General features: G+C 42.4%; 104 protein-coding genes, 1 tRNA gene and 1 other RNA gene (2 of these 106 cut by a window edge). 13 read left to right on the top strand and 93 right to left on the bottom strand.

The window, feature by feature from the left end; translation table 11 throughout:
• From O3646_RS03565 to O3646_RS03585, 5 genes are all read right to left on the bottom strand, one after another.
• A protein-coding gene (locus tag O3646_RS03565) for a polysaccharide deacetylase family protein (RefSeq protein WP_371610552.1) crosses the window boundary here: on the bottom strand, positions 1 to 1,170 show its 5' portion. It extends 213 nt beyond the left edge of the window; the window shows 1,170 of its 1,383 coding nt (coding positions 1-1,170); the start codon lies at positions 1,168 to 1,170; its stop codon lies beyond the left edge, outside the window.
• Between the two features lie 257 nt (positions 1,171 to 1,427).
• Complete coding sequence (locus O3646_RS03570) at positions 1,428 to 1,808, bottom strand: VOC family protein (RefSeq protein WP_003006623.1); 381 nt, start codon at positions 1,806 to 1,808, stop codon at positions 1,428 to 1,430.
• A 29-nt stretch (positions 1,809 to 1,837) separates the two neighbouring features.
• A complete protein-coding gene (locus O3646_RS03575) occupies positions 1,838 to 3,199 on the bottom strand; it encodes a cell wall metabolism sensor histidine kinase WalK (protein ID WP_070595204.1) in 1,362 nt (453 codons plus the stop codon).
• Entirely contained in the window at positions 3,183 to 3,863 is a 681-nt protein-coding gene (locus O3646_RS03580; RefSeq protein ID WP_021152983.1) for a response regulator transcription factor, read from the bottom strand. Before O3646_RS03580 ends, O3646_RS03575 begins: the two co-directional genes overlap by 17 nt.
• A gap of 135 nt (positions 3,864 to 3,998) precedes the next feature.
• Positions 3,999 to 4,538: a hypothetical protein gene (locus tag O3646_RS03585; protein ID WP_070595202.1), complete on the bottom strand. Its 540-nt coding sequence runs from the start codon at positions 4,536 to 4,538 to the stop codon at positions 3,999 to 4,001.
• 205 nt (positions 4,539 to 4,743) lie between these two features.
• Between O3646_RS03585 and O3646_RS03590 the strand changes: the two genes are divergently transcribed.
• Positions 4,744 to 5,277 (top strand): biotin transporter BioY, encoded by a 534-nt coding sequence (locus tag O3646_RS03590; RefSeq protein ID WP_014713140.1) that lies wholly within the window; start codon positions 4,744 to 4,746, stop codon positions 5,275 to 5,277.
• A gap of 56 nt (positions 5,278 to 5,333) precedes the next feature.
• Here O3646_RS03590 and O3646_RS03595 read toward each other — a convergent pair whose 3' ends face one another.
• The 13 genes from O3646_RS03595 to truB form a co-directional block, all read right to left on the bottom strand.
• Positions 5,334 to 7,877 (bottom strand): M1 family metallopeptidase, encoded by a 2,544-nt coding sequence (locus tag O3646_RS03595; RefSeq protein ID WP_118228285.1) that lies wholly within the window; start codon positions 7,875 to 7,877, stop codon positions 5,334 to 5,336.
• A gap of 130 nt (positions 7,878 to 8,007) precedes the next feature.
• Positions 8,008 to 8,661 carry a phosphate signaling complex protein PhoU gene (gene phoU, locus O3646_RS03600; protein WP_003006603.1) on the bottom strand — a complete coding sequence of 218 codons (654 nt, stop codon included), beginning with the start codon at positions 8,659 to 8,661 and terminating at the stop codon, positions 8,008 to 8,010.
• A gap of 12 nt (positions 8,662 to 8,673) precedes the next feature.
• Positions 8,674 to 9,432: a phosphate ABC transporter ATP-binding protein PstB gene (gene pstB / locus O3646_RS03605; protein WP_003003393.1), complete on the bottom strand. Its 759-nt coding sequence runs from the start codon at positions 9,430 to 9,432 to the stop codon at positions 8,674 to 8,676.
• Positions 9,433 to 9,461: 29 nt separating this feature from the next.
• Positions 9,462 to 10,265, bottom strand: coding sequence for a phosphate ABC transporter ATP-binding protein PstB (gene pstB, locus O3646_RS03610; protein WP_003011874.1), 804 nt, complete (start codon positions 10,263 to 10,265; stop codon positions 9,462 to 9,464).
• A gap of 10 nt (positions 10,266 to 10,275) precedes the next feature.
• Entirely contained in the window at positions 10,276 to 11,160 is an 885-nt protein-coding gene (pstA, locus tag O3646_RS03615) for a phosphate ABC transporter permease PstA (RefSeq protein ID WP_003006597.1), read from the bottom strand.
• The gene (pstC, locus tag O3646_RS03620) at positions 11,150 to 12,061 is read right to left on the bottom strand and encodes a phosphate ABC transporter permease subunit PstC (protein WP_014713132.1); all 912 of its coding nucleotides are present in this window, start codon (positions 12,059 to 12,061) and stop codon (positions 11,150 to 11,152) included. Before pstC ends, pstA begins: the two co-directional genes overlap by 11 nt.
• Before the next feature lie 16 nt (positions 12,062 to 12,077).
• The gene (locus O3646_RS03625; RefSeq protein ID WP_118228286.1) at positions 12,078 to 12,944 is read right to left on the bottom strand and encodes a phosphate ABC transporter substrate-binding protein PstS family protein; all 867 of its coding nucleotides are present in this window, start codon (positions 12,942 to 12,944) and stop codon (positions 12,078 to 12,080) included.
• Positions 12,945 to 13,051: 107 nt separating this feature from the next.
• A complete protein-coding gene (locus O3646_RS03630; protein WP_371610553.1) occupies positions 13,052 to 14,356 on the bottom strand; it encodes an RsmF rRNA methyltransferase first C-terminal domain-containing protein in 1,305 nt (434 codons plus the stop codon).
• Positions 14,357 to 15,127: an inositol monophosphatase family protein gene (locus tag O3646_RS03635; protein ID WP_368397742.1), complete on the bottom strand. Its 771-nt coding sequence runs from the start codon at positions 15,125 to 15,127 to the stop codon at positions 14,357 to 14,359.
• Positions 15,117 to 15,395: a UPF0223 family protein gene (locus O3646_RS03640; protein WP_003003480.1), complete on the bottom strand. Its 279-nt coding sequence runs from the start codon at positions 15,393 to 15,395 to the stop codon at positions 15,117 to 15,119. The genes O3646_RS03635 and O3646_RS03640 overlap by 11 nt, the downstream gene beginning before the upstream one ends.
• Before the next feature lie 12 nt (positions 15,396 to 15,407).
• The gene (locus tag O3646_RS03645; protein ID WP_009732658.1) at positions 15,408 to 15,809 is read right to left on the bottom strand and encodes a Spx/MgsR family RNA polymerase-binding regulatory protein; all 402 of its coding nucleotides are present in this window, start codon (positions 15,807 to 15,809) and stop codon (positions 15,408 to 15,410) included.
• 309 nt (positions 15,810 to 16,118) lie between these two features.
• Positions 16,119 to 17,054, bottom strand: coding sequence for a bifunctional riboflavin kinase/FAD synthetase (locus tag O3646_RS03650; protein ID WP_368397937.1), 936 nt, complete (start codon positions 17,052 to 17,054; stop codon positions 16,119 to 16,121).
• Positions 17,055 to 17,058: 4 nt separating this feature from the next.
• The gene (gene truB, locus O3646_RS03655; protein WP_031576628.1) at positions 17,059 to 17,955 is read right to left on the bottom strand and encodes a tRNA pseudouridine(55) synthase TruB; all 897 of its coding nucleotides are present in this window, start codon (positions 17,953 to 17,955) and stop codon (positions 17,059 to 17,061) included.
• Between the two features lie 180 nt (positions 17,956 to 18,135).
• On the opposite strand from truB, the gene O3646_RS03660 reads away from it, so the two are divergent.
• Positions 18,136 to 19,452, top strand: a complete 1,317-nt coding sequence (locus O3646_RS03660; protein WP_031576627.1) for an FAD-containing oxidoreductase — start codon at positions 18,136 to 18,138, stop codon at positions 19,450 to 19,452.
• Between the two features lie 35 nt (positions 19,453 to 19,487).
• Here the strand turns inward: O3646_RS03660 and O3646_RS03665 are convergent, their stop codons facing one another.
• The 4 genes from O3646_RS03665 to pcrA all read right to left on the bottom strand — a co-directional run bounded on the left by O3646_RS03665 (position 19,488) and on the right by pcrA (position 24,701).
• Entirely contained in the window at positions 19,488 to 20,288 is an 801-nt protein-coding gene (locus tag O3646_RS03665) for an alpha/beta fold hydrolase (protein WP_031576625.1), read from the bottom strand.
• 31 nt (positions 20,289 to 20,319) lie between these two features.
• Positions 20,320 to 20,763 (bottom strand): GNAT family N-acetyltransferase, encoded by a 444-nt coding sequence (locus tag O3646_RS03670; protein WP_118228292.1) that lies wholly within the window; start codon positions 20,761 to 20,763, stop codon positions 20,320 to 20,322.
• A 9-nt stretch (positions 20,764 to 20,772) separates the two neighbouring features.
• Positions 20,773 to 22,047: a DUF2130 domain-containing protein gene (locus tag O3646_RS03675; protein ID WP_118228293.1), complete on the bottom strand. Its 1,275-nt coding sequence runs from the start codon at positions 22,045 to 22,047 to the stop codon at positions 20,773 to 20,775.
• Between the two features lie 368 nt (positions 22,048 to 22,415).
• The gene (gene pcrA / locus O3646_RS03680; protein ID WP_118228294.1) at positions 22,416 to 24,701 is read right to left on the bottom strand and encodes a DNA helicase PcrA; all 2,286 of its coding nucleotides are present in this window, start codon (positions 24,699 to 24,701) and stop codon (positions 22,416 to 22,418) included.
• A gap of 151 nt (positions 24,702 to 24,852) precedes the next feature.
• On the opposite strand from pcrA, the gene O3646_RS03685 reads away from it, so the two are divergent.
• The gene (locus O3646_RS03685) at positions 24,853 to 26,043 is read left to right on the top strand and encodes a cation diffusion facilitator family transporter (protein WP_134974174.1); all 1,191 of its coding nucleotides are present in this window, start codon (positions 24,853 to 24,855) and stop codon (positions 26,041 to 26,043) included.
• A 181-nt stretch (positions 26,044 to 26,224) separates the two neighbouring features.
• Here the strand turns inward: O3646_RS03685 and O3646_RS03690 are convergent, their stop codons facing one another.
• From O3646_RS03690 to dnaG, 14 genes are all read right to left on the bottom strand, one after another.
• A complete protein-coding gene (locus O3646_RS03690; RefSeq protein WP_014713119.1) occupies positions 26,225 to 27,052 on the bottom strand; it encodes an amino acid ABC transporter substrate-binding protein in 828 nt (275 codons plus the stop codon).
• Between the two features lie 9 nt (positions 27,053 to 27,061).
• Positions 27,062 to 27,691 carry an amino acid ABC transporter ATP-binding protein gene (locus tag O3646_RS03695; RefSeq protein ID WP_003014104.1) on the bottom strand — a complete coding sequence of 210 codons (630 nt, stop codon included), beginning with the start codon at positions 27,689 to 27,691 and terminating at the stop codon, positions 27,062 to 27,064.
• Between the two features lie 12 nt (positions 27,692 to 27,703).
• Complete coding sequence (locus tag O3646_RS03700; protein WP_134974175.1) at positions 27,704 to 28,345, bottom strand: amino acid ABC transporter permease; 642 nt, start codon at positions 28,343 to 28,345, stop codon at positions 27,704 to 27,706.
• 101 nt (positions 28,346 to 28,446) lie between these two features.
• Positions 28,447 to 29,007, bottom strand: a complete 561-nt coding sequence (gene lepB / locus O3646_RS03705; protein WP_003006560.1) for a signal peptidase I — start codon at positions 29,005 to 29,007, stop codon at positions 28,447 to 28,449.
• Positions 29,008 to 29,172: 165 nt separating this feature from the next.
• A complete protein-coding gene (gene pyk / locus O3646_RS03710) occupies positions 29,173 to 30,678 on the bottom strand; it encodes a pyruvate kinase (protein WP_070589328.1) in 1,506 nt (501 codons plus the stop codon).
• Between the two features lie 69 nt (positions 30,679 to 30,747).
• Positions 30,748 to 31,761, bottom strand: coding sequence for a 6-phosphofructokinase (gene pfkA / locus O3646_RS03715; protein ID WP_118397106.1), 1,014 nt, complete (start codon positions 31,759 to 31,761; stop codon positions 30,748 to 30,750).
• An 84-nt stretch (positions 31,762 to 31,845) separates the two neighbouring features.
• Positions 31,846 to 34,947 (bottom strand): DNA polymerase III subunit alpha, encoded by a 3,102-nt coding sequence (locus O3646_RS03720; RefSeq protein WP_368397611.1) that lies wholly within the window; start codon positions 34,945 to 34,947, stop codon positions 31,846 to 31,848.
• Between the two features lie 84 nt (positions 34,948 to 35,031).
• Positions 35,032 to 35,119, bottom strand: a tRNA-Ser gene (locus tag O3646_RS03725).
• Positions 35,120 to 35,129: 10 nt separating this feature from the next.
• Positions 35,130 to 35,478: a transfer-messenger RNA gene (gene ssrA / locus O3646_RS03730) on the bottom strand.
• A gap of 103 nt (positions 35,479 to 35,581) precedes the next feature.
• Positions 35,582 to 36,376 (bottom strand): hypothetical protein, encoded by a 795-nt coding sequence (locus tag O3646_RS03735; RefSeq protein WP_134974176.1) that lies wholly within the window; start codon positions 36,374 to 36,376, stop codon positions 35,582 to 35,584.
• A 9-nt stretch (positions 36,377 to 36,385) separates the two neighbouring features.
• Positions 36,386 to 37,093: an ABC transporter ATP-binding protein gene (locus tag O3646_RS03740; RefSeq protein ID WP_045759273.1), complete on the bottom strand. Its 708-nt coding sequence runs from the start codon at positions 37,091 to 37,093 to the stop codon at positions 36,386 to 36,388.
• A gap of 171 nt (positions 37,094 to 37,264) precedes the next feature.
• Complete coding sequence (locus O3646_RS03745; RefSeq protein WP_004220168.1) at positions 37,265 to 37,594, bottom strand: metal-sulfur cluster assembly factor; 330 nt, start codon at positions 37,592 to 37,594, stop codon at positions 37,265 to 37,267.
• Positions 37,595 to 37,765: 171 nt separating this feature from the next.
• A complete protein-coding gene (gene rpoD, locus O3646_RS03750) occupies positions 37,766 to 38,875 on the bottom strand; it encodes an RNA polymerase sigma factor RpoD (RefSeq protein ID WP_003003251.1) in 1,110 nt (369 codons plus the stop codon).
• A 2-nt stretch (positions 38,876 to 38,877) separates the two neighbouring features.
• Positions 38,878 to 40,656: a DNA primase gene (dnaG, locus tag O3646_RS03755; RefSeq protein WP_070589397.1), complete on the bottom strand. Its 1,779-nt coding sequence runs from the start codon at positions 40,654 to 40,656 to the stop codon at positions 38,878 to 38,880.
• Positions 40,657 to 40,872: 216 nt separating this feature from the next.
• Between dnaG and mscL the strand changes: the two genes are divergently transcribed.
• Positions 40,873 to 41,253, top strand: coding sequence for a large conductance mechanosensitive channel protein MscL (mscL, locus tag O3646_RS03760; RefSeq protein WP_070589400.1), 381 nt, complete (start codon positions 40,873 to 40,875; stop codon positions 41,251 to 41,253).
• 99 nt (positions 41,254 to 41,352) lie between these two features.
• Here mscL and rpsU read toward each other — a convergent pair whose 3' ends face one another.
• The gene (gene rpsU, locus O3646_RS03765; RefSeq protein ID WP_000048054.1) at positions 41,353 to 41,529 is read right to left on the bottom strand and encodes a 30S ribosomal protein S21; all 177 of its coding nucleotides are present in this window, start codon (positions 41,527 to 41,529) and stop codon (positions 41,353 to 41,355) included.
• 179 nt (positions 41,530 to 41,708) lie between these two features.
• Here rpsU and O3646_RS03770 point away from each other — a divergent pair, with 179 nt between their 5' ends.
• Positions 41,709 to 42,677: an NAD(P)/FAD-dependent oxidoreductase gene (locus O3646_RS03770; RefSeq protein WP_118228336.1), complete on the top strand. Its 969-nt coding sequence runs from the start codon at positions 41,709 to 41,711 to the stop codon at positions 42,675 to 42,677.
• Positions 42,678 to 42,967: 290 nt separating this feature from the next.
• Here the strand turns inward: O3646_RS03770 and whiA are convergent, their stop codons facing one another.
• The 11 genes from whiA to cdaA all read right to left on the bottom strand — a co-directional run bounded on the left by whiA (position 42,968) and on the right by cdaA (position 52,413).
• The gene (gene whiA / locus O3646_RS03775) at positions 42,968 to 43,885 is read right to left on the bottom strand and encodes a DNA-binding protein WhiA (RefSeq protein ID WP_070589403.1); all 918 of its coding nucleotides are present in this window, start codon (positions 43,883 to 43,885) and stop codon (positions 42,968 to 42,970) included.
• The gene (locus tag O3646_RS03780) at positions 43,882 to 44,859 is read right to left on the bottom strand and encodes a YvcK family protein (RefSeq protein WP_003017791.1); all 978 of its coding nucleotides are present in this window, start codon (positions 44,857 to 44,859) and stop codon (positions 43,882 to 43,884) included. The genes whiA and O3646_RS03780 overlap by 4 nt, the downstream gene beginning before the upstream one ends.
• Positions 44,856 to 45,746, bottom strand: coding sequence for an RNase adapter RapZ (gene rapZ, locus O3646_RS03785; protein WP_009732574.1), 891 nt, complete (start codon positions 45,744 to 45,746; stop codon positions 44,856 to 44,858). The genes O3646_RS03780 and rapZ overlap by 4 nt, the downstream gene beginning before the upstream one ends.
• Before the next feature lie 74 nt (positions 45,747 to 45,820).
• The gene (locus O3646_RS03790) at positions 45,821 to 46,207 is read right to left on the bottom strand and encodes a RidA family protein (protein ID WP_049472168.1); all 387 of its coding nucleotides are present in this window, start codon (positions 46,205 to 46,207) and stop codon (positions 45,821 to 45,823) included.
• 18 nt (positions 46,208 to 46,225) lie between these two features.
• Positions 46,226 to 46,390, bottom strand: coding sequence for a hypothetical protein (locus tag O3646_RS03795; RefSeq protein WP_003006512.1), 165 nt, complete (start codon positions 46,388 to 46,390; stop codon positions 46,226 to 46,228).
• A 51-nt stretch (positions 46,391 to 46,441) separates the two neighbouring features.
• Positions 46,442 to 47,755 carry a GTPase ObgE gene (gene obgE, locus O3646_RS03800; RefSeq protein WP_023917726.1) on the bottom strand — a complete coding sequence of 438 codons (1,314 nt, stop codon included), beginning with the start codon at positions 47,753 to 47,755 and terminating at the stop codon, positions 46,442 to 46,444.
• 33 nt (positions 47,756 to 47,788) lie between these two features.
• Positions 47,789 to 47,920: a DUF4044 domain-containing protein gene (locus O3646_RS03805; protein WP_003011566.1), complete on the bottom strand. Its 132-nt coding sequence runs from the start codon at positions 47,918 to 47,920 to the stop codon at positions 47,789 to 47,791.
• 117 nt (positions 47,921 to 48,037) lie between these two features.
• Positions 48,038 to 49,399 carry an LPXTG cell wall anchor domain-containing protein gene (locus O3646_RS03810; protein ID WP_195189717.1) on the bottom strand — a complete coding sequence of 454 codons (1,362 nt, stop codon included), beginning with the start codon at positions 49,397 to 49,399 and terminating at the stop codon, positions 48,038 to 48,040.
• A gap of 47 nt (positions 49,400 to 49,446) precedes the next feature.
• On the bottom strand, positions 49,447 to 50,796 hold the full coding sequence (gene glmM, locus O3646_RS03815; protein WP_023917722.1) for a phosphoglucosamine mutase: 1,350 nt from the start codon (positions 50,794 to 50,796) through the stop codon (positions 49,447 to 49,449).
• 22 nt (positions 50,797 to 50,818) lie between these two features.
• Positions 50,819 to 51,568, bottom strand: a complete 750-nt coding sequence (locus O3646_RS03820; protein ID WP_371610554.1) for a YbbR-like domain-containing protein — start codon at positions 51,566 to 51,568, stop codon at positions 50,819 to 50,821.
• A complete protein-coding gene (gene cdaA, locus O3646_RS03825; protein WP_045759265.1) occupies positions 51,565 to 52,413 on the bottom strand; it encodes a diadenylate cyclase CdaA in 849 nt (282 codons plus the stop codon). Before cdaA ends, O3646_RS03820 begins: the two co-directional genes overlap by 4 nt.
• A 103-nt stretch (positions 52,414 to 52,516) precedes the next feature.
• On the opposite strand from cdaA, the gene murT reads away from it, so the two are divergent.
• From murT to O3646_RS03840, 3 genes are read left to right on the top strand one after another with little or no spacing between them, the layout of a single operon-like run.
• Positions 52,517 to 53,860 carry a lipid II isoglutaminyl synthase subunit MurT gene (murT, locus tag O3646_RS03830; RefSeq protein WP_371610555.1) on the top strand — a complete coding sequence of 448 codons (1,344 nt, stop codon included), beginning with the start codon at positions 52,517 to 52,519 and terminating at the stop codon, positions 53,858 to 53,860.
• Positions 53,860 to 54,648, top strand: coding sequence for a lipid II isoglutaminyl synthase subunit GatD (gene gatD, locus O3646_RS03835; RefSeq protein WP_371610556.1), 789 nt, complete (start codon positions 53,860 to 53,862; stop codon positions 54,646 to 54,648). The genes murT and gatD overlap by 1 nt, the downstream gene beginning before the upstream one ends.
• A gap of 10 nt (positions 54,649 to 54,658) precedes the next feature.
• The gene (locus O3646_RS03840; RefSeq protein ID WP_003017726.1) at positions 54,659 to 54,943 is read left to right on the top strand and encodes a LapA family protein; all 285 of its coding nucleotides are present in this window, start codon (positions 54,659 to 54,661) and stop codon (positions 54,941 to 54,943) included.
• A gap of 23 nt (positions 54,944 to 54,966) precedes the next feature.
• On the opposite strand, the gene O3646_RS03845 is transcribed toward O3646_RS03840, so the two are convergent.
• The 24 genes from O3646_RS03845 to O3646_RS03960 form a co-directional block, all read right to left on the bottom strand.
• On the bottom strand, positions 54,967 to 56,154 hold the full coding sequence (locus O3646_RS03845; protein WP_371610557.1) for an MFS transporter: 1,188 nt from the start codon (positions 56,152 to 56,154) through the stop codon (positions 54,967 to 54,969).
• A 108-nt stretch (positions 56,155 to 56,262) separates the two neighbouring features.
• Positions 56,263 to 57,441, bottom strand: a complete 1,179-nt coding sequence (locus O3646_RS03850; protein WP_371610558.1) for an MFS transporter — start codon at positions 57,439 to 57,441, stop codon at positions 56,263 to 56,265.
• A gap of 25 nt (positions 57,442 to 57,466) precedes the next feature.
• Entirely contained in the window at positions 57,467 to 58,339 is an 873-nt protein-coding gene (locus tag O3646_RS03855; RefSeq protein ID WP_371610559.1) for an XRE/MutR family transcriptional regulator, read from the bottom strand.
• Positions 58,340 to 60,247, bottom strand: coding sequence for an ABC-F family ATP-binding cassette domain-containing protein (locus O3646_RS03860; protein ID WP_371610560.1), 1,908 nt, complete (start codon positions 60,245 to 60,247; stop codon positions 58,340 to 58,342). It abuts the gene before it with no gap.
• 103 nt (positions 60,248 to 60,350) lie between these two features.
• Positions 60,351 to 61,073 carry a M57 family metalloprotease gene (locus tag O3646_RS03865; RefSeq protein ID WP_371610561.1) on the bottom strand — a complete coding sequence of 241 codons (723 nt, stop codon included), beginning with the start codon at positions 61,071 to 61,073 and terminating at the stop codon, positions 60,351 to 60,353.
• An 81-nt stretch (positions 61,074 to 61,154) separates the two neighbouring features.
• On the bottom strand, positions 61,155 to 61,994 hold the full coding sequence (locus O3646_RS03870; protein WP_371610562.1) for a DNA/RNA non-specific endonuclease: 840 nt from the start codon (positions 61,992 to 61,994) through the stop codon (positions 61,155 to 61,157).
• Positions 61,995 to 62,077: 83 nt separating this feature from the next.
• On the bottom strand, positions 62,078 to 62,266 hold the full coding sequence (locus tag O3646_RS03875) for a DNA-directed RNA polymerase subunit beta (RefSeq protein ID WP_003006464.1): 189 nt from the start codon (positions 62,264 to 62,266) through the stop codon (positions 62,078 to 62,080).
• Positions 62,256 to 63,539: a UDP-N-acetylglucosamine 1-carboxyvinyltransferase gene (gene murA / locus O3646_RS03880; RefSeq protein ID WP_045759256.1), complete on the bottom strand. Its 1,284-nt coding sequence runs from the start codon at positions 63,537 to 63,539 to the stop codon at positions 62,256 to 62,258. Before murA ends, O3646_RS03875 begins: the two co-directional genes overlap by 11 nt.
• 66 nt (positions 63,540 to 63,605) lie before the next feature.
• Positions 63,606 to 63,836: a DUF1146 family protein gene (locus O3646_RS03885; protein ID WP_340280403.1), complete on the bottom strand. Its 231-nt coding sequence runs from the start codon at positions 63,834 to 63,836 to the stop codon at positions 63,606 to 63,608.
• 97 nt (positions 63,837 to 63,933) lie between these two features.
• Entirely contained in the window at positions 63,934 to 64,353 is a 420-nt protein-coding gene (locus tag O3646_RS03890; RefSeq protein ID WP_003002471.1) for a F0F1 ATP synthase subunit epsilon, read from the bottom strand.
• Positions 64,354 to 64,366: 13 nt separating this feature from the next.
• Positions 64,367 to 65,773 carry a F0F1 ATP synthase subunit beta gene (atpD, locus tag O3646_RS03895; protein ID WP_003011794.1) on the bottom strand — a complete coding sequence of 469 codons (1,407 nt, stop codon included), beginning with the start codon at positions 65,771 to 65,773 and terminating at the stop codon, positions 64,367 to 64,369.
• Between the two features lie 85 nt (positions 65,774 to 65,858).
• Positions 65,859 to 66,740 (bottom strand): F0F1 ATP synthase subunit gamma, encoded by an 882-nt coding sequence (locus O3646_RS03900; RefSeq protein WP_009732556.1) that lies wholly within the window; start codon positions 66,738 to 66,740, stop codon positions 65,859 to 65,861.
• A gap of 15 nt (positions 66,741 to 66,755) precedes the next feature.
• A complete protein-coding gene (gene atpA, locus O3646_RS03905; protein ID WP_371610563.1) occupies positions 66,756 to 68,261 on the bottom strand; it encodes a F0F1 ATP synthase subunit alpha in 1,506 nt (501 codons plus the stop codon).
• A gap of 15 nt (positions 68,262 to 68,276) precedes the next feature.
• Positions 68,277 to 68,813, bottom strand: coding sequence for a F0F1 ATP synthase subunit delta (locus O3646_RS03910; protein ID WP_049490538.1), 537 nt, complete (start codon positions 68,811 to 68,813; stop codon positions 68,277 to 68,279).
• The gene (atpF, locus tag O3646_RS03915) at positions 68,813 to 69,307 is read right to left on the bottom strand and encodes a F0F1 ATP synthase subunit B (RefSeq protein ID WP_049490536.1); all 495 of its coding nucleotides are present in this window, start codon (positions 69,305 to 69,307) and stop codon (positions 68,813 to 68,815) included. The genes O3646_RS03910 and atpF overlap by 1 nt, the downstream gene beginning before the upstream one ends.
• 19 nt (positions 69,308 to 69,326) lie before the next feature.
• Positions 69,327 to 70,040, bottom strand: coding sequence for a F0F1 ATP synthase subunit A (atpB, locus tag O3646_RS03920; RefSeq protein WP_368397606.1), 714 nt, complete (start codon positions 70,038 to 70,040; stop codon positions 69,327 to 69,329).
• Positions 70,041 to 70,073: 33 nt separating this feature from the next.
• The gene (locus O3646_RS03925; protein WP_003006433.1) at positions 70,074 to 70,274 is read right to left on the bottom strand and encodes a F0F1 ATP synthase subunit C; all 201 of its coding nucleotides are present in this window, start codon (positions 70,272 to 70,274) and stop codon (positions 70,074 to 70,076) included.
• Positions 70,275 to 70,503: 229 nt separating this feature from the next.
• A complete protein-coding gene (locus O3646_RS03930; protein ID WP_371610564.1) occupies positions 70,504 to 76,458 on the bottom strand; it encodes a ZmpA/ZmpB/ZmpC family metallo-endopeptidase in 5,955 nt (1,984 codons plus the stop codon).
• 233 nt (positions 76,459 to 76,691) lie between these two features.
• Positions 76,692 to 78,119, bottom strand: a complete 1,428-nt coding sequence (gene glgA / locus O3646_RS03935) for a glycogen synthase GlgA (RefSeq protein WP_195422919.1) — start codon at positions 78,117 to 78,119, stop codon at positions 76,692 to 76,694.
• On the bottom strand, positions 78,119 to 79,255 hold the full coding sequence (glgD, locus tag O3646_RS03940) for a glucose-1-phosphate adenylyltransferase subunit GlgD (protein WP_003006422.1): 1,137 nt from the start codon (positions 79,253 to 79,255) through the stop codon (positions 78,119 to 78,121). The genes glgA and glgD overlap by 1 nt, the downstream gene beginning before the upstream one ends.
• Positions 79,245 to 80,387 (bottom strand): glucose-1-phosphate adenylyltransferase, encoded by a 1,143-nt coding sequence (locus tag O3646_RS03945; protein ID WP_021152896.1) that lies wholly within the window; start codon positions 80,385 to 80,387, stop codon positions 79,245 to 79,247. Before O3646_RS03945 ends, glgD begins: the two co-directional genes overlap by 11 nt.
• A 50-nt stretch (positions 80,388 to 80,437) precedes the next feature.
• Complete coding sequence (gene glgB / locus O3646_RS03950) at positions 80,438 to 82,345, bottom strand: 1,4-alpha-glucan branching protein GlgB (protein WP_371610565.1); 1,908 nt, start codon at positions 82,343 to 82,345, stop codon at positions 80,438 to 80,440.
• 328 nt (positions 82,346 to 82,673) lie between these two features.
• Positions 82,674 to 84,407, bottom strand: coding sequence for a phosphoenolpyruvate--protein phosphotransferase (gene ptsP / locus O3646_RS03955; RefSeq protein WP_003006414.1), 1,734 nt, complete (start codon positions 84,405 to 84,407; stop codon positions 82,674 to 82,676).
• A 3-nt stretch (positions 84,408 to 84,410) separates the two neighbouring features.
• The gene (locus O3646_RS03960; protein WP_003006411.1) at positions 84,411 to 84,674 is read right to left on the bottom strand and encodes a phosphocarrier protein HPr; all 264 of its coding nucleotides are present in this window, start codon (positions 84,672 to 84,674) and stop codon (positions 84,411 to 84,413) included.
• A 475-nt stretch (positions 84,675 to 85,149) separates the two neighbouring features.
• On the opposite strand from O3646_RS03960, the gene nrdH reads away from it, so the two are divergent.
• The 3 genes from nrdH (at position 85,150) to nrdF (ending at position 88,715) form a co-directional block, all read left to right on the top strand.
• Complete coding sequence (gene nrdH, locus O3646_RS03965) at positions 85,150 to 85,368, top strand: glutaredoxin-like protein NrdH (RefSeq protein ID WP_003006408.1); 219 nt, start codon at positions 85,150 to 85,152, stop codon at positions 85,366 to 85,368.
• Positions 85,369 to 85,482: 114 nt separating this feature from the next.
• Positions 85,483 to 87,642 carry a class 1b ribonucleoside-diphosphate reductase subunit alpha gene (nrdE, locus tag O3646_RS03970; RefSeq protein ID WP_049472150.1) on the top strand — a complete coding sequence of 720 codons (2,160 nt, stop codon included), beginning with the start codon at positions 85,483 to 85,485 and terminating at the stop codon, positions 87,640 to 87,642.
• A gap of 113 nt (positions 87,643 to 87,755) precedes the next feature.
• Positions 87,756 to 88,715, top strand: a complete 960-nt coding sequence (nrdF, locus tag O3646_RS03975) for a class 1b ribonucleoside-diphosphate reductase subunit beta (RefSeq protein WP_070673984.1) — start codon at positions 87,756 to 87,758, stop codon at positions 88,713 to 88,715.
• Between the two features lie 108 nt (positions 88,716 to 88,823).
• Here nrdF and alaS read toward each other — a convergent pair whose 3' ends face one another.
• The 10 genes from alaS to O3646_RS04025 all read right to left on the bottom strand — a co-directional run bounded on the left by alaS (position 88,824) and on the right by O3646_RS04025 (position 101,077).
• Complete coding sequence (gene alaS / locus O3646_RS03980; protein ID WP_371605322.1) at positions 88,824 to 91,442, bottom strand: alanine--tRNA ligase; 2,619 nt, start codon at positions 91,440 to 91,442, stop codon at positions 88,824 to 88,826.
• Between the two features lie 24 nt (positions 91,443 to 91,466).
• Positions 91,467 to 91,952, bottom strand: a complete 486-nt coding sequence (locus O3646_RS03985) for an LURP-one-related/scramblase family protein (RefSeq protein WP_371605321.1) — start codon at positions 91,950 to 91,952, stop codon at positions 91,467 to 91,469.
• 253 nt (positions 91,953 to 92,205) lie between these two features.
• Positions 92,206 to 93,150, bottom strand: a complete 945-nt coding sequence (gene prsA, locus O3646_RS03990) for a peptidylprolyl isomerase PrsA (RefSeq protein ID WP_371610566.1) — start codon at positions 93,148 to 93,150, stop codon at positions 92,206 to 92,208.
• A gap of 72 nt (positions 93,151 to 93,222) precedes the next feature.
• The gene (locus O3646_RS03995) at positions 93,223 to 93,942 is read right to left on the bottom strand and encodes an O-methyltransferase (protein ID WP_049496750.1); all 720 of its coding nucleotides are present in this window, start codon (positions 93,940 to 93,942) and stop codon (positions 93,223 to 93,225) included.
• 1 nt (position 93,943) lies between these two features.
• A complete protein-coding gene (pepF, locus tag O3646_RS04000; protein ID WP_371610567.1) occupies positions 93,944 to 95,746 on the bottom strand; it encodes an oligoendopeptidase F in 1,803 nt (600 codons plus the stop codon).
• 72 nt (positions 95,747 to 95,818) lie between these two features.
• A complete protein-coding gene (locus O3646_RS04005; RefSeq protein ID WP_371610568.1) occupies positions 95,819 to 96,769 on the bottom strand; it encodes a competence protein CoiA family protein in 951 nt (316 codons plus the stop codon).
• A gap of 73 nt (positions 96,770 to 96,842) precedes the next feature.
• Positions 96,843 to 97,424, bottom strand: a complete 582-nt coding sequence (locus O3646_RS04010; protein WP_371610569.1) for a hypothetical protein — start codon at positions 97,422 to 97,424, stop codon at positions 96,843 to 96,845.
• Between the two features lie 167 nt (positions 97,425 to 97,591).
• Positions 97,592 to 98,764 carry an MFS transporter gene (locus O3646_RS04015; protein ID WP_371610570.1) on the bottom strand — a complete coding sequence of 391 codons (1,173 nt, stop codon included), beginning with the start codon at positions 98,762 to 98,764 and terminating at the stop codon, positions 97,592 to 97,594.
• Positions 98,765 to 98,834: 70 nt separating this feature from the next.
• Positions 98,835 to 100,181, bottom strand: coding sequence for a DUF1958 domain-containing protein (locus O3646_RS04020; protein ID WP_371610571.1), 1,347 nt, complete (start codon positions 100,179 to 100,181; stop codon positions 98,835 to 98,837).
• 188 nt (positions 100,182 to 100,369) lie between these two features.
• Positions 100,370 to 101,077 carry a glucosamine-6-phosphate deaminase gene (locus O3646_RS04025; protein ID WP_371610572.1) on the bottom strand — a complete coding sequence of 236 codons (708 nt, stop codon included), beginning with the start codon at positions 101,075 to 101,077 and terminating at the stop codon, positions 100,370 to 100,372.
• Positions 101,078 to 101,384: 307 nt separating this feature from the next.
• Between O3646_RS04025 and queA the strand changes: the two genes are divergently transcribed.
• A complete protein-coding gene (queA, locus tag O3646_RS04030; RefSeq protein ID WP_003006367.1) occupies positions 101,385 to 102,413 on the top strand; it encodes a tRNA preQ1(34) S-adenosylmethionine ribosyltransferase-isomerase QueA in 1,029 nt (342 codons plus the stop codon).
• A gap of 11 nt (positions 102,414 to 102,424) precedes the next feature.
• Positions 102,425 to 102,895, top strand: coding sequence for an arginine repressor (locus O3646_RS04035; protein WP_003006364.1), 471 nt, complete (start codon positions 102,425 to 102,427; stop codon positions 102,893 to 102,895).
• Positions 102,896 to 102,924: 29 nt separating this feature from the next.
• On the opposite strand, the gene O3646_RS04040 is transcribed toward O3646_RS04035, so the two are convergent.
• The 11 genes from O3646_RS04040 to O3646_RS04090 all read right to left on the bottom strand — a co-directional run.
• Positions 102,925 to 104,259, bottom strand: coding sequence for a dipeptidase (locus O3646_RS04040; RefSeq protein WP_342977186.1), 1,335 nt, complete (start codon positions 104,257 to 104,259; stop codon positions 102,925 to 102,927).
• Between the two features lie 17 nt (positions 104,260 to 104,276).
• Positions 104,277 to 105,788, bottom strand: a complete 1,512-nt coding sequence (locus O3646_RS04045) for a YfcC family protein (protein WP_049490506.1) — start codon at positions 105,786 to 105,788, stop codon at positions 104,277 to 104,279.
• A gap of 124 nt (positions 105,789 to 105,912) precedes the next feature.
• A complete protein-coding gene (gene arcC, locus O3646_RS04050) occupies positions 105,913 to 106,857 on the bottom strand; it encodes a carbamate kinase (RefSeq protein WP_347111772.1) in 945 nt (314 codons plus the stop codon).
• A gap of 85 nt (positions 106,858 to 106,942) precedes the next feature.
• The gene (gene argF / locus O3646_RS04055; RefSeq protein WP_003006350.1) at positions 106,943 to 107,959 is read right to left on the bottom strand and encodes an ornithine carbamoyltransferase; all 1,017 of its coding nucleotides are present in this window, start codon (positions 107,957 to 107,959) and stop codon (positions 106,943 to 106,945) included.
• Between the two features lie 84 nt (positions 107,960 to 108,043).
• The gene (gene arcA / locus O3646_RS04060; RefSeq protein ID WP_003002445.1) at positions 108,044 to 109,273 is read right to left on the bottom strand and encodes an arginine deiminase; all 1,230 of its coding nucleotides are present in this window, start codon (positions 109,271 to 109,273) and stop codon (positions 108,044 to 108,046) included.
• 235 nt (positions 109,274 to 109,508) lie between these two features.
• A complete protein-coding gene (locus O3646_RS04065; protein ID WP_347111771.1) occupies positions 109,509 to 110,198 on the bottom strand; it encodes a Crp/Fnr family transcriptional regulator in 690 nt (229 codons plus the stop codon).
• A gap of 159 nt (positions 110,199 to 110,357) precedes the next feature.
• Positions 110,358 to 111,434: a serine hydrolase gene (locus O3646_RS04070; protein WP_347111770.1), complete on the bottom strand. Its 1,077-nt coding sequence runs from the start codon at positions 111,432 to 111,434 to the stop codon at positions 110,358 to 110,360.
• A 98-nt stretch (positions 111,435 to 111,532) separates the two neighbouring features.
• On the bottom strand, positions 111,533 to 113,005 hold the full coding sequence (locus O3646_RS04075; RefSeq protein WP_347111768.1) for a helicase HerA-like domain-containing protein: 1,473 nt from the start codon (positions 113,003 to 113,005) through the stop codon (positions 111,533 to 111,535).
• 210 nt (positions 113,006 to 113,215) lie between these two features.
• Positions 113,216 to 113,821: a superoxide dismutase SodA gene (gene sodA, locus O3646_RS04080; RefSeq protein WP_061455362.1), complete on the bottom strand. Its 606-nt coding sequence runs from the start codon at positions 113,819 to 113,821 to the stop codon at positions 113,216 to 113,218.
• An 88-nt stretch (positions 113,822 to 113,909) separates the two neighbouring features.
• The gene (gene holA / locus O3646_RS04085; RefSeq protein WP_195623119.1) at positions 113,910 to 114,944 is read right to left on the bottom strand and encodes a DNA polymerase III subunit delta; all 1,035 of its coding nucleotides are present in this window, start codon (positions 114,942 to 114,944) and stop codon (positions 113,910 to 113,912) included.
• A 23-nt stretch (positions 114,945 to 114,967) separates the two neighbouring features.
• On the bottom strand, positions 114,968 to 115,343 hold the 3' portion of the coding sequence (locus O3646_RS04090) for a DUF805 domain-containing protein (RefSeq protein WP_070673824.1). Its footprint extends 227 nt past the window's final position; 376 of the gene's 603 nt are visible here — the last part of the coding sequence; the start codon falls outside the window, past its right edge; it ends in the stop codon at positions 114,968 to 114,970.

Consider the following 115,343-nt stretch of genomic DNA (forward strand, 5'->3'; position numbering starts at 1 on the left):
CCAATCTAGGCTATCCACATCCCACATGATGAAGGATTGGTCGACACCGTATTGGATGGCACTATTGATGGCTCCATACGGAGGACGGGTAATCTTGGTCTGCACACCTGTCGCTTTTTGAATAGCTTCTTGGGTATCCAAGATTTCTTTTTTAGCATTATCCAAGCTCAATTTTGGCAACTGAGGATGATCCCAGGTATGGTTCCCGATTTGATGACCTTCTTTGCGGACTTGCTTAGCAATATCCGGATTCGCGCTGACATTTTTTCCAACCATAAAGAAGGTAGCTTTAGCATTGTATTTCTTTAAGATGGCCAGCGCCTGAGGAGTCGTGGTTGGATCTGGTCCATCATCAAAGGTCAGGGCAATCATCTTACGGTGGCGTTCTTCTATATAGGATTCATAAGAAGCTAGATCATCAGGAAGCAAGCGCTCTGAATCGATCACATCATAGAATTTAGACAAGGGAACAGTGAAGGTATCATCTCCTTTAACCTTGGTTGGAAATGGAATGGTGAAATTTCCTTTTTCATATTGGAATTCCCATTGGCTCAAATCCAACTCTGAGAAGTGGGCAACCATTTGATCAATGCTTTCCTCGTCCAACTGACGAAAGGCTAGATTCCCTCGTAATTCCTCCAAAAAGATCTGCTTGGCTCCATCTGGATCCGCAAAAACTTGGCTGAGGGTCAGAGGATTGTTCTCATCATCCAAGTAAAAGAGGGGCAACTTCGCCGTCTCATCTTTGATGAATTTCCCTTTTTTGTACTGGTATTCAGACCGCTTAATCTGGATCGGGTGATAGCCAACAAAAGGCCCTTCTGCTTCTTCACTATGGTAGAAGGTCAAATGCTTTGGTTCTTTGGTTTTTTCATCGGATCCTAGACGCTGAAGGTCTTCTTGAATCTTCTCTTTCACAATCTCAACAGGCTGTCCATCTTTAGTAGGATAATAAGCCGTCACATAAGAAGTTCCTAAAATCCCTTCCTGAACTTGAACATCTTTCCCTTTTTCAGAGCTTTTCTCTAGTTGGGTGACCTTATCAAACTGATCCTGATAGGCTTTTTGTTCACGAACCCTTTGAATCTTTTGATAGCTAATATACAAAAGACTCAATAAAAGGAGATTTGTAATGATTAATAAAATAGTTTTCGTGTGTTTGAATCTCATAACTTTATTATAGCAAATTTCTCTCGAAAAAACATTCCTTTTTTGTAAATGGTTTCATAAAAAAGAGAGAGTGGGACAGAAATCGGTAATTTGTAAGAATTCGATTTCGTCGTCCCACCTCCGCACAGTTGAGTAGGGCTGTAAAATCTGATGAAGTCAGCGTAGTAGAGCCCACTCAACCACTGCGTCTTGCTCGACAATCCAAAAATAATTGAGAGGCTAGGACTTTTATCCCAGCCTCCTATTTTTAGTCCCTCTTATTTTTCGCGAATGACTTCTACTTTATATCCATCCGGATCTACAACGAAATAGTAATTCGGTTGCGTTCCTGGAAGACCTTTTGGTTCCGTCACTTCATAGCCTTTAGCCTTGTGTTCAGCATTCAAACCTTCTAGATCAGGAGTACTCAAGGCAACGTGAGCATAGCCGTCTCCAATAACATATGGACCATGATCATAATTGTAAGTCAATTCCAACTCATAGTCATCTCCAGGCAAGGCCAAATAAACAATCGTGAACTTGTAGTCTGGGAAATCTTTCCGACGTTTTTCTTCAAAACCAAAAGCATCTTGGTAAAAAGCGATTGATTTTTCTAAGTTTTCCACACGAAGGCAAGTGTGCAACATTTTTGAACTCATAGGTTTTCCTCTTTTCTATTTTTAAAAGATTATGAACGATTTTTTTTACGACTTTCCGTCTTAATGGATAATTTCACTTCAAAGATGGTCCCTTTTGGTTTATTATCTTTGACTTGAATGGTCCCTTTAAAGGCTTCTACGATCTGCTTAGCGAGGGATAACCCCAAACCAAATCCACCTTTTTGACGGGTTCTGGCCTTGTCGACTCGGTAAAAACGATCAAAGATCCGTTTCTTATCCTCATCTCGAATCCCTGGACCATTATCCAGCACTCTCAAAAGAAGATTTTTATCCTTCAATTGAACTTCAAACTGGATCTCACCATCTTCATCGGTATACTTCAAGGCATTGTCATAGAGAATGGTCATCAATTGCTTGAGGAGCGTTCTATCAGAACAAATGACTTTGTCCACCTGATTGTCTCCTCGGAAGATTTTGCCATTTTCTTCTGCAATGATCTCAAAATTCGAGAAGGTCTGATCGAAAAAGCTTGGTTCGATATCTTCCATCTCCGGCTTCAAGCCGTCATCTCTTCGAGCGATATTAAGAAGGTTGGTGGTCAAGAGCTTCATATTTCGAACTTCATCCAAACTGGATGCAATATTCTCACTCGATTCCATAATGGTCGCTTCAGGCTTTCTAAAAAGCGTTTCGAGGCGATTTTGCAGAACTGCTAAAGGCGTCCTCAACTCATGGGAAGCATTTTCCACGAAAGCCTTTTGCTTTTGCATACTCTCAAGAAGGGGCTTGACGCTGAGACGTGCTAAGAAGAGACTAGCGAATAAAGAGATTCCCCAGAAGCAGATCATGACAAGGGCAATTTGACTTTCGTGCTCTTCACTGGTCTGCTCTAGCTGACTGATATTGGTCATGACAACCGCATACTTGATATCACTATCACTTTCATCATCAGATAAACTCAACTCTGCCATATAGGCCCGGTAACTTTCTTTTTTCCCATAGCTATTTGTAATTTGAAGTTGGGAAACCTTGTTGAGGAGCTTTCGACCAAACGTCACGGTTTTGAAGTTTAAAAACCCATTACCGGTTGTCAAGTTTTCATATTTTTTATTGAGCAAAACAACAGTGGTATTGGATGTGACATCCCCTTTAGGTTCTGATTTATCATGATCTGGGATCATCATCTCATGATCATTATCATCTCCTTTGGTATTTGACTGTCGCTGGTCTCGATAAGCAATCGCTACAAGCGAGTAGGGATCCTGACTGAGAGTCTTGAGGTTTTCATCGACCGTTGTATAGAGACTCGAGCGCATGACCTGGATGATAATCAGGGTCATGGCTGAGAATATCAAAGTAAAGAGCCCAAAATATCGGATGAAGTAGGAAAAATCATCTTCCCCGACGGTTTTCTTAATTCTGGTTAGCATCTTTTAAGATATACCCCACACTGCGCAATGTTTGCAAGTTCTCAACGAAATCAGTACCTTTTAATTTCTTACGGATTTTTGAAACATAGACTTCAACCACTGAGATGGTTGTGTCACTATCAAAGCCCCAGAGACGATCGAAGATCTGGGTCTTTGGAAGGATGACATTTTGGTTTTGAAGGAAATAGACCAAAAGATCAAATTCCTTCCCAAGAAGTTCCACTTCTTTCCCATCCACATAAGTCGAATTGGTAGATAAATTGACCTTCAAATTGCCATAATTGAGGGTATTTTCATTGACCTTTCCTGAGCGCTTCAAGAGAGCTTGAATCCGCATCTTAAGCTCTTCTAGGTAGAAAGGCTTGGTGAGGTAATCGTCTGCCCCTAGCTCAAATCCGTGCCCTTTGTCATCCAGACTTTCTTTGGCTGTCATGATCAAAACAGGGGTTGTCACGCCTTTTTCACGCAATTCTTTCAATACATGGAAACCGTCTTTTTCAGGAAGCATGAGGTCCAGCAAAATCAAATCATAGATCCCACTTTCTGCTTCGTAGAGACCTTCTTCTCCGTCAAAGACCTGCATGACATCCGCAAAATCATCTAAAAAATCAAATACTGAATTTGACAAACCAAGGTCATCTTCGACCAATAGAATTTTAATCATCGTCGTATCCTCTTCTCTTTCGTGAGTGAGTCTTTCTAATCTATTCTTAACCATTATAACACGACTTGCCTTCATTTCCTATAGTTTAGAACCCGGTTTTATGATCAAATTCAGCCTGCCTGAGGGAGGCTAATTCTATGAGTTTGTCGTGTTTTCTTTGTTACTTTGACTATCACTCGTCTTGTTTTTATTTTTTGAATTCTTCTTATTGGACTTTTTAGAGGAACCCTGGTTCCCTTCTTGTCCGCCAGATTGGTTCATGTCATTATCTGGACCATTCCCTTGTGGGCCACCATTGCCTTCTTGTGGCATCTGACCAGGTCCGCTGCCTTGTGGGCCGCCTTGTCCTTGGCCACCACCTTGTGGACCACCGCCTTGAGGGCCGCCATCCTGTGGGCCACCATTTTGCTGGTTTCCTTGTGAAGCATGGCCATTTTGACTATTTTGTTGCTGATTAGATCCTTGGTTCTGACCCGTTTGGACCGGTTGAGAAAATTGTTGATTATTGGAAGATTGTGAGGCGATGACACCGACACCAAAGCCACTTCCAGCACCAACCAACAATCCACCAACGGCTGCCATGCCAATCCACCACTTAGGACTTCGTTTGAGGACAACCATTTTTTCTTTGGATTCTTGCGTTTCGACTACTTGTTTTGTTTCTTTTTGATTCATCTTTTTACCTTTTATCTTTTTGTACAAGTACTTTTCTTTTAAAATTTAAAGGGAGCTCGATCCTTTAGTAAGGCGATTATACTTTAGGAGTCTTAAGCCTGCCTAAATTTTTACTTAAAAAATCCTAAAACAAGCGTGGGCTATTGACAGGTTGAGCTCCTTATTGTAGAATAGTTACCATAGAATAAATACGAGGTTAACTGTTATGAAGAAAATCTTTCCCTTAGTTCTCATCTCCATTGGAGTGGCCATGATCTCCGTCCTATCTCAATTCACCATTCCATTTGGTCCGATTCCTTTGACCCTACAGACACTCATGATCGGGATCATCGGGACCATCTATAAACCCAGCCATGCCTTTGTCACAGTCTGCCTCTACCTGCTTTTAGGCTTCTTAGGTTTTCCAGTATTTGCCGGAGGTGCTGGTGGTGCTTCGCATTTCCTTGGTCCTACTGCTGGTTTCCTCCTCTTCTTCCCATTCCGAGCATGGATCACGTCTCTATTTACCAATGCTAAATCCAGCATTTTCACTATCTTTTTTGCCAATCTCCTCAGTAGTGCTCTCCTCTTTGTATCCGGAGCTATCGGCTTTATGCTGGTCACGCATACTGATCTCCAAAAAGCATTTGCTTTGGTCGTTGCTCCCTTTATCCTTGCTGACCTCATCAAACTGGTCATCATCACGATCACCAGCAAGGCAATTTTTGCCAGCCTCAAACACCACTGGTATTTCAAATAAGATACAAAGTCCACTAAAAAATCGATACAGAAATTTCTGTACCGATTTTTTTAAATCTATTTTGTCGCAAGGATAGCGGCTTCTACTGCTGCTTTTTCCCGTTGGATTAAATCCACACGTGCTGCGATTTCCTTGATTCCCATGCTGATGTTTCGGCTGATAGCCATATCAGACAATTGTGGTTCAAAGAAAGCTTTGAATTCTGCTAAGCGCTCTGCTGTTTTGAAGGTATTGGCTGGGTAAATGACAAACTTGTCAAAGCTCATGTCTCCGCCAAGAGCTGCTTTGACCCATTCCCAATTTTCACGCGCCCAAGTCCAGGCAGATTCTTGGGTGAACTCATGGTGTAAGAAGGTGAAATACCAACTCATTGCCAAGTCTTGTGGTTTCACAACATCCTTGTTCTTCCACTCTGTCAAAATCTTTTCAACAGTGTCTGCATCGGTTGTATAAGCCAGAGCTGTAGACAATTGACGCTTGAAGTTGCCATCTGTCGCTTGGGCATAAGTGTTCAAGTACAAATCAGTCAATTCTTTGTTTTCATGGTGTTTGATTTGGTTAATCAAGATTTGCAAACGAATAGCGGCTGGAAGCTTGCTGATATCCTCTGCATGGGCTGCATAGATTTCACTTGCTTTGGCGCTTGCTTTGGCATCGTCTCCCTTGATCATATTTGAAATAACCAATTGACGAACCATTTCATCTTCATCCGCTTCTCCGGCTTTTGGTTCAAAACCAAGGCGTTCAAAGTTGAATTGGTTGAAGGTCACGAGCAACTTCTTATAAGCTGCTTCTACTTCCGTCCCTTCATCCACAAAGAGGCTGAGCCCTTGAAGAATTGATGAAACTGCAGATACAACCAAATAAGACGTTTCTTGGGTCAATTTCTCGATGACTGGCAAGAGACTTGCATAAGAGATGACACCACTTTCTGCCAAGAGACGGCGTTCTTGAAGGATTTGTTGCTTGCTCAAGTTATCCAAGGAAGCCATGTTGTCTACAATCGCATCCAAGAGCTCTCCTTGGTAATCGGTAATGTAGTGGGCTGTATTTTCCGTATTGAAACGAAGCGGTTCACTATTTGCAGCAGCAAGGGCAGCATAACCTGGGATTTCAAGGGTTTCTGTTTCAAGTGTATCTGGAATACCAGACCAGTTGCTGTTCAATGGCACCACCCATTGACGGCCTTGGTCTTCATGTTCTCCGATGAAGAATTGTTTTTGGCTGATCTTCAAGGTATCATTTTCTACCACTGCTGTAAGAACTGGATAACCAGGTTGTTCCAACCAAGAATCCATGAAGGCTGCTACATCACGGCCAGATGCATCACCTAGGGCATTCCAAAGGTCACGTCCAATAGTATTGCCGTATTGGTGTTTTTCAAAGTAAGCCTTGAGACCTTTACGGAATGCGTCATCTCCTAACCAGCGACGGAGCATATGCATGAGACGGCTTCCCTTCGCATAGACGATGGCAGGGTCAAAAAGAGTATTGATTTCATCAGGGTGTTTGACTTCCACATGGACAGATTGAACCCCATCGGTTGCATCGCGTTTCAAAGCCAATGGAACACCTGTTGTTTGGAAGTCTTCAAAGATATTCCAGCTTGGTTCGATGGCATTGACAGATACATATTCCATCATGTTGGCAAAACTTTCGTTCAACCAGAGGTCATCCCACCACTTCATGGTTACCAGGTTACCAAACCATTGGTGAGCCAATTCGTGAGCGACTACAAGAGCAACTTGTTGACGGCTAACTGCAGTTGAGTTTTCATCTACGAGGAGATAGACTTCACGGTACGTCACCAAGCCCCAGTTTTCCATGGCTCCAGCTGAGAAGTCAGGAAGCGCTACATGAAGGGATTGAGGAATTGGATACTTCACGCCATAATAGTCTTCATAAAATTCGATGACTCGTACAGCGACATCAAGAGAAAATTCTAAGTTTTTCAACGGATGGGCCTTGGTTGAATAGATACCTACGAGAGTGCCATTTTTTGTTTTGGCCGTGATCCCTTGAAGATCTCCAGCAGCAAAGGCAAGGAGGTAAGAAGACATCCGTGGAGTCGTAGCAAATTTCCAAATGCCTGTTTCTTTGCGGTTCTCCACATCGATTTCAGGCATATTTGAAAGGGCAATTTCACCTTCTTCTTGGTCAAATTTCAAAGAAAGATCAAACGTTGCTTTGGCTTCAGGCTCGTCCACACTTGGAAAGGCTTCACGCGCAAAATGGCTCTCAAACTGAGTTGAAAGGACTTCCTTCTTCACACCATCAATACTGTAGTAAGATGGGTAAATCCCAGTCATATTGTCTGTGATCTTACCAGAATAGGTCAGGGTAACTGTCACTTGACCTGTGCCTTCCAATTCAACATAAACTGCTTCATTGGCATCATCAACCGTAAATGGACGAGCTTGACCGGCTACCTCTACTGTTTCGATGGTCAAATCCTTTTGGTGAAGCGAGATCTTGTCCGCCTTGGCTTGACCTGTGATTACCACACGACCGCTAAAGGTCTTAGTTTTACGACTTAAATCCAAAAACACTTCGTAATGTTCTGGAACGAATGTTTCTACAAAATGTGCAACTGCTTGCATAATTTCCTCCTTTAAATGTTTCACGCTTTTCCAATCAAAAGCCCTAATAAAACTATTTTATCACAAAGTTGGGATAAAAGAAAAGACAAGCATGACAATGCCTGTCTGAGATCGAAAAGACTCCAAGATCTTACATTTCGATAATTTTACCTGTTTCAAAGTAAACTACCCATTCACAGATATTTTTTGCATAATCTCCGATGCGTTCCAAGAAGTTGATCACCTGGAAATAATCACGACCCGTCACGATGGACTCTGGATTTTTCCGAATTTCTTCTGTTGCTAATTCTTGGATGCTATCGAAGTAATGGTTGATGACTTCATCTCGTGAAGCAACTTCATAGGCCAAATCCACATCGCCTTTGAGGTAAACATCTAGTGTCGCTTCGACAAAATCTTTGACTTCACGGCCCATCTTGCTGATTTCTTCCTCAACAGATTGGATACGGACTTCCCCTTTCATGCGAATCGTTGCCTTGGCAATCGATACTGCGTGGTCACCCATCCGCTCCAAGTCAGAAACTGCTTTTAAGACGGTCATCACGACGCGAAGGTCTTGTGAAACAGGCTGTTGAAGGGCGATAATCTCAAAAGACTTACGCTCTAGCTTCACTTCGTATTCGTTGATCTCCGCATCATCTTCGATAACCTGACGGGCCAATTCACGGTCATGGGTCACGAAAGCACGAACTGTACGGTTGATCTGACTCAACACTTCATTTCCCATTGCATAAAACTGGTTATGCAACTTCTCTAAATCTTCTTCAAATTGAACTCGTAACATTTTATTTTCTTCCTATCCAAATTTACCAGAGACATAGTCTTCTGTTTCTTTCTTAGCTGGGTTCAAGAACATTTCATTGGTATCATTGTACTCAATCAAATCCCCATCCAAGAAAAAGGCTGTTTTATCGGAAATCCGACTCGCTTGTTGCATGGAGCGTGTCACCAAGAGCATGGTGTAACGGTCTTTTAGTCCATACAAGGTTTCTTCAATCTTCCCAGCTGAAATCGGGTCTAGCGCTGAAGTAGGCTCATCCAAAAGAATAATCTTTGGACTGGTCGCAAGGACCCGCGCCACACAGACCCGCTGCTGCTGACCACCGGAAAGCCCGATAGCTGAATCATGCAGGCGATCCTTGACTTCATCCCAGATGGACGCGCGTTTCAAAGAGGTTTCAACTGCTTCGTCCAAGACAGCCTTGTCCTTGACACCATTAATCATCAAGCCATAGGTCACGTTATCATAAATGGACATTGGGAAAGGATTGGGCTGTTGGAAGACCATTCCGATTTCCTTACGCAATTCGACCGTATCGGTCCGTGGTCCGTAGATATTATGTCCATTGTAGAGGATGGTTCCTGTGGTGGTGACCTCATGGTTAAGGTCGCCCATGCGGTTAATGGCTTTTAAAAGGGTAGATTTCCCTGATCCTGAAGGACCAATCAAGGCTGTAATCTCCTTTGGAGCAAAGTCCAAGGAGACACTATTCAAAGCCTTCTTTTTATTGTAATAAACCGACAAGTCCTTGACTTGCAAAATTGGTTCTGTCATTCTATTTTCCTTTTTGTTGTCATTTTACTTTATCCAAAGTGACCAGATACATAATCGTTGGTCGATTGCAATTTCGCATTTTGGAAAATATTCGAAGTCTTATCGTACTCGATGAGGTTTCCTAGGTAGAAGAAACCGGTATAATCACTGGCACGGGCTGCTTGTTGCATGCTGTGGGTCACGATGACAATGGTATAATTCTTCTTCAACTCAAGCATGGTTTCTTCTAATTGCGCTGTCGCGATCGGATCAAGCGCTGAAGCAGGCTCATCCATGAGTAAGATATCTGGCTTCACAGAGATGGCCCGTGCGATACAAAGTCGTTGCTGTTGACCACCTGAAAGTGTCAGAGCTGATTTATGAAGGTCATCCTTGACCTGATCCCATAGAGCTGCCTGTTTCAAAGAAGTTTCGACCAATTCGTCCAAGATCTTCTTATCTTTCACCCCAGCGCGTTCATGCGGGAAGGTAATGTTTTTATAAATCGATTTGGCAAAAGGATTGGGCCGTTGGAAAACCATCCCAATGTGCTTGCGCATTTCATAAACATTGATATCTGGACGATTAACATCGATTCCTTCATACCAAATTTCACCCGTTACACGCGCAATATCGATGGTATCATTCATCCGGTTTAAACTACGGAGGTAGGTGGATTTCCCAGATCCTGAAGGACCGATCAAGGCTGTAATCTTATTCTTTTCAAACTGCATATCAACGCCTTTAATGGACTCGTTCGTTCCATAATAGACATGCAAATCTTTGGTCGATAGGACCACCTTTTCTTCAGGAAAAGTAATGATGTGTCTCTCATCCCAATTGTATTTTGACATTTCTTCTCCTTTAAGCAGATGTTAGTTTTTTATGGAGGTAACTTCCGAGTTTGCGCGCTCCAAAGTTAAAGATCAAGATAAAGATCAAAAGAACGGCGGCAGAACCGGCTGAGACTTCGATCGAGTCTGGAATGGTTCCTTCACTGTTGACCTTCCAGATATGGACAGCCAAGGTTTCAGCCTGACGGAAGATCGAAATCGGACTGGTCACACTAAAGATATTCCAGTTTGACCAATCAAGGGCTGGAGCCGATTGACCTGCAGTATAGATCAAGGCAGCAGCTTCCCCAAAGATCCGTCCTGAGGCTAAGACGACCCCAGTGATAATACTTGGAAGAGCTTCTGGTACCACGACATGAATCACAGTTTCCCAGCGAGACAAGCCCAGTGCTAGACCTGCTTCACGCTGCGTATGGTGGACGTGCTGCAAGCTATCTTCGATATTACGGGTCATCTGTGGCAGGTTAAAGACGGTCAAGGCCAATGCCCCTGAAATGATCGAAAATCCGTATTTGAACTGGACAACAAAGACCAAGTAACCAAAGAGACCTACAACGACAGATGGCAAGGAAGACAAGATCTCAATACAGGTACGAACCAAATTGGTCAAACGACCTTTTTTAGCATACTCAGAGAGGTAAATCCCAGCTCCAAGAGAAAGTGGGAAGGAAATCACCAAGGTAATGACCAAGAGAAAGAAGGAATTATACAATTGAATTCCGATCCCTCCTCCTGCTTGGTAAGAAGAAGATTTTCCAGTCAAGAAGTGCCAAGATACATGGGGCAAGCCACGGACTAAGATATAAAGGATCAATGAGGCAAGAATCGCAACGATGATCCCTGAAATAGCATACAGCACTCCTGTCGCAATTTTATCCATTCGTTTAGCGTGCATAGTTCTTCTTACCTCTTTCTTTCGTAATCAGTTTAATCACACTGTTAAAGGCAAGACTCATGAGGAGCAATACCAAGGCGAGTGACCAAAGAACATTGTTATTGACCGTACCCATGACGGTATTTCCGATTCCCATGGTCAAAATAGAGGTGAGGGTGGAAGCTGGTGTTGTGAGCGAGGTTGGTACCACTGCCGAGTTTCCTACAACCATCTGGATAGCCAAGGCTTCCCCGAAAGCACGCGCCATACCAAAGACAACCGCTGTAAAGATTCCAGAGCGGGCTGCCTTGAGCGTGACATGCCAAATAGTTTGCCAACGGGTCGCTCCCATGGCCATACTAGCTTCCCGGTAATGACGAGGCACAGCTCGGAGGCTATCGGTCGTCATAAAGGTAACAGTTGGCAGGATCATAACAAAGAGGACAAAGACCCCTGAGAGAATCCCAAAACCAGTCCCTCCAAAGAGACTACGCGTAAATGGGACGACCACTTGAAGACCAATGAATCCGTAAACAACTGAAGGAATCCCCACTAAGAGCTCAATCGCTGGTTGCAAGAAACGAGCTCCTTTAGGAGAGACTTCTGTCATGAAAACAGCTGCACCAATGGCAAACGGCGTTGCCAAGAGGGCAGAAAGCAAGGTTACAATAAAGGAACCTAGAATCATTGGTAGGGCTCCGAATTCCTTTGCAGCAGGATTCCAAGAGCTCCCAAATAGAAAACTAAAGATATTGACTTTATTGACAAAGAAAGTCGATAAACCTTTTTGGGCCACGAAAATCAAAATCATGGCAACGACGACAACAATCAAACTCATGCATAGAAAAGTAATGGTTTTCCCAAATTTTTCTAGGCGGGAGTTTTTTGATTTCGTCAGCATTTTTTTTGCTACTTCGTTCATTTTTTACCTAATTCTTTTATTTTTTTGTCACATTCCCTTTTAAATCACGGGTGACTTTCATATCATTGATTGGGATATAGCCCATCTTACCAACAACTTTTTGCTGGATCTCATCGGTCATCATGTAGTCAATGAATTTTTTAGACAACTCATTGGGTTTTCCTTTGGTATACATGTGTTCATAAGACCAGATTGGCCAGTTATTGTTGACAACATTGGCTTTGGTTGGTTCATAACCGTTAAGCTTCATGGTTTTGACACTGCTATCCAAGTAGGTAAAGGCTAGATAAGAGATGGCTCCTGGCGTTTGAGAAACGATGTTTTTCACCATTCCATTAGAGTCTTGCTCTTGGGCCTGCTTGGGTTGTTTGCCATCCATGATAATGGCATCAAAGACAGCACGGCTACCAGAACCAACCGCCCGGTTCACAATCGTGATTTCAAGATCTGGACCTCCCAATTGCTTCCAGTTGGTATATTCACCCGTAAAGATCTTTCGCAATTGCTCTGTTGTCAAATTATCTACTGAGATATTTTTATTGGCAATGATAGCTGTCCCTGCTACGGCTACCTGATGGTCGACTAGACTAGAGGCATCAATCCCAGATTTTTCTTCAGCAAACAAGTCACTATTTCCGATGTCCACAGCGCCAGATTGAACTTGTGAAAGTCCTGTACCAGAACCTCCTCCTTGTACATTTACAATCTTACCAGGATGTTCTTCAATGTAGCGATCTACTACTCCTTCAACCAAGGGTTGTAAGGCAGTCGATCCGACAGCAGTGATGGATTCTCCGCGATCGATCCAAGAAGCACAAGCAGATAAACTTCCTGCTAATGCGATCGTCGCTAGTCCTAGGATCAGCTTTTTAGACTTTTTCAAATCATGTCTCCTTGATATTTCACTATTTCACTTATGATTTTGACAAGTTTTTTTCAAAAAAACCTGTACTTCCACTATATCATAGAACGGGTTCTTTGCCCAGCATTTTACCTAAAACGAAGCCCCTTTGGATAGAAATTTTTCAGGGTCTGTCCGGTCACTTTGGCAAAGCCCAAACCATTGCCTTCGACAAGGACCTGGTACCATCCATTTGGATGCGTTTCCTTCAATTGAACCGTCTCTCCCGCCACATAATGAACAAAGTCTTCAGGCGTGATCGAAACGGTCTCTTTAACCTCACTCGGTTTCAGAGCAAGGCCCAAGGCAAAACTAGGTTCAAATCGATTTTTCTTGAAGGTCCCTAGGTGCAAACCATTTCGGGCAATTTTTACTTTGCGCAAATCTGGTAAACCAAGTGGAACCAAGTAGAGTTCATCTCCAAAAGTTTCGAGGACACCTTCTAGAGTGATCTTCAAGTGTTTCTTAGCAAACTCCTGCCACCATTTCTTTTGCTCCGCAGATAATTGGTCCTTTTTGGAAGGGATTTTGGCAGGACGATTCTCTCCTAGATAACGGAACTTAGCAACAAATTGTCCCTCCCCTTTAAAGAGATGAGGATACATGCGCGCCGTTTCTGGATGGTCAATGCCTTCTGCCATACCATTGATCTTCTCGATAATTTCCAATTCCAGATCATAGTTTTCCAAAAGCCAGGATACGATCTCTTCATTTTCCTCAGGAGCCCAGGTACAGGTTGAATACACCAAGGAACCACCTGGGACCAACATCTTGAGAGCATCCTCTAGAATCTCTCTTTGAAGGAGACTGCACTCTCGAGGATAATCGATGGACCAATAGTCCATGGCATCTGGTTGCTTACGAAACATCCCCTCACCGGAACATGGGGCGTCTAGTACAATCAGATCAAAAAAGCCTGAAAAAACCTTTGCCAGACGATCGGCAGACTCATTGGTTACCAATACATTTCGGGCACCAAAGCGTTCGACATTCTCTACAAGAATTTTCGAGCGGCCCTTGTGGATTTCATTGGAGACCAAGAGTCCCTGATTGTCCAAATAAGACAAGAGTTGGGTGGTCTTTCCCCCAGGAGCCGCGGCCAAGTCTAAGACCTTCATTCCAGGCTTTGGCTGAGCGACTTGGGCCACTATCTGTGCAGCTGGCTCTTGCGAATAGACCAAACCCGTTGCGTGCTCGATGGATTTTCCTGAGACCTTTCCATAATGTCCCCAAGGGGTATTGGGAATCGGATCATCAAATGATTTTTGCGCTTCTTTCAGGGGATTAGTCCGAAAGGCCGATACTGCTTCTTGCTCAAAGGTTGCAAAAAAAGCAGCAGCATCCTCACCTAGAAGATGCTGGTATTTTTCTTTAAAACCATTGGGAAAATTCATTTAACTTCTCCCTTTCTTAAGATAGGTTTGAATTTCTGTTAACTTCACTTTTGGAACCATCATAATGGGTTCCACTGACTGGTAATTAGGTTTATCTCCATTTAGATTTAAAACGGTATAGCCCAACTGTTCCCCCATGATCGCAGCTGCGGCATAATCCCAGGGCCAGATGTAGCTAAAATAAGCTAGAATCCCACCTGAGAGAATTTTTGAAAAACTAATACCGGCACTTCCGTAGACCCGAATGCCAAGAGAATCCATACCAAGATCGGCCATGCCCCAGTCATTTTTCTCAAGCATGCCGACATTTGAAGCAATCAGAAAGTTTTCCAGAGGTTGGTCCACAAAGGGGGTCAGTTCAACCTCATTGCGATACACAGGGAATTCTCCACCCCCGTAAAAAAGGTGATCCCGCATCACATCATAGATCAGGCCAAACTGACCAATTCCGTCTTCAAAATAAGCCACCATCACCGCAAAATCTTCCTTTTGGGTCACAAAATTATTGGTCCCATCAATAGGATCAATCACCCAAACGGATCCTTCTGAAATCGGTGAACGAAGGCCATCTTCCTCCGCAAAAATCCGATCATCTGGGTAGCGATGTGTGATTTTTTCAACCAAATCCTTTTGAACCTGTTGGTCCATCTGGGTGACTAAATCTGTCGGCCCAGTCTTTTTTGAGATCATCAAGTCATCATGGAGATGAAGACGCAAGTAGTCTCCAGCCTCTAAAACGATTTGTTTGGCAAACTCTAATTTATTCTTCAAGAGAAAACCATCCTTCCTCTTTTTGCTTTGCAGCCTGGGTAGCACGATAAAGAGAATAACCGCTCACTTCTTCGAACTCCCGTCCAAGACGCTTTTCTTCTCCGATACTAGGCACGACCTTCTTAAAAGCGCGGTAGGCTTCCATGTATTCTTTGGCTTCTACCTTACTTTCATAGGCTTCTTCAACTTTATTGAAAAAAGAAAGCACTGAAGCAAGCTCTTCAGTGCTCCACGATAAGTCCAGTGGGTAACTATAATTTTTTTGCATTCGACATACTTCTTAGTTTATTTCTGCTCTTAGAGTGGCAGAGCGTAACTCTTGTTTGCGATAACTCCGTGGCAAGAAGGCCCGAATTTCATCTTCGTTAAAGCCAATCTGCATGCGTTTGTTATCTAAAATAATCGGTCTCCGCAAGAGACTAGGATTTTCCTCAATCAGATGGATCAAGGCTGAGATGGATAAATCTTCAACATCAACATCCAATTTTTGAAAAATTTTTGAACGAGTTGAAATAATGTCGTCTGTTCCGTTTTCGGTCAAGGCCAATATACTTGTCAACTCCTGTTTGCTCAAAGGACTTGTCATAATATTGTGTTCTTTAAATGGAACATCGTGCTTTTTTAACCAAGCCCGAGCTTTTCGACATGATGTACAACTCGGCGATAAAAATAATGTAATCATGTGGTTCACTTCTTTTTTTATATATAACTATCTGACTCTATTATACAAAAAAAATAGGTGCTTGAAAAGCGCTTTTTTGATTTCTCGACGATTTTTCTAAATTTCAGTGGAAAAAAGAAATCCCTTTCATTTTTCCCAAGAAGAGGACCGAAAAAAGAGAGTGGGACAGAAATCGGTCATTCGTTAGAATTCGATTTCGTCGTCCCACCTCCGCACAGTTGAGTAGGGCTGTAAAAGCTGATGAAATCAGCGTAGTAGAGCCCACTCAACCACTGCGTCTTGCTCGACAATCCAAAAACAATTGAGAGGCTAGGACTTTTGTCCCAGCCCCTCGTTCCAGTTTCGTGAAACTGCTTCATCTTCTTCTAGTTGCGCCACTAGTTGATCGATCCCATCGAATTTGACCATTTCTCGAATCTTATCTAACCAGTGAATGGTCAGGGTATGACCGTAGATATCTCCAGAAAAATCAAAGAGATTGACTTCGAAACGAAGCTCTTTCCCATCAAAGGTGACATTTTTCCCGACAGAAGCCATCCCACGGTAAGTCTGCCCTTTAAAATCGACATCCACTACATAAACCCCATCTGATGGTAAATAGGTCCGATCAATCGGTGCTAGATTGGCGGTAGGATAGCCAATGGTGCGGCCACGTGCATCCCCATGCACGACGATTCCCCGACTGGATAAAGGGTGACCAAGTAGACGGGTAGCTTCGTGGACGCGTCCTTCTAGGATAGCTTGACGAATGCGGGTCGAACTAATCTTTTCACCCTGATCCAATACAGGGGAAATGACCTCCACTTGACCATCAAAATAATCAGCTAAGTCAGAGGCCGTTTTTTTATCAGAGCCAAAACTATAATCAAATCCAGCAATTAAAACTCGGGCCCTCAAGGCTTTGACAAATTGAACAACAAATTCTTTGGCGGTTTTAGAAGCAAAATCGGTCGTAAAATCAATGAGGAAGAGCTCATCCACTCCTAGTTCGTTTAATTTTTGGAACCGATCCTCAGGACTCTGCAAATGAAGCAGTAATTCTGGTTGGTAGCGAACAAAGGCTAACTTAGGAGATTCAGGGAAGGTTAACAAAGCGACCTTCAAGCCTTTTTCATCCGCTATCTGACGCGCCTTTTTAAAGAGTTCTTGATGCCCCAGATGCAGGCCATCAAAGTAGCCCAGAACCAAAACTGTCTCATTCTCCAAATGGATCTGGTTAGCAGTAGTAATCGTACGAATATTCATGAATTTATTGTAACACACTTTCTGTTAGAAAGACTTTTCGAGGTTTGTAAAGTTCTTCTCTTTTTTCTAAAATGGCTACCAATTTTCCTTGGTAAAAAGCAGCTAACTCTTTGGAGTTACTCACAACTGGAATAAAGCGTCCCACTTGGACTTCGCCAACCTCTTCAACTGTCAGCTCTACTTTTTCAAGATCTCCGGTTCCAATTTCAAGTGGATGAAGGAAGCTCAAATCTCCTTGGGCTACTTTTTCAGCCACTTCTTCTAAGGTCAGGGAATCTTCCAGTGACAAACCAGCAGCACTGGTCCGTGTCAAATGAGACATATGGGCTGCGTAACCCAGTTTTTGACCCAAATCCACCGACAAGGTCCGGATATAGGTCCCCTTGCTGCATTTGACCCGGAAACGAAAACGGGCTAGCCTTTCTTCATAGCTAATCTCACTGGTGCGCGTGAATTCATAAATGGCTACCTGCCGTACAGGGCGTTCCACTTCTTCTCCTGCCCGCGCATATTCATAGAGCTTACGTCCATTGACCTTGACAGCGGAATACATAGGTGGTACTTGCTCGATTTCTCCCACCATTTGGGCAATCATGCGGTCCACCTCTCCTGCATCTAAAGGGGCTTCCACTGGGGTCTGCTCTACGACTTCACCACTTGCATCCTCCGTCGTGGTAGAAAATCCCAAAGTGATTTCTCCCTCATAGACCTTTCCTTCATCTTGCATGAATTCGACCATCCGGGTCGCCTTTCCAACTGCAATCGGAAGCACTCCCACCACATCTGGATCCAGCGTTCCCCCATGACCGATCTTCTTAGTTCCTAAGATTTTTCGCAGTTTAAAGACCACATCATGTGAGGTCATGCCTGCTTCCTTTTTTACATTGATAATTCCGTCCATCTGATTTGCTCTTTCTAACTCTTGTGTGACCATCCTGGCCACCGACCCTTTATTATACCATGAAACAAGACTTCTTGTCCCTCTTTCCCCCTTCTCATGAGCTCCTAAAAAATCCCGTAGCAGATTTCAGACTTTTTAAAATGGGTTTGATACAATAGAAAGCGAAAGAAGGTGTAACATATGTTAATGTATGATGTTATTGTGATTGGATTTGGTAAAGCTGGTAAAACACTCGCAGCGAAATTATCAAGCCAAGGAAAAAAAGTCGCTCTGATTGAAAAGAGCAAATCTATGTACGGTGGTACTTGTATCAATATCGCTTGTATTCCAACCAAGACCTTGATTGTTGCAGCAGAAAAAGGCTTGGATTTTGAGCAAGCCATGAATGAGAAAAATGCAGTGACGACTCGTCTCAACGGCAAGAACTACGCAACCATTGCTGGAACTGGCGTAGACATTATCGATGCGACGGCTCGTTTCGTTTCTAACAAGGTCATCGAAATTCAAGCTGGAGATGAAAAGGAAGAATTGACAGCTGAAACCATTATTATTAATACTGGTGCTGTTCCAAATGTCCTTCCGATCCCAGGATTAGCTGAAAGTAAATTTGCCGTGGATTCAACCGGTATTCAACGTTTGGAAAACCTACCTAAACGCCTCGGTGTCCTTGGTGGTGGACCAATCGGATTGGAATTTGCTCATCTCTATAATACCTTGGGTAGCCAAGTAACGGTATTGGATGCTTCTGAAACATTCTTGCCACGGATCGAGCCAAGTATTGCAGCTCTTGCAAAAAGCTACCTTGAAGAAGATGGCATTCAATTCTTGCAAGGCGTTCATACCCAAGAAATCAAAGATGGCCAAAACAGCTTAACGGTTGTCACAGATAAGGGAGACTTCGAGTTTGATATCCTTCTCTACGCAACAGGACGTAAACCAAACATCGCTGGACTTGGTCTTGAAAACACAGATATCCAAGTCACTGATCGTGGAGCAATCCAAGTCAACCGTCATTTAGAAACCAGCGTCCCTGGTGTCTTTGCAGTTGGGGATGTCAATGGTGGTCCTCAGTTCACTTACATGTCACTCGATGACTTCCGCATTGTCTTCAACTACCTTACAGGCGATGGTAGCTACAATCTCGAAACTCGTAGAAATTATGCGACAACACTCTTTATTGCTCCTCCACTTGCCCAAGTCGGCTTGACCGAGCAAGAAGCACGTGACAAAGGACTTCCAGTTGCTGTTAAAGAATTGCCAGTTGCTGCCATGCCTCGTGGACATGTCAATGCAGACCTTCGAGGTGCCTTCAAAGCCGTGGTCAACCCAGAAACAAAAGAAATTCTTGGAGTGACGCTCTTTGGAGAAGCTGCAGGCGAAATCATCAACCAGATTACCATGGCCATGGACAACAAGATCCCTTATACTTACATCGCAAAACAAATCTTTACTCACCCAACCATGGCAGAAAACCTAAATGATCTCTTTGCGATTTAACTAACATAAAAAAGCTGGAAAATATTCCAGCTTTTTTAGTTTAAGAATTCACAGACAGCCTCTTGAAATACTTTATTTTCTTCATAAAGAGCATGCCCAGAATGTTTTAGAATAAGGAGCTGGCAACCCGAAATCGCTTTTGCTAGTTCCTTAGATCCGTCCACACCGACCACATCATCTTCAAGGGCACCAAGGATCAGGGTCGGACAATGAATTTCTTTTAAGACCTCAAGGCTATTATGTTCCAGGCAAGACTGAGACTGAATGGCTATTCTATTTTCATCTTTGATTCGCCCCAAGCGACCCATGATATTATAAAGCAACCGCCACTTTTGATAGCTCTTTTGCGTGTAGGAATGCTTTGCAATATCCAGCATGAGATGCTTAAAATTTCCAGATTGACTAAGTTTTTGCCAATGCTCAATTCGTTCTCTAGCAAGTTGACTAGGTTTTGCAGTGGTCACGGCTAAAATGAGCTTTTGAACCTTTTCTGGAAAATCTGCAGCTAGCCATTGGGCAATCATTCCACCTTGTGAAATCCCCATAACATAAGCGGTATCTAGGTTTAGTGTCTCCATTGCTTCTGCTACATCTGCTGCCATATCCCACGTCGTATAGCCCTGTCTCAGCTCATTGATTCGAGAAAAAACATAGATTTTATAACGTTTAGCAAGTAGACGATACGAGAGAGAAAAGAGCTGTGCCTTTCCTTTAACGGTCTGAAGCCCATCCCCCAAGCCTGGTATGATCACTAATGGCTGCTTACCTTTTCCAAATGTTACATAGTCCATGCTCTTTTTGTTCAAATATAAGGTTTTCCCTTTTGTTGAAGACATTACTTCGTTCCCTCTACTATTTTTTCATGATTTATTTAGGTTGAGTTTTTAAATGCAAGGCAAAGCCGGCAGTCACTTTTTCAAATCCAACTGCCTGATAAAACTGATGTGCAGCATTTCGTTCAGCGGTTAATCCACTATTTAGAGCCAGTGCCTCAACTCCTTCTTTTACCGCTTGTTTTTTCAATTCATCGATTAGCCTACTAGCAATTCCTTGTCGTCTTGTTTCTTTTGCAACTGACAAAGCTAAAATTCGATAGTAAGACCCATCTGCTTCAAAAAAGAAGAGCTTTGCATAACCTAAGAAACCTAAAATTACTCCGTTTCTTTCAGCTAGAAGACAGCCATAATGTGGCTGAGAAAGAATCATTTCTAAACGTCGAGACAGCTTAGAAGCGGTTGTTGGATAGCCCAAGTCTTCGTATAAAGACAGTAGGGCTTCAGCATCTTCCATGGTTGCTTTTCGTATCTGCATAGGATCCTCCTAGTCTTCCTTCAAAGCATCAAACTTAGCCTTCATGGTTGGATTCTTCCGAGTCAATTTTTTAACGGAAACATCATCCAATTTGTTGTTGGCGAGCCGAAGTTGATTTTCTGATGTGGTCAAGAATTTCTTGACTTCTTCCATCCGCTTGATGGCTTTGTCGATTTCATCGATAGCCTTGCCAAAGTTGACAGAAGCCGAATTGTAGTTCTTAGCAAAGGCTACTTTAAAGGCATCTAGGTCTTCTTCAAAGTGGGTAATATCAATATTTTGTTCACGAACAAGCGCCAATTCTTGCTTGTATTTAAGGGAATTGAGGGCCGCATTGCGCAGGAGCCCAATGATCTGGATAAAGAACTGAGGACGGACCACATACATCTTCTCATACTCATGACTGACATCGACAATCCCTGTGTTGAAGTAGTCGTTATCTGCCTCAAGCATGGTCACCAAAACGGCATATTCACAGTTCTTTTCTCGACGATCCTTGTCCAATTCCTTGTAGAAATCCGCATTCTTATGCTTCTTCTCTGTCCCGTCAGCTTCATTTTTCATCTCGAACATAATGGAGATAATCTCCACCCCATTTTCATCGCACTCGCGGAAAATAAAGTCGCCTTTAGACCCACGTGCAGAGACCTTGTTGTCCTTTTCAAAGTAAGCATTTGGGAAGGCAAAACTGCGAACCTTGTTGAATTCACTTTCCGCATACTGTTCCAGACTTTCACCGATGGCCTTGGTTGACTGTTGGGCCTTAAAATTCTTGTAGAACTCGACCTGTTCATTGGCTGCCTTAAGCTGGGCTTCGTAGTTTTGCTTGACAGAAGCTAGGGACAGTTCATTTTCCTTCTCTTGAAGGAGCAATTGGTTTTGTACCTGATCCCTTTCTTTCTCTAGATCAGACAGTGTTTTTTGCAACTGATTTTCATGTTCCAAGCGCAAGGTGGCCAATTGATTTTCCAGCGCTTGCACTTCTTTTTCTTTCTCTAGCAAGCTTTGGCTAGCGGTTTGCTCCACCTCTTTTTTAGCCAATTCTTTTTCAGTATCAAACTGTTGAATCTGGTTTTGTAACTGGGCAATTTCTTGATCCTTCTTGGCTAACTTCTCTTGTTGCTCATTAAGGGCCTTTTGCTCAGCCAAAGCCAACTCTTGCCGAATTCGCTCATGAATTTCCTTGTCAAACTCTGCTGTCCGTACCTGTGACAAGAGTTCGCTGTATTGACTTTCATTGACTGTAAAGACTTCCCCACAGTTGGGACACTTGATTTCGTTCATAGTATGCCTCTTTCTCTATTCTTAGTATATTATATCATGCCACCAGTAAAATCAAAACCAACAAACGAAGCTTGCTGGTTTTAAGTAAATATTCATTCTTTTATAGAGACTTTCCTTAGGTGAGGACGGACGGTAGCGACTCCCTTTGGGATTCCATACCTTAGATTTGAGCCTTACGTCTCAAATCTACCGAGCACCAGAAACTAATGCGTTTCTGATGCTTTCCTCACGGCGAAAAGTCTCAATCTATTTTGCACTAGTTCCAAAATATTTTTTTCAATAGTCTCATTCAGTAATAACTTTAGATTTCTGAAAAGATGTTGCTTATTTATAATCTGAAACAGTGGACTTAGCTTACTGGCTTTAGTTTATTTCTTCTCAATCGGCGCGACACTGGCCAAGAGTTTTTTGAGACCCACTTCTGGGAAGTTGATCTTGAGTTCTTGGGTACTACCACTACCAGATACTTCAAGCACGGTTCCTTCGCCCCACTTCTTGTGAACGGCAATGTCGCCAATGGCCCATGCGACGCTTTCTTTGGCGCTAGAACGGTTGCTATTGCCAAAGGGGAGGCTTGATGACGTGAGAGCACTTGGGGCTGCTTGTCTCTTGCGCTCTTGAAGGGCTTGTGACAGGCTCATGCCTTTTCCAAAGGTCGTTCCGCCTCCATTGCTATAAGAAGCCTTAAAGCTGGTATTAACTGGACGGGCTAATCCTTGGTAGGTCAATAAATCCGAGCTAATTTCATTGATGAAACGCGTCGGGCGGTTGTAGCTGGTCCGTCCAAAGAGCAAACGTGAGTTAGCATTGGTCAAGAAGAGAACTTTCTCTGCCCGCGTGATCCCCACATATGCCAGGCGACGTTCTTCCTCCAACTCATCTGGATCCTCTGCTGCACGACTAAGAGGAAAGACATTTTCTTCCATTCCAATCAAGAAGACAACTGGAAACTCCAATCCCTTAGCCGCGTGAAGGGTCATCAAGGTGACTTCTGAAGTTTCTTGGGCCCCATCATCTGTATCGGCAATCAAAGCCAAATCGTTCAAGAAGCGACTCAAGGTTTCCACACCTGATTCGTCTTCGACGGTCTCTCCATTTTCATCAAAATTCTTGGTAACAGACAGGAACTCTTGGATATTCTCGATGCGGGCCTGACTTTCTAGATTCCCTTGATTGGTTAGGGCCGTCATATAGCCCGTCTTGTCAAGGACTTCTTCGACCAGCTCTGTAATGGTCAGCTGGTCCAATCTTTCTCTCAAATCAAGAATGAGATTGGCAAAGTCCCAGATGGCTTGAGCGGCCTTTCCTTTGATGCCAGAGAGCATGATATTGGCTGAAGCATCCAGGAGTGAAGACTCTTGCAGTTGGGCAAAATCACGAATCTTATCCACTGTACCTGGCCCGATTCCCCGCTTGGGTTCATTGATAATACGCTCAAAACTGATATTGTCACTGAGGTTGGCAATCAAGTTCAGATAAGCAATGACATCCCGAATTTCCTTCCGGCTGTAGAACTTGGTGCCCCCTACCATGGTGTAGGGAATGTTAGACTTGAGTAGCGCTTCTTCAATGGTCCGTGACTGGGCATTGGTCCGATAGAGAACCGCAAAATCACGGTGTTTGTAGCCAGCTTCGCGACTCAGCTCTTCAATCGTTTTAGCAACAAAGACTGCTTCATCCTGCTCGTCATTAGCCCGGTAATAGACAATCTCTTCCCCGTCTTCATTTTGTGTCCAGAGATTCTTCGGACGGCGGTGGCGATTGTTTTTGATGACATCATTGGCTGCTTGCAAGATCGTCTTGGTCGAGCGATAATTCTCTTCTAGGAGGACGACCTTAGCTTCCTTATAATCCTTCTCAAAGTCCAGGATATTCTGCATATCTGCTCCCCGCCAGCCATAAATAGACTGGTCCGCATCCCCAACGACACATATATTTTTAAAGCGTGAAGCCAAGAGTTTGACCAACTGGTATTGGGCATGGTTGGTATCTTGATACTCGTCTACGTGGATGTATTGGAACTTCTGCTGGTAATAGGTCAGCACATCTGGATGCTGATCAAAAAGACGCAAGGTCAGCATGATCAAATCATCAAAGTCCACTGCTTCTGACTGACGGAGTTCCTTTTGGTAAGCCTCATAGCACTTGGCGACGATCTGGGTGTACATATCGCCAGCCTGGGCGGCGTAGGCCACTTCATCGATCAGGTCATTTTTGGCATTGGAAATAGTCCCCAAGATGGTCCGTTCATTCCATTTTTTAGGATCCAAGTTCAAGGACTTTAAAATCCGCTTCATCAAGGTCCGCTGCTCACCTGGATCGACAATGGTGAAGTTGCGGTTGTAGCCAATATGATCCGCATCTCGACGGAGAATACGCACACACATGGAGTGGAAGGTGGCAATCAAGCAATCTTGGGTCGCTGGATTCAACTGATAAGCCCGCTCCTTCATCTCCCGAGCGGCTTTATTGGTAAAGGTAATGGCCAAAATATTCCAAGGATTGACCATTTTTTCATCGATCAAGTAAGCAATGCGGTGGGTCAAGACACGTGTCTTACCAGAACCAGCCCCCGCCATGATCAAGAGGGGACCTTCTGTCGTTTGGACCGCCTCTGCTTGGCGATCATTCATACCATTCAATAAAGGATTCATCTCATACTCCTCATTCATTCAATCGTTCTATTATACCACAAAAACCGGCCTAGCTTCTTTTAAAAAAGGACTCATTTGAATTTCCCTTCCAAAAACGATATAATAGTAGCTTAAAGAAAACAGGATTTCATCCGAGGTCTAGGAGGATATTTTGGATAAACCATACAGTAACTTAAAACTGGCCGAACGTGGCGCTATCATTAGTATTCTAGCCTATTTATTGCTCTCTTCAGTAAAATTGGCTACCGGCCATCTACTTCATTCATCCAGTTTGGTAGCCGATGGATTTAACAACTTATCTGATATCATCAGCAATGCTGCCCTGCTCATCGGGATTCGTCTTGCTCGCCAACCTGCTGACCGCGATCACAAATTTGGTCACTGGAAAATTGAGGATCTAGCAAGCCTAGTCACCTCCATCATTATGTTTTATGTTGGTTTTGATGTCTTACGCGATACCCTCCAAAAGATCTTCAGCAATGAAACAGTTAGCATTGATCCACTCGGTGCTGGTGTCGGAGTGGTTTCAGCCCTTGTCATGCTAGGCGTTTATTTCTACAATCTTCGCTTAGCCAAACGGGCCAAATCAAAAGCCTTAAAAGCAGCCGCAAAAGACAATCTTTCAGACGTCGTCACATCTCTTGGAACGTCGATCGCGATCGCTGCTAGTGCTTTTAACTATCCAATTGTCGATAAAATCGTAGCCATCATCATCACCTTCTTTATCCTCAAAACAGCCTACGATATTTTTATGGAATCTTCCTTTAGTCTTTCAGACGGCTTTGATGATAGCCTCCTCGAAGATTACGAAAAAGCTATTTTAAAACTACCTAAGATTGCGCGTGTGAAATCTCAACGCGGACGGACCTACGGAAGCAATATCTATCTGGACGTTGTCTTGGAAATGAATCCCGATCTTTCAGTCTATGAAAGCCATGCGATCACAGAAGAAGTTGAGGATCTCCTGAAAGATGAGTTTGGAGTCTTTGACATTGACGTCCATGTGGAACCTAGCTCAATTCCTGAGGATGAGCTGATCGAAAACGTTGAAAAGAAACTCTTGACCTACGAAAAAATCCTCTATGCTAAGCAAGAATTTGATACACTGCTAGCGGATAATTATACCTTGATTGACGATACCGGTCACGAACACCACAAGGCGGAATTAATGGAGGCACTCGCAAGCGACCAAGTTCAATTCCAAAACTTTGAACTGGAGTCCATCAGCCAAAAGACCAAACTTATCCGTTATGAACTAGACGGTCAAATCCATACCAGTCTCTGGCGTCGCCATGAAACGTGGCAAAAGATTTTCCATCAAATTACTAATAAAACCGACTAAAAGAGGCTGGGACAAAAGTCCTAGCCTCTCAATTGTTTTTGGATTGTCGAGCAAGACGCAGTGGTTGAGTGGGCTCTACTACGCTGATTTCATCAGCTTTTACAGCCCTACTCAACTGTGCGGAGGTGGGACGACGAAATCGAATTCTAACGAATTACCGATTTCTGTCCCACTCTCTTTTTTACTTGATGTCGTCTGTTGCTACATCCGTTCCGAACCACTTCTTAGAAATCTTTTGGAATTGGCCCTTTTGATAGAGTTTTACGAAGGCTTCATCAATTTTTTTCTTCAAAGTTTTATCCGCCTTGCGCACTCCTACCGCAAAGGATTCTGTCTCAAACCCGACAGGAAAGACATTGTAGTCTTTTAAAATTCCTTCCGTCTGCAGATAATAGTTGGCATAGACACGGTCGATTAAGAGGCCATCGATCCGATCATTCTGAAGATCGATCAGCGCCTCGTTGAAACTCTGGTATTGGGTAGCCTTTTGATTTTTAACCTTATTTTTTAAGATTTTAGGATTGGCTTCAAAATCCATATAGCCAGACGATCCGGTCTGGGCACCTAATCGTTTCTCTTTCATCCCATCGACTGATTGGATCCCAGAGGCTTTCTTAGTGACCAAGACTTGTTCATTTTTCATATAGGGCTTGGTAAAAGCAACACTTTCCCGACGTTCATCTGTTGCAGAATAGCCATTCCAGATGGCATCAATGGTCCCATTTTTCAGTTCCGTCTCTTTCATATCCCAATCAATGGGTTGCCAGTTGACATGAATCCCATAAGATTCAAAGACTTGATTGGCCAAATCAATATCAAAACCAGCGTAGCTCCCATCTTTTTGTTCAAAGCCCATGGGAACGAAAGTATTATCAAAACCAATCGTGATGGACTGCTCTTTTTGGTATTTTTGCCAGTTGTCCACTTTAGGATCACTCACTGTCTGTCCACAGGCAGTCAGAAGAACGAGACTAAGGACACCTAGCAACCATGGTATTACTCGTTTCATCCTCTCCTCCTATTTAGGCTCAACCTTGAGAAGAACATCCGCAATTGCTTCTGCAAATGGAATATCATGGGTAACAACGATCTGAGTCATCCCCAGTTCACGGTTTTGCAAGATTAGCTTCTCAACTTCTAATCGCAATTCTGGATCCAAGGCCGAAGTCGGCTCATCATAGCCAATAATTTCTGGATCGATCATCATAGCACGAGCCAATGCCACCCGTTGCTTCTGACCACCAGATAGAGAGAAGGGATAAGCATCCGCATGTTGTTCGAGTCCCAAACGCTCCAGTAAGCTCATGGCTTTTTTACTCGCTTCTTCCTTAGTCACATTCATGGTCTTAACAGGAGACAAGATAAGGTTTTCCATGACCGATAAATGTGGAAATAATTGAAAATCTTGAAAGACAAAACCGAGAAGATTTCGTTTTTCTAAGGCATCCAGAGGCAAGTTTTCACCATTGTAGATGATCTGACCAGAATCAATGGTTTCAAGACCAGCTAACATGCGAAGCAAGGTGGTCTTTCCTCCTCCAGAAGGTCCAACAATGGCGACGATTTGTTTTTCAGGAACGAGAAGATTGAAATCTGATAAGATCTGCTTATCCCCAAACCGTTTCGAAATTTGTTTTAATTCTAACATATGCTTCTCCTCCTATTTATAATATGAAAAGTTCTTTTCAACTCGCTTGGCAATGATGGTCACGATCCCAATGAGGATTAAATAAATAGCTCCCGCTAAAAACATGGGTGCTAGACTGGCATCACGATTGGCTGCCGTCCGACTAGCCAGGATCAAATCACTAATTCCCAGAGCATAGACCAAGGAGGTATCTTTAATCAAGGACATGACTTCATTGAAGACACTTGGAAGAACGATCTTCACCACCTGAGGCAAAATGATATAGCGAATTGTTTGCCATGAACTCAATTTTAAGACCTTGGCCGCCTCATACTGACCTGTCGGAATGGCGACAATTCCTCCACGGAAGATTTCTGCAAAATAGGCTGCATAATTGAGAGTGAAGGCTATGATAGCTGCAGGCAACCGATCAATTCGAATCCCAATACTTGGAAGGACGTAATAAATAAAGATCAACTGAAGCAAAAGAGGGGTTCCTCGCATGATCCAGATATAAATTGTTAGGAGTCCATGCAGGATCTTTGAGCGCAATTGAAGCAAAAAGGAAACAACGATTCCTAGTGGAATCGATAAAATCAATACGAAAGCAAACACTTGCAAGGTGAGGCTTGCTCCCTTTAACAAACTTGGTAAAATTTCCAAAGCATACTGCATAGCATTCTCCTCCTAAAAAATTATTTAATGAACATCTTACCACAAAAATGGAAAAAAAAACTAGTTCATATTGATATTTATAAAAAAAAATAGCCTTTCGGCTATTCTTCTACTTTTATAAATCCAAATTTATTGAGGGGATAGAGACGCAGATTCACGACTCCTTCGATCTGATTTTTATGGATATAACCAAACTCACGGCTATCTTCTGTATCTCCACGGTTATCATTTAAGACTAGATAAGTATCGGATGGTACACGACCAGCCTTGGTCCCTTTTAACTCTGATAAGAAGAAATCATCCGTATAATACCCATTACTCGTTGGAGCCGCCAAGTGTTTATTCAGCATTTTATTTAGGTAAGGTTCTGGTGTTGCCTGTCCATTCAAATAGAGGACATCATCTACGTAGCTGACTTCGTCGTTTTCTTTGGCAATAACACGTCCAAGGTATTCTTTTCCACCGACCTTGTATAAGACCAAATCACTGCGATCTACCTGAGCATTTCTAGTCGCTACCACAAGATCTCCAGTTTTCACAGAAGCATTGGCCATCTTATCATTGATACTAAATGGATGAAATACAAAGATTCGAAGCAAAATCAGTGCCAAAACCAGTACACCAACAATGATGACATTTCTAATTAAATCTCTCCTTGGCATGTATGTCTCCCTTCCTTTTTATTTATTATACCATGTTTTTGATCTTTAAAAAAGAGAAAGTAAGCATTAGTGAGAATTCTTGTCAACACACTAAACAATAAAAAGAAAAACCTCGCGGTCAATCCTTTCAGATCAACCAGCAAGGCTTTCAGATATAATTGTCTATTAACGTACTGTACGGATACGCATTGTGTTTGTACGAACTGCTTCACCAAGTGGTACACCTGCAACGATAACGATATCATCACCAGATTGTACAAGACCAGCTTCAACTGCTTTGCGTTCAGCAATTTCAAACATGTCATCAGTTGATGATGGAGCTTCTGTCAACATTGGGATAACACCCCAGTTCAACATCAATCCACGTTCTGTCAATTCGTCAAATGTCAATGCCAAGATATCAGCATTTGGACGGTATTTAGAAATCAAACGTGCAGTGTGACCAGTCTTAGTAAGAGTTACAACCAATTTGATATCCATTGAGTTTGTAGCATCTTTAACAGCTGAAGCCATAACTTCTGTCTTAGAGTTACGTTCAAATGAATCTGAGTTCAAACGTCCGTATTCTTTAAGAAGAGTTTGAGCGTTCTTGTCGATTGTAGCCATTGTTGTAACTGACTCAAGTGGGTATTTACCATTTGCAGATTCACCTGAAAGCATTGTAGCATCAGTACCATCGATAACAGCGTTGAAAACGTCAGATACTTCAGAACGAGTTGCACGTGGTTTTTCAGTCATTGTTTCAAGCATGTTTGTTGCAGTGATAACAACTTTACCAGCAGCATTCACTTTAGTGATAATCATTTTTTGGTAAACTGGAACCATTTCAAATGGTACTTCGATACCCATGTCACCACGAGCAATCATAATACCGTCTGCAGCTTCAATGATTTCATCTAAATTATCGATACCTTGTTGGTTTTCGATCTTCGCAAACAATTGAACGTGACCGTTACCAGTTTCTTCACAAATTGCACGAACTTCATTTACGTCTTTTGCAGTACGTACGAATGAGATCGCGATGAAGTTGATACCTTGTTCCAAACCGAAGCGGATATCGTCGTTATCGCGTTCAGCAAGTGCTGGGAAAGGAATCTTAGTGTTAGGGATGTTGACACCTTTTTGTTTAGCGATGATACCATCATTTTCAACTTCAACGACAAATTCACGTTTTGCAGCGTCTTTTTCTACAACACGAAGACCCAATTTACCATCGTCAACCAATACTTGGTGTCCAACTTCAACGTCATCGAAGATGTCAAGTCCACCAGCAACGTTCAATGCGATAACATCACGAGTTGATTTGATGCCTTGTTTTGTAGCAACGCGGATACGTTCACCAGTTTTGTATGAATACTCTTTAGCTTCACCTTCAAACAATTCAGTACGGATTTCAGGACCTTTTGTATCAAGAAGGAAACCAACTTTTTTACCAGCGATTTCTTCTGCACGTTTAACAGTTGCCATACGTTCACCTTGTTCTTGGTGGTCACCGTGTGAGAAGTTGAAACGGAAAGTGTTAGCGCCAGCTTCGATCAATTTAGCAATGTTTTGTGCTGAAGCTTCAACGTCAAGGTTTTCAGCCCAGTATCCATCTTCACCAAATTTTTTACCACCACGGATTTCTACCGCAGGACCCAAAGTTGCAACGATTTTTACACGTTTGTTCATGATATATATGACTCCTTTTTAAATATATCTGTCTTTTTAAGACAAGGTTAACGAATTTATGAAATAAAATTAAATTGAAGACAAGCTACGGTTCAACTCGGCAAGACCAAGATCAGCTTTATGTGGATTGTTTACCACAATCTTACCATCTTCTGTCAAGCTAAAGAGGGCTCCTTCTTCTGCGTTACCAAGGATTGGATTTTCCACCATTTTTTCATTGCGGATACCAACGGCTACACCACCGATTCCTTGTTTCAACAATTTAACTGCGTGTGCTCCCATACGTGATGCAAGAACACGGTCACGCGCTGTAGGTGAACCACCACGTTGGATGTGGCCAAGCTCAGTCACACGAAGGTCACTTTCATCACCAGCTTCTTTCAACGCTTTACCAAATTCATCTGCAGACATCACGCCTTCAGCCAAGATGATGATGTTGTGGGTACGACCTTTTGCGTAACCTTCTTTGATGCTCTCAACAACTTCTTCGATCTTGAATCCTTCTTCAGGAATGATGATTTCATCTGCTCCAGATGCAATCCCTGCCCAAAGAGCGATATCTCCAGCATTACGTCCCATCACTTCAATTACGAAAGTACGGTGGTGACTAGATGAAGTATCACGGATCTTATCGATCGCGTCCATTGCAGTTGTGACTGCCGTATCAAAACCAATTGTAAAGTCAGTTCCGACGATATCGTTGTCGATCGTACCAGGAAGACCAACAGCTGGGAATCCAAGCTCAGTCAAGCGCATCGCACCATGGTAAGAACCATCTCCACCAATAACGACAACACCTTCGATCCCGTGTTTCTTCAATTGCTCGATCCCTTTTAATTGACCTTCGCGTTGTGCGAATTCAGGGTAACGAGCTGAATGAAGGAAGGTACCACCACGGGAAATAATATCTCCAACAGATGAGGCGTCAAGCGGCTGAATTTTACCAGCAACCATTCCCGCATATCCATCATAGATACCGAAAACTTCCATTCCTTCTGAAATTGCTTGACGAACAACTGCACGGATAGCAGCGTTCATGCCAGGGGCATCTCCACCACTAGTTAAAACAGCAATACGTTTCATTTCGTTGTTTGCTCCTTTTTTTCTTTTACATTCTACGTAATTATAACACAAAGAAGACTAAAATTCTCGTATTTTTCGCAGTTTTTACCGATAAATCGTTTTCATAACGAGATTCTTTAATTCATCTTCCAATTCTTTGTTTTTCTGGACTGTATAGCCCTTCAATTGAAGAGTTTTTTTCTCGTCTTCATAGCGTAATATCACAGGATATGGGCCCGGATATTTTTTCAAGATAGAAAGAATTGTTTTATCCTGACGATGATCGAGCAACTGGATCCAGAACTTTTCATTGGTTGCAAGTTGCACCTCTGCTAGAATCATCTGCAAGCGCCCATCACGCTCTTGTATCTTCCCTGTCAAGTAATAAAAGCCACCTTCTTTTATCAAAGAGGAAAATCGATTGTAGGTTTCAGGGAAAAGGGTCACATCCAATTTTTTCTTGGTATCACTGACTTGTAAGAAAGCCATGAGATCACCCGACTTGGTTCGAATCGTTCGAATGTTTTGTATCTCAATGAGAATGCGTGCCTGCTCTCCTTGAACTAATTGAGAAATTGGTTGGATCTCGTAGGGACTCATTTGCCCAATCGCAACCAATGGGTGAGTACTGAGCCCGACGCCAATAATGGCCTCTTCCTTCTCATATTTTTCAGCCTGGCTAAAGTCCTCCGTTTCTGTCCAGGAATAGTTAGAATCCGCAAACAAACTGCCTAGCTCATCAGCAAAGACAAACAAATTCGGCAAATTGTGAAGCACCTTGCGCCTATTTTTTTCAAAAATGTCAAACAATCCAAGCTCCACTAAAGGTGTTAACAAAGGCAATTTATGATACTGATTGGGTAGTCGTAAAATAAAATCTTCGACACTTTCAAAGGGACGATTGTCAATGATCCAATATGCTAAATCTCTTGGGAGTCCCTTGATATTTTTCATTCCCAAGTAGATTTTCCGATCCTGGAACTTATCTCTGTAAGGGATGGTGTTGATGGATAATGGCGCGACTTTAAAATCAAACTGGAGAGCATCTGTCAGATAATCGCTACTCGAATAATTGAGCATGACATCAAAGAAAACATCTGGATAATGGACCTTGAAATAGGCCATCTGAAAGGCCAAGGCAGAATAGGCATAGGCATGAGAACGGTTAAACCCATAGCCTGCGAATTTTTCCATGATCGCAAAGACCTCTTTGGCTTTTTCTTCCGTATGCCCAAGTTTAAGAGCACCTGCGACAAAATCGGCTTCCATCTTGTGCATTTCAGCCACATTTTTTTTGCCCATAGCCCGACGTAAGATATCGGCTTTCCCTAGGCTAAAACCTGCAAAACGCTGGGCAACCTGCATGACCTGCTCTTGGTAGAGCATGATCCCATATGTGGGCCGTAAGATTGCTTCAATAGCTGGATCTAAAATCTCAACTTTTTCCTGGCCGTGCTTTCTTTTGACGAAATTGTCAATGTAATCACTAGCGCCTGGACGATTGAGAGAGGTGGTCGCTACCACTTCTTCGAAATGATTGGGTCTCACTCGTCTCAAGAGGCGAATGGCTCCAGCCTGTTCAAATTGGAAAATCCCCTTGGTATCCCCAGCAGCAAACAAGGCCAAGGTTTCTGGATCTTCTAAATCAATGGCTTCAATCACGATCTCTTCTTGGTACTTTTCATAGACGGCTTCCTTCATTTTCTGAACAAAGGTTAAATTTCGCAGACCCAAAAAGTCCATCTTTAACAGACCATTGGCTTCAACCGCATGGGCATCATACTGGGTGACAAACATGTCTTCTCCATACTTGAGAGGAATGTGATCCGTCAAATCCTGGTCACTCATCACAACCCCAGCCGCGTGGATCGAGGTTTGTCTAGGTTGGCCTTCTATTCTTTTGGCAATTTCAAAGCCACGTTCAAATTCTGCTCGGCTATGAATCACTTGTCGAAAAGCTAGATTCTGTTCATAAGCTGTCGTCAGTGTATCCCTAAACCCAATCCGCTTGGTAATGGAGGTCAATTCATACTCTGGTACCCCAAAACGTTTGAAGACATCTCGAATGGCTTGTTTGGCCCCAAAGGTTGAAAAGGTCACGATTTGAGCTGCATGGTAACTCCCGTAACGGTCTCGCACATAGCGGATAAATTCTGGACGATAGATATCAGGAATATCAATATCAATATCCGGCATGGTGTAGCGCTCCACATTTAAAAAGCGCTCAAATAGGAGGTTCTTCTCCACAGGATCAATCCCTGTAATCCCTAGGGAATAGGCTACCAGTGAGCCTACAGCAGACCCACGTCCCATTCCCATATAATAGCCTTGACTCCGTCCGAAACGAAGAAGGTCCCAGACAATCAAGAAATAATCATCAAAGCCCATCTGGTGAATAATGTCTAATTCATGCTCCAGACGTTCTTGATAGACCGGACTGGTCAAGTTCTTTCGAAGGAGACCCGCTTGAGCTAATTCTCTCAGTTCCTCAACAGCTGGTTTCTGAGGATTGAAGCGAGGCAATTTCAACTGGGTGTCAATATCATATTGAATCCCTTGGACTAGTTTTTCCAGATTTGTGATGGCTTGAGGAAATCGCTCTGCAAAATCATTCTTTAAATCCTGAGGAGTTTTTAGGACTGTTGTCGGATCAATTGGTCCTGTTTCCGTCAAGCTTTGATTGTCCTTGATGGCTGCCAGCATCTGCATGGCTTCCACATCCCCAGCCTCAAAAAATCGAACGGTATGAAGAGGGAGCACAGGGTGGCTAAACTCTTGGACCGGCGTATCCGCAAAAACTCCGATGAAGTAATCTAGATCAAGAGGCAGGTCTCTGCTAGCAAAAGGAGCTGGGACAATGACTGCTAGTCCTTCTGTTAGGTGCTTCACATCCTCCCAATTGCTCTTCCCCATCATTTTAACAGTTGATATCTTCATCAGATTTTGGTAGCCCTTAGTAGACAAAGCCAGCATCCGAAACGGAATCATTTCATTATCTAGTTTTAGTTCAACCTCCAAACCAACTAAAGGGGTGATATTATGCGACTGACAGACTTCGATTAATTCATAAGCACCATACAAATTATCTACATCCATGATTCCCAATGCGTTATAACCCATGCTTTTAGCCACTTGTACATAGTCTTTTATGGTCACAAGACTTTCCATAAAGGTATAGACTGATTTGGTATCTAGCTGTGCAATCACTTTTCTCTCCTCCCTCACTAGTCTATTTCGAGGACTCATTTTTGAACAAAAAAACACCACTGCTACACAATGATGTCTCAACAACGGAAGACATGGGATTCGAACCCACGCACGCTTTTACACGCCTACCGCGTTTCCAACACGGCCTCTTAAGCCTCTTGAGTAATCTTCCATGAATAAAAATATGGAGCCGGTGGGAGTCGAACCCACGTCCAAACACCTGCCAGCATATTTGTCTACAACCATAGGTTATGTCTTCTTTTAACAGCTACACGACACATAACTCAAGCCCTGTACCTGCGAGTCTATCAATCTCTTATCTAACTCCTAGACAAAGCTAGATCGTATCTCGCTAAAATTAAGACCTGTCATCAAACACGAGCGATTCGAATCGGGTCACGCCTGCTGGTGTTTAGGCAGCTAAAGCGTAAGAATTATTATTTTTTGCAGTTATATTTAACTGGCGTTTTACATCCGCTAGATGAGTTGCAAAATATGCCTCATAATGCCTGTCGAATCCGTAACGACCCCAAAACGAATACAATTAGTATATCAAAATGTATCTAAAAATGCAAAAGAAAAAAATTGAACAAGAAGGCTTCCACTGGGGAGCTCCTTGTTCAATTAACTGTTCTTATTGAAGATTCAACTTATATTTGCTGATATAGTGAATGGTGAAGTACATAGAAACAATCTTAATGACTTCATAGATGAGACCTGGAATGAAGTTTGCTCCCAAATCATCAATATTTCCATAAACCAATGCATACCCGACAGCATATGAATCTCTAAATGGATTGACTGCTGTACCGATGATACTCAAAACAATGCACAAGAGAAAGAAAAACAGAATAGCCTTAAATCCACGACGATTTTGGAAGAGTTGGCCAAGTGCGATCGATACATAAAATAGGAAGATCCCTGAAGCTGTGGTAAAAATCCACCAAACAATAATCCAATAAGCAATAGAATGACTAAAAGCCTCAGCGATAATACTAAATACAGGAGAGAGGTCTTGTCCAATGACAGCACCCATCACAATAATTGTGATAAAACCACTAAAAAATAGAAGGAATAGGCAGTAAAGACTCGCTACTAAAGCTCCCACAAATTTAGACAAAATGATCGCATGCGGGCTAGCTGGAAGGGTCCAGGTCAAGTAACCTTCACGTCCGTATAAGTTGGAATAGAAACGACGGATAATAATATAGTAGTTACTAAGATAAAGACCAATGACTCCTCCAAAAATGAGAATCCCAAGAGTTCCCGTTATAATTTGCATACTATTGGTTTCCATATCCACAAAACCGTTTGTAGCACTTCCACCAATAACACCTGTAATCACTGACAAACCTAGTGCAATCAGGGTGATCAATAAATACCACTTAGCTGTCGATTTAAATTCATATTTTAATAATTTACCAAACATGGGGTCCTCCTAATAAACACGGAATTGATCACGGAAGATCTCATCGATTGATTTTCCGTGTTGATTGCGCATAACAGTCGTATTTTCATGCAAGAGGATTCTTCCTTGGTTGATGAAAATGGCCTCATCCAAAACTTGCTCAATATCCGCAATCAAGTGAGTAGAAATCAAGACAGAAGAGTTTGGACGTCTGTTTTGAATAATGGTCCTCAAAATATAATCACGCGCTGCTGGGTCAACCCCTCCGATTGGTTCATCAAGAACATACAAGTCCGCTTCACGACTCATCACCAAAATCAATTGCACTTTTTCCTTGTTCCCTTTTGAAAGGCTGTTCAATTTTTGATTTGGATGCAAATGCAAATCGTTGAGCAACTGGTAAGCTCGTTGGACATTAAAATCTGCATAAAAATCTTGGAAATAGCGAATAGCATCAACAATTTTCATATTTTCATTCAGATAAGTTGTATCCGGCAAATAGGAAACCACTTTTTTAGAAGCTGGGGATGGTAATTGCCCATGAATATAGATATTTCCAAGGCTTGGTTGCAACAAACCATTAATCAATTTAATGATGGTTGTTTTCCCGCTACCATTGGGACCCAAAAGGCCAATAATACGGCCAGGTTGGATGTTCAAACTAACATCCATGAGAGCAACTTCATGCCCATAATTCTTTGTCACATGGTCCAAGTAGACCAAAGGATACTGATTCATGTAAATCTCCTTTATTTTCTATTTATGCTATTATACCTTGTCCCCTTGATGATTGCAACTTTATCTGAAAATTTGCTAAGAATTTGTAAATGTTTGTTCAAAAAAACAAGGATAAACAAATCAGAGGTTAGGGAACCCCCAACCTCTGATTTGTTTTGATGCATAGAATGGTTAACTAATTCCAAGTGCGATCCGTGCATAACGGCTCATCTTTTCAACCGTCCAAGCAGGATACCAGACCAACTTCACATCCACCGATGTCACTTCTTCTACTTCTGCTAAAACATCATGAATCTGATCTGTCAGAAGGTCCGCTAATGGACACCCCATGGTCGTTAAGGTCATATCAATGATGGTTGCTCCAGTTTCACCGTCAAAATGGATCTCGTAGACAAGACCTAAATTGACAATGTCAATCCCAAGCTCAGGATCGATTACCTCTTCCAAAGCATTTAAGATTTTATTTTTAATTTCTTCAATTTGCTCAGTTGTATATGCCATATGACTTCCTTTTTCTGCTATTTACTCTCGATAGAATTTCTGGGCTCGGGTTAAAAAGATCCGCAGGATCTGGGTCGCTTCTTCATTTCTAGGCGACCGTTAAAAAGATCCCCCGGACCTGGGTCGCTTTTTGATTTCTTGGCGACCGTTAAAAAGGTCCCCCGGACCTTTTTAATCCTCTATAAAGTCACGCAGTGGTTTGCTTCTACTTGGGTGGCGGAGTTTGCGGAGGGCTTTGGCTTCGATCTGACGGATCCGTTCACGGGTCACATTGAAGACTTTCCCCACATCTTCCAAGGTCCGCATTTTTCCATCATCCAGACCAAAACGAAGACGCAAAACATTTTCTTCCCGGTCTGTCAGGGTATCGAGGACTTCATCCAATTGTTCACGTAGAACCACACGAGTGGTGTAGTCTACTGGATTTTCAATCACTTCGTCTTCGATGAAATCTCCCAAATGGCTATCGTCTTCTTCTCCGATTGGAGTTTCAAGAGAAACAGGCTCTTGAGCAATCTTCAAGATTTCACGCACCTTGTCTGGTGTCATATCCATACGTTCAGCGATTTGTTCAGGTGTTGGATCTTGTCCCAATTCTTGCAAGAGATTGCGTTGCTCACGAACCAACTTGTTAATGGTTTCCACCATGTGAACAGGAATCCGAATGGTACGCGCTTGGTCTGCAATGGCACGAGTGATGGCCTGACGGATCCACCAAGTAGCATAAGTAGAGAACTTGAACCCTTTGGTATAGTCAAACTTATCAACCGCCTTCATCAAGCCCATGTTTCCTTCTTGGATCAAATCCAAAAATTGCATCCCACGACCAACGTAACGTTTCGCAATGGATACAACCAAACGAAGGTTGGCTTCTGCTAGACGTTGCTTAGCTTCCAAGTCACCTTGTTCCACCAAGATAGCCAATTCTTGTTCTTCTTCATTGGTCAAAAGAGGAACAACCCCAATTTCTTTCAAGTACATACGTACCGGGTCATTGACCTTAGCAGAGTTGCTTCCAAGCAATTCCTCATCTGACAACTCTGGCTCTTCCTCATTGTTCAACACACGCGCACTTGGGTTGCCGTCTTTATCAGTGATCGAAATCCCTGCATCTTGAATGCGTTGCAAAAGATCTTCAATCCCATCTGCATCTAGCGTGAATGGAATAACCAATTGGTCATTAATTTCATCATCTGTTGCAGTTCCGCTTTTCTTGTGGCTGCGAATAAATTCTGCAATTTGAACGTCCAATGTTGTAATATCTTTTTGTTCTTTAGCCATTCTTACTCCATTCTTCTTTTTTGAGCGATTAAACGCTCGAGTTCCAATAAAGCCTTTTCCGCATCCCCTATTGAGGAAGCTTCCTTCACTTTATTTCCAATTTGTTGACTTTCTTTGCGAAGAAGCTCACGATTCCGTGTCGCTTCTACTTCTTCTAACTCACCATCTGCTATCTCATCTGGTAAATCTTCTTCTAACATGCGGTACCAGGCGTGCTGGACCCCTTCAGGCTGCTCGGATAGATCCTGAGAGGTGACTTCTCCATTTTGACAGAGCAATTGATACAAGATCTGTAACTCCGGCGTGTCGAAGGTAAAATCAGGTCGCAAACGGTAATCATTGAGGACCATTGGAAAATCCTTCATCCTACTTAATAAATGATTTTCCGCCTTGATCAAGCGCGTCATCCCACGATTCGGCAGGAGCTCCACTGAAAAATTCGACGTTTTTGATCGTCCACCTTCTTGCGCTTCTTGCCGTTGATGCAAGCGACTATTATTGACAATCTGCTCAATCTGCAAGTAATCAAAGTCCGGCAATAAATCGGCCAACTTATAAATATAGGTGTTTTGCGCTGTAATAGAACGCGTCTGGGCGATCATCGGTGCCAACTTTTCGACAAACTCAATTTGCGCCTGCAAGTTCTCAATATACTGGGGTTTCCAGTAGTGCATCAAGAATTCAACCTTACTGATCCGAGAATTCTTCAAGAGGGTAGCTAGATCTTCTGGGGACGTCTTTTTGAGGTACTCATCAGGGTCCATCTGATCTGGGATACGGACGATCTCCAACTCCAGATCCTGCAAGACATCCAAGGCCTTAGCTGTTGCTTCAAGCCCTGCCTTATCTCCATCATAGGTCAAGATGACCTTTTTAGTAAAATGAGACAGGTGCTGGACATGCTCTGGTGTCAAGGCTGTCCCCATAGAGGCGACCGCATTTTCTATCCCAGCTCTATAAGCTGCAATGACATCCATAAAGCCTTCCATGATATACATTTCATGTTTCTTTTTGGCGCTCGTCTTGGCTTGATCCAAATGATAGAGTTCATAACTTTTATTAAATAGACGGGTACTACGACTATTCTTGTACTTGGCTTGATGACTACCATCCTCCGTCATTTTCCACAGCCTACCAGAAAAGGCAATGACCCGTCCACTATCATCCGTCAAGGGAAACATGATCCGATCCTGAAAGGCATCAAAAACCGTTCCTGCATCTGAGACTGTAAACAAACCCGAATCGGTAATCACTTTCTCCGAGAATTTCTCAGAGAGATTTCGATAGAGATAATTTCCTTCTGTAGGTGCTAAGCCCAATTGAAAATGTCGGATCACCTCATCCGTCAGACCACGTTCATACAGATAGTGTCGCGCTTCTTCCCCCATCTTAGTCGTCATCAAAATCGCCTGATAAAACTTACTAGCTTCCTGATGAATCTCATAAAGTTCTTGGTTTGGATTGACAGACGCTGATTGGGCAGGTCTCGCCTGGTACTGAAGCGCAATGCCAGCCTTTTCCGCTACGATCTGGACCGCATCCATAAAGGCGACTCCACGGTAGTCCTCAATAAACTTAAAGACATCTCCAGAGCGACCACATCCGAAACAATGGTAAAACTGCTTGTCTTCAACGACATTAAAGGAGGGAGTCTTTTCACCATGAAAAGGACAGAGGCCTAAAAAGTTACGGCCAGCCTTGGTCAAAGAAACAACTTCTCCAATGACTTCAACAATGTTTACACTGTTTTTAATTTCTGCAATCAGCTCTTTATCAACCATAAACAGTGCCTCCATTTTACCATAGATTATCACTTTATATTTTATACTAAAAGTTAGTAAAAGTAAATTTTTTCCTACCGATTTCACACTCAAAAGAAAAGATTTTCACCCTTTATCACTAATTTTTAAAAAAATTGTGCATATTTCTTGTCAGTCTAACTATTTTCCGTTATACTATCATAGTAAAAAATTATTATGAAAGGACATATTTAGGATATGTTAAAAGATTTGAAAGATTTTCTCCTTCGTGGGAATATTGTTGACCTTGCTGTTGCAGTCGTTATCGGAGCTGCATTTGGAGCTATCGTAACATCATTTGTTAACGATATCATTACTCCACTTATTTTGAACCCAGCTTTGAAAGCTGCTCGTGTTCAAAATATTGCACAATTGTCATGGAACGGTGTTGCTTACGGTAGCTTCTTGAGCGCTGTGATCAACTTCCTTGTTGTTGGTACTGTTCTTTTCTTCGTAGTGAAAGCTGCAGAGAAAGCTCAAAACCTTGGTAAAAAAGAGGAAGCTGCTGAAGAAGAAGCTGCTGCTCCTACTCAAGAAGAGTTGCTTACTGAAATCCGCGACTTGCTTGCAAACAAATAAAGAGATAAAAAATCCGATCTTCTAGAAGAAGGTCGGATTTTTTTGTCTTCAATTTTCTAGAAAAACAAAAAACAGACCGAAGTCTGTTTCTGTATTCAATTAGAATTTTTTACGTTTACGAGCTGCTTCTGATTTACGTTTACGTTTTACAGAAGGTTTTTCATAGAATTCACGTTTGCGTGTTTCTTGAAGAGTACCAGCTTTAGTAACCGCACGTTTGAAACGACGAAGAGCATCGTCAAGAGATTCATTCTTACGTACTACTGTTTTTGACATATTTTTCACTCCCTTCAAGCCTAAAATCTTAATCATTTTATCACACTTTAAGGACGCTGTCAAGATCTTTTGAAACTTTTCTAGCCTTCCTAGCCTTCATGCTATTTCTTTTTTCCGACTTTTTCATTCTTTCTATTTTATGATACAATGGAAACATAGAAAACCCTGAAGGAGATACCATGTCAGAAATTTATGATATTACGATTGTTGGGGGCGGACCAGTTGGTCTGTTTGCTGCTTTTTATGGCAATATGCGCCAAGTTAAAGTCAAACTGATTGATTCCTTACCTCAACTTGGAGGGCAACCAGCCATTCTCTATCCAGAAAAAAATATCCTCGATGTACCCGGTTTTACCAATTTAACAGGTGAAGAATTAAGCGACCGCTTGATCGAGCAAGTCAAACGATTCGATACACCGATCTTCCTCAATGAAACTGTAGAGGATATTCAAAAAGAGGGTGACCTCTTCATTATCACTACTTCTCGCCAAGTGCATCAGTCTAAAGCAGTCATCATTGCCATGGGTGGCGGTGCCTTTAAACCACGTGCTCTTGATATCGAGGGGGCTGATACCTTTGATAACGTCCACTATCACGTATCAAACATCCAACAATATGAAGGACAACAGGTGACCGTCCTTGGTGGTGGGGACTCTGCTGTGGACTGGGCTCTTGCTTTTGACAAGATTGCTCCAACTACAATCGTTCACCGTCGGGACAACTTCCGTGCCCTAGAACACAGTGTAGAAGAACTCAAGCAATCTTCTGTCAGCATCAAAACACCATTTGTTCCTAGCCGCTTGATTGGAGAAAATGGTCATGCCACACACCTTGAAATCACAAAAGTCAAATCCGATGAAACAGAACTCATCCCGATTGATCACTTATTTGTCAACTATGGCTTTAAATCTTCAATCGGAAACTTAAAAGAATGGGGTGTAGAATTGCAACGCCATAAAATCAAGGTGAACCAAAAACAAGAAACCAGCCTTCCTGGAATTTATGCCTGTGGAGACTGCTGCTTCTACGAAGGAAAGATTGATCTCATCGCTACAGGTCTGGGGGAAGCTCCAACAGCCGTAAACAATGCCATCAACTACATCTATCCAGATAAAAAAGTCCAACCAACCCACTCAACAAGTTTATAATAAAAAAGGCCTTTGGCCTTTTTTAAATTGAAGTCAAACTATTTTAAGTTAATCGATTCTGCAAAGAAGTAAAAATGAGTTCCTATTTTTAGTTTGAATCAAGAAAATACAAAAACTTTCCGCTGTGAGAAAAGTGCCTGAAACAATACGTTTCAGGCACTCGGGAGTTTTGAGACATTAGGCTCAAAACTAAGTCATGGAACTTCTATGAAGTTCGCTGACGTCCGTACTCACCTAAGGAAAGTTTTTAAAAAGACTTTATCCTCATTATGAAAGACCTTTGGCCTTTTTTATTTGTCTAAATCGTCTGCGATCTTATTGATCTTACGTAAGCGGTGGTTAACACCGCTTTTTGAAATAGGTTGTTGCAAACTATCGGCGATCTGCTGGATAGAATAATCTGGATGGTTCATCCGGATATAGGCAACTTCTTGCAGGTCACTTGGTAAACTCCCTAGGCCGACCGTATCCACAATTTTACTAATATTATTAATGGTTTTCATGCTAGCAGTAACTGTGCGCTGGATATTGGCCATTTCGGCATTATTGGCCCGATTGAGGTCATTACGCGTCTCTCTCATAACCTTGATGGACTCAAATTCCTGCATGGCTTTCATGGCCTCTACCACAATTAGAAAATCAATAATATCTTCCGCTCGTTGCAGATAGGTTACCACTCCTTTTTTCCGCTCGATGGTTTTCGCATCTAGTAAAAATCCTTGCATGAGAAGGGCAATTCCTTCCGCGTGGTCTGTATAAACAGAATGAATTTCCAACTGGTACTTCCCTTTTTCAGGATCCTTGATGGAACCACTCGACAGAAAAGCCCCCCGAAGATAAGCACGACTGGCTACTTCATCTTCTAAAACACTGGCATCAATGCCTGTCTCAATCCCAAAAAAGGCATCTGCCAAATGCAAGTCAGCAAGAATCTCTTCCACCTTTTCATCCAAGAATACTGTGTAAACACGATTTTTTTTCAAATTGGTTTTTTGGTGGTGGCGAATATCCGATTTGGCCTCATAAAAATGATGCAACAATTCATAGATATGGCGAGCGATCTTGGCATTTTCTGTCGTCACCGAGAGCGTCAAGCCCCCCATTGAAATCCCAAGACTTCCAGACATCTTGATAATGGCAGCCAATTCACTCTTTTCAAATCGCTTGAGAGACAATAATTCTTCTTTTACACGAACCGTAAAACTCATTTTCTCACCTGCACGATCTGCATCAACTCTTCGACTACTTTTTCGCCATCATGAAAGGCTCCTCCATTGACCAGCTTTAAGAAATCGGAAGAAATCACTTGGGGAACTTGCGAGTGCAGCCCCTTGAAATCGTGCTCTACCTGCACCAAGTATTCATCAAATTTGTTACTGTTCATGTAAGCTGCGGGAACCTGATTGATATTGACAAGGACCGTATCGATGAACTTCTCTCCCAAATGTTTATGGAGAACGGCAACGTGGTCACTGTCTGTGAAATGCTCGGTTTCTCCTCTTTGGGTCATGATGTTACAAACATAGGCTACCTGAGCCTTGGTTTCAAGGATGGCTTTCCCAATCTCATCGATCATCAAATTAGGGAGGATCGAGGTAAAGAGCGAACCAGGACCTAAGACGACCATATCACTTTCAAGAATAGCTTCCACCACTTTCTTACTAGCTTTTGGACGCTCTTGATCAAAGGTATTGGTCACATAGACATGATCAATCATGCCGGTGTAGTTAGCAATGTGGCTTTCTCCTACCACTTCTTTTCCATCTTGAAAGACGGCATGAAGGGTCAAGGGACTATCACTGGAAGGATAGATCTTGCCGGTCGTATGAAAGAACTTGGTTAACAACTGCATGGCATTATAGGTCGAGCCTTGCATCTCTGAAATCCCTGCAATGATCAAGTTTCCCAAAGGGTGTCCGGCCAAAGGTCCATCATCGTCTGCAAAGCGGTATTGAAAGACCTTCTCATAAAAACGAGGCATATCTGACATGGCAACCAGCACATTTCGAAGATCTCCAGGTGGTGTCAATTTTTGGATGTTCTTCCGCAATTCACCTGAACTCCCGCCATCATCTGCAACGGTTACGATGGCAGTAATATCGACCGGTTTCTTTCTCAGACTATCGAGGATAACAGAAATCCCTGTTCCTCCTCCAATAACGGTTACTTTAGGTTTTCTCATGAGCGATTCACCGTTTCTTTCCGTCTGTCCTTGTCTCTATGACTGCAATTGACCTGCCAATTTTTTTCTAAATCATGCGCTAAGCGCTCTGCAAAGGCTACTGAACGGTGTTGCCCACCGGTACATCCCATAGCAATGGTGAGAACGGATTTACCCTCCCGTTTATAAGACGGTAAAATAGGAACGATCAAGTCATGGAGGTGACGATAAAAGTCCTCTGATTCAGGGTGATCCATGACGTAATCATAGACAGCTGGATCTTGACCGGTTAAATTCCGAAGTTCCAATTTGTAGTAGGGATTTGGAAGGAAACGCACGTCAAAGACAAGGTCAGCATCGATCGGAAGGCCATATTTAAACCCAAATGACATGACCTCAACCCGAAAATCTGGCTGATTATCTTGACTGGCAAATTGTTCTGCGATCGTTTTTCTCAAATTACGAGGTGTCAACTCAGTCGTATCCACTACATTTTGACTGATATTTTTTAAAGGGGACAAGAGTTCGCGCTCTAGGGTAATCCCATCTAAGACACGGCCATCTGCCGCTAATGGATGGCTACGACGGGTTTCCTTGTATCGTGCTACCAACTCACTGTCAGTGGCATCCAAGAACAAGACTTTGAAATCCAGGTCTTCTTGATTGTCCAATTCATCCAAAATGGTGCGAATTTCATTGAAAAAAGAACGGCTCCGCATGTCCACAACAACGGCTAATTTATTGTTATCTGGGCTGTGGCGCATGAGCTCAATAAATTTCAGCAAGAGCGCCGGTGGCATATTATCGATGGTAAAGTAACCCAAATCCTCAAACGATTGGATGGCAACGGTCTTACCCGCACCGCTCATCCCTGTTACCATGACCAGTTGAATCTTACTTTCTGTCATTTTCTCCTCCCATAAATAAAACAGAGTGGCCTACAGTTTCCTGCTCTCCACTCTGTCTTTTTGTCTTTGAATGGTTATTTGGCTTTGATTTCCGCAATAACTTCAATTTCAACCTTCACATCACGTGGCAGGCGTGCTACTTCAACAGCAGATCGAGCTGGAAACTCTGTGGTAAAAACTGTTTTATAGACCTCATTAAAAGGTACAAAGTCATTCATATCACTTAAGAAACAAGTGGTTTTCACCACGTGGTCAAAGTCTGTCCCTGCCTCTTCCAAAATAGCCCCAATGTTCTTTAAGACTTGCTCTGTTTGTTCTTGGATGGTTTCTCCAATGATTTCACCTGTTTCAGGTGACAAGGGAACTTGTCCACTTGCAAAGAGAAGATTCCCTACGATTTTCCCTTGAACATAAGGTCCAATTGCTGCAGGTGCTTTATCTGTATGAATTGTTTTTGCCATAGTATTCTCCAAGTCTATTTACTTCTGCTGATTTTCTTTTGCTAATTTTTCCCTTTGTAAGCGCAATTTGCGCTTAGGATTTAGCGTATTAAAGAGTTCTTCTAGTTTTTCAGCATTCCAAACATCGGCTGCTGAAACAAAATTTCCATTTTCATCTCGAAAAGATATTGGTTTATCTCCCACTGAAAAAGCCTCACTTCTTATTTGGAATCCTTGATCCGCTGGGGATCTATCCTAATCTACAAACTCAAATTCAAATTTACCGATCCGGACGATATCGCCATCTTTTGCCCCACGCGCACGGAGAGCTTCATCAACACCCATGCCACGCAATTGACGAGCAAATTTCATGACCGCTTCATCACGATCGAAATTCGTCATATTAAAGAGTTTTTCAAGTTTTTCACCAGACAAGACCCAAGCGGCATCGTCATCCCGACTGATGTCAAAGGCTGGCTGGTCTTCATCAAAGCCATAGTAGACTTCTTCTTGAGCCATTTCGTCTTCTGAATACAAGAGGAATTCTGGTGTTTTGTCTAACAATTCTGCCGTTGCTTCTAACAAATTGTCCAAACCTTGATGCGCCAAACTAGAGATCGGGAAAATCTGTGGCAGTTCATCAAACTCATCGTAATTGGCTGCCAATTTCTTCTTGAACTCTTTCAAGTTTTCTTGACTCTCCGGCATATCCATCTTATTTGCCACGATAATCTGAGGACGTTCCATCAAACGAAGATTATAGGTTTCAAGCTCTTTATTAATTTGAACATAGTCTTCATAAGGGTCGCGTCCTTCACTCGCCGACATATCAATAACATGCAAGATAACACGGGTGCGCTCGATGTGGCGAAGGAACTGGGTTCCGAGTCCGACACCTTGGCTAGCTCCTTCAATCAATCCAGGAAGGTCTGCGACAGCAAAGGATTCACCTGACGGTGTCCGAACCATGCCCAAGTTTGGCACGATGGTTGTAAAATGATAAGCCCCAATCTTTGGTTTGGCAGAAGTAATGACACTGAGAAGAGTTGATTTCCCTACTGATGGGAAGCCAACCAAACCAACGTCTGCCAAGACCTTGAGTTCTAATTCGAGTTCGCGTTCCTGGCCAGGTTCCCCATTCTCAGAAATCTCTGGGGCTGGATTTTTAGGAGTGGCAAAACGAATGTTTCCACGTCCGCCACGGCCACCGTGGGCGACAATGTACTCTTGTCCATTTTCAACTAGGTCCGTAATGACCTTGCCAGTCTCGGCATCTCGGACGGTCGTTCCTTGAGGAACCCGAACATAGAGATCTTCTGCTCCCCGTCCGTGCATCCCTTTGGTCATTCCTTTTTCCCCATTTTGGGCTTTGAAATGCCGGTTATAACGGAAGTCCATCAAGGTGCGCAAGCCTTCGTCTACTACGAAGATGACATTGCCACCACGACCTCCATCACCACCCCAAGGTCCGCCATTAGGGACATATTTTTCACGGCGAAAAGCCACCATGCCATCGCCGCCATTTCCAGCCTTGACCTTAATCTTGGCTGTATCTAAAAACATACTCATAAATAGATGATTTCCTTTATTTCTGTGTGCGTCTTAGTAAGAAAGAGCACCAATTGCGGTTGCAAAGATTGCACCAACCGTTACAATCAACATAATCACAATGACCACCATCGTGATCATTTCAAATGGTGTTTTTTTACGTTTTCCGTTATCTCCAAAAGCCACTTCTAATACCTCGATTACTATAAATTCATTAGCCCTATTTTACCACGAAATAGGGGATTTTTCAAATCGAGCCTACACAAAAAGACCAGACAGAAGTCTGATCTTTTATGAATAGATTTAGGAATCTTTTCTTACACGTAAAATACCAACCGATAGAATTGCTAGGAAGACACCCATGACAAGAACTACCGGTGTCATCTTTTCACCTGTACTTGGAAGAACTTTTTTCTTACCAGGTTTTGGGGCTTCTTCTTTAACAGAAGATGAAGATGATTTCGATGAAGAACTTGATGTGGATGTTGAGTTCGATGTAGAACTGGAACTCGTTGAAGATGATGAACTTGATGAAGAACCAGAACTCGTTGAAGATGATGAACTTGATGAAGAACTAGAACTCGTTGAAGATGATGAGCTTGATGAAGAACTAGAACTTGATGAGGAGGTTGAGCTAGGTGTCGGTGGCGTTTGTTCTTTCTCACCCAATCCTTCGCCAGATCCTGTTTCCAATCGCACTTCACGGGTTAAACTACGCGGTGCTGGGAAATTGGTTGCCTTCCATGTTAATGTATTATGGACAATATCGCCTACTTTCGTTCCAGGTGCCACTTTCGTAGAATATTCAATATACATTGGCCAATTGTAGTTATCACCAAATTCAATTGTAAAACCAGTGGTCTTTCCATCTGCATTCTTATTGAAAACAGCTTTTTTAGTAAAGTTATCCAGAACTGGGAGACTTAATATCTGAGCTTCGTTCTTAATCCCACCTTGTACAGGAGCATAACGAACAGCGCGTAAGCTACCTTCAACCAATGTTAAACCATCTCCGAATTGGTCTTTAATGACCATTCCACGAAGCATATCTTGGCGAGCATTTAAGAGAATCCGCCATTTGATAATGGTTGGATCAGACTTATCTTGGTAACCGTATTTCATCTCATAGTCTCCAGCTTCTCCAGCTGTTTTTTCATAATTCAATGAAAAATCTGTATTTCCTAGTTTAAACTGGATTGGAGATGTTTTTGTAACTACTTCTGAATCGACTTTTACATCAAAATGAAGAGCAACTCGTTTGTTGAGTGGATGAGATGCGAAATAATCATTAAAGGTAACGGTCACTGTTTTCTTAGCTGTATCAACGACAGCTTTCCCCACCGTCTGACCATTTGATTGACCTTCCTCAAGAACATTGAATTCCAGTGCTGTGTAGAGGGCTAATTCTTTTGGCAAACTAAGAGTTAAGGTATCACCAGTTTGAATAGTTTGCGAATCTGGAAAGGCTAAATAAATACTTGCTGACAATTTTTCATTTGTCAACACCTTGCTCCCATTTGTTAGCGTGTTACCGTCTTTCGTTAGACGTGCTGTCTGTGTATATGATGAGACTTCTGCAGCATGTATTGTTTTAGTCAAACCAGCTGTGAATAGAATCGTTAGCACTAAGGCAAGTGCCCATACAATTTGACGAACCTGTTTCATATATACCTCCTCTGCTCGCCTATTTGCGAGCCATGTTTTTTACAAGGTTAAAGTCCGATTTCTGCTTGAACAACTGCAGCAATGGTATCTACATAGTAGTCCACTTCTTCATGGGTTGGAGCTTCTGCCATCACACGAAGGAGGGGTTCAGTTCCACTTGGACGCACGAGGATGCGGCCATTTCCTGCCATTTCCGCTTCCATTTTTTCAATGATTTCACGAATAGCAGGGACTTCCATCGCCTTGTCTTTCATGCTATTTTCAACCCGGATATTGACGAGTTTTTGTGGATAAATGGTTACTTCAGCAGCCAATTCAGATAATTTCTTGCCGGTTTCTTGCATGATTTTAGTCAATTGAACTCCTGTTAATTGACCATCACCAGTTGTATTGTAATCCATGATGACGACATGACCAGATTGTTCACCACCAAGATTGTATCCTGATTTGCGCATTTCTTCGACCACATAACGGTCTCCAACAGCTGTGATTTCTTTTTGAATTCCCTTCGCATCTAATGCCTTGTGGAAGCCGAGATTGGACATGACGGTTGTGACGATCGTATTTTTTTCGAGCAAGCCCTTGCTTGAAAGATAAGAACCGATGATGTACATGATCTTATCTCCGTCTACAATCTCTCCATTTTCATCCACAGCAATCAAGCGATCGCTGTCTCCGTCAAAGGCAAGACCAATCGCTGCGCCTACTTCTTTGACTTTCTCTTGCAAATGCTCTGGGTGAGTAGAACCAACCCCATCATTGATGTTCAAACCATCTGGGTTTTCACCGATGACGGTCAATTGAGCTCCCAGATCTGCAAAGATTTGACGGGCACTAGTAGAGGCTGCACCATTTGCTGTATCTAAGACTACGTGCATGCCCTCGAGTTGGACACCTGTCGATACAAGGAATTCTTGATACTTACGCAAGCCTTCTGGATATTCCATGACCGTTCCTAAACCTTGGGCACTTGGACGTGGAAGGGTATCTTCAGCCGCATCAAGCAAGGCTTCAATTTCAAGTTCGCGATCATCATCCAATTTGAAGCCATCACCACCAAAGAATTTGATGCCATTGTCTAAGGCTGGATTGTGGCTAGCAGAAATCATAACTCCGGCGCTGGCTTTTTCCGTACGAACTAGATAAGCAACACCTGGCGTTGCAATCACACCCAACTTGTAGACGCGAATTCCAACAGATAAGAGGCCAGCAATTAAGGCATGCTCTAACATTTCACCAGAAATACGCGTATCACGTCCAACAAATACCAAAGGTGTTTCTTCTTCATGTTGGCTCAACACATAGCCACCGAAACGGCCTAGTTTAAAAGCCAATTCTGGTGTTAATTCTACATTTGCTTCTCCACGGACACCGTCCGTTCCAAAATATTTACCCATTCTTCATTACCTTTTTTACTTTCTAATTACTTGAACTGGAAGAGGTCGACGACGAACTGCTAGAGCTTGACGTAGACGAGCTAGTCTTTGTGGTTACTTTAATCCGTGTTTCACTCGGATTTACCAGACCTGGTAGACCATCTCCTTGAGCATCTACCGGATTTAATGAAAGAGTTCCACTATAATTTCCACTGATGATCTCACTGGATGGGAAGACAGCTTCGACATGATCAATGCGACTCAAGGTTTCTTGATCGCTGGTCACTTCTACCTTGGTGGTTTCAAGAGTAATATCCGATACCGTTATTCCATTCACAATTTGATTGTTCGGGATCGTGGCCCTGACAGCAAACGATTTTTTGGCTTTCTTCCCGATTTTTACAGAAACTTTTTGAGGCTCTACGGTTGCGGTCAAACCAGCCGGAAGATCTTCCACAATCAACGGCACTTCGACGGTACCTTCCTTGGCCTTACGAAGATCCGCTACCACGCGAAACTTCCGAGTTCCCGGTTGCATTTCGCTTGCTAGAGCGACCCGGTTTGAACCCTTTAGAAAGACCGTTACCTCAGATGTCAAACCACTGACAAAATATTTCTTGTCATTGTACTTGGCATCAATTGGAATATTGGTCAAGGTATTGGTGTAGGTCTCTGAACTCACTTGCCTAGCGCTACTATTATTTTGAAAATTAAAGGAAGATGCATTGATAAACAAGATAAAGGACAATAAGACGGAGGCGAAAACATAAAGAAATTCTTTTTTCGATCTCATTTTGTTACCCTCCCAAATAGACGCTCTTTCCAACTAATCGTTTTATTCTCTTCAGGAACCAAGAAGGATCTCAATTCTGCCTCAAACTCTTCTAAAGTTAAATCGTGTCGGAAGGTTCCATTGTATGTCACAGAGATCCCGCCCGTTTCTTCTGATACCACGAAGGTAAAGGCATCCGAAACTTCAGATAAACCAATGGCTGCGCGGTGACGCGTTCCAAACTCTTTTGAAATTCCGGTGTTTTCCGTCAAGGGCAGGTAGGCACAAGAAACGGCGATTTTATCATTGCGGACAATGACCGCTCCATCGTGCAGAGGAGTATTAGGAATGAAGATATTAATCAGCAATTCTCCTGAAATCTCTGCATCTAGAGGAATCCCTGTGGAAATATATTCCTGAAGGGTTCTGGCTCCTTGAATAGCTACCAAGGCACCAATCTTACGTGGGCTCATATAAGCTACTGCCTTGACATAGGCCTGTACCATCTTCTCTTCCTGACTGACTTCACTCGTCGTAAAGAATTCTGTCGCCCGACCCAGACGCTCTAAACCAATCCGAATCTCAGGGGAGAAAATCACAACCAGGGCGATAACCCCATAGGTAATCACTTGATTGATCAGCCATGAAATAGTCGTGAGACCTAAGAAATTGGCTAAAAACTGCATCAAGAAAAAGATAATAACTCCACGAACCAAAATCATGATCTTGGTCCCAACGATGGCCTTGATCAAAAAATACAACAACCAAGCCACCAGGGCAATATCGATGATATTGATAATAATACTCCACCAATTCGGGAACAAACTGGTCCAAAATTGTGGATTTGTAAACTGTTGAATATTCATATTCTCATACCTATCACTTCTCTAAAAGACATCATCCTATTATAACACGTTTCAACAGATTTTTCTGTAACCTTCTGACGCTTTTTATGATAAAATATGATTTATGAAGATAAATACAACCTTGGGCCTTCTGGCAGGAAAGCTTTCCGGCTCTATTCTAGAAAAAATGGGGCGGGGATCAACCCTACCAGGTAAAGTAGCCCTCAAATTTGATAAAGATATTCTCAGTCAACTGGCAAAAAACTATGAGATTGTTGTGATTACAGGGACAAATGGGAAAACCCTGACCACTGCGCTGACCGTAGGTATTCTCCAAGAAGCTTTCGGACCGATTTTAACCAATCCAAGCGGGGCCAATATGATCTCTGGGATTACAACGACCTTCTTACGGGCTAAGCGTTCGAAATCAAATCGACCGATCGCGGTACTTGAAATTGACGAGGCCAGCCTCTCTCGGATTTGTGATTATATCCAGCCCAGCCTTTTTGTGGTCACCAATATTTTCCGGGATCAGATGGACCGCTATGGAGAGATCTATACGACCTACCAAATAATTTTGGATGCCATTCACAAGGTCCCAACTGCGACGGTTCTGTTAAATGGAGATAGTCCGCTATTTAATAGTCAGACCTTATCCAATCCGATCCAATATTATGGATTTGATACAGAAAAATCAGAGCCACAACTAGCCCATTACAATACGGAAGGAATCCTGTGCCCGCATTGCCACAACATCCTCAAGTACAAGCTCAATACCTATGCTAACCTGGGAGATTATATCTGTGAACACTGTGGTTTCCACCGGCCCCCTCTGATCTATGCCGTATCGGACCTCATCTCTTTAACCCATCGATCTTCCAACTTCCGGATCCAAGGGCAAGATTACCACATCAATATCGGTGGTCTCTACAACATCTACAATGCCTTAGCAGCTGTCTCTGTTGCTGGATTCTTTGGAGTACAACCTGAAGTCATCAAGCAAGGATTTGATCGCAGTCGCGCTGTCTTTGGTCGCCAGGAAACCTTTAAGATTGGGGATAAGGAATGTACCTTGGTCCTGATTAAAAATCCGGTTGGAGCTACTCAGGCTATTGAAATGATCAAACTAGCGCCATATCCCTTCAGCTTGTCCGTTCTTCTCAACGCCAACTATGCAGATGGAATCGATACGAGCTGGATTTGGGATGCCGACTTTGAGCAAATCACCCAGATGGACATTCCAGAGATCAATGCTGGCGGGGTGCGCCACTCTGAGATTGCTCGACGACTTCGGGTCACTGGCTATCCTGCTGAAATGATCACAGAAATGGCTGATTTAAAAGAGGTCTTCCAACGCATCAAGCAACAGGAAACCCCTCACGCTTACATTTTAGCTACCTATACAGCCATGCTAGAATTCCGTGAACTCTTGGCCCAAGAACACCTGATTGAAAAGGAGATGCACTAATGACTTATACTTCCCTGGAATCTTCTGATCAGGCACAGTATCCCTACAGCCTGCGCATTGCCCATCTCTATGGAAACTTAATGAATACTTATGGGGACAATGGGAATATCCTCATGCTCAAGTACGTTGCGGAAAAGCTTGGAGCCCATGTCACTGTTGATATCGTCTCTCTCAAAGACCGGTTTGATCCTGATGCCTACGATATTGCCTTTTTCGGCGGCGGGCAAGACTACGAGCAGACCATTGTATCTGAAGACCTACCAGATAAAAAAGAAGACCTCGAACGCTTCATTCAGGACGATGGCGTGGTCCTTGCTATCTGTGGTGGCTTTCAGCTTCTAGGCCAATACTACATTGAAGCTTCTGGCAAACGTATTGAGGGACTTGGTATTATGGGCCACTATACGCTCAACCAAGTCAACAACCGCTATATCGGTGATATCAAAATCCATAACGAAGAATTTAACGAAACCTATTATGGTTTTGAGAACCACCAAGGTCGGACCTTCTTGGCAGAGGATGAAAAACCGCTCGGCAAGGTCGTCTACGGAAATGGGAACAACAAAGAAGATGGGTGCGAAGGGGTTCATTATAAGAACGTCTTTGGCAGCTACTTCCACGGTCCTATCTTGTCCCGAAATGCCAATTTGGCCTATCGCCTAGTGAGCACTGCCCTAAAAAATAAATATGGCAAAGACCTTTCCCTACCGGCTTATGAGGAAATTCTAAGCCTAGAGCAGTCGGAAGAATACGCTGATGTGAAAAGCAAGGCTCCGACTGAACAATAAGGAGATAATGATGAACAAAAATAATCTACACTACATTGCTTTATTACTTTTAATTTTATTGATTGCTGGTATTTCCCTTGCAAACATGCAATCAGTCACTGTGAATTTCCTCTTGGTCCAATTTAAATTGCCCTTGATCATTCTGATCTTGCTCTGTGTCCTTTTGGGTGCATTTGTCATGACCTTGGTTAATTTTTCAAAGGGCTTCTCCCTAAAAAAAGAACTCAAGAGCACTCAAAAGCAACTGGAAGAAGAAAAGAAAGAAATCAAGACAGAAGAAAAAGAAAACAACTAAAAAAGCACCGATTGGTGCTTTTTTTATGCTGATGTACCTTCTTTTGCTTGTAATTTCTTGGCGACTATTTGTGCTAGGAGTGAAAAGAGAATGACGCCAACTCCAATCAGGAGAAAAGATTCTACACGGACACTTGGTAACCAGGTCATCAATCCTTTAGCTACGGGCATAAAGAGAATAGCTAGGGTAAAAATGGTGCTTAAGACCCGGCCCAGATAGTCTCCTTCTACCTTGGTTTGAACCTGGGTAAAAAAGTGGATGTTAAAAATTGTCATAAAGAGTTCGCAGACCAAATTTCCAGAAAAGGAAAGAAGAGGCGGAAGGGGCAAGCCCATCATGAAGACTCCTACTCCTGTTAAAATCAATAAGAAGAGAAGCATCTTCATGCTTGATTTAAATTTATTGGCGATCAAGGCTCCGATGATGGAGCCAATAGCTCCTAGCGTTAAAATAGTCGCATAAGCTCCTTTAACCCCGTAAAGGCGATTGGAAAAGGGGAGTAAAAACTCAAAAGCTGCAAAAAAGAAATTGACGCTGGAAGCCACCAACAAGAGAAAGAAAATCTCTTTCTGATGCCAGATATAGTCTAGTCCATCTTTCATATCCGAAAAAATATCTTTTCCCGTAAACCGTTTCTTTTCCTGAACCTTGGCTTCTTCTTTCGGAAGGAATGCCACCAGAATAAAGGCGATGAAAAAAGTTAGCGCATCCAGTAAAAGGGTCGCATGGAGACTGGCAAATTGTAAAACAAGGAAAGAGAACACAGGAGAGCTGACACCAACAACCTGTAAGACCAACTCCAAGTGGGCATTATAGGTCACAATCTCATCCTTCTCTACAACTTCTGTGATAATGGCTTTATTGGCAGTTCTAGAAAAAGCGAAGGCAATAGCCTGGACAATATTGGCAACAATCAGGGCTACAATCATCCAACGATCATTCCTGATAAACGAAATCGCTAAACAAAGGAGACCACAAACCAAGTCGGTCGTCATCAAAATCTTGCGACGGGAAAAACGGTCTGAGATCACGCCACCAAATGGATTGATTAGAATGGAGGTGACGAGTTCAGAAATCTGATAGATCCCCAACACTGTCTTTCCTACCGTCCCCATCGAGGCCAGCCAAACACTGTTCCCATAGTCATAGAGCATATTTCCCATTCTATTGATCGCCCCACGAGCAATCAACTGGATAGCATGTCGATTCATAAAAAACCTCCTTCATTTTCTGAAACTATTGTATCAGTTCATGAAAGAGGTTTTCATTTTGTCCCCTATTTGGGAAAAACAATGATTTACAATTTTATCAAAGGATCCCTACTGTTCTTTCGATTGAAGTTGCTTAGCTACTAGCTGAGCCAAGAGTGAAAAGAGAATAACTCCAGCTCCAATCAAGAGAAATGATTCCATGCGGACACTTGGCAACCAAGTCATCAACCCTTTGGCGATGGGCATAAAGAGAACAGCCAAAGTATAAATTGTGCTCAAGACTCTCCCCAGATAATCATCTTCCACCTTGGTTTGTACTTGGGTAAAAACGTGGATGTCGAAAATGGTCACAAAAAATTCACAGACCAGATTTCCTGAAAATGAAAGATAAGGCGGAAGGGGCAAGCCCATTATGAACACTCCGACCCCTGCCATGATCAGTAAAAACAGGAGAATTTTCATACTTGATTTCATTTTATTGGCAACAAGCGCTCCTAGAATAGATCCAATAGCTCCCAGCGTTAAAATAGTCGCATAAGCTCCTTTAACCCCGTATAGACGATTCGAGAAGGGAAGTAAAAACTCAAAAGCTGCAAAAAAGAAATTGACGCTAGAAGCCACCAACAAGAGAAAGAAAATCTCTTTCTGATGCCAGATATAGTCTAACCCATCCTTGATATCAGAAAAAATATCTTTCCCGGTAAACTGTTTCCTCTCTTGAACCTTAGCTTCTTCTTTCGGAAGGAAAGCCACTAGGACAAAAGCAATGAAAAAGGTCAGTGCATCTAATAAGAGGGTCATATGAAGACTGGCAAATTGTAGAACTAGGAAAGAAAAAACAGGTGAACAGACACTAACAACCTGTAAGACTAACTCCAAGTGAGCGTTATAGGTCACAATCTCGTCTTTCTCTACTACCTCGGTAATAAAGGCTTTATTGGCAGGTCGAGAAAAACCAAAGGCAATGGCCTGAACAATATTGGCAAAAATAAGAGCCGCAATCATCAAGCTATCATTTGTGATAAAAGAAATCGCCAAACAAAGGAGTCCACAAACCAAGTCGGTCGTCATCAAAATCTTGCGACGAGAAAAACGGTCTGAAATCACTCCTCCAAAAGGATTCACGAGAATCCCTGTCACTAACTCAGAAATCTGATAGATCCCTAATACCGTCTTTCCTATAGTCCCCATCGAGGCTAGCCAGACACTATTCCCATAGTCATAGAGCATATTTCCAATTTTGTTAATAGCTCCACGACTAATTAATTGGACCGCATGTCGGTTCATAAAATCTCCTTTATCTCTGTCCTATTTAGGAACATTCATCTATTACAAATTTATGAAAGTGTTCTTGATAATAGGCCACCTGCTCTGGCAGTCCCAGCACATCAAAAATATGCATGGCTTCCTGCATTTGCTGACTCCCTTCTTTCTCTAGCCCCTTCTGATAGAGGGCAAATCCCTTGAGATAGTGAAAGACATTGCGTTCGTAGAGCTTGATGCTCTTCCCGATAATCTTTTCTACATAGGCTTCAAAATAGCTGGCATTTTCAAAAGAACAGTGTTCTAAACAATGCTGGTAGCAATTCAGAGCTAGAATCAAGACCAGTTTTCGATGGCGACCAATTTCTTTGTAGAATTCCTCGCGCTCCATCACTTCTCTCCCAAGGCGAGTGACATAGTCCACCTCATAAAAGCTGTAGAGATTGCCAAAGAGGATCAATTCATACATGGTCCACTCTTCCGTTTGAAAGAGGTAATCCGCCACCTTATCCAGATCACGCTGCTTCATGGTGTAGCTGGCATCTCTCTGGCAAATCAGGCCTTGTAGCAGGATCCAGTTCAATTCAAAATAGAGGGGATTGGTGGAATGTTTGGCTTTTTCAAGTTGTTCTCTTTGAAGCTTTTGAAAACCCGCAATATCATTTGAATAGTAAAGTGGAATAATCTGTGCCATCAAAGCAACATGCTCATGGTGTTGAAAATTTCTGGCCTTATCCATAAAATTCTCAATCGTCACATGGATATTGTCCAAAATGTCAAAGAAGCGAGAAGCAGCCAGATCCGACTCCCCCAATTCAAAACGGGATAACTGGGAGGTCGAGCAAGCTTCTCCTGCAGCTTCTTTTAACGAATAATTCTTACTGATTCGAAATTCACGAAAAACTTTGCCAAGATCGTCCATTTATTCCACCTGCTCTGACAGTTCTGCCCACTCTTCCATGACCGCTTCCTGCTGGACATTTAGTTGATCCAGCTCGCTTTGGAGTTGAACCAAGTCAACTGCATCATTGGTGCTATGCATGGTTTCGGTAATGTCTTGGATTTTCTGGTCCAGCTCTTCCATCTCTGCTTCCAATTGCTCAATGCGACGGGTGATTTTCCGGAGTTCCTTCTGGTTTTGCTTCTGCAAGCGGTAGTCATTGCTGGTGACTTCCTCCGTAGAAGAAACAGGCAAAGCTTCTGCTTGTGCTGCAGCTAGGGCTTCTAACTCAGCTTTTTTCTCCAGATAATAGTCGTAGTCTCCCAGATAGAGGGTCGAGCCCTCTTCTGAGAGTTCCAAAACTTGTGTAGCCACCCGATTGATAAAGTAACGGTCGTGGCTGACAAAGAGCAAGGTACCGTCAAAATCAATCAAGGCATTTTCCAGCACTTCCTTACTATCGATATCCAAGTGGTTGGTCGGCTCGTCGAGAATCAAGAAATTGTTATTCTCCATGGACAGCTTGGCTAGAAGCAAGCGGGCCCGCTCTCCACCCGACAACATGCCGACGGTTTTCTTGACATCATCCCCAGAGAAAAGAAAGGCTCCCAGTCGATTGCGAATTTCTACTTCTGGCGTCAGTTTAAAGTCATTCCAGAGCTCATCCAAGACACTGTTGTGAGGCGTTAGTTTACTTTGGGTCTGGTCATAGTAGCCCACCTCGACATTGGCCCCAAAACGAGACTCTCCCTTGATAAAAGGAATCTGCCCGACGATGGACTTGATAAGAGTAGATTTCCCGATCCCATTTGGTCCCACAATAGCGACCGCATTCATCTTGCGGATATCCAGATTAATAGGCTCTGAGAGGATTTGATCGTCATAGCCGACGGCTGCCTCTTCTACTGTCAGGACGACATTTCCCGAAGTCTTATCAGCATGGAAGGTCATATGGGCAGACTTAGTCCCAGCTTCCGGCTTGTCTAGGCGATCCATTTTTTCCAACTGCTTGCGCCGAGACTGGGCCCGTTTGGTGGTCGACGCCCGCACCAAATTGCGATTAACAAAGTCTTCCAGCGCAGCAATTTCTTTTTGTTGCTTCTCGTAGTTCTTGGCTTCGGTCAACAGTTTTTGCTCCTTTTGTTCCACAAAACTCGAGTAATTGCCGACATAGCGGTCCAAGGAATGCTTGGTCAAATCCAAGGTAATGGTTGCGACCTTATCTAGGAAATACCGGTCGTGGCTGACAATGAGAAGGGCTCCGCTATAATTGACCAGATAGTTTTCCAACCAGGCGATGGTCTCAATATCCAAGTGGTTAGTCGGCTCGTCCAGTACCAAGAGATTTGGTTTTTCTAGAAGCATCTTGGCCAGAGCGAGACGGGTATTTTGCCCTCCAGACAGCTCTTCAATCTTCATCTGCCACATGGACTCATCGAACTTAAAGCCGTTGAGAATGGCGCGGATATCTGCCTCATAGGTAAAACCACCTGCCTGACGGAATTCTTCCGAGAGACGGTCATAGTCCTGCATGAGTTTTTCTAAGTCAACCCCAGTTTTTTCCCCCATCGCAAGCTCCATCTGCCGCAAGGTTTTCTCGGTCTTTCTGAGATCGTCAAAGACATGGAGCATCTCATCGTAGATAGTATTGGACGACTCAAATCGACTATCCTGGGCTAAATAAGAGAGAGAAAGGTCCCGCTTTTTATTGATTTCCCCAGAAGTCGGCTCTTCTTCTCCCACCAAGATTTTTAAGAGCGTAGACTTGCCGGCTCCGTTCTTTCCGACCAGGGCAATCCGGTCCCGTTCATCCACCTGCAGGCTGATATTATCAAAAAGAACCTCCCCTGCAAAAGAGCGTTCAATTTTGTTGGCTTGTAAAATAATCATGTCCCTATTTTACTATCTTTTTTCAGATTAAACAAGGAAAGACGAGCCATCAAAAAAATCCTGAGCCCTTGGGGCCCAGAACTTTTCAATGATAAATTGTATTTTATTCTTCCTTGTACAATTGTCGGACTGCTTCCACATCTGTATCCTGAATACTGTAGAAGGAGCCAGCTGGTTGCATGACCGATTCTCCATCAGTGTGGTCCAGCCCAATGGCATGGCCTAGCTCATGCTCAGCTGTATTGACAATCCGATCATAACTATAGTTATAGACATAATTTAAAAGATAATGGCGATTGAGACGCACTGTGATGTGGGTGAACCGGTTGGTTAAAAGGTTAGTCTGAGAGGCAGTCTCTCCTGCAGCAGAAACCGATGCGTTATCCATTTCCGTCAAGACCACATTAGCCTCTTTTTCATTTGTAACCAACTTGAAGGTAAAGGCGCCTGTTTGGTTCCAAGCCTCAATAGCATCCCGATAAGCTTTTACAAAAGTTTGACTGATATTAGGATCCAGGTAGACCGTGGCCTCCGCTTTTTCCCAGCGAGCACCGCTATGCTCATGATTGTCCGTCTGCGTAGTCTGTGAGCTAGGTGCCATCCCGAAGCGCGATGCAAACCCCTGATCTCCAAATAAATTGCCGACTTGATAGACAACCTTTTGGGCAGCTCGTCCAAACCCATCCATACCAGAACTAGGAGAATTTGTGAAATAGATGATCCCCACTAGAACGAGAAAACTGATGGCAATGGTCCAGAAAAATCCCCAAAAAAGACTCCAAGCCATACGAAGGATTCCTCTGAAAAATCGAAAAATGGTTCTCATACATTCTCCTTTCTCTTAAAGAAGGTATGCAATTGTAACATCCCATTCTTAAAAATAACTTAAATAACTACGCTTTCCAGCTTATTGATGAACGGTTACTTTTCCTGTCTGGTAATCCAGGCTAATCCCACTTTGAACATTGGGAACAAAAACATTGAACTCAAGGCTCCCATCACTCGATTTGGCTTCAATATGAGACCCCAATGGAATCAAATCTTCTGGCTGGTTGTAGATCAAGGTGACCCGATAGCGGATCCGCTTGTTCTTATCCAGTGCTTTTCGAACCAGGGTCTCATAGTAATTTTGACCAGTGGAATGAGGATCATTGGCTTGATTGGACCAAGCCGTTTGCACAGCGATATTTTTGGGATTGCTAGTCGAAGCATCGAAACCTTTGAGATTGCCGATCAAGGCGTAGCCCAATAGGTGGCCCCGATCCACAGCATGGTCATACTCGCCTGACAGATTATGGACCTGATGCCAACCTGCTGGTTTCCAATCGGTTAGGCCACTACCTGTTGCATCCCGATCTCTGTACTGGCGAGTCGCCTTGGTCATAATAGCGTTCGCAACCGTCGGTACGGTCTTTCCATTCACTTCTTTTGTCTTGTTATCCGCATAGGGTTGACTAGCCACACTGGCATCCAGATCTGTGCGATTCCCCTTAACGACAAAGGATCCAGCGCCATTCCATTCCAAGTCATTTCCCAATTGTGAACGGGCAGATTTCGTTAGTACAGAGCTAGCTAACTCTTTACTGGGTGTTTCCTCTTGGCTACTGGTCACCACGGAAACAACCTGATCTGTCGCTTCTTTTATCGTCGGTTGATTAAAATAATAGCCCCCGATTGCTAGGGCTGTTGCCACTACAAAACCTGCTAAGGTTTGTTTGGTTCGTTTGGTTATTGTTTGTTTTGTCATGCCTCTCTCCAAAAAAGAGCAGCGCTAGATGGGTCATTGACTCGATTCGCTGCTCTCCTTTTTACTCAATTTTAGTTAAAAGCTTATTTGCCTGTTAGCTTTCCAATGATCTCTGACCAAGTGTCCGGAGAGAGAATGGACCATGGATTTTTTCCATCTCCAATCACTCCATAGCCAATGACCAAACCAACTGCAAAAATGATGATTCCAATCACAGCCAACAGGAGGACAATTCCTAGCTGTTTTCCAACATAGCGAAGATTAGTTTTCATCGTCTTCTTCCTCTACACGTTTCACGTCTGCACCTAATGCCACCAATTTCTCATGGAATTGATAATAACCACGATCTAAGTGACTTAATTTGCTGACTTTCGTCTCTCCTTCTGCTACCAAGCCCATCAAGACCAAGGTTGCACTTGCTCGTAAATCGGTCGACATGACCTCTGCACCTTGGAAGCTTTCCCCTCCAACGATACGAGCTGTATCCCGCATAATGTCTGAGTGAACGCCCATCCGACGCATTTCTTCCAAATGCTGGAAGCGATTCTCAAAAACCGTTTCAATCATGGTAGACTCACCTTTAGCCATGGCCATCAAGGCTGTGAATTGAGCCTGCATATCGGTTGGGAATCCTGGATAGGGAAGGGTTTTAACCGTCACTGGACGGAGCTTACTGATATCCGATTGAATCCGAATTCCATTTTCTTCTTCGGTTACCGTTACACCCATCTCCTGCATCTTAGATAGAAGCGGACGGTTGTGTTCCCAAATGGCATCTTCGATCAAGACATCTCCACCAGTCATGGCTGCCCCAATCATAAAGGTTCCAGCTTCGATGCGGTCTTGCACAACATTGTGGTTTGCACCATGCAAGCTCTCCACACCAACAATGGTCAAGGTCTCAGTTCCTGCCCCCTTGACATTAGCTCCCATTTTATTCAGCAAGAGAGCTAGGTCAACAATTTCAGGTTCTCGAGCTGCATTTTCAATCACAGTGACTCCATCTGCCAAGGTTGCGGCCATCATAATATTTTGTGTCGCACCTACTGATGGGAAGTCCATATAGATGTGTGCACCCTTGAGACGATCTGCTTTTGCTTCAATATAGCCGGCCGTTTGGGTAATTTCAGCCCCCATAGCTTCCAGACCTTTCAGGTGGAGGTCAATCGGACGACTCCCAATCGTACAGCCTCCAGGCATGGAAACTTTGGCATGGCCATTGCGTGCCAAGACAGGACCCAAGACAACGATAGAAGCCCGCATCTTACTCACATATTTATAAGGCGCTTCCTCAGACAATTTCTCTCGTGCATCTACGACAACCGTATTGTCTTCTTCATTGAAGGTTACTTGTGCATTCAACCCACGAACAACATTGTTCATTGTAAAGACATCTGATAACACAGGTACATTTTTCAAGGTTGTCACACCCTCGCTTGCTAGAACTGTTGCAGCAAGAAGAGGAAGGACAGCATTTTTTGCTCCTTCGATTTTGACGGTTCCAACCAGTCGATTATGACCACCATTAACGATTATTTTTTCCATACGGGATTGTTCTCCAATTTCTTAAAGTCACGCTTTCTATCATACCATATTTTTTATAAAATGTGGCTAGAATTGGCCAATAAAAATCTGCCGACTCATCTCATAGATACTGATAAAAAATGAGCTGGCTAGATAGCCTATTCCGACACTGATCATCAAGATCAAAAAACGGATTTTAACTACATTTTCAGCACTTACTTTTAAAAACTTTTCCCATTGAACCAGGTTCATCAATAGGTAATAGGCAAAAAAGATAAACAATAGATGGCTTGAAAGATTAAAAATCATTTGAATCATACAGCTATTATACCATATTTGGTCCGTACTTTCTTCTTTTGATTCTCTCCCAACAAAAATAAGGTGAGGACAAAACCTCCACCTTATTTTGAATATCTTATAAACGATTTCCGACATTAATCCGGTTAATGGCGCGTTGAAGAGCAATTTTAGCACGACGTTCCATATCAACCGAATGCTGATCTTTGGCTTCTTCAATCGCTTTTTCAGCTCGCAGTTTGGCACGTTCTGCACGACTAATGTCGATATCTCGAGCACGTTCGGCAGAATCGGCAACAATGGTAATGACATTATCAGCTACTTCGATAATCCCACCATTGACTGCAATCCAATCAATATGTTTGTCATCGTCGACACGACGAACCTTTACTTGGTCTACAGCCAAAACCGCAATGGTATTGATATGATGAGGTAAAATCCCTAATTCACCATCAATTGTCTTGACAGATACAAATGCGGCATGATGATCATAAACCAGTCCATCCGGTGTAACGATTTGGACGTTCATTTGACTCATCTTTCACCTCTTCTTAGAATCCCATTTTTTCAGCTTTGGCGATCACATCTTCGATCGATCCAACACCACGGAAGGCATCTTCAGGAAGATGGTCATATTTCCCATCCAAAATTTCTTTAAAGCCACGAACAGTTTCTCCAACTGGTACATAAGAACCAGGTTGACCTGTAAATTGTTCCGCAACGTTGAAGTTTTGTGACAAGAAGAATTGGATCCGGCGAGCACGAGCAACCAAGGTCTTTTCTTCGTCAGACAATTCATCCATCCCCAAGATAGCAATGATATCTTGCAATTCATGGTAACGTTGAAGGACGCGTTTGACCTCAGAAGCTACTGCATAGTGTTCTTCTCCTACGATTTCTGGAGAAAGGGCACGTGAGCTTGATGCCAATGGGTCCACCGCAGGGTAAATCCCCAATTGTACCAATTTACGTTCCAAGTTGGTGGTTGAATCTAAGTGAGCAAAAGCGGTTGCTGGCGCTGGGTCTGTGTAGTCATCGGCTGGCACATAGATGGCTTGGATGGATGTAACAGAACCTTTCTTGGTTGACGTAATCCGTTCTTGCAATTGCCCCATTTCAGTTGCCAAAGTAGGTTGGTAACCAACGGCTGATGGCATCCGTCCCAAAAGGGCTGATACTTCAGATCCGGCTTGGGTGAAACGGAAGATATTGTCGATAAACAAGAGAACGTCCTGACCTTCGACATCACGGAAGTATTCCGCAATGGTTAAACCAGTCAAGGCAACACGCATCCGTGCTCCAGGTGGCTCATTCATTTGTCCAAAGACCATGGCTGTTTTTTCAATAACGCCAGATTCTTTCATTTCCCAGTAAAGGTCATTCCCTTCACGTGTCCGTTCCCCAACACCGGTAAATACAGAAATACCACCGTGTTCTTGGGCAATATTATGGATTAATTCTTGAATCAAGACGGTCTTCCCAACTCCGGCACCACCGAAGAGTCCGACCTTCCCACCTTTCAAATAAGGGGCTAAGAGGTCAATAACCTTGATCCCTGTTTCAAGAATTTCTTCTGAAGTAGAGAGCTCGTCAAAGGATGGAGCTTTTTTGTGGATGGAGTCACGAGGAGCATCCTCAGGAAAAGGTTGATCCAAGTCAATGGTATCTCCAAGAACATTGAAGACACGTCCCAAGGTTTCTTTTCCGACAGGAACAGAGATTGGACGACCAGTGTCCAAGACTTCCATTCCACGTGTTAAACCATCAGTTGATTCCATGGCAATGGTCCGTACGACCCCATCACCAAGTTCCAAAGCTACTTCAAGAACGACTTTTGATTTTTGTTGGTCATTTTTATAGACTACAAGCGCATTATTGATCTCAGGAAGTTTATCTCCAACGGAAAAGGCAACGTCTACGACGGGACCTACGACCTGAGAAATTTTGCCTAAACTCATGTCATTCTCCTATTCTAAGTAATTTCTACTGCTCAAAAGTTCTCTTTCGAGCATCTGTTTTTGTATATAAAATTGTATCCGACAACTATTCAAGGGCGCTAGCACCAGCAACGATTTCAGTAATTTCTTGTGTAATCGCTGCTTGACGAGCACGGTTGTATTGAATCGTTAATTCATCAATGACTTTCTTGGCATTGTCTGTTGCAGTTTGCATGGCCATCATCCCAGCAGCATTTTCAGCTGTTTTAGCATCAATAATGGCACCATAGATCATGCTTTCAGCAAATTGAGGAAGCAATTGATCCAAAATGGCATCTCGACTAGATTCCAATTCTAGATTCAATACATAGTCCTCATCCGCTTCATTTGGGTCCAAATCAATAATTGGAAGCATTTGTTCCACCCGCATTTGACTCGTCAAACTGTTGACGTGGTGGTTGTAACAGACGTACAACTCATCAAACAAGCCTTCCTGATACATTTGGACTGTTTTCGAAATGATCTTGCGAACTTCCTTAAAGCTAGGATGATCAGGCAAACCACGCAATTCATAAACCGGCTGAATCCCACGGGCACGGAAGAAATCCGCACCGACGCTTCCAATACAGATCACTTCAAAGTCATCTCCAGTTGGATGGTATTCTGCCTTCATTTCCATCATGGTTTTAAGGATGGAGGCATTGTAACCTCCAACCAAACCACGATCGGATGTAATCACGATATAAGCTGTCTTTTTTACCGGGCGACTCACCAACATCGGATGGGACTTGGTATTTTCTGTTTCATGTCCATGGAGCAAGTCTGTTAAGAGCTTACGAACCTTAGCAGCATAAACCTGAAAATCCTTGGCTGCCTGCTCAGATTTACCAAGTTTGGCAGCGGACACCATCTGCATGGCATTGGTGATTTGACTGGTGTTTTTTGTGGATGCAATTTTATTTTTAATATCATTTAATGAAACTGCCATCTTCCACTCCTATTTCTATTTGAAATTTGACTGGTTGACAAATTCAGTAAGGGCTGCATCCAGTTCTTCTTCTGCTGGAAGATCATGTGTCGAACGAATCGTCTCAAAGATTTGATGATAATGTGCTTCAAAGTAATCAAACAACTCTTCTTGGAAACGAAGAATGTCGTCTACTGGAACACTATCTAAGAAACCATGAGTCAAGGCATACAAGATCACGACTTGTTTTTCAACTGTCAATGGTTCATGAACAGGTTGTTTCAAGACTTCCACTGTCCGACGACCACGGTTCAATTTCGCTTGAGTGGCCGCATCCAAATCACTACCAAATTTCGTGAAGGCTTCCAACTCACGGTAGGAAGCGAGGTCGATACGAAGGGTACCAGCAACCTTCTTCATAGCCTTGATTTGAGCAGATCCACCAACCCGGGAAACAGAAGATCCGGCATCAATGGCTGGACGAATACCGGCATTAAACAAACTATCTTGCAAGAAGATTTGTCCGTCTGTGATCGAAATCACATTGGTTGCGATATAAGCGGAGATGTCCCCTGCTTGGGTTTCAATGATTGGAAGAGCTGTAATAGAACCCCCACCCAATTCATCCGAAACTTTCGCAGAACGTTCCAACAAACGGCTGTGGAGATAGAAGACATCCCCTGGGAAGGCTTCACGTCCTGGTGGACGACGAAGAAGAAGGGACAATTCACGGTAAGCTACGGCTTGTTTTGACAAATCATCATAGACGATCAAAACATGTTTACCGTTATACATGAACTCTTCTGCCATGGCAACCCCAGCATAAGGTGCCAAATAAAGCAATGGAGACGGTTGAGAAGCCGAAGCGGTTACCACAATCGTATAATCCATAGCTCCGTATTTACGGAGAGTTTCTACTTGCGTACGAACTGTTGATTCTTTTTGACCAATCGCCACATAGATACAGATCATGTCTTGACCCTTTTGGTTCAAAATGGTATCGATGGCAATCGAAGTTTTCCCTGTTTGACGGTCCCCGATGATCAATTCCCGTTGACCGCGTCCAATTGGAACAAGGGCATCAATGGCTTTCAAACCAGTTTGTAGGGGTTCTGAGACAGATTTCCGTTGCATAACACCAGGAGCTGGTGTTTCAACTGGACGGAATTTATCTGTCACAATCTCACCCAAACCATCTACTGGTTGGCCAAGTGGGTTAACAACACGACCAATCAAGGCATCCCCTGCAGGGACTTCCATGATTTTACCTGTACGACGGACAGAGTCTCCTTCACGAATATCCGTGAAATCACCCAAGATGATGATCCCGACATCCGTTGTTTCTAAGTTTTGGGCCATCCCGTATGAGCCATTTTCAAAGATTAACAACTCACCACTCATGACATTTTCAAGCCCATGAGCGCGGGCAATCCCGTCACCAATGTAGGTTACAACACCTGTCTCAGTGACGTCAAAGTTTGGCTTGAAATTTTCAATTTGTTGCTTAATTAAAGCGCTGATTTCTTGTGCGTTAATCGCCAAAATTCACACCACTTTCTATTTCAATTTAGATTTTATAACTTGCAATTGGTGTTTGAGACTGGTATCCAACGTTTTATGATTGGCTGTCACGACAAAGCCACCAATTAAATCTGGATCGATCTTTTGTTGGATCGAGCGAACTTGAATCCCAAATTTTCTTTCGATAATGGGTACTAGCTTTTGCTCTTGAACAGGATCCAAACCAGCAACTGTCGTAACAGTGACGACAAAAGCGTTGCTCAACAGTTGAATCTGATCCAAACAAATCGTTACAATGTCATAAAATAAGGCTTCACGATGATTGAGAATAACCACTTCAATCAAATGGTCGAGTAATTGTGAATCCGAGGGTTGAAAAAGTCGTAGACTTTTTGCTTTCTCTTCATCCTCTACACCGATATGAGCTAAGAAGTTAGCAAGTCCCGTTTCCTCAAAAACACCCTTGATTTGGGTTAACTTTTCAAAGACCAGGTCTTGTTCTCCTTTTTCAAAGACCAATTGAACAAAAGGCTGGGTATATTTCTCAATCACCATCAGTTGCTTTTTGTCCATTAGGCTTCTCCTAATTCATCGAGATAGCGATCGATCAGTTGGCGTTGAGCTTCAGCATCTAGCTGTTGGCTCAACAATTTGCCAGCGAGATGCACAGTGAGATCTGCCACATCGCCTTTGATACTGTTCAATGCTTCTTCTTTATTGTGCGCAATTTCTTGTTGCGCTTTTTCTTTCAAACGTACAGCTTCTTGAGTGGCATCTGAAAGGATTTGCGATTTGTTCTTTTCAGCAGTTTCCTTTGCATTTTCTACGATAGACGCAGCTTCTTTGCGGCTACCTGCCAACTCTTCTTCACGTTTATTTGCTAGTTCCTCAGCTTTTTGACGAGCTGATTCTGCTCCATCAATATCATCTGTAATCTTTTTGGCACGCGCTTCTAAAATTCCATTGATATTGTTCCATGCAAATTTCTTTATTAAAAAGATTAATAATAGGAAGGAACCAGCAATGAGAATAAAGTTACCAATAATTTCACTCATTGATACATGCATTCTTCTACTCCTCCTCTACTTACTCTTCGCCATTAATTTTCTTACCAATATAGATTGATGACAACATGGTAAACACATAGGCTTGGATACATGAAATGAAAATCGAAAACGCTGTCCACGCCATGCTTCCAATAAAGGCAAATGGATACCAATAAACAGCTTGATGCGACAAAGTCACGAGCAAGCTTGCTAATACCTCACCCGCAAAGATATTTCCGAAGATCCGAAGTGCCAAGGAGGCAAAGTTCGTTAATTCTTCCAAAATATTCATGGGGGTCATAAATCCAGGTGTCACAAAAGCCTTTAAATATTCCTTCACACCACGTCGGCGAATTCCTTCTACATGGGCGATTAAGGTGATCAAAAATGAAAAGGCAAAGTCATAACCCAGGTTAGCGGTTGGTGATGTCCACAAATTGTAACCATTGGTCGTTTCGATTTTAGCCATCAATCCAATGTTATTGGCCACTAAAAGAAATAGGAAAAGAACAAACAAGAACAAGGAATAGTCCTTTATATAATGTTCCCCAATATTTCCTTTGGTGAAGCCTACGACAAAGTCATATGCGTATTCCAGCACATTTTGTTTGCCCTTTGGTCGGATCGTCATTTTACGGCTGGCCCAATAAATAAAGCTAAAAACCACCAAAACAGCAATCAAGGTCATAGCAAGTAGGGTCAAATTAAAAGTTACAGGTCCAAGAGTTATCGTTGGAGTGATACTTTCTTCCAAGTTTTGACACCTCCTTTTCTAAAATAGAAGTGCTTATTTGATAATGAAGGCCATAACCAAGGTTACGAAGAAAGTACCTTCGACAAAGGCAACACCAAGAATCAGGAGGCTACGCAATTGACCAATAATTTCTGGTTGACGAGACGCAGATTTCAATAAGCTGCTCATCATCAAACCTTCTGCCAGTGATACACCAAAACAGGCTAAACAAAGACCTAAAAATGTTAAATTCATGATGAATTCTCCTTTTATTAATTTTACCTCCTTAGTTTACTCCTAAAAGATATAATAGTCAAATATTTCCTAGAAAAGAAAGCGTTTTTGTTAAATTACGTTATTTTTTAATATGATAAATTTTCAGATCTACTATTTTTTCATTTAAATTTTTAGACACTTTGTCCACCTCTACTCATTTCTTTCTTCAAAAAAACTCCCACCTGATCAGCAGATGAGAGTCAATTGATTATTTAAAGATAGAAGTTTTAAAACTATCTGTTTGTTGAAGTAGTTTCTTAAAGAGTTTTTCTTTCAAAGCAACAGTATTGTCAAATTTGACAGAGCCGTTACTTAGAGTAGCCTTATCTTTATCAACTGCTTCAGCAAATGCACGTTTCAAGTCTTCATAGCTCTTGTATGTTGTACCATCAATTTCAATAGATTGAATTCCATTTTTGGCACTTGTCACAACTTCTTTGAAATAAGCTTTCTTCCAGTCTTCAAGGGTACTGAATGTTCCATCAGAAATCTTTTGAATGATGTAATCATCTCCTAGAGTCGCATGACCTGCTTGTTTGGATTCTTGTTTATACTTGTTTGAAGCATAACCTAAGAAGCCTTTTTCGTAGCCATAGTATCCCCAGAGTCTGAAGGTATTGTGTTTGAAGGACATGGCTCCAGGAGCCCCTTCACTGGTGTTTCCACCATAGATCCCTGTCATCATCGGTACCGTCACATAGGCGGAGCCAAAGTCAGATGGATTATAGACTCCATTTCCAGGACTACGATTGGTCATGAAGTTGTTGGTGATGAGATCATCTACTGAATGTAAGGTGATCGCTTTTTCCTCATCGCTCAAAGGACGTACCTTATCAAATTGATTCTTGGTGTTAGCCCCTCGGTATTGTTTATCAACCTTCTTGAACCATGCATTGTTCAAGTCTTGACTGCCTTTGTTGAGGACAGCTTCTCCTTCTAGGTAATCCAGAAGCATGAGGGTGTCGTTATAGCCTTTCATATACCGATCAATTTCGTCACGTGACTTCAAATCATTTGGATTGGTATTGTACCATTGGTTCCCATCATTTGGACGTTCATAGGCCATGTTGATACCTAAGGCCTTGTATTCCCCATTTGGATTGGATACGGATGGCGTTTGTAACATGCCTTGGGCAAAGGCTTCGATATCGGTTCCTTCTCGGTGTCTCCAACCACCTAAGTATACCATGCGGTCATTGACGTGCGTTGTTTCGTGGGTAAAGGCAGAGACCCCAAAGTCACTGATCATATCGGTCACCATGAAGAAAACAGAGTCGTCTTTATATGGGTTTCCGTAAATTCGCGCCACAGCTCCCATGCGCCAATCTGTCGCATGGTAACGATCGGTTGGACCATACAATTCACGGATTGGAGCGACATCTTTGCCACTGTTGGTATGGCCGTAACGGTCTGTACTAATGCCCTTGTAGTTTTGGTTATCAAGGACAGGGGTCGGCACCATATTATTGCTCTTCAAGAGTTGATTGCGAACCTTATCCGTTGCTAGACGTGACCAGAAATCGAGATAATTTTGTTGCCCTTTCGCCACCTTGTCAATTTCCGCTTTGAAGGCATTCCGCTCTGCTTCCGTGTTCTTACCATATTTCTCGAAGGAACTATAAGCCATGGTATTGTATGTTGAAATCAAGAACATATGGGCATCTTTTAAGTTCAAGAGTGGCAAGATCATTTTACCGTGAACATCATTGTTTAAGCCCTCATAGGCTCTATGCTTAGCAGATGCGAAAGCTGGATTGGTCGTCTCAGGCTCCACAATATAGACATTGTCTTTGGTTGCTTTAATGAACCAATCATTCAAGTCTGTCTCTTTTGTGAAGAGCTCCATATTGTACTTCAAGAAGTCATTTAGGTTCCCAGAAAGAGTCGATTTAGCCACGACTTCTCGGAAGGCATCGTGGGTACGAGTCCCTTTGATGTAGTCTTCTTTTGAACCAATTTCAATCAAGCGGTCTAAGACATCAACATTCTTCCCATAGAAATCTGGCTTGAACAACATGAGCTGTTTGAGATTGACATCATCGAACTTCACTCCATAATAGCGATTGAGGTATGACAAACCAAGAAGAACAGCGGCCTTGTTGTCATCAACTTTCTTGATAAGGGCCCGTTTGGCAGCCTCATCTGTATTTAATTGATGATCTTGGTTTTCAACTAGTTGTTTGACAAAGTGAGTCAGATTATCCTTGACTGCTTGGAAGCTTTCTTCAAGGTAAAGGTTCTTAATAGCATTGACCTTGTTAGGACCTGTTCGACCAAGATGGGTGTAGATTGGATCTGATTGTAATTCGACAGGGCTTAATTTTTCAACGATCGCACCAATGAGATCGCTCCGGTCTTTGTCCACCATATTTGGCGTATAGACCACTTCACCGAGCTCCGCCACACTGTACTCTTTGACTTGTTTAACTTTAGAGTCTTTCGACGTCATGCTAAAGATATCTTTTGTCTTATCTGCGTAGTGGATCAGGATGTGATCAGCATTAGCTAGTTCAGTAACAAAATCATTGCCCTTCATAGCGGTCACAGACAAGACTTCCTTGGTCAAGAGAGGACTCGTTGCAGCCAGTTTATTTCCTTGGTCGACAATCCATTCTTTGTTGTAGAAAGGTTGCAATTTAGCAATATTACGGTAAGCTAGCTCACGATTCGCATCGTAAGCAGTGATGGCCTTGTATTGATCGTCTTTGCTAACAAGGTGATTGAGCGTGTCTTCAATCGGTTTACTGCTGGTGAATTTATCAGCAGTGATTCCCATTGCTTCGATTTTCTGCTCAGCTTCTGCCAGCGAGATGCTTGGGATTTTACGGGAGTTGTTAAAGGTTTTCTTCCCTTCACTCACGCCTTCCACACTGTAATTGCGCTTGGTTCTTGAATAGGTGAAGTAATCATCTGCGTCAATATCTGAGTGACCAAAAACCATCTCACCAGTTTTGACTTTCATCATGGTGATGTTGTCTTCAATAGTCCCCAAGGCCCAGTTGGTCCCTAGTAATCCACCAGACTGAACAGCTTCTTTTAGTTCAATCGAACCTTTAGCAACGGAGTTTCTGAGAACCCCTTCTTTACCGACTGTGTGGTTATTTCCACCATTTTGAGAGGAATAAACGAGACCTGCAGCTTTGGCTTTATTACCAGTGATTTCAGCATCAACGTAAGCTTTTTCAACGACACCTTTCCAGTTCTCACCAACAACACCCGCTAGATAGCCACCTTTGTTGCCAGCAGCGTGCAGTTTACCGATAAAGGCAACGTTGCTGACCTTCCCACTACCATCAATTTTATTGACAATTCCTGCTACATCATTGTTCCCGACAACACTTCCTGTTACTTTAACATTTTCAACAGTTGCATTATTTTTGATAACACCTGCGATTGGGGCTACTCGATCTGTCCCAGGTAGGTCGATATTGACATTTTCAAGCAAGAGATTCTTAACCGAGCCACCTTCGATGTTCCCAAACAATGGTCTTGTAATGTTATGGATGGCAAATGTATTCCCATCCGTACTTTCCAAAATTCCCTTGAAAGCATTGGTCACATAGGATTTCCCTGCTGGCTGGACATTAGCCGCATTCATATTGCTACCCAGTTTAAAGGTTCCAGTCGGATTGGCTTGCATGGCTTTTACAAGTTCGTTGAAATTGTAGTAGACATCACCTTCATGAGCTTTTGGTTTCGCAATATAGTGGACATAGTTCTCATTGAACTGGTTGTCCCCAGTCCGTTGGACCAAATCTGGAGCTTTGGCTGTTACTTTGTAGAGGGTCGCGCCATCTACCGTCACTTCTTCGATTTTATCAACGGCTAGTTTCGTGACCTTATTATCATGGGTGGTAACTTTTAAGTAGTATGGCTTCACATCAGACGGTGTTTCAGACAAGAGGCTGCTATCGGTCTCAAGACCTTGGTCATCCACGCTAATCAGACTGGTTTCCTTGATGTTTTTGATTTCAACTTTTTTAAGATCAATTCTCAGTGGTTCTTCCTTGAGAACTTCTTCTTCATCCCCATTTCCACGGTCATACACCATGGTCGTTGCGAGCGTATAATCCTTGTAGTAGTCCAAGTCCGCTAAAGCAGCTGCCAAGTCTGTCTCTGAAAGGGTCAGGGTTTTCACCACTTGATCACCCTTCTTCAATACAGCCTGGATGGACTTGATGGTCACACCGTCTGGTTTGTCCAAACGATAGGTAGCTTTAGCACTGCGCTTCAACACTTCCTGATCAAGATTGGTCAAGGTCAAGGTTGGCTTGTCTAATTCCTTTGTCCCTTGTTGAATGATCTGATCTTGCGCTTGTTCTACCACTTCTTCGGAAATTGTAGGAGCATCCGTTGTTTTGACACCTTTAATGGTCTTGTAGACCTTGGTGATTTTCTTCTTCCCATTTTTACCGGCTTGAGAAACCCTTTCAGTTCCTTTTAGCAAGGTGGCATCTTGTTCGGTTACCGTCTTAAATGGAATTTCCTCATACGAAACATCCTCTGTTTGGCCTTCAATCGCCTTAGTCCCACGACTAATTTTTTCTGTCACAGGAGCTTTTACTGTTTCAGTTGTCGTGCTCACGGGCTCGCCAATCTTCTCGCCATTGACCGTCTTATAAACACGGCGAATTTCCTGGCTACCGGCCTCACCTTTCTGAAGAAGGCTTTCTTCATCGGTGTAACGATTGGCATCCGCTACATACTCGGTTTCATATGGAAGGATTACCGTTTCTGTCTCTGTTACCGTCCCTTCCGTTACATGATCGGTTGGGTTCTCCGGTTGAACAGGGGCTTCGCCGACATGACCTTCTTCCTGTGTCCCCTTAGCTTCTACCACACCTGTATAGGTTGGGTTCTCCGGTTGGACAGGAGCTTCGCCGACATGACCTTCTTCCTGCGTCCCCTTAGCTTCCACCACACCTGTATAGGCTGGAGTCTCTGGTTGAACAGGAGCTTCACCGACATGGCCTTCTTCCTGTGTTCCCTTGGCTTCTACCACGCCTGTATAGACTGGGTTCTCCGGTTGAACTGGGGCTTCGCCGACATGGCCTTCTTCTTGTGTCCCCTTGGCTTCCACCACACCTGTATAGGCTTGATTCTCTGGTTGAACAGGAGCTTCGCCGACATGGCCTTCTTCTTGTGTCCCCTTAGCCGTTACAACTGGAGAAGGGCTGGGTTGAGGGGTTGGTTGGGCATCTTCTTTTGTCCCAACAGCAAGAATTTGTGAAACTGGTTCTTTGGTGACCTTGCTTTCGACTACTCTGCGAACTTCTTGTCCATCTACCACACTCACTTCCGTCAATATGGTACGCTCCCCATTTTGGCCAGCAGTCAGCACCTTGGTTTGCCCTTTGGCTAATGTAGGATCAGCTTGCTTGACGGTTTCAAATGGCACAGGCTCAGTAGAGACTTCCAGGCTTGGTTTTTCAACTTGAGGAAAGGCTGGAGCGACTTCTGGGGTTACACGCGCTTGTGCTTCCACTTGTGGAATACCTGTACTTGTTTTGATCGTTCCTTCTACAGAAGGTTTCGTTTCCTGCATAGCCTTTGGCTCTCGTAAGCTCGTCTTTTGGACTGACGGGTAGCGCAGATAGCCCACATAGTCATAGCCATCAATTTGAATCACACCATCTGCAAGATCTTCGCTCGATGCGATCGCAAGATCCTGGTTATAAGCGCGCAAAACTTGATTTTGTAGGGCTGCGACTTCAACTGGAAGTAGAAGACTTTGTCCCATGGCTCCAATCAAAAGGACGCCCATAACCTTCTTTCGGTGCTTTTTAGAAAGTAAGAGGACCGCAAAGGAAGCTGTGGCTAGACTTAACCCAAAAAGAGCGACTTCCTGACTTCCTGTTTGAGGAAGAACCGACTGAGTTGCTTCCTTCTTCTTATAGACGAGATAGAAAGTATCTTCATTTTGATATGCTTCAGGGATTGCATGAATCACCTGTGCTTTTTCTTCAGCAGTCAGCTCTTCTTCTGTCACATATCCTAAGTGCACATGAGCAGGTAGAGTCACCTGATCTGCTTTGACAGGACGAGCTCCTAACAAGCTTCCTCCTAATAAAAAGACTCCAATGGCTACCGGACCAACACCGACAGATAATTTTCGAATCGAATATTTGGTCATTTTTTCAAACGTTTGTTTCGCTTTTTTCATCCTAAAATTCCTATATAGTAATATTTAACCCTCAAGCAAGGACCTGATTGTTTTTAGAGAGGTTGGGATCCTTTCTAGAAATAAGAACCTTCCCGGGATTTTTTACCTTTACCTATCTTATCTTTTTTCTTCTATTTTAGCAAGCTCTAAAACTCAAAAAAATAAACCGTTTTCTTTATAGGAAGAAAGCAACACAAAAAACGCCTCGAAAGGCGTTTGTATTATAGATCTATTTATAAGGATTGGTACAAATCATTGTATCGTTGACTAGCCGTATCCCATGAGAAGTCACGCGTCATAGCTTGCTCTTGGAGACCATACCAAGCCTGTTTGTCATTGTAGTAGACAGCCAAGGCTTCATCAACCGCCCAGTTAAACCAATAACCAGACAAATTATTGAAGCTAAAGCCTGTTCCACTTCCATCAACAGCATTAAACGGTTGAACGGTATCACGAAGTCCGCCGACTTCATGCACCAAAGGAAGGGTTCCATAACGCATGGCCATCATTTGAGAAAGGCCACACGGTTCAAAGCGACTTGGCATCAAGAAGACATCCGACGCTGCATAGATTTCTTGAGCCAATTGGACATCAAATGTGATATTCGCTGAAAGTTTATCTGGGTAGGCTTGACCAAACCAAGCAAAGGCATTTTCAAATCCAGGATCTCCTGTACCGAGCAAGACAATCTGAATATCCTTTTGCAAAAGTTGATGCAACTCTTCTACCACCACATCAAAACCTTTTTGACGTGTCAAACGAGAGACGATCCCAAACAAAGGAACATCATCGCGAACAGGTAGACCAACACGTTCTTGAAGAGCTCGTTTGCTAGCTGCTTTACCTGAAAGATCTGAGAGACTGAAGTGATACGTCAAGAGTGGATCCGTTTCAGGATTATACAGATCCGCATCAATCCCGTTAACAATTCCGGTCACCTTGCCAGACTCCATTCGAAGGATCTGATCCAAGCCACAACCATATTCAGCAGTCATAATCTCATGCGCATAGCTAGGAGAAACGGTTGTTACACGGTCAGCATATAGAATACCAGCTTTCATCCAGTTCAGGCAATCATTCCACCGAAGCGTTCCATCTGCATAGCGTTCAAATCCAACTCCGAATAGGTCCCACAACATTCCTGGGTCGAACTGACCTTGGAATTCCAAATTATGGATAGTCAATACTGTTTTAATTCCATGATAAGCTTGAATCCAACGGTATTTTTCCTTCAGCAAGAAAGGAATCATCGCCGTATGGTAATCATGGGCATGAAGAACATCTGGAACGAAGTCAACTCGTTCCATCGTTTCTAAGGCCGCGAGCTGGAAGAAGGCAAAGCGTTCGCCATCATCGAAGTCACCATACACATGTCCTCTAAAGAAATAGTGTTGGTTATCAATAAAGTAAAAGGTGACGCCATCGCGCACAATGCGTTTCACACCAACATATTGACTTCTCCAGCCAACCTTGGTCTCAAAATGCAAGATATCTTCAATTTGATCTCCAAACTTAGCCTCTACCATATCATAGTAAGGGAGGATCACGCGCACATCATGACCACTTTTCGCTAAGGATTTAGGAAGAGCGCCAATAACGTCTCCCAAACCACCTGTTTTAGAAAACGGTGCTCCTTCAGCTGCAACAAATAATAGTTTCATTAGACAATATCCTCTGTAACAATCGTTCCTTTTTTAACCACGACAGGTGCTTCTTCTGTCCCACGAATCGTCACACCAGCAGCCACTTCGACACCCTTATCCAGGATGGCATGTTCGACGATTGCATTTTCATGAATCACAACACCAGGGAAGAGAAGACTACTGCGGACCTCTGAACCTTGATGAAGGTGTACCCGACGTGAAACAACGGATCGTTCAACGGTTCCTTCTACAATACTACCCGAAGCAAATTGAGACGATTTAATATGTGAAGTCTTGGAATAATACGTTGGTTCTTCATTCTTCACTTTCGTATACACTTTTTGATTTGGTGAAAAGAGCTTCATGAATTTTTGGTTTTCCAACATATCCAAGTTTGCATGGTAGTAGGATTCCACTGAATGAATATTGGCAAGGTAGCCTGTATATTCAAAGGCAAAAGCATTGTATTCCACTGCCAAATCACGCAAGATATAGCGCAATTTTTGTGGGTATTCTTTCTTGGCTTCTTCTTCAATTTTTTCAATCAACCAAGGAGTGTCCACAATAAAGACATCTGTTGACATGTTGTAGACTTCGTCAGGATCCTTGCCATCAAAAAGTCTTTGCTCTGTAACATGGTCTGTTTCATCAATTTTCAAGACAGCATTGACTTCAGAGATATTTTGAAGATGCAACTTTTTGTAAACAACTGTAATCGGACGGTCAACGCTATTATGCAAGTGGAAAACTTGATTGAGGTCAATATTCATCAAAACATCACAGTTTAAAGCAACTGTTTGGTTGGAACCAGACCGTTTCAAATAGGTCAATAATTGTTGGTAGTATTCTGGCCCTACCGTTGTATTTTCAACTGGAGTATTATAGATTCCGAGGTAATAGTGGCTCAATAAAGTAGACAAGCCCCACTCACGACCTGAACGAATATGGTCAAAGACCGAACTAATATTTTCTTGTTGGAAAATCCCAAAAACACTACGAATACCAGCATTTGCAAGACTAGACAATGGGAAGTCGATTAAGCGGTATTTCCCATCAAACGGTAGGGATGCTACCGGACGATGGCTGGTCAAAGTGGACATATCATGATACCCAACTGTATTTCCTAAAATGGCTGAATATTTATCAATCTTCATCTGTTGCTACCCCCACTTTTTCATTGTAACCGACAACTTGTACTTCCTCTGTTCCATCAATCACGACACCTTCTGCAATGACTGCGCCTTCTCCGATAATCGCGCGTTTCACGACAGCTCCTTTACCGATAATGGCATTGCTCATCACGACAGCATCTTCGACAACTGCTCCTTCACGAACTTGAGCTTCTGTTGATAAGATGGAGTGTTTGACTGTACCGTCTACCGAACAACCGTCGACGACAAGAGAATCTTCGATGTGGCCATGTTCCCCAAAGAAGTTCGGTGGAGAAATGAGGTTGCGTGAATAGATTTTCCAGTGACGATCGCGACTATCCAAAGCATTATTTGGATCGATATATTCCATATTGGCTTCCCAAAGAGACTCAATCGTACCAACGTCTTTCCAATAACCATTGAATTCATAAGCATAAACACTTTCGCCTGATTCTAGATAAGTTGGAATGACATTTTTACCGAAGTCTGACATATCGATATCGCTCTTTTCAGCAGCAACCAACATATTGCGCAGACGAGCCCAGTCAAAGATGTAAATCCCCATGGAAGCCTTGGTAGATTTTGGTTCAGCTGGTTTTTCTTCAAATTCAACAATCCGATTATTAGCATCGGTATTCATGATTCCAAAACGACTCGCTTCCTTCAAAGGTACATCTAGGACGGCAACGGTCAAGCTCGCATTATTATCCTTGTGCGCTTGAAGCATATCATCATAGTCCATCTTGTAGATATGATCACCAGAAAGAATCAAGACATATTCAGGATTGATGCTGTCGATATAGTCGATATTTTGTAGGATGGCATGACTAGTTCCTTCGAACCAACGATTTCCTTCACTAGCTGAATAAGGTTGCAAAATAGAAACACCTGTATTGATTCCATCCAATCCCCAGCTTGAACCATTTCCAATATGACTATTGAGGGCCAGTGGCTGGTACTGTGTGATCACACCAACATTGTGAATTCCTGAGTTGGCGCAGTTTGATAGCGCAAAATCGATAATCCGATAGCGCCCACCAAATTGAACCGCAGGTTTTGCGATGTTTTTGGTTAATTTTCCAAGACGTGTTCCTTGCCCACCGGCAAGAATTAAAGCGAGCATTTCATTCTTCATTGACTACTTCCTCTTTTTAAAGCTTGGACTCCCATAGAGTCAACCGATCGTCATTTCTTATCTGATGTTTTAGATTTTGTTTTGCTAACCTTCCGTTTCACCTTCCAAATGCTAGCCCCTAAAGCCGGCAAAGTAAAGGTCAAAGTTTGTTCATAATCCTTCCACAGTCCATCTTGAGACTGAACTGTCGGATTGTGCTCTTTCCAGACACCTCCCCATTCTTCTAATTCTGTATTCCAAATTTCTTCATAGACCGCTGATACAGGCACACCAATCGTAAAGTCCTTGCGTTCTACTGGCGCCATATTAAAGACGCACACCAGAAGATCTCCTTTACGATTTTTCCGGACCATGGACAAAACGCTCTGATCCCGGTTATCTGCATCAATAATCTCTAAGCCATCAAAGCTATCATCAATCTCCCACAATTCCTTGTGTTCTTTGTAGAAATGATTGAGCTGAGAAGTGAAACGACGCATCTTAGCATTCATTTCATCCTCTAGATTGCTCCATTCCAGTTGCTCTTCAGACTTCCATTCCAAAAACTGACCAAATTCTGAACCCATAAAGAGTAGTTTCTTACCTGGATGGCAAATCTGATAGGTCAAGAGGTTACGGAGTCCAGCAAATTGATTGTAACGATCTCCCCACATCTTATGCATCAAACTTTTCTTACCATGCACCACTTCATCGTGTGAAAATGGTAGTAAGAAGTTTTCAGAAAATGCATACATGTAGCTAAAGGTTACCAGGTTAAAGTCAAATTTCCGGTAGATGGGATCTTCTTCGTAGAATCGAAGGATATCATTCATCCAACCCATATTCCATTTATAGTCAAAGCCAAGACCACCCTCTTCTTCAGGACCTGTGATCTTTTGACCAGCAGAACTTTCTTCCGCAATCATCATGACATCTGGGTGTTCGTTCTTGATAATCGCATTCAAACGTCTAAGGAAATGAACGCCTTCGTAGTTGAGGTTTCCACCATCAATATTTGGTGTCCATGGACCACTATCGTAGTCCAGATAGAGCATATTGCTCACAGCATCGACCCGAATTCCATCTAAATGATAAGTTTCAATCCAAAACTTCAAACTAGAAATTAAGAATGACTGGACTTGATTTTTTCCTAAATCGAAGTTCAAAGCTCCCCATCCGTAGTTATGGGCTCGATGTTCATCCTGGTATTCAAAGGTTGGTGTTCCATCATAATAAGCCAAGGCATCATCATTAATAATGAAATGTCCTGGTACCCAATCCACGATCACTCCGATATTATTGAGGTGGCATTCTTCCACGAAGTCTTGAAACTCCTCTGGACTACCATAAGTCTGCTCGAGTGCAAAATATCCCATGAGCTGATAGCCCCAACTCAAGCCCAATGGATGGGCCATCACTGGCATAAATTCCACGTGGGTGTAGTTCATCTCCACCAAATATGGAATCAATTCTTCTTTTAGTTGTTTGAAGGTATAGGAACTGTGATCCTCATTACGTTTCCACGATCCTGCGTGAACCTCATAAATATTAACAGGTCGTTCCTTAAAACCAAGTTTTTTGCGGCGTGCTCTCCAGAGACCATCTTTCCAGTTTTTCTCTGGAATGGTCTTAATAATAGATCCTGTATTGGGTCTCTTTTCCATCCATAACGCTAGAGGATCGATTTTTTGCACCTGATGACCATTTTGTCGAGTCACCAAATACTTGTAAATATCTCCCTCTTTTGCATCGGAACAGAAGACTTCCCAGACGCCTCCTTCATTACGAACCATTGGAATTTTACGGGCTTCCCAATCAGTGAAATCACCAATCAGATTCACCGCCTGAGCATTGGGAGCCCAAACACGGAAGGTAAAGCCTTCTTGTTCTCCCCTTGTTTCCTTGTGAGCTCCTAAGTACTCTTGAAGATGGAAATTATCCCCTCTTCCAAATGTCCATAAGTCTGTGCTTCTATCCATATACTCACCTCTTTATTTTTGAAAGCGTTTTCTAGTTGTTTTTATTTTACTATAAAATCACTTAATTTTCAAGTTGATTCCTGTAAAATCATGTAAATTTATCAGGAAAAGTTTTTCCATTTTCTTTCCCGAACCTTTTACTTCATTCCTTCGCTTTCCTCCTAATCTTACTTACGATTATACTATATATACGAGGAAAATTAAACAAAAAACCGAACATTTAAATCACTATTTTTATTACTAACTAGTTTATTACGAATAAAATGAACATTTTTATGTACAATGTAAAAAAAGACTAAGACAAATTTGTCTTAGTCTTGATCGACTCTTAGTCTACGTTCACGTATTCTTTTGAAAGTTCAAGAACTTCTTCCATTGTTGAACATTCAGTCAGAGCACGGTTAGCGTATTCTTGCATTTTAGCTGTGTCGAGTTTCTTCATCAAGCTACGTGTACGAAGGACAGATGTCGCTGACATAGAGAACTCATCCAAGCCCATTCCGACAAGAAGTGGAACAGCAGTTTGGTCACCGGCCATTTCACCACACATACCTGCCCATTTGCCTTCAGCGTGAGCTGCTTTGATCACGTTATTGATCAAACGAAGGATTGATGGGTTATATGGTTGGTAAAGGTATGAAACTTGTTCGTTCATACGGTCAGCAGCCATTGTGTATTGGATCAAGTCATTTGTACCGATTGAGAAGAAATCAACTTCTTTAGCAAATTGGTCCGCAAGCATTGCTGCAGCTGGGATTTCAATCATGATACCTACTTGGATATCATCTGCCACAGCAACACCTTCAGCAAGCAATTTAGCTTTTTCTTCTTCAAGAATACCTTTAGCAGTACGGAACTCCGTCAACAAAGCAACCATTGGGAACATGATCCGCAATTTACCGTGAACAGATGCACGAAGCAAGGCACGCAATTGGGTACGGAACATTTGATTACCAGTTTCAGAGATAGAAATACGCAAAGCACGGAAACCTAAGAATGGGTTCATTTCTTTAGGAAGGTCGAAGTAAGGAAGTTCTTTATCCCCACCGATATCCATTGTACGAACAACCACAGGTTTACCATTCATACCTTCAAGAACTGCTTTGTAGGCTTCGTATTGGTCATCTTCCGTTGGGAAGTCTTGAGAATCCATGTACAAGAATTCTGTACGGTAAAGACCAACAGCTTCTGCACCATTATCGTTTACACCTTCAACGTCTTTAGGTGTACCGATGTTGGCAGCCAACTCGAAGTGTTTTCCATCAGCAGTCACTGTTTTCGCATCTTTAAGGAGAGCCCATTCAGCTTTTTGTTTAGCATAAGCTTCACCAGCTGCTTTGAACTCTGCAATTTGTTCTTCAGTAGGGTTGATCACCACTTCACCAGTGATCCCTGAAACAGCCAAAACATCACCATCTTTGACAAGTTCTGTGATGTTATTTGTACCAAGAACAGCTGCGATTTCAAGTGTACGAGCCATGATAGCTGAGTGACTGGTACGTCCACCGATATTCGTAACAAAAGCTTTTACATACTTTTTGTTCAACTGCGCTGTATCAGATGGAGTCAAGTCATGCGCAACCACGATTGCTTCTTCATTGATAGAAGCAGGGTTTGGCAATTTCTTACCAAGCAAGTTGGCAAGGACACGTTTGGTAACGTCACGAATATCTGCCGCACGTTCTTGCATGTAAGGATTGTCTTCCATTCCTTCAAAGATCGCAATGAACATGTCAGTGACTTCTTTCAAGCCTGCTTCTGCATTGATTTTTTTCGTACGAATTGTTTCTTTGATCTGACCAATCATTTCAGGGTCAGCAAGAACCATCATATGCGCATCAAAAACTTGCGCTGCTTCTTCACCAAGGCTTGCTACTGCATTCTCCCGGATAAGAGAAAGCTCGTTTTGTGAAGCTTCAAGAGCTGCATCCAAACGAGCTTCTTCTGCACTTGTATCTTCGACTGAAACAGTCTCAAATGATAAGTCTGGTTGAATGAGCAAATATGCCTTAGCAACGGCAACACCGTCAGATGCTGCAATTCCTTTTAGCATTTTTGTCATATTTTAAGCCAATCCTTCTTTAGTCATTGTTTCTGAGATAGCTGCGATAGCATCATCAGCGTCAGCACCTTCTGCAGAGATTACAACGTCTGCTCCTTGACCAACACCAAGGCTCATAACACCCATGATTGATTTCAAGTTAACTGATTTACCTTTGTATTCAAGAGTAATATCTGAAGCAAATTTGCTAGCAGTTTGAACCAACAAAGTTGCTGGACGTGCGTGGATACCTGTTTCTGCCACGATGTGGAAATCTTTAGAAGCCATAGTTTGACTCTCCTTTTTAAAAATAGTTTTTGAGTTACCTTTTGATAACCCTTACAATTTGGTATTATATCATCTTTTGAAATTTTTTTCAAGATTTTTATCACTGACTTACAGAAAAAGACTGCGAAAAATCCCAATTTAGATACATTTTAAGAAGCACTTGAAGAACAGAGGAAATATCTTTTCAATTTTCTACTATATTATAAGTAACATTTTCCTCCGCTTTCAATGAAAAGAAGCTCTTTAACCACAGGATATTGATTCACCAAAAAATTATAACTAATTAAAGATGCTTTAAAGCCTATTCCTATCCCATTTCTTCGATTTTCACACTTTTCACTCACCACAATATATTGTGCTTTGAAAACTCCATTTCATCTCTTTGCACAATATTTAGTTTTATTTTGTTGACAAGTTGCTGGATTTTGTTTATACTGTTTACAGATTTATATTTCGATAGGAGAACGGAAAAGAAATGGTAACCATTTATTCAAAAAATAATTGTGTTCAATGCAAAATGACCAAGCGATTCCTCGATAGCAATCACGTGGAATATCGCGAAATTAACTTAGATGAACAGCCAGAATTTGTAGAGCATGTTAAGAACCTTGGCTTCAATGCTGCTCCAGTTATTCAAACACCGGATGAAGTATTTTCTGGTTTTCAACCAGCTAAGTTGAAGAAACTTTCATAATAAACACAGTATTTTGCTTAAATAGGGTCTAGCGTTAGCAACCTAACACTAGACTTTTTACTTGTAAAGAGAGGACTTCTCCTCTTCATTTTTTTGAACTAGAAAAGGATTATTATGGGATTAAAATCTCTTGAAGATGTGACGTATTTTCGTCTTAACAATGAAATCAACCGTCCAGTAAACGGCCAAATCATGCTTCATAAGGATAAAGAAGCTTTGGATGCGTTCTTTAAAGAAAATGTTGTACCAAATACTAAAGCCTTTGACTCGATTACAGACAAGATTCAGTACCTTCTCGAGCACAATTACATTGAGAGAGCTTTTATCGAGAAATACCGTCCTGAATTTTTAGAGGAATTGGCCCAATTTATCAAAGACCAAAACTTCCAATTCAAGTCCTTCATGGCGGCCTACAAATTCTATAACCAATACGCTTTGAAAACAAATGATGGAGAATACTATCTTGAAAGCATGGAAGACCGTGTCTTCTTCAATGCTCTCTATTTTGCAGATGGAAATGAAGCTATCGCGCGAGACATCGCAAACGAAATTATCCACCAACGCTACCAACCAGCGACTCCTTCTTTCTTAAACGCTGGACGTGCCCGCCGTGGAGAATTGGTTTCATGTTTCTTGATCCAGGTAACCGATGATATGAACGCGATCGGACGTTCCATCAACTCTGCCCTTCAACTTTCACGTATCGGTGGTGGGGTTGGGATTTCCCTCAGCAACCTTCGTGAAGCTGGAGCACCGATCAAGGGGTATGAAGGAGCCGCTTCTGGGGTCGTACCTGTTATGAAACTCTTTGAAGATAGCTTCTCTTACTCTAACCAATTGGGACAACGCCAAGGGGCTGGGGTGGTTTACCTCAATGTCTTTCACCCAGACATCATCGCCTTCCTTTCTACTAAGAAAGAAAATGCTGATGAAAAAGTTCGGGTTAAGACTCTCTCACTTGGCGTCGTCGTACCAGACAAGTTCTATGAGTTGGCTCGTAAAAATGAAGAAATGTACCTCTTCAGCCCATACTCTGTGGAACGTGAATACGGAGTACCATTCAATTACATCGACATCACTGAAAAATACGATGAGTTGGTTGCTAATCCAAACATCCGCAAGACAAAAATTAAAGCACGTGATTTGGAAACTGAAATTTCTAAATTGCAACAAGAATCTGGCTATCCATATGTAGTCAACATCGATACTGCTAACCGGGCAAACCCTGTTGATGGGAAAATCATCATGAGTAACTTGTGTTCAGAAATCCTCCAGGTTCAAGAACCAAGCTTGATCAACGATGCCCAAGAATTTGTCCAAATGGGAACTGACGTCTCATGTAACCTTGGTTCAACCAACGTGGTTAACATGATGACTTCACCTGATTTTGGACGTTCGATTCGTGCCATGGTCCGTGCTTTGACCTTCGTTACAGATAGCTCTCATATCGTGGCCGTTCCAACTATCGACCACGGAAATAAACTGGCGCATTCGTTCGGACTTGGAGCTATGGGACTTCACAGCTACCTTGCGCAACAATTGATTGAATACGGATCCCCTGAGTCTGTTGAGTTCACAAGTATCTACTTCATGCTCATGAACTACTGGACTCTCGTAGAATCAAACAACATCGCGCGTGAACGTGGTGTTACATTCCACAACTTCGAAAAATCTGATTATGCCAACGGTACTTACTTTGATAAGTACACGACTGGAGAATTTGTACCAAAATCTGATCGCGTCAAAGAACTCTTTAAAGATATCTTTATCCCAAGTGCTGAGGATTGGGCAGAACTGCGTGCTAAAGTTCAAGCAGATGGTCTTTACCACCAAAACCGCTTGGCTGTCGCACCAAATGGATCTATCAGCTACATCAATGACGTATCTGCTTCTATCCACCCAATTACACAACGGATTGAAGAACGCCAAGAGAAAAAAATCGGTAAGATCTACTACCCTGCAGCAGGATTGTCAACGGAAACGATTCCTTACTACACTTCTGCCTACGACATGGATATGCGAAAAGTCATCGATGTCTATGCTGCCGCAACTGAACACGTAGACCAAGGTCTTTCACTGACTCTCTTTATGCGTAGCGATATTCCAAAGGGTCTTTACGAATGGAAAACTGAAAACAAACAAACCACTCGTGACTTGTCTATCCTTCGGAACTACGCCTTTAACAAGGGTATCAAGTCTATCTACTACGTCCGTACCTTTACAGATGATGGTGGAGAAGTTGGCGCCAACCAATGTGAAAGCTGTGTCATCTAATCCGCTATCCTAGATAGCTATCAAAAGTCGGTTCGCCGACTTTTTGTGCGGTATTCTATCAATTTATGGTAGAATAGTAACGATTGAATGAATAGAAAAAGAAAGTGATGCAAATGGAAACATACTACAAAGCCATTAACTGGAATGCGATCGAAGATGTCATCGATAAATCGACCTGGGAAAAACTGACAGAGCAATTCTGGTTGGATACACGTATCCCTTTGTCAAACGACTTGGATGACTGGAGAAAGTTGTCTAATAAAGAAAAAGACCTAGTTGGTAAAGTCTTTGGGGGATTGACCCTTCTAGATACCATGCAATCTGAAACAGGTGTTCAGGCTCTTCGTGCGGATATTCGTACTCCCCATGAAGAAGCTGTCTTTAACAACATCCAATTTATGGAATCTGTCCATGCTAAGTCTTACTCTTCTATCTTTTCTACTTTGAATACCAAGTCAGAAATCGAAGAGATTTTCGAATGGACCAACACCAATCCTTTCCTTCAAAGGAAGGCAGAAATCATCAACGAAATCTATCTCAATGGGACCCCTCTTGAAAAGAAAGTCGCCAGCGTTTTCCTTGAAACCTTCCTCTTCTACTCTGGTTTCTTCACACCTCTCTACTATCTTGGAAACAACAAATTGGCCAACGTAGCTGAGATCATCAAGTTGATCATTCGGGACGAATCTGTTCACGGAACCTATATCGGCTACAAGTTCCAACTTGGATTTAACGAATTACCAGAAGAAGACCAAGAAAAACTCAAAGAGTGGATGTATGATCTTCTCTACACCCTCTATGAGAATGAAGAAGGCTACACAGAGAGCCTCTATGACGGTGTGGGCTGGACAGAGGAAGTCAAGACCTTCCTTCGCTACAACGCCAATAAAGCCCTCATGAACTTGGGACAAGATCCGCTTTTCCCAGACTCAGCAGATGACGTTAACCCAATCGTCATGAACGGAATCTCAACCGGTACTTCTAACCACGACTTCTTCTCTCAAGTCGGAAATGGTTACCTTCTCGGTGAAGTAGAAGCCATGCAGGATGACGATTATAACTACGGACTATAAGACAAAAACCTTTCCAGACGGAAAGGTTTTTTTGTTGCAATCTTTTTCTAATTGGATCTGCTTTTTTTTGAAAAAAGAGGTTGGACAAACATCCAACCTCTCCGATTATTACAATTTACCTGCTACGGCATCCAACAATTCTTGGATTTTCGCTTGGTTGCTTCCTCCTGCCATGGCCATGTCTGGTTTACCACCACCACGTCCATCGACGATTGGAGCCAATTCTTTGATCACATTACCTGCATGCACATCTTTTGTCTTGCTAGCAACAAGGACGTTGACCTTGTCACCAATGGCTGCGACAAGAACAAGCACATCAGAGTAGTCTTTTTGTTTCCAGTTATCTGCAAAGGTACGAAGGGCACCTGCATCTGATACAGAAACTTGGCTGGCAATGTAACGGTGACCGTTTGCTTCTTGAACATTCTTGAAGACATCCCCTGCTGCCGCTGCTGCCGCTTTTTCCTTCAATTCTGCATTTTCTTTTTGCAATTGACGGAGTTGTTCTTGAAGACCTTCCACCTTGTGAGGAACTTCTTTGAGTTGAGGTGCTTTCAAGGTTGCTGCGACTGCTTTCAGAGCATCTTCTTGTTCACGATAAGCTTCAAAGGCTTCCTTACCAGTTACTGCCAAGATACGACGAGTTCCTGATCCGATCCCTTCTTCTTTGACAATCTTGAAGAGACCAATTTCAGAAGTATTGCCTACGTGGGTACCACCACAGAGCTCAACAGAGTAATCCCCGATAGTGACAACACGAACTTCTTTACCGTATTTTTCACCAAAGAGGGCCATAGCTCCCATTTCTTTAGCAGTATCAATATCTGTTTCAATCGTTTCGACTGCGATTGCTTCCCAGATCTTTTCATTGACTTGTTGTTCAATAGCACGCAATTCTTCTGGAGTCACAGCTTGGAAGTGAGTGAAGTCAAAGCGAAGGAATTCTACTTCATTGAGAGATCCCGCTTGGGTTGCGTGGTTACCAAGGATATTGTGAAGAGCCGCATGGAGCAAGTGAGTGGCTGTGTGGTTCTTCATAACACGATGACGACGATTGGTATCAATAGCCAAAGTGTATTCTTGGTTCAAGGCAAGTGGAGCAAGAACTTCAACCGTATGAAGCGGTTGTCCATTTGGTGCTTTTTGAACGTCTGTCACTGTCGCTACGACGTTTCCTGCAGCATCCAAGATTTGACCATGGTCCGCAACTTGTCCACCCATTTCAGCGTAGAATGGAGTTTCTGCAAAGATCAGTGATGCAGTCCCTTCAGATACAGCTTCTACTTCTGCATTATCCGCTACGATTGCTACCAACTTAGAAGGCAATTGGCTAGCATTGTAGTTGAAGCTACTTTCAACTGTGATGTTTTGAAGGGTTTCATTTTGCATCCCCATAGATCCACCTTTGACAGCAGATGCACGCGCACGTTCTTGTTGTTCCTTCATAGCTGCTTCAAAACCTTCACGATCGACTGTCATTCCAGCTTCTTCAGCGATTTCTTCTGTCAATTCTACTGGGAATCCGTAGGTATCATAAAGTTTAAAGACATCTTGACCGGCAATCACTGTTTGACCTTTGGCTTTCAAATCTTCAACGATGGTTTGGGCAAAGTGTTGACCAGAGTTTAAGGTACGAGCAAATGATTCTTCTTCACTCTTGATAATTTTTTCGATAAAGTCTTGTTTTTCAAGTACTTCTGGGTAGTAACTTTCCATGATCTTCCCAACGGTTGGAACCAATTTATACAAGAAGGTTCCTTCAATCCCCAATTTTTGACCATGCATGGAAGCACGACGGAGGAGACGACGAAGAACGTAACCGCGTCCTTCATTACCTGGAAGAGCCCCATCTCCAATCGCAAATGAAATCGAACGGATGTGGTCAGCAATCACCTTGAAGCTCATATTGTCTCCATCTGGATCATAGGTTTTACCAGACATCTTTTCCACTTCACGAATGATTGGCATGAAGAGGTCTGTTTCAAAGTTAGTCTTCGCCCCTTGAATAACGGCTACCAAACGTTCCAAACCTGCGCCCGTATCAATGTTCTTGTGTGGCAATTCCTTGTATTCGCTACGAGGAACAGCAGGGTCAGCGTTAAATTGTGACAAGACAATGTTCCAAATTTCGATGTAACGGTCGTTTTCGATATCTTCTGCAAGCAGACGAAGACCGATGTTTTCTGGGTCAAATTCTTCTCCACGGTCGAAGAAGATTTCTGTATCTGGTCCAGAAGGCCCTGCACCGATTTCCCAGAAGTTGTCTTCGATTGGGATCAAGTGACTTGGATCTACTCCCACTTCAATCCAGCGGTTGTATGAATCCTTGTCATCTGGATAATAAGTCATGTAAAGTTTGTCTTTAGGGAAGTCAAACCATTCAGGACTTGTCAAGAGTTCATAAGCCCAGGTAATGGCTTCATCTCGGAAGTAATCTCCGATAGAGAAGTTCCCCAACATTTCAAACATGGTATGGTGACGAGCAGTCTTCCCTACGTTTTCGATATCGTTGGTACGGATGGCTTTTTGAGCATTGGTAATCCGTGGATTTTCAGGTTTGATGGTTCCATCGAAGTATTTCTTAAGAGTAGCAACCCCTGAGTTAATCCACAAAAGCGTTGGGTCGTTTACTGGAACCAAGCTAACAGATGGTTCTACAGAGTGACCTTTGCTTGCCCAGAAATCAAGCCACATTTGACGGACTTGTGCACTAGATAATTGTTTCATATTTTTCTCCTAATTTTTTTAAGCTTAATTTGCGCCAGCTTCTAACATTTCGACATAATCGATGGCGACACAAAGTGAGATGACTAAATCAGCGTATTCATCCTCATACACCGATACTTGGTAGGTAGAGGTTAAATGAAAGAGTTCCTTGCTAATCTCAGCGACGATTTGATCCCGATCATCGAATAATTTGAATTCTAGGTCCCAGATATTTCCTTGTACCCGAAGTCCCAAATCTTCGATATCGTATTTATCCCTGAAGAGCGTCAGCTTTTTATGGATAAAAAAGCGGTCCCCATCCTTCAACTCAACCACAAACTTAGGAAGAAGGCTGATTGTTTTTTTAGTAATGTGGCTCACTTCTTGTCCATTCTTATCGTAGATGGTAAAAGTCTTGGGAATCTTAAGAAAAGATCCCTCAACCTGGTACTCAACATTTCCCAACTCATCTTTGATATCGAACCGCTCGCCACCCAATCGAAATTTTTGTTTCACTTGATAGGTTCGCATCTTTTGATCTCCTTTAAAAAGCTCCAGACAACTGCCCATAAACAAAAGACAAGCCACCAAACGAAGGGCGAAAAACCGCGGTACCACCTTCATTCAATGAACTTGTCATTCTTCATTTTGTATGCAATTGTCTCAGCCGAGTAGCAAAATCATTTCCCTTCCATGGCTCGCACCCCCGCCACTTCTCTGATTCCGAGTAACAATGATTTATTCTCAACTATTTCATTATACAAGTTCCAAAAGGAACCGTCAACTATTTTTTAGATGATGAGCTGCTATCACTTGTTTGAACACCGATATTTTGCAAATATTGGTTGAAGGTTGATTTGAAGGCATCATCTTTGACCTTGATATTGGCATTGGTCATCGCTTTTGCAATAATGCTACGGATGTAGTTAGTATCTTGCTTACGACCGTCAACAATGATCTCTTTCAAACGTTTTTCGTATTTCTTCCAGTCAGAACCTTTTTCTGTCTTCTTATTCAATTTGACAATATAGTAGCTAGCAGAATAGTTTTGACCTGCTGAAACTGTGATCACATCTGAAATGCCGTTTTCATCCAATTTAAAGGCAGCTTCTTTGACTTGAGATGGGATACCTGATGTTCCTGAATCGAACTTAACTTCGCCACCTTTATCTTTTGTAGCAGTATCTGTTGAATTGTCTTTGGCGATTTGGGCAAAGTCTGCACCTTCCGCTTTAGCAGCTTCCAACACTTCTTTTGCTTTATCTTCTGAATCTAACTTGATAATTTGTGCTGTTACTTCTGGTGTGTAAGATTCAAAAGCTGCCTTGTAGTCAGACTCTTTGATATCTTTCTTAGCCGCTTGGTTGACTGCATATTCCAACAACATATTGCTACGGATTTGTTTCTTCGCTGTTTCTTCCGTCAAGCCTTGTTGCGCCAAGTAAGCATCGAATTGCTTGCCTAATTGTTTCTTTTGTTTAGCCAATTCTTTATCGACTTCTTTATCAGAAACTTTTGATCCATATTCTTTTTCAAAGACTTTATTGATGGTCATTTGGAAAAGAACTTGTTGAGCACCTTGGTTGTTTTTGATTTCATTATAGAAATCAGAAACTGTAATCGTGTCCCCTTTCATGGTCACGATATCTTTGTTTGTGCCATTGGCACACGCTGCTAGTGTTACGACTGATAGCAAGGTCACAGCACCTGCTACAAGTTTTTTCTTCATGAAAATTATTCTCCGTTCCTTTTTAAACTTCTTCTATTTTACCACAAATTAGAGAGAATACCTTAAATTTACCTAAAAAGAGCTAGGATCTGGCAAGGTTACAGTCTCTGTATTTTTCCGAATCATCAAAATACCATCTCCAAGTGGCACCAAACTAGCGGTCAAATCTGGATGATTGAGAGTCGCATGAAAGAGGTTCTGAAGCCCCCGGTAAATGGTTCGTTGCCCACGACGTACTTCCATGATGTCCTTGGCAACATCTCCTCCTTGGAAAATATCATCCAATACCACGACTCCCCCAACCTCTAAGAGTTCGAGAATTCGTGGCAAAAAGACGATGTACTTAGACTTAGCAGAGTCCATAAAGACAAAGTCATAGGTCTCTGTTAAATCCTGCAAGACATCTACTGCATCTCCTTCAAGCAAGGTGATTTGTTTTCTCTGATCGTATTTAGCCAGATTTTCCTTGGCAAAGCCAATCATCTCTTCATTCCGATCAATAGTGGTAATTTGTGCATCGGGAGCATTTTCAGCCATTAAGAGCGCTGAAAATCCAATTGCTGTCCCAATTTCCAGGATTTTCTTTGGTTGTAGGGCTTGCAGGAGTAGTCTAAAGTAAGCTACCGTTTCATGCGGAATAATCGGAATATTTTCCTTGCGGGCGAATGCTTCTAACTCCTCCAAGGCACCTGCTACCGGTTTTTGACGCGTGCGCATAAAGTCAACGATCTCGTCTTTAACCACTGGCCGGCGCATATTGTGGTTGGCATTTTTACTATAAGACTCTACCATCTTATGCGAGTCCTAATTTTTCTACTAGGGCTTCAAATTCATTCAAACGACGTTCGAAGACCGCAAAGGCTGCGTCCAAGTAGTCTTCTTTTTCCATATCCACACCTGCTTTGCGGATGACGTTGAGTGGATAATCAGAATTTCCAGCCTTCAAGTAGTCGATATATTTATCACGATCTTCTTGTGTTCCATGAACAATCTTTTCAGCTAAGGCCGAAGCTGCTGCAAAACCTGTTGAATATTGGAAAACGTAGTAGTTATAGTAGAAGTGAGGAATACGAGCCCATTCATATTGGATCTCAGGGTTGTCTTCTTTTGAAAGACCATAGTATTTCTCATTAAGTTCTGCATAGAGGTTATTCAAGAACTCACTAGTCAATACCGTACCTTCTTGGTCTGCTTTATGAATAGCATGCTCAAATTCGGCAAACTGGGTTTGACGGAAGACGGTTCCACGGAAGCCATCCAAGAAGTGATTCAAAATAGCAAAGCGAGTTGCATCGTCTTCTACTTCTTCTAACAGACGTTCGGTCAGGATATTTTCATTGGTTGTAGAGGCGATTTCAGCAAGGAAGATGGAATAGTCCCCATAGACATACGGCTGAGTTTCACGGGTATAGCTAGAATGCATACTGTGACCAGTTTCATGCACCAAGGTGAAGAGATTATCCAATGTATCTTGCCAGTTCAACAACATGAAGGCATTGGTATCATAAGAACCTCCTGAATAGGCACCTGAGCGTTTTCCTTGGTTGACTTGCACATCAATCCACCGTTCGCTGAAGGCACGTTTCACGCGAGAAAGGTAGTCCTCACCCAAAACAGCCAAGACTTCTTCTGCTTTGGCCAATGATTCTTCATAGGTAAACTTGTAGTCTGTATCGGATAATGGCGTATACATATCGTACATCTTCAAGTCTGAGATTCCAAGAATTTTTGAACGCAATTGCACATAGCGTTGCAAGAGTGGCAAATGTTTGTTCACGGCTGCTACCAAGCTATCATAAACACTTTCTGGTACAAAGTTTTCAGAAAGGGCCGCTTCACGGGCAGATGAGAATTTGCGGACTTTGGCATTGAAGTTGTGAACTTTCACATTGGTTTGCAAGGTTTTAGCATAGGTATGTTGGTACTGTTCATAGACCTTGTAGAGACCTTCGTAAGCTTCTTTACGAACGGCACGATCTTTTGATTCTACCAAAGAAATATAGTTTCCATGGGTTAATTGAACTTCTTCGCCCTTGTCATCATGCACAGTTGGGAAAACAATATCTGCATTGTCCAAGATTTCAAAGGTTTCCCCACCAGCCGCAAAGATCTCACCAGCTCCTGCAAGTAATTCCTCTTCTTTTTGAGACAAGACATGTTCTTTTTTCTCTAGCAAACGATCAAAATAATGACCATATTGTTCCAAGGCTGGAACTTCACTCACAAAGGCCTTATACTGCTCATCCGTAATGGCCATGAATTCAGGCTCATAGAAGGCAAAGGTTTCACCTAACAAGCTATAAAGAGACATCCCTTTTGATTGGTACTCTTGGTATTTAGCCACTCGTGTGTCTTGGTCATTTTTCATATGAGCATAGACGTAGACCTTTTCTAAGCGACGGCTCAATTCCAAATATGCATTGGTTGTATCCAACAGTGTTTGCGCCGAATCCAACAAATGACCAGCATAGTGGCTTGCTGCTTTAATATCCGCAGCTAAGCTTGCTGCTTCTTCTTCCCAAGCTTGATCTGTCGCAAAAATTGTCGACAAATCCCATTGGTATTTTTCATCAATTTCATTACGTTGTTTTACCATTTCGATTAATCCTCCAATGGTTCTATTTTAGCATAAAAATGAACATTTCGGGAAGATTTCTATCTTAGAAAGTTAGCTTTTCTGTTGAGCATAAAAACGTGGGGGATAAAGGATCTGAACGGGTTGGATCCCTTGCGACTGATAATAGACCATAAATTTCTGGTAGTAATCTTCTACATCCTCTTTAATTTGGAGCAAATTCTGTGAAAGGATCGGACGACAAAGAGGATAAAAGAAATCTAGCCCCAGTTCCATCAGATGGTGTCCCTGCAAATAGAGTTCTTCCTGAAGCTTCAGCCACTTTGGATGACGATAAAAGAGTTGCTGCTGTATATACGTTAAAAATGTACGATCGAGCTCGACTGCCATTTGCTGCATGGGTTGCGAAAGATAAGGGGTCCGTAAGACTTCCAGTAAAGACCTTTGACCAAAAGGGAAAACTTCTGTTTGATAATGCAATCGCCCTCTCAAATCCTCATGGATGAGGTATTGCAGGCGTAACTCTTTCTTTATTAGATCCAATTCCCAAAGATGGAACCCGCGATTCTGACTAAAATAAAGAAAACCAGCCTGTAGCTTTGTCAGTCTTTCCTTGAGCCACAACTTTTTACCAAGTAACCAATAGACCTGGTAACCATGGGATCGATAAGCATCGCTTCTCTCCTTCAAACGTTCTAAAGATAGGGAGCTACACTGCACTTCCAAAGCTAAGTTCTTGTCCACTATTAGAAGATCCGCAATTTGTTGAAAATCTGCTAAATAACTTTCTACTTCTGTATTAGACTCCTTAGAGGCCCAGTCATAAAGACTGGCTTTCAATTCCAGATGTTCAAAACTCTCCGCTTCGTGATGATAGGGACAATGCTGTAATTCTACATGAGCAAAATGAGCCCTTAGAACCGAGCCATTTTTTAGACGCACTGGACTATGACATGCTAGACAATAGAAGGGCCCTTCTGTCACAGCTGGGATCTCTTCCATACAGTTCCACCGCTTTTGATTGTTATCCATGGCAATAAACATAGGCCCACCTCCTCATCTATATCATTCGAAAAAAAATAAGAAAAAGGCTGGAAATTCCAACCTTTTCTTCCTTTTATTCTTCAGAATCTGAATCTGAATCATCACTGTCGTCATCTGCAACAGGAGATTTACTCAATTCTTTCTGCATATCTTTCATTTCTTTACGAGTACTTTCCAACTCTTCTCGAGCATCTTTCAAGCTTTCGATCAAAGCTTCACGGTCTTCTTTAGGAACGACTGTGCTATCTGAACCGATGCTTTTCAAGCCTTCATTAAAAATATCTTTTTGGTTTTCCAATTCTTGCTTCAAGGCGCTAACAGTTGCATCGTATTGCTCTTTTGCAGAACCTGTCACAGACTTACCTGCTTCTTCGGTAAGTGAAACAGATTGATCCATTAATTTTGCAAACAACTTTTTGAAGTCCCCAACAGTTTTTGCTTTACTGATTTCAGCATCTGTTAAGAGGCTAGAAGATGACGTATCTTCTGAATCTGTTGAAGTATCCTTACTTTTCGAAGTGTTGGCAGATTTGCTCGTCACTTTAGTAGTTGATTGACTATTTGAAGTTTCCTTCTTTGTGTCTTGTTTGTTTGAACAAGCAGCTAGGGAAACAATCGTCAAAAGAGCAGCTGTCGATAAGATCATTTTTTTCATAAAATGGTCTCCTTTATATTTATTTCACCTCATTCTATCATCGAATACTTTGATTGTCAAATTAATCACTAGTTCTTAATAATAGCAAAAAAGTTGGACAAAACACTATGAGATCAGTGTTTCTGTCCAACTCCTCGATGATTAGTCATACAATTGTAACAATTTCATTAGTCTACTTTGCCACCAAAAAGGCCGTGAGCCTTCCCTTGGGGCATTTTTAAGGCAAAGCTCAGTAAAAAGACGATCCCTACAATCCCTGCTAAAAAGAAACTCATGACTTGGTAACCACCTCTTTCAATACAGAGGGCTGCGAGGGGTTGTAAGAGAATGGTTCCTAAATAACGAGCTCCTTGGACAATGGCCATGGCAAGAACCAAGTCTTTGCCATTTACCTGTTGGGCGATAAACCGTAAGGAGACCATAATCAACACCATCCCTGTTGTATGCTTGGCTAAAAGAGTTAGAAGCACTTTTAAGAAGACAGGACTTGGAAGAGCGTAGACGGCATATTGAGCGAAAATAATTCCGATTGGAAGAGCGATCAAAACCCGTAAAGGCCAGTGGTCCATGAATCGATCAGAGAAAAAGATCAAGGGAGCTTCCACTACGACGGAGACAGCTACAACCGTAGAGGCAATATGGACTGGTAGACCACTATCCATGAGCAATTCAGGAATATAGGTATGACCAATATTTCCAACCCCTGAAGCCAAGCCAATCAAAATGATAAAGAAGAGGTAAGGTCCATTGTGAAGAAGGGGGCGAATAGAGACCGGCTCTTTAACTTTTTCTTCCTTTTTCTCTCTTGTCTTCATCCGAACGGCACTTAGACAGAAAATGCTGAGTACAATGGTGATCAAAACCGTATAATAGACAGCTTGAGGGCTAAACTGATGATAGACCCAGCCGGCTATTTGGACACCGACCGAGTAGCCAATGGTTCCCCAAACGCGAATCTTCCCAAAAGCGTATGGACTTTGCGTCGCAAATACTTCCATCATGGGAGCTGTCCCATTCAAACAGACTAGAACAATCCCATAAAAAACGGTCAGCCAAAAGAGATTGGGAGCCCAAAGAAAACCGAAGACACCACCAATGATCACACTCAGACTGAGGGTCGTCATTTTTACGATTCCAAATCGCTCATTGATATAACCAAAGAAGGGTTGGGCTACCATAGATAAGAAAAAGGCAACCGATACCAAGGTCGACACTTGAGTTGCACTATAGTGCTTTCCCATCAAATAAACGGAAATAAGGGTCGTAAAGAGAGATGTGGACATAAAATAAAAACTATAGAGCAGCATATACGCTGCATAAGAATTTCGGAATCTTTTCATATAAGTCCTTTCTAAAAGTATCTTAATAGAACAATGACAAAACCCAACTGACAATCAGTTAGGTTTTATTTTATTCTTTATTATAGCGCTTTTGAGCCTCTTTTTTGCGTCTCTCACGACTTTGTTTTTCAATCGAGAGAATGATGACAATAATGAGAATCGGAATCAAAATCAGGAAGTGATCCAGCGAAAGCCATTTACTGTGCTTAGCCGTTGTCTTTTTCACACTTGCTGTTTCTTTGACAAGCTCTGGCTTGGCCCCTTCTTCCACCTTCATATCATCTCGGATACCTTCAGACAACGTATAGAGATCATTATCTACTGTCAGATAGCCATCTTTTACCGCAAGGGTCGGTTCTTTAGCACCTTTTTTAACCGTTGCATAGAAGGGTTTTTCGAGTGTATAGGTCTTGCCGTCAATCTTCTGGACACCCGCATCTAACAATTTTTTATAGCCAAAATCTTTATAAGCTTTTTCGATCAAAGCATTGCCAAACGGATGGCGGTAATATTCCCCATCTTGGTCTGCCCAATCTCCTACGCCCATAATGACAGCAATTAAGCGCTGATTGCCCCGTTTGATGGTCGCGATATAGTTGAAAGCTCCACGAGGACTTGAACCAGTTTTTAAACCATCCACACCTTTCAAGGCATACTTGGCTCCTGGCAATGAATAATTGTAGGTATCAAAGGTTTCCTCATACGGAGTTCCTTTTTTGACCGTGACTTGGGCTTGATTGGTATAGTTTAAAATATCTGGGTATTGATTGATAAAATGATAGACCAAAATCCCTAAATCACGCGCAGTTGTCTGGTTGGCCGCATCATTTGGATAATTGTTTACCTGATAGTAACCTTGCAAGGTTGAGATGGCCGCTCCACTCGGGTTATTCCAGACCGTATTGGTCATCCCCAATTCCTTAGCCTTGGCATTCATACGCTCGATAAAGGCATCTGGATCATTGTTGGACATGAGATTGGCCAACATGAGGGTCGATACATTTGAGGATGGAACCACTGTCATGGTAATCAACTCAGGAATTGTATAGTCCACACCAGCAACAATATTATTGTTGGAGATCTCATAGATCTTTCCGATCGCTTGGTCTGAAGCGGTCGCCTTGATCACTGTATCCTTACTGATCTTGCCATTTGCCATATCTTCAAACAAGAGATAGAGCGTCATGAGCTTACTCATGCTGGCAGGATCTCTGACTTCATCGATATTGTCCTTCCAAAGAACATTTCCCGTATTACCGTCAATGATGAGCGAAGAATGTGGACGGTTAATGGCTTGGACATTGTCATTTGGATACATCTTTTGCGCCATATCCACCAATTCATCCGCACTCGCTAGAATTGGCTGGCATAAGAGACTCAGAAGGAGGCAAATATGGATCAAATATTTTTTTATCATAAACTTTTCCTTTATAACAGACTAATCAGCTGGAGGCTAAAATAAGCTTCTAGCCCTCATGCTCTTTTCTCCTGTCTCCCAGTAGATGAAAAGAGCCAAACACAGCAGATAATTACTTGTATTGTACCATACTTTGAAGCAGAAAAAAACCTATCTGGCCCGAATAAATCGGCGATAGGTCCTGTTTTTTATCGACTTAACAAGTTCAAAGCTTCCTTATCCGCAATAATGGTCACATTTGGATGTCCTTGAAGGGCACTAGCTGGCACTTTTTCTGTCCTTTCACCCTCTACTGTACCTTTGATCGCTTGGGCTTTTGATTCCCCATAAGCAAACAAGACAATTGATTTCGCTGCTAAGATATTGGCAATCCCCATCGAAATGGCTTGGGTTGGTACATCTTCGATCTTATCAAAGAAACGAGAATTAGCTTCAATGGTAGAATCATCCAACTGAACTAAGTGGGTCTGACTATCAAAGGATGTTCCAGGCTCATTAAAACCGATATGTCCATTGCGTCCGATTCCCAAGATCTGAAGGTCCACTGGATGCTCTTCGAGTATTTTGTTATAACGGATCACTTCTTGATCGGCAGATTCTTCTACACCTGATGGGAGATAGCTTTCTTTGAACGGCTTGGCATCAAAGAGATTTTTCTCCATGAAATAACGATAAGATTGAGGATCATCTCCCGTCAACCCTACGTATTCATCTAAGTTCACACTGATTAGATTAGACAGATCCAAATCACTTTCACGAATTTGTTTATAAAACTCAAGGGGACTGCTTCCAGTCGCAAGACCTAAGGTTTGAGCACCTTCCTTTAAGGTTTCTTTTAATATATCAAAGGCAACTTTTCCACCTTCAATTTGGTCCTTTACTTCAATAATGTTCATTGGATAGACCTCCTATTTCTCTATGCTTTTATTATATGGTATAGACCAATTTTTGTCAAGTGAAACCGCTATCTTTTTCTGGCATTTTTTTCATTTTCAAGTCGATTCGTGATATAATGAAAGGTATGATTGTATCACTATTATTCATCATTTTTTTGATCGGACTCCTTGTCTTTCTCTTATCTTTCTTGATTCATCAAAGAAAGATTCTCAAGGTCCTGATCTTTTTGATGGGAATTTGCCTGATGCTCTTAGCTGTCGGGACTACCATCTATCTACTCACAAATTTATTATAAAAGGAGCGCAAATGAATACCAACGACTTTGACTTTGATTTGCCTGAAGAACTGATTGCCCAAACCCCTCTTGAAAAACGAGATGCCTCTAAACTCTTGATCCTCGATCGAAAAACAGGGCAATTCCAAGACCGTCATTTTGATGCAATTTTGGATGAATTGGAGCCAGGAGATGCTCTTGTCATGAACAATACGCGCGTGCTACCTGCTCGTCTTCATGGAGTCAAACCAGAAACAGGTGGTCACGTCGAATTCCTTCTCCTTAAAAATACCCAGGATGACTGTTGGGAAGTCTTGGCAAAACCTGCAAAACGCTTAAAGGTAGGGGCCACAGTCAGCTTCGGAGATGGTCGTTTGACCGCAACCGTTGAGGAAGAATTGGAGCACGGAGGCCGCATCGTTCGCTTCCACTATCAAGGGATCTTTTTAGAAGTCTTGGAAAGCCTTGGTGAAATGCCACTTCCTCCCTATATTCACGAAAAACTTGCTGACCGCGAGCGCTACCAAACCGTTTACGCCAAAGAAAATGGTTCTGCTGCAGCTCCAACGGCAGGACTTCATTTCACCCAAGAATTGCTCCAAAAGATTGAAGCAAAAGGGGTTCACCTGGTCTATTTGACCCTTCATGTGGGCCTAGGAACCTTCCGTCCAGTATCTGTGGACAATCTTGAAGACCATGAGATGCACTCTGAATTCTACCAACTTTCTGAAGAGGCTGCTGCTACCCTTCGTCAGGTAAAAGCTGCAGGGAAACGCATCGTAGCCGTCGGAACGACTTCTATTCGAACTCTTGAAACGATTGGAAACAAATTTGATGGTGATATCCAAGCCGATTCCGGCTGGACCAATATCTTTATCAAACCAGGTTACGAATGGAAAGTCGTCGATGCCTTTTCAACCAACTTCCACCTTCCAAAATCAACTCTGGTCATGTTGGTTTCTGCCTTTGCTGGCCGTGAATTAACCCTAGAAGCATACCACCATGCGATTCAAGAACGCTACCGTTTCTTCAGCTTTGGGGATGCTATGTTCATCAAGTAAAGGAGTCTCTCATGAATAAAATTGAAAGCCGCCATCGCTTGATCCGCTCGATCATTTCTGAGCGTAGGATTCATACCCAACAAGAACTCCAAGAAGCCTTAGAAGCTAATGGCGTTCTCGTTACCCAGTCTACCCTTTCACGGGATGTCAAATCCTTGAATCTAGTAAAAATTAACGAGGGGGATAGTTCCTACTATGCCATGAACACCATCGCTCCTTCCCGTTGGGAAAAGCGCCTGCGGATGTATATGGAAGATGCCTTAGTTATGTTACGGCCCGTTCAAAACCAGGTCGTTGTAAAAACTCTTCCAGGTCTTGCCCAATCCTTTGGAGCGATCTTAGATGCATTGGAACTCCAAGAAATTGTAGCGACCATCTGCGGAGACGATGTCTGTTTGGTCATCTGCGAAGACAACCAAGGAGCTTTGGATTGTTTTGAAAAATTAAAAGAATTCACCCCACCCTTCTTCTTTAGTAAATAAAAAGTTTGGAAACTTGGTTTCCAAACTTTTTATGTTGTGGCTAAGCGTTGAATGGCTTCTCGATAGATTTCCATCGCAGCGTATAGATCGTCAATTTTTGCACGTTCATTGGCTTGGTGCTCAGTCTGCTCTGCACTTGGGAAAAGAGCCCCAAAAGCGACACAATTTTCCATGGTCCGCGCAAATGTCGCACCACCAGAAGACATAGCTGGCGTCTTATCACCAGTTTCTTCCTGATAAACGGCCATCAAAGAGCTGACTAAAGGACTATCCAAAGGAACATATAAAGGAGCCAGATAATCAAACTCTTCATATTCCAACTGATAACTAGCTGCAATTTCTTGCAAACGAGCTACCAAGGCATCCTTGTCTGCTAAAACTGGAATCCGGATATCAATTCCGATTTCCGATTGTTCTTGATCGATCACAAGGGTCGCAAGATTGAAGGAAAGATCTCCACTTGGTTCATCTGTAATTCTGCCAAATAGAGCCTCACCAGTTGCATCCTCACCAACTGCATCTGCGATAAAGAGCAAAGCTGGATGGGGTTGGATGAGGGATAAACTTTCCGCTAAACCGACAATGGCATTCACTCCTTCAGCTGCATCTTTAGAATGCTTGGAAACACCCAAGACCGTTACAGAATCTTCTGTTTGGCTATACTGAACCCCACTTTGATCCAAAACAGGAAGCAACTCTTCCAAACGATGACCAGCATAGGTCGCCTTGTCTGGAACAACATTGAGGGCCTGACCAGCTTGTAAGGGAAGATCATCCCAACCTGGACCATGCAATTTCACTTGTAATAAGCCTTTTTCAGCATAGGTTAATGGGAAAGAGGAATCCGGTGCAAATCCAAGATCTGCTTGCTCTTCGATTTGGTTGTAGCGGTTCATACAGCGCCACAAGGTTTCTTCATCCGTCCCAAAGATAAAGCGGATTCGTTTGGTAAACTGGATGCCATCATCCAGCAAACTCTTAACTGCATAGAGAGCAGCGAGGGACGGCCCCTTATCATCCTGCACACCACGACCTACTAAATAATCACCGACAATGGTCGCTTCAAAAGGTGGCGTTTGCCAATCTTTTAGATCACCGGCTGGAACAACATCCAAGTGACAAAGAACGGCCAGGAGTTCTTCCCCCTGACCGATCTCTGCATATCCATAGTATCCTTCAGGATCTATATATGTTTGAAAACCTAATTCTCGAGCAAGCTCTAAGGTTTTTTCTAGGACATCTTGGATAGCTTGTCCAAACGGTGTTCCATTTTCCCCTTCGTTTAATACTGAGGGGTAAGAAATGATGGTTTGAAGCGAGTTTAAAAACTGCTCTTTTACATCGTTCTTTATTCTATTTTTCATGAAACACCTACTTTATTCTATTGCAAGAATGGAACCACAGTTCCTAGTAGAAGAAGGGCAATGGTGATCACAACAATCGCTACGACCAATTTACCCATGAATTTCCACCATGCACTCAAGTCAACACGTCCAAGAGCAAGAGCTCCCATTACGATACCTGAAGTTGGTGCGATCAAGTTCAAGACACCAGATGCAGATTGGTAAGCTGTGACAATCAAGCTACCTGGTACATTGACGAATTTACCAAGAGGTGCCATGATACCCATTGTTGCACTGGCAAGACCAGATGATGATGGGATCAAGAATGACATTGGCAAGTAGAAAATGTAAGTCAAGACAATGAACAATTGAGATGAAAGACCTTTCAGTCCTTCTTCACCCCAGTGAAGAATTGTCGCAGTGATCATACCGTCGTTCATGATGACTTGGATACCACGTGCTACCGCTACGATAAGAGCAACACTCAAGAGGTCAGCTGCACCATTCATGAAAGATGAAATGATTTTATCTTCTTTCAAGCCATAAATGATACCAACAAGGATTCCCATGAAGGCAAAGAGCATAGCTGTTTGAGGGAAGTACCATGTACCAAGAGCATCTGTGTTACCGATCAATTGACCAAGTACTGGAATTTTATGGAGAGATTCGTTGAAGGTTTCAAAGAATTTAATACCCAAATCTTTGAATGGGATAAATCCAGCAACCATGATAACGAATGTTGAGATGAAGACGAGCAAGACACGTTTTTGTTTCTTGTTCATTTGTGAAGGAATTTCTTCGCCACTATCAACATTGAAGTGTTTCAAATCTTCTTCACGAGTTGCATAGGTGAGAGATTTGGTTGGGTCTTTTTGAACCTTATCTGCATAACGGTATACATAGTATGTGCTAAGTCCTGTCAAGACAATCCAGAAGATTACACGGAGCAAGAGACCTGAAGCACTTGAGATACCTGCAGTATCAGAAGCGATAACTGTTGCAAATGGGTTCAATGTTGACGCCAAACATCCGATTTGGGATCCTAAGAGGATAATGGCTACCCCTGTCAAGCTGTCAAAACCAACGGACATCATAACAGGTACAAGAAGTGGATAGAAGGCCATGGTTTCTTCACCCATACCATAAGTTGTACCACCAAGGGCAAACAATGGCATCAAGATCAAGATCAACATTTTTTCGCGGCCTTTGTATTTACGAACGATAGAAGCAATCCCTACATCAAGGGTACCTGTTTCATTCACAACACCAAGGAAACCACCGACCATCAAGATAAAGAAGGCTACGTCAATCGCTGCACTGGTTGGTGCTTTACCAAGCATGGCATTGATTGGGGCCATCAAGACATCCCAAATCCCTTGAGGATGTGCTTTTACAGATTCATAACTACCTGCAATGATAGCACCTGCATCGTCAACCTTGTATTGACCAGCTGGAATAATCCAAGTTAACACTGCCATAATAGCAATGATAATTAACAATACGGAAAAAGATGAAGGCATCTTAAATCCTTTTTTCGTTTTTTCACTCATTTGTCTTCCTCCTAACGCAACAAAGTGTGAGTGATGTTTTACAAGAGCATCTTGTAAAACGCTTACCTATAGATTTATTCTATCACAATAAGCTTTAAAATACTAGTTTTTTCCTAATTTTTCATTAGTCTTTTTGGATAATTGTTCCACTTTCAGACTCAATCAAAGCGCCAAGGTTTTCAAGTGACGTAATAACTGCTTTTCCTTCTGGACGACCATTGACGAAGGCAATGGCAGCTTCTACTTTAGGAAGCATGCTTCCTGGTGCAAATTGGTCTTGTTTGATGTATTCTTCCAATTGAGCTACATTGACATGTTCCAATTTTGCTTGGTCTGGTTTGTTGTAGTTCACAAAGACATAATCGACACCAGTCAAGACAATGAAGAGGTCTGCTTCTACTAATTCAGCCAAACGTTGAGATGCAAAGTCTTTATCGATGACAGCTTCAACACCTGATAAGCTACCATCTGCTTCTTTCACAACTGGGATACCACCACCACCGGCAGCTACAACGACTTGACCGTCGTTCAACAAAGTACGAATGGTATTGATTTCTTTGATATCCACTGGTTTTGGTGAAGCCACAACTTTACGCCAGCCACGACCAGCATCTTCTTTGAAAGTTGCTCCTGATTTTTCAGCTTCTGCTTTTGCTTCTTCTTCTGAGTAGAATGGACCAATTGGTTTGCTGAGGTTGACAAAAGCTGGGTCGTTCTTATCAACAACGACTTGTGTCACAACAGAAGCCACGTCTTTTTCGATTCCTTCTTCAAGAAGAGCATTTTGAAGAGCATTTTGAAGCCAGTAGCCAATGCTTCCTTCGGTCATAGCAACTAATGAATCAAGTGGGAAAGCAGGGTTCTTTTCAGAGTTTGTTGCCAAGTGTTGGAGCAAGAGGTTCCCTACTTGAGGACCATTTCCGTGAGTGATGATCAAGTCATCCCCATTTTTGATTAATTTGACTAAGTGTTTTGCTGTTTCTACAAGCGCTTCTTGTTGAGCTTGAGCAGAAGGATCAGATGAGAGAATAGCATTTCCTCCCAAAGCAACAACGATTTTTCTTGACATAGGTTTTCCCTTTCTATAAAAAATAGGGGCAGGACTAAAGCTAGCAGTCCAGCCCCTATAGCTGTTGGTATACGGTTATAAAGTCTTAAACTTTTGGAATGTACAAGTTACCAAGAGTAGCTGCCATAACCGCTTTGATGGTGTGCATACGGTTTTCAGCTTGGTCAAAGTGACGAGCATATTTGCTACGGAACACTTCGTCAGTAACTTCCATTTCTTCTACGCCGAATTTTTCAGCAACATCTTTACCGTAAACAGTATTTGTATCGTGGAAGGCTGGCAAGCAGTGCAAGAAGATCAAGTCTTCGTTATCAGCTTTCTTAATCAAATCCATGTTTACTTGGTAAGGTTTCAAAAGGGCAACACGTTCTGCAAATTTGTCTTCTTCACCCATAGATACCCAAACGTCAGTGTAAAGTACGTCTGCACCTTTCACAGCTTCATCGGCATCTTCAGTGATCAAGATATGAGCGCCACTTTCTTTTGCAAATCCTTCTGCCAATTCAACGATTTCTTTTTCTGGGAAGAGTTCTTTTGGTGAGAAGATGTGTACGTTCACACCAAGGATAGCACCTGTTACAAGAAGGCTGTTCGCTACGTTGTTACGTCCATCACCACAGTATACAAGTGTCAAACCTTCCAAACGTCCAAAGTTTTCTTGAACCGTCAAGTAGTCTGCAAGCATTTGAGTTGGGTGCCATTCGTCAGTCAAACCATTCCATACTGGAACACCTGAGAATTCAGCCAATTCTTCAACCATACGTTGGCTGAAACCACGGAATTCAATACCGTCAAACATACGTCCAAGAACTTTAGCAGTATCTTCTGTAGATTCTTTTTTACCAAGTTGGATGTCGTTTGCACCTAGGTATTCTGGGTGAGCACCAAGGTCGATAGCTGCTGTTGTGAAGGCAGCACGAGTACGAGTTGAAGTTTTTTCAAACAAAAGCGCAATGTTTTTACCAGCAAGATAGTGGTGTTCAATGTTGCGTTTTTTAAGGTCTTTCAAGTGAGCTGAAAGTCCGATAAGGTACTCTAACTCTGCACGTGTAAAGTCTTTTTCTGCCAAGAAGCTACGTCCTTGGAACACTGAATTTGTCATTCTATTTGTCTCCTATTTTCTTTCTAGTATTGATCAGTAAGAAGAAAGAGCTGATCCTCAAAGACCAGCTCTCGGTCTTCTCTATTAGATTTCTTCACGTTCAAATGGCATTGACATACAACGAGGTCCACCACGACCGCGAACCAATTCACTTCCGCGGATCTTAATCAAACGAAGTCCGTATTCTTCTAATTTCTTGTTTGTGACTGTGTTACGATCGTATACAACTACCACACCAGGTGCGATTGTAAGAGTATTTGATCCGTCGTTCCATTGTTCACGAGCAGCTGCAACCACATTGCCATCACCACAAGGGATCAATGTAACTTTTTCAACACCAAGGTTTTCAGCAAGTAATTCAGCCAAATCACCTTTTTCTTCAACAATCTTCAATGCTTCATTTTCATATGTTACAGAGAAGACGCGAAGGTTGCCTTGGATTTCTGGGTGGATGGTGAATTTATCGTAGTCCACCATTGTGAATACTGTATCCAAGTGCATGAATTTACGGTTGTTCGCAAATTCGAAGGCCAAGACTTTCTTGAAGCCAACGTTCTTCTTGAAGATGTTTACCAACAATTTTTCAATTGATGCAGCATCTGTACGTTGTGAGATACCAACTGCCAAGACATCTTTAGAAAGGACTAATTCGTCCCCACCTTCGATACGAGTGTCTTCTTCACGGTTGTATACCAATTCTACATTACCACCATATACTGGGTGATATTTGAAGATATATTTACCATACAAAGTTTCACGGTTACGTGTATCAGCATACATGTGGTTCAATGATACTGCATTCCCAATTGTAGCAAATGGGTCACGTGTGAAGTACAAGTTTGGCATTGGATCAATCGCAAATGGATAGTCAGATTCAACAAGGTCTGTCAAGCCTTTGTCAGCTTCAGGAATTTCTGGAAGCTCAGCTTTTTGGAAACCAGCCATTGTTTTTTCAACCAATTCTTGGTTGTCTTCAATACCACGAAGGATTTCGCGAATAGCGTTTTTAGTTTGGCGTCCACGAATGTTTGCTTCATCAAGATATTCTTCGATGAATTGTTCGCGAATTTCTGGAGTAGTCAATGACTCAGCTGCCAATTTTTCAAGATAAAGTACTTCGATTCCTTCGTTACGAAGCGCTTGAGCAAAATTGTCGTGTTCTTTTTGTGCATCTTCCAAGAATGGAATATCATCAAAAAGAAGACGCTCTAGATAGTCAGGCATCAAGTTTTCCAACTCTTTACCTGGACGGTGCAACATTACTTTTTTCAGTTTTCCAATTTCTGAGAAAACATGAATTGGTTTAGTTGACATCTGTCATCCTCCTTTTTTCTTTGAGCTTGTTCACAAGCTTATTACAGTTGTTATTATAGTCTTTAATGATACCGCTTTCACAAAGGATTCTACTTTTTGAATGCAAAGAATTTTGCGTTTTTTTGAATCTTTCCTATTTTTAGTTAATATGAAGCGTTTTCTTTGCATATTTTGCCTTTTATATTATTTTTATGAATATATATTTTTTTGTAAAAAATAAAAAAAGATCAACAAATTAGTTGATCTCTTCAAAACTTTTTAAAAAGTAGGCTGTATCTAGAAAAGTTAGTTGTTTTCTCTCATACTGGATCTTATGAGAATCGATGAGTTTCTTTAAAACTTGATTGACAGTTTCTCGAGTTGTGGCTGCTAATTTGGCGATTTCCTTCATACTAATTGGAAATGGAAGTTGATTTCCAAGGCTTTCATAGTCCTTGCACAGAATGGCTAAGGATTGAATCACACGCTCACTGGCACTAGCTGTCACGACATTGCGCAAGCGCAACTCTTGAAATTCTAAGATGGAGGAGAGCTTTCTCATAATAAAGAGCAACTGCTCCTTGCTCTCTTGGGCATATAATTCATAGAGATTGACGGGAATCACGAAACAACGCAAATCCGTCACCGCACTAGCTGTATAGTGGTAACGCTCATCCTGGAACATCCCACCATAAGGGAACAGAGCCCCCTTCTTTATATAATCCATATAGGAGAATTGGTCAGACGAATCAAATTGCTCAATACGGGCAAAGCCTTTTGCCAGAAGAAAAATGCGCTCCCGCCTATCTCCTGCATAAAACAAAATTTGTCCTTTAGGGATATCCCTGGCATGAATTTCAACAGCTAATTTATCAAATAGCTCCACTGGTAGCGCAGAAAAGGCTGGATGCGAGCGGAGCAATTGGTAATCTTCCTTTGTAATCATGTCTATACTTCCTCTTATTACTATTATTAGTATAACATACTTTTTATAGAAAAGGGAAAGAAGTCTCTTTAGAACAGAAAAGTAATTCGAAACACCAAGTGAATTTCATCCTACTTTGATAGAATAAAAGGCCTGAGCAACCCTCAGACCTTTTGTCGATTATTCATTCATATTGACACGATGCCATTCATTGATAACATAAGCCAATTGTCCCAATTGATAAAGACCAACGCCACTGATTTCAGAACTTTCTGGAGTCGTACCTCCAAGTCCTGCAGTGTAAATGGCAACCAAATAAGGAGTCGATTCACGGACAATCGCATCCACATTGAGCGCTTCCGCAACATAGCCCGGTTTTTGTTGAATGACCAAATCTGGCAAGAATTTCTTATAGTACTCACCTGGGAAAGACTCCCCAATCAATTCCAACAAATCTGCATATTTTTCTTGATGATTCCAAAGATATTGCAAGACATGGATATAATAATCCGTTGTCGTTTTATTATCTTCGCTAAAGGTTTTGACTTCTGGTGAGCGAGATTGACCATAGCGACTAAATAACTTGCGCGCTTGCTCCATTCCCCCTAAACGATCTGCCAAGGCATAGGCTGGGGTATTTTCAGAGTAAACTAATGAATAGCGTTGCATATCAGGGATAGACATGGCTCCATCAAAGGCAGCAACGTAATTGTCATGTTCCCCTACATATTCATAGTAGGTATTGTTAATGTCAAACCGATCTGTTAAATTGAGTTTCCCCTTTGTGACCTCATCCACCACCAACATGTTCAACGGTAGCTTATAGGTACTTCCTGCCGTCATTGGTTGAAGATCATTCATGGCAAATTGCTCTCCTGTAATGGCATTGCGATACGTGAAGGCAACTTGTGACGGATCAATTCCACTTTCTGCTAGGAAATCCTGGACAACTTCTACCAAACCCTTATTAGCATAATCATAAACAAGGCCATAAGCACTCATCGTTTCCATGTCTGCGTCTACTACTGCTTGCTTAGCTTCAGGAGATTTGACACGTGGTTTTTTCGTCTCAGGCGTAGACTGTTCTATATCTTTTTCTTTTGCTTCTTTTGCTTCTTTTGTTTTCTTTGCTTTTTTTTCAATTGCTGATGCTGTTGGTTGCGTAAGATGCAAGTAGCCCAGTGCGCTTGTTCCCACTAAGCACAATAGAATACTGATCGCAATCATGATCGAGCGTAGATTAAAATATTTTTTCATACGAGATTAATTATAAAAGATTCTACTGAAAATAACAAGAATTATCAGAAATAGAAAACGATTTCTTTTTAAAAAGTTTATTTCTTTTCATCAAAGGCTTATTTTCGTTTAAAGGAGCCCATAATGAGCTTAGCGATCTCACGCGCAATCGTCCGGAATAAGGAACTCAAGAAGGAATCCTTAGCTTTTTCAAGACTGGATTTTCTTGGGCGACCTGGACTGCGTTTTTGCTCTGCTTTTTCCGCCGTAGCTCGTTCTTTTTCTGCTTCTTTTTTCTCCTCTTCTTGTGCTTCCTTGCTTGCTTTAGCTGCTAATTTTTCATAGGCAGATTCCCGATCAATCGTCGTCGCATACTTTTGATGGAAAGGCGATGTTGTGATCAAGGCCAATTGTTCACTTTCATTTAAGAGGTCAAAACTCGATTGAGGAGAGAGAATATAAGCACGCTCAACAACACTAGGTTGCCCCTTCTCATTCAGGAAAGAAACCAAGGCTTCCCCTGTCCCTAATTCTGTGATCACTGTTTCTGTATCAAAGTCTGGATTCGGACGAAAACTTTGGGCAGCCACCTTGATGGCCTTCATTTCTTTTGGTGTATAAGCTCGAAGAGCATGTTGTACACGATTTCCAAGCTGTGCCAAAACAGATTCTGGTAGATCTTGAGGATTTTGGGTAATAAAGTAAATCCCTACACCCTTCGAACGAATCAGGCGCACGACTTGCTCGACCTTCTCAAGAAAGAGCTTGCTTGCATCCTTAAAGAGGAGATGGGCTTCATCAAAGAAGAAAACCAGTTTTGGCTTTTCGGGATCCCCAACCTCGGGAAGTGTTTCAAAGAGACGAGACAACATCCAAATTAAAAAGGTTGAATACAATTTTGGTGAATGAAAGAGCTTTGTAGCCGAAAGAATATTGATATACCCACGCCCTGATGCATCGAGTTGCATAAAGTCATTTAAATCAAGTGCAGGCTCTCCGAAAAACTGATCCGCTCCTTCTTCTTCAAGAACCAAGAGGCTTCTTTGGATCGCACCGACAGATTGTTTGGTGATATTACCATATTGGGCAGAATAGTCTGTGCTGTGTTCATAGACTTCCTTTAAAAGTCTTTGCAGGTCCTTCAAATCAATCAAGGGCCAATCTTTCTCTTGAGCCACTTTAAAGACAATTGCAAGAATTCCTGATTGAGTTTCATTCAAATCAAGCAGACGAGACAGAAGCAATGACCCCATTCCTTCGACAGTCGCACGAACAGGATGACCAGCTTGGCCAAAGACGTCCCACAATCGAACAGGGAAGGCTTGTGGCTCAAACGGATCTGTGATACCAAGAAGCTTGTAGCGTTCTTCCAGTTTTGGTGTCCATTGCCCGGCTTTGGCTAAGCCAGATAAATCTCCCTTGATATCAGCTAGAAAGACCGGAATACTCTCTTTGCTTAATTTTTCTGTGAGGACCTTGAGGGTAACTGTTTTCCCTGTCCCTGTTGCTCCTGCAATCAAGCCATGACGATTCAACATACGTAAATAGATAGGCGTCTCAACTGCTCCTTTGGTAATGGTAATACTAGTCATTTCATTTCTCCCTGAATGTTTCAGTTTTCATTTTAACGGTCATCTTTTCCTTGCCTAGGCCCTTCAAACTGGGCTTCTGATAAGTAAGACACACTCCTATTAGTGTATCATTTTCCTGTCCAAACGCAAGAAATTATACTCCGATTTTCCGGATACAAACAAAAAAATCTATAAGAGCCAATTGTCGCTCTTATAGATTCCTTTATTTTATTATTTTGCTGCTGCAAACAAGTCATTAACTTTATTCCAGTTGATCACTGAGAAGAAAGCTTTGATGTAGTCAGGACGTACATTACGGTATTTCACGTAGTAGGCATGTTCCCAAACATCCAAACCAAGGATTGGTGTTTTTCCTTCAGAGATTGGTGTATCTTGGTTTGCTGTTGAAGTGACTTCAAGTTTACCTTCTTTATTGACAACCAACCATGCCCAGCCAGAACCAAAACGTGTCGTTGCTGCTGCTGTGAAGGCTGCTTTGAAGTCTTCAAATGAACCAAATGTGGCATCAATCGCTGCAGCAAGTTCTGCTGAAGGAGCTGTTTGTTCTGGAGTCATCAATTCCCAGAAAAGAGCGTGGTTCAAATGACCACCACCATTGTTGATCACAGCTTGGCGAATGTCAGCTGGAATGGATTCAACATTAGCTAACAAGCTTTCAAGGTCTTCTCCAATTTCAGGATGTTTTTCAAGAGCTGCATTCACATTATTTACATATGTTTGATGGTGTTTATCATGGTGCAAATGCATGGTTTCTTCATCGATATATGGTTCCAATGCATCGTAAGCATATGGTAATTCTGGTAAAATGATTGCCATTTTATGGTCCTCTTTTCTTTATTACTGACTTGATAATAACGCAAACAGCTAAATTATTCAACTAATCTGCTTGCAATTTCATTCATGTTTAGACGCTATTTGCCACTTTTAAAAGTGCCAAATCAAATAAGTAGTCTTTATCATACGTTCCACTTTTAATTGCATAATCCGTCTCGATGAAGGTCATCATGGCCTGCTTCAGAAAGGACAGGGAAAGCTTGCGGCTATCCCGCAAGGCAAACTTCACCTGATATGGATTGACCTTGCGTCCTGACAACTCCGACAAGCTCGCTACGATTTGGCTTTCAGATTGACCTTCTTCTGAAAAAATTTTTACTTGAGAAAACATTCGGAATTGCCCCAACAGAATAGCAATCAATTTTATTTCATCTTCTCCTTGTAAGCGGAGATCTTTCACCAAATTCCGGGCTTGATCGATTTGGCGTTTGAGAATCATTTGGGTCAGATCAAAAATATTATCTTGCAAGGTTTTGGGAACAACCTCCTCAATATCTTCGAGGGTAATCTGACCATCCTCTTTATAAGCCTGCAAAAGAGCGAGATTCTTCTGTAACTCTCCAAAATCATAGCCAGATTTTAAGAGTAGTTGGTCCAAGGAATCGCCCACAAACTGCAGGCCCAATTCTTGGGCTTGGCTTGCAAAATAGCGCTTTACCTCTTGCTCTTTAGGAGTCGCCGCTTCAATGATTTGGGCATCCCGTTTTAGGAGTTTGACCAAGCGACGCTTACTATCTAATTTTCCTTCTGCAAATATCAGCAAATGGGTCGATTCAGAAGGATTTTCCAGGTAGTTTTCAAATTGCTTCAGATCTTCATCTGTTAAATAGCGTTTTTTGGCAGTCGTCAGATCCAATAAGTGATCCAAAATCACAATTTTTTCATCAGCGAAAAAGGGAAGACTGACCAAATCCAGCTCTACCTCAGCATAGGAGGCTTCCTTCATATCAAAATAAGAATAATTCAAATCTGAGGGATCATAGCCTATTTTTTTTAAAATGTCTTTTTTTAACCATTCAAATTGACCTACATCCTCGCCTGTCAAGACAAGAATAGAAGGCAGAGTTTGAACCGTCAGATGTTTAGTGTCGGTAATTGCTTGCATGAAACTCTCTTATCTTTATCCGTTTAGTGGATTTCGTGTTCAGCAGCCATTTTTTGTTCCAATGGTGGTTTTTCGTCGGACAAATCTGGAGCTGCTACAAAATTAGGAATTTGCTCAAACGAGCTGCCTCCAAAGCTTCCTTCTGTCGCTGTGACCTGTGGTTCAGAAGTTACTCCCATAGGAGTTTCTACTGGTTGTGGGAAGGTATTTTTTCCTGGAAGCATCATGAGAATCAGGAGAGAAATAACTGTAATCACCCAAAGAAATAGGAAAATATCTAGCCCTGACAATAAATAGAGTAAAACCGGACCAAGGTTCAAAAAGATCCAAGACCAATGGATCCCAGCATCCCGCAAGCGACGCACACAAATGGCTTGACTGGGTACCAAAATGAGGAAG

The organism is Streptococcus sp. 27098_8_148 (genome assembly GCF_041432105.1).
GTDB classification, from domain to species: domain Bacteria; phylum Bacillota; class Bacilli; order Lactobacillales; family Streptococcaceae; genus Streptococcus; species Streptococcus parasanguinis_AE.

Bases quoted from the DNA above. Each gene is read 5' to 3' on its own strand.
- O3646_RS03875 (WP_003006464.1), bottom strand. From the start codon at position 62,266: ATGAAAACTAATCTTCGCTATGTTGGAAAACAGCTAGGAATTGTCCTC.
- O3646_RS03820 (WP_371610554.1), bottom strand. From the start codon at position 51,568: ATGAGATCGAAAAAAGAATTTCTTTATGTTTTCGCCTCCGTCTTATTG.
- O3646_RS03630 (WP_371610553.1), bottom strand. From the start codon at position 14,356: ATGAATTTTCCCAATGGTTTTAAAGAAAAATACCAGCATCTTCTAGGT.
- O3646_RS03855 (WP_371610559.1), bottom strand. From the start codon at position 58,339: ATGGACGATCTTGGCAAAGTTTTTCGTGAATTTCGAATCAGTAAGAAT.
- arcC (WP_347111772.1), bottom strand. From the start codon at position 106,857: ATGTCAAGAAAAATCGTTGTTGCTTTGGGAGGAAATGCTATTCTCTCA.
- O3646_RS03995 (WP_049496750.1), bottom strand. From the start codon at position 93,942: ATGGTAGAGTCTTATAGTAAAAATGCCAACCACAATATGCGCCGGCCA.
- O3646_RS03695 (WP_003014104.1), bottom strand. From the start codon at position 27,691: ATGTTAGAATTAAAACAAATTTCGAAACGGTTTGGGGATAAGCAGATC.
- O3646_RS03770 (WP_118228336.1), top strand. From the start codon at position 41,709: ATGTCAGAAATTTATGATATTACGATTGTTGGGGGCGGACCAGTTGGT.
- atpD (WP_003011794.1), bottom strand. From the start codon at position 65,773: ATGAGTTTAGGCAAAATTTCTCAGGTCGTAGGTCCCGTCGTAGACGTT.
- whiA (WP_070589403.1), bottom strand. From the start codon at position 43,885: ATGAGTTTTACGGTTCGTGTAAAAGAAGAATTATTGTCTCTCAAGCGA.
- O3646_RS03745 (WP_004220168.1), bottom strand. From the start codon at position 37,594: ATGGCATATACAACTGAGCAAATTGAAGAAATTAAAAATAAAATCTTA.
- O3646_RS03985 (WP_371605321.1), bottom strand. From the start codon at position 91,952: ATGCGAACCTATCAAGTGAAACAAAAATTTCGATTGGGTGGCGAGCGG.
- glmM (WP_023917722.1), bottom strand. From the start codon at position 50,796: ATGGGTAAATATTTTGGAACGGACGGTGTCCGTGGAGAAGCAAATGTA.
- alaS (WP_371605322.1), bottom strand. From the start codon at position 91,442: ATGAAACAATTATCTAGTGCACAAGTCCGTCAAATGTGGCTTGATTTC.
- rpsU (WP_000048054.1), bottom strand. From the start codon at position 41,529: ATGTCAAAAACAGTAGTACGTAAGAATGAATCTCTTGACGATGCTCTT.
- O3646_RS03885 (WP_340280403.1), bottom strand. From the start codon at position 63,836: ATGATTCAAATGATTTTTAATCTTTCAAGCCATCTATTGTTTATCTTT.
- O3646_RS04040 (WP_342977186.1), bottom strand. From the start codon at position 104,259: ATGAAAAATAGAATAAAGAACGATGTAAAAGAGCAGTTTTTAAACTCG.
- O3646_RS03900 (WP_009732556.1), bottom strand. From the start codon at position 66,740: ATGGCAGTTTCATTAAATGATATTAAAAATAAAATTGCATCCACAAAA.
- O3646_RS03925 (WP_003006433.1), bottom strand. From the start codon at position 70,274: ATGAATTTAACATTTTTAGGTCTTTGTTTAGCCTGTTTTGGTGTATCA.
- O3646_RS03740 (WP_045759273.1), bottom strand. From the start codon at position 37,093: ATGAATCAGTATCCTTTGGTCTACTTGGACCATGTGACAAAGAATTAT.
- murT (WP_371610555.1), top strand. From the start codon at position 52,517: ATGAAGATAAATACAACCTTGGGCCTTCTGGCAGGAAAGCTTTCCGGC.
- pepF (WP_371610567.1), bottom strand. From the start codon at position 95,746: ATGGTAAAACAACGTAATGAAATTGATGAAAAATACCAATGGGATTTG.
- O3646_RS03910 (WP_049490538.1), bottom strand. From the start codon at position 68,813: ATGGACAAAAAGCAACTGATGGTGATTGAGAAATATACCCAGCCTTTT.
- O3646_RS03585 (WP_070595202.1), bottom strand. From the start codon at position 4,538: ATGAATCAAAAAGAAACAAAACAAGTAGTCGAAACGCAAGAATCCAAA.
- O3646_RS04070 (WP_347111770.1), bottom strand. From the start codon at position 111,434: ATGAAAAAATATTTTAATCTACGCTCGATCATGATTGCGATCAGTATT.
- O3646_RS03690 (WP_014713119.1), bottom strand. From the start codon at position 27,052: ATGAAACGAGTAATACCATGGTTGCTAGGTGTCCTTAGTCTCGTTCTT.
- glgA (WP_195422919.1), bottom strand. From the start codon at position 78,119: ATGAAACTATTATTTGTTGCAGCTGAAGGAGCACCGTTTTCTAAAACA.
- glgD (WP_003006422.1), bottom strand. From the start codon at position 79,255: ATGAAGATTGATAAATATTCAGCCATTTTAGGAAATACAGTTGGGTAT.
- mscL (WP_070589400.1), top strand. From the start codon at position 40,873: ATGTTAAAAGATTTGAAAGATTTTCTCCTTCGTGGGAATATTGTTGAC.
- O3646_RS04045 (WP_049490506.1), bottom strand. From the start codon at position 105,788: ATGAGTGAAAAAACGAAAAAAGGATTTAAGATGCCTTCATCTTTTTCC.
- O3646_RS03590 (WP_014713140.1), top strand. From the start codon at position 4,744: ATGAAGAAAATCTTTCCCTTAGTTCTCATCTCCATTGGAGTGGCCATG.
- O3646_RS03860 (WP_371610560.1), bottom strand. From the start codon at position 60,247: ATGATTATTTTACAAGCCAACAAAATTGAACGCTCTTTTGCAGGGGAG.
- O3646_RS03660 (WP_031576627.1), top strand. From the start codon at position 18,136: ATGTTAATGTATGATGTTATTGTGATTGGATTTGGTAAAGCTGGTAAA.
- O3646_RS04005 (WP_371610568.1), bottom strand. From the start codon at position 96,769: ATGTTTATTGCCATGGATAACAATCAAAAGCGGTGGAACTGTATGGAA.
- glgB (WP_371610565.1), bottom strand. From the start codon at position 82,345: ATGGATAGAAGCACAGACTTATGGACATTTGGAAGAGGGGATAATTTC.
- O3646_RS03595 (WP_118228285.1), bottom strand. From the start codon at position 7,877: ATGCAAGCAGTTGCACATTTTGTAGAAACATTCGTTCCAGAACATTAC.
- O3646_RS03780 (WP_003017791.1), bottom strand. From the start codon at position 44,859: ATGAGAAAACCTAAAGTAACCGTTATTGGAGGAGGAACAGGGATTTCT.
- O3646_RS03865 (WP_371610561.1), bottom strand. From the start codon at position 61,073: ATGAGAACCATTTTTCGATTTTTCAGAGGAATCCTTCGTATGGCTTGG.
- holA (WP_195623119.1), bottom strand. From the start codon at position 114,944: ATGCAAGCAATTACCGACACTAAACATCTGACGGTTCAAACTCTGCCT.
- O3646_RS04015 (WP_371610570.1), bottom strand. From the start codon at position 98,764: ATGAAAAGATTCCGAAATTCTTATGCAGCGTATATGCTGCTCTATAGT.
- O3646_RS03810 (WP_195189717.1), bottom strand. From the start codon at position 49,399: ATGAAACAGGTTCGTCAAATTGTATGGGCACTTGCCTTAGTGCTAACG.
- O3646_RS03575 (WP_070595204.1), bottom strand. From the start codon at position 3,199: ATGCTAACCAGAATTAAGAAAACCGTCGGGGAAGATGATTTTTCCTAC.
- pstB (WP_003011874.1), bottom strand. From the start codon at position 10,265: ATGTCAAAATACAATTGGGATGAGAGACACATCATTACTTTTCCTGAA.
- O3646_RS03580 (WP_021152983.1), bottom strand. From the start codon at position 3,863: ATGATTAAAATTCTATTGGTCGAAGATGACCTTGGTTTGTCAAATTCA.
- O3646_RS03845 (WP_371610557.1), bottom strand. From the start codon at position 56,154: ATGAATCGACATGCTATCCAGTTGATTGCTCGTGGGGCGATCAATAGA.
- phoU (WP_003006603.1), bottom strand. From the start codon at position 8,661: ATGTTACGAGTTCAATTTGAAGAAGATTTAGAGAAGTTGCATAACCAG.
- O3646_RS03665 (WP_031576625.1), bottom strand. From the start codon at position 20,288: ATGTCTTCAACAAAAGGGAAAACCTTATATTTGAACAAAAAGAGCATG.
- nrdH (WP_003006408.1), top strand. From the start codon at position 85,150: ATGGTAACCATTTATTCAAAAAATAATTGTGTTCAATGCAAAATGACC.
- pstC (WP_014713132.1), bottom strand. From the start codon at position 12,061: ATGAACGAAGTAGCAAAAAAAATGCTGACGAAATCAAAAAACTCCCGC.
- O3646_RS04065 (WP_347111771.1), bottom strand. From the start codon at position 110,198: ATGATTACAAAGGAAGATTACCAATTGCTCCGCTCGCATCCAGCCTTT.
- O3646_RS04025 (WP_371610572.1), bottom strand. From the start codon at position 101,077: ATGAACATTATTGAAGTAAAGGACCAAATTGAAGGTGGAAAAGTTGCC.
- O3646_RS03670 (WP_118228292.1), bottom strand. From the start codon at position 20,763: ATGCAGATACGAAAAGCAACCATGGAAGATGCTGAAGCCCTACTGTCT.
- O3646_RS03700 (WP_134974175.1), bottom strand. From the start codon at position 28,345: ATGCAGTATGCTTTGGAAATTTTACCAAGTTTGTTAAAGGGAGCAAGC.
- pstA (WP_003006597.1), bottom strand. From the start codon at position 11,160: ATGCACGCTAAACGAATGGATAAAATTGCGACAGGAGTGCTGTATGCT.
- cdaA (WP_045759265.1), bottom strand. From the start codon at position 52,413: ATGAATATTCAACAGTTTACAAATCCACAATTTTGGACCAGTTTGTTC.
- pyk (WP_070589328.1), bottom strand. From the start codon at position 30,678: ATGAACAAACGTGTAAAAATCGTTGCAACTTTGGGTCCTGCGGTAGAA.
- O3646_RS03570 (WP_003006623.1), bottom strand. From the start codon at position 1,808: ATGAGTTCAAAAATGTTGCACACTTGCCTTCGTGTGGAAAACTTAGAA.
- gatD (WP_371610556.1), top strand. From the start codon at position 53,860: ATGACTTATACTTCCCTGGAATCTTCTGATCAGGCACAGTATCCCTAC.
- O3646_RS03930 (WP_371610564.1), bottom strand. From the start codon at position 76,458: ATGAAAAAAGCGAAACAAACGTTTGAAAAAATGACCAAATATTCGATT.
- dnaG (WP_070589397.1), bottom strand. From the start codon at position 40,656: ATGGTTGATAAAGAGCTGATTGCAGAAATTAAAAACAGTGTAAACATT.
- nrdE (WP_049472150.1), top strand. From the start codon at position 85,483: ATGGGATTAAAATCTCTTGAAGATGTGACGTATTTTCGTCTTAACAAT.
- nrdF (WP_070673984.1), top strand. From the start codon at position 87,756: ATGGAAACATACTACAAAGCCATTAACTGGAATGCGATCGAAGATGTC.
- O3646_RS03645 (WP_009732658.1), bottom strand. From the start codon at position 15,809: ATGATTACATTATTTTTATCGCCGAGTTGTACATCATGTCGAAAAGCT.
- atpF (WP_049490536.1), bottom strand. From the start codon at position 69,307: ATGCATGTATCAATGAGTGAAATTATTGGTAACTTTATTCTCATTGCT.
- O3646_RS03735 (WP_134974176.1), bottom strand. From the start codon at position 36,376: ATGTTTGGTAAATTATTAAAATATGAATTTAAATCGACAGCTAAGTGG.
- O3646_RS03640 (WP_003003480.1), bottom strand. From the start codon at position 15,395: ATGCAAAAAAATTATAGTTACCCACTGGACTTATCGTGGAGCACTGAA.
- obgE (WP_023917726.1), bottom strand. From the start codon at position 47,755: ATGAGTATGTTTTTAGATACAGCCAAGATTAAGGTCAAGGCTGGAAAT.
- pcrA (WP_118228294.1), bottom strand. From the start codon at position 24,701: ATGAATCCTTTATTGAATGGTATGAATGATCGCCAAGCAGAGGCGGTC.
- rpoD (WP_003003251.1), bottom strand. From the start codon at position 38,875: ATGGCTAAAGAACAAAAAGATATTACAACATTGGACGTTCAAATTGCA.
- O3646_RS03945 (WP_021152896.1), bottom strand. From the start codon at position 80,387: ATGAAGAATGAAATGCTCGCTTTAATTCTTGCCGGTGGGCAAGGAACA.
- sodA (WP_061455362.1), bottom strand. From the start codon at position 113,821: ATGGCAATCATTTTACCAGAATTACCATATGCTTACGATGCATTGGAA.
- O3646_RS03790 (WP_049472168.1), bottom strand. From the start codon at position 46,207: ATGGCAAAAACAATTCATACAGATAAAGCACCTGCAGCAATTGGACCT.
- rapZ (WP_009732574.1), bottom strand. From the start codon at position 45,746: ATGACAGAAAGTAAGATTCAACTGGTCATGGTAACAGGGATGAGCGGT.
- O3646_RS04075 (WP_347111768.1), bottom strand. From the start codon at position 113,005: ATGACTAGTATTACCATTACCAAAGGAGCAGTTGAGACGCCTATCTAT.
- O3646_RS03870 (WP_371610562.1), bottom strand. From the start codon at position 61,994: ATGACAAAACAAACAATAACCAAACGAACCAAACAAACCTTAGCAGGT.
- O3646_RS04010 (WP_371610569.1), bottom strand. From the start codon at position 97,424: ATGAAAAAAATGATCTTATCGACAGCTGCTCTTTTGACGATTGTTTCC.
- O3646_RS03675 (WP_118228293.1), bottom strand. From the start codon at position 22,047: ATGAACGAAATCAAGTGTCCCAACTGTGGGGAAGTCTTTACAGTCAAT.
- O3646_RS03890 (WP_003002471.1), bottom strand. From the start codon at position 64,353: ATGAGTCAAATGAACGTCCAAATCGTTACACCGGATGGACTGGTTTAT.
- O3646_RS03650 (WP_368397937.1), bottom strand. From the start codon at position 17,054: ATGAATATTCGTACGATTACTACTGCTAACCAGATCCATTTGGAGAAT.
- truB (WP_031576628.1), bottom strand. From the start codon at position 17,955: ATGGACGGAATTATCAATGTAAAAAAGGAAGCAGGCATGACCTCACAT.
- O3646_RS03850 (WP_371610558.1), bottom strand. From the start codon at position 57,441: ATGAACCGACATGCGGTCCAATTAATTAGTCGTGGAGCTATTAACAAA.
- O3646_RS03960 (WP_003006411.1), bottom strand. From the start codon at position 84,674: ATGGCTTCTAAAGATTTCCACATCGTGGCAGAAACAGGTATCCACGCA.
- O3646_RS04020 (WP_371610571.1), bottom strand. From the start codon at position 100,181: ATGATAAAAAAATATTTGATCCATATTTGCCTCCTTCTGAGTCTCTTA.
- ptsP (WP_003006414.1), bottom strand. From the start codon at position 84,407: ATGACAAAAATGCTAAAAGGAATTGCAGCATCTGACGGTGTTGCCGTT.
- argF (WP_003006350.1), bottom strand. From the start codon at position 107,959: ATGACAAATTCAGTGTTCCAAGGACGTAGCTTCTTGGCAGAAAAAGAC.
- O3646_RS03840 (WP_003017726.1), top strand. From the start codon at position 54,659: ATGAACAAAAATAATCTACACTACATTGCTTTATTACTTTTAATTTTA.
- arcA (WP_003002445.1), bottom strand. From the start codon at position 109,273: ATGTCAACTAAACCAATTCATGTTTTCTCAGAAATTGGAAAACTGAAA.
- murA (WP_045759256.1), bottom strand. From the start codon at position 63,539: ATGGAAAAAATAATCGTTAATGGTGGTCATAATCGACTGGTTGGAACC.
- O3646_RS04035 (WP_003006364.1), top strand. From the start codon at position 102,425: ATGAATAAAATTGAAAGCCGCCATCGCTTGATCCGCTCGATCATTTCT.
- queA (WP_003006367.1), top strand. From the start codon at position 101,385: ATGAATACCAACGACTTTGACTTTGATTTGCCTGAAGAACTGATTGCC.
- prsA (WP_371610566.1), bottom strand. From the start codon at position 93,150: ATGAAGAAAAAACTTGTAGCAGGTGCTGTGACCTTGCTATCAGTCGTA.
- pfkA (WP_118397106.1), bottom strand. From the start codon at position 31,761: ATGAAACGTATTGCTGTTTTAACTAGTGGTGGAGATGCCCCTGGCATG.
- lepB (WP_003006560.1), bottom strand. From the start codon at position 29,007: ATGCCAAGGAGAGATTTAATTAGAAATGTCATCATTGTTGGTGTACTG.
- pstB (WP_003003393.1), bottom strand. From the start codon at position 9,432: ATGACAGAACCAATTTTGCAAGTCAAGGACTTGTCGGTTTATTACAAT.